The organism is Stutzerimonas stutzeri KOS6 (assembly GCF_000307775.2).
GTDB classification, from domain to species: domain Bacteria; phylum Pseudomonadota; class Gammaproteobacteria; order Pseudomonadales; family Pseudomonadaceae; genus Stutzerimonas; species Stutzerimonas stutzeri_B.
The window spans coordinates 1,680,367-1,794,520 of record NZ_KK020676.1; the positions used below are offsets into that span (position 1 = coordinate 1,680,367).

Annotated in this window: 101 protein-coding genes and 1 tRNA gene (2 of these 102 running past the window's edge); 57 read left to right on the forward strand and 45 right to left on the reverse strand. The window is 62.5% G+C overall.

Features of this window, described 5'->3' with window-relative positions; all coding sequences use genetic code 11:
- The 7 genes from hemC to B597_RS35870 form a co-directional block, all read left to right on the forward strand.
- Nucleotides 1–895, forward strand: partial view of a hydroxymethylbilane synthase gene (gene hemC, locus B597_RS35840; RefSeq protein WP_003295534.1) — the 3' portion only. 44 nt of this gene lie to the left of the window's left edge; only the last 895 of its 939 coding nucleotides appear in the window; the start codon falls outside the window, past its left edge; the stop codon is at nt 893–895.
- Nucleotides 892–1,662, forward strand: a complete 771-nt coding sequence (locus B597_RS35845) for a uroporphyrinogen-III synthase (RefSeq protein WP_003295536.1) — start codon at nt 892–894, stop codon at nt 1,660–1,662. Before hemC ends, B597_RS35845 begins: the two co-directional genes overlap by 4 nt.
- A 16-nt stretch (nt 1,663–1,678) precedes the next feature.
- Complete coding sequence (locus B597_RS35850) at nt 1,679–2,851, forward strand: uroporphyrinogen-III C-methyltransferase (RefSeq protein WP_024162087.1); 1,173 nt, start codon at nt 1,679–1,681, stop codon at nt 2,849–2,851.
- Entirely contained in the window at nt 2,848–4,068 is a 1,221-nt protein-coding gene (locus B597_RS35855; protein ID WP_003295538.1) for a heme biosynthesis HemY N-terminal domain-containing protein, read from the forward strand. Before B597_RS35850 ends, B597_RS35855 begins: the two co-directional genes overlap by 4 nt.
- A 106-nt stretch (nt 4,069–4,174) precedes the next feature.
- Nucleotides 4,175–4,666, forward strand: a complete 492-nt coding sequence (locus B597_RS35860) for a disulfide bond formation protein B (RefSeq protein ID WP_003295539.1) — start codon at nt 4,175–4,177, stop codon at nt 4,664–4,666.
- Nucleotides 4,667–4,919: 253 nt separating this feature from the next.
- Entirely contained in the window at nt 4,920–5,387 is a 468-nt protein-coding gene (locus B597_RS35865) for an Rsd/AlgQ family anti-sigma factor (protein ID WP_003295541.1), read from the forward strand.
- 107 nt (nt 5,388–5,494) lie between these two features.
- Complete coding sequence (locus B597_RS35870) at nt 5,495–6,265, forward strand: AlgP family protein (RefSeq protein WP_003295542.1); 771 nt, start codon at nt 5,495–5,497, stop codon at nt 6,263–6,265.
- On the opposite strand, the gene B597_RS35875 is transcribed toward B597_RS35870, so the two are convergent.
- Complete coding sequence (locus B597_RS35875) at nt 6,241–6,717, reverse strand: TIGR02444 family protein (protein WP_003295544.1); 477 nt, start codon at nt 6,715–6,717, stop codon at nt 6,241–6,243. The two genes, B597_RS35870 and B597_RS35875, sit on opposite strands and share 25 nt — an antisense overlap.
- A 67-nt stretch (nt 6,718–6,784) precedes the next feature.
- Here B597_RS35875 and B597_RS35880 point away from each other — a divergent pair, with 67 nt between their 5' ends.
- Genes B597_RS35880 through B597_RS35900 form a run of 5 tightly spaced genes read left to right on the forward strand, consistent with a single transcriptional unit; the run spans nt 6,785 to nt 11,194 of the window.
- Nucleotides 6,785–8,695 carry an ATP-binding cassette domain-containing protein gene (locus tag B597_RS35880; RefSeq protein ID WP_003295545.1) on the forward strand — a complete coding sequence of 637 codons (1,911 nt, stop codon included), beginning with the start codon at nt 6,785–6,787 and terminating at the stop codon, nt 8,693–8,695.
- A complete protein-coding gene (locus tag B597_RS35885; protein ID WP_003295547.1) occupies nt 8,692–9,273 on the forward strand; it encodes a mechanosensitive ion channel family protein in 582 nt (193 codons plus the stop codon). The genes B597_RS35880 and B597_RS35885 overlap by 4 nt, the downstream gene beginning before the upstream one ends.
- A gap of 8 nt (nt 9,274–9,281) precedes the next feature.
- Nucleotides 9,282–10,040, forward strand: a complete 759-nt coding sequence (locus tag B597_RS35890; RefSeq protein WP_003295549.1) for a TerC family protein — start codon at nt 9,282–9,284, stop codon at nt 10,038–10,040.
- 51 nt (nt 10,041–10,091) lie between these two features.
- Nucleotides 10,092–10,724 (forward strand): LysE family transporter, encoded by a 633-nt coding sequence (locus B597_RS35895; protein ID WP_003295552.1) that lies wholly within the window; start codon nt 10,092–10,094, stop codon nt 10,722–10,724.
- A gap of 14 nt (nt 10,725–10,738) precedes the next feature.
- Entirely contained in the window at nt 10,739–11,194 is a 456-nt protein-coding gene (locus B597_RS35900) for a YaiI/YqxD family protein (RefSeq protein WP_024162088.1), read from the forward strand.
- Here the strand turns inward: B597_RS35900 and B597_RS35905 are convergent.
- From B597_RS35905 to elbB, 3 genes are all read right to left on the reverse strand, one after another.
- A complete protein-coding gene (locus B597_RS35905; RefSeq protein WP_003295555.1) occupies nt 11,169–13,298 on the reverse strand; it encodes a putative bifunctional diguanylate cyclase/phosphodiesterase in 2,130 nt (709 codons plus the stop codon). The genes B597_RS35900 and B597_RS35905 overlap by 26 nt on opposite strands.
- A gap of 112 nt (nt 13,299–13,410) precedes the next feature.
- Complete coding sequence (locus tag B597_RS35910) at nt 13,411–13,878, reverse strand: thioesterase family protein (RefSeq protein ID WP_003295556.1); 468 nt, start codon at nt 13,876–13,878, stop codon at nt 13,411–13,413.
- A gap of 138 nt (nt 13,879–14,016) precedes the next feature.
- On the reverse strand, nt 14,017–14,682 hold the full coding sequence (gene elbB / locus B597_RS35915; RefSeq protein WP_003295558.1) for an isoprenoid biosynthesis glyoxalase ElbB: 666 nt from the start codon (nt 14,680–14,682) through the stop codon (nt 14,017–14,019).
- A gap of 315 nt (nt 14,683–14,997) precedes the next feature.
- Between elbB and hemB the strand changes: the two genes are divergently transcribed.
- On the forward strand, nt 14,998–16,011 hold the full coding sequence (gene hemB, locus B597_RS35920; RefSeq protein ID WP_003295559.1) for a porphobilinogen synthase: 1,014 nt from the start codon (nt 14,998–15,000) through the stop codon (nt 16,009–16,011).
- Between the two features lie 20 nt (nt 16,012–16,031).
- On the forward strand, nt 16,032–18,242 hold the full coding sequence (ppk1, locus tag B597_RS35925; protein ID WP_003295560.1) for a polyphosphate kinase 1: 2,211 nt from the start codon (nt 16,032–16,034) through the stop codon (nt 18,240–18,242).
- A 114-nt stretch (nt 18,243–18,356) separates the two neighbouring features.
- Here ppk1 and ppx read toward each other — a convergent pair whose 3' ends face one another.
- A complete protein-coding gene (gene ppx / locus B597_RS35930; protein WP_003295562.1) occupies nt 18,357–19,859 on the reverse strand; it encodes an exopolyphosphatase in 1,503 nt (500 codons plus the stop codon).
- 183 nt (nt 19,860–20,042) lie between these two features.
- Here ppx and trxA point away from each other — a divergent pair, with 183 nt between their 5' ends.
- From trxA to B597_RS35950, 4 genes are all read left to right on the forward strand, one after another.
- Nucleotides 20,043–20,369 (forward strand): thioredoxin TrxA, encoded by a 327-nt coding sequence (trxA, locus tag B597_RS35935; RefSeq protein ID WP_003283463.1) that lies wholly within the window; start codon nt 20,043–20,045, stop codon nt 20,367–20,369.
- 231 nt (nt 20,370–20,600) lie between these two features.
- Nucleotides 20,601–21,860 carry a transcription termination factor Rho gene (gene rho / locus B597_RS35940; RefSeq protein WP_003295563.1) on the forward strand — a complete coding sequence of 420 codons (1,260 nt, stop codon included), beginning with the start codon at nt 20,601–20,603 and terminating at the stop codon, nt 21,858–21,860.
- Nucleotides 21,861–21,981: 121 nt separating this feature from the next.
- The gene (gene ubiD / locus B597_RS35945) at nt 21,982–23,448 is read left to right on the forward strand and encodes a 4-hydroxy-3-polyprenylbenzoate decarboxylase (protein WP_003295564.1); all 1,467 of its coding nucleotides are present in this window, start codon (nt 21,982–21,984) and stop codon (nt 23,446–23,448) included.
- 74 nt (nt 23,449–23,522) lie between these two features.
- Nucleotides 23,523–24,494 carry a CDP-6-deoxy-delta-3,4-glucoseen reductase gene (locus B597_RS35950; protein WP_003295565.1) on the forward strand — a complete coding sequence of 324 codons (972 nt, stop codon included), beginning with the start codon at nt 23,523–23,525 and terminating at the stop codon, nt 24,492–24,494.
- A 56-nt stretch (nt 24,495–24,550) separates the two neighbouring features.
- Here B597_RS35950 and B597_RS35955 read toward each other — a convergent pair whose 3' ends face one another.
- The 3 genes from B597_RS35955 to B597_RS35965 form a co-directional block, all read right to left on the reverse strand.
- Entirely contained in the window at nt 24,551–25,213 is a 663-nt protein-coding gene (locus tag B597_RS35955; protein WP_003295566.1) for an SPOR domain-containing protein, read from the reverse strand.
- Nucleotide 25,214: 1 nt separating this feature from the next.
- Nucleotides 25,215–26,954 (reverse strand): arginine--tRNA ligase, encoded by a 1,740-nt coding sequence (gene argS, locus B597_RS35960; RefSeq protein ID WP_003295567.1) that lies wholly within the window; start codon nt 26,952–26,954, stop codon nt 25,215–25,217.
- 113 nt (nt 26,955–27,067) lie between these two features.
- Entirely contained in the window at nt 27,068–29,290 is a 2,223-nt protein-coding gene (locus B597_RS35965) for a primosomal protein N' (protein ID WP_003295569.1), read from the reverse strand.
- A gap of 197 nt (nt 29,291–29,487) precedes the next feature.
- On the opposite strand from B597_RS35965, the gene rpmE reads away from it, so the two are divergent.
- From rpmE to B597_RS35980, 3 genes are all read left to right on the forward strand, one after another.
- Complete coding sequence (gene rpmE / locus B597_RS35970) at nt 29,488–29,700, forward strand: 50S ribosomal protein L31 (RefSeq protein WP_003295571.1); 213 nt, start codon at nt 29,488–29,490, stop codon at nt 29,698–29,700.
- 20 nt (nt 29,701–29,720) lie between these two features.
- A complete protein-coding gene (locus B597_RS35975) occupies nt 29,721–30,518 on the forward strand; it encodes a thermonuclease family protein (RefSeq protein ID WP_024162089.1) in 798 nt (265 codons plus the stop codon).
- Nucleotides 30,519–30,682: 164 nt separating this feature from the next.
- A complete protein-coding gene (locus B597_RS35980; RefSeq protein WP_003295574.1) occupies nt 30,683–31,951 on the forward strand; it encodes a malic enzyme-like NAD(P)-binding protein in 1,269 nt (422 codons plus the stop codon).
- Nucleotides 31,952–32,018: 67 nt separating this feature from the next.
- Here the strand turns inward: B597_RS35980 and B597_RS35985 are convergent, their stop codons facing one another.
- Nucleotides 32,019–34,442, reverse strand: a complete 2,424-nt coding sequence (locus B597_RS35985; protein WP_003295575.1) for a penicillin-binding protein 1A — start codon at nt 34,440–34,442, stop codon at nt 32,019–32,021.
- A gap of 180 nt (nt 34,443–34,622) precedes the next feature.
- Here B597_RS35985 and B597_RS35990 point away from each other — a divergent pair, with 180 nt between their 5' ends.
- The 11 genes from B597_RS35990 (at nt 34,623) to hemE (ending at nt 50,141) form a co-directional block, all read left to right on the forward strand.
- Entirely contained in the window at nt 34,623–35,687 is a 1,065-nt protein-coding gene (locus B597_RS35990; RefSeq protein WP_003295577.1) for a pilus assembly protein PilM, read from the forward strand.
- The gene (locus tag B597_RS35995; RefSeq protein ID WP_003295578.1) at nt 35,687–36,259 is read left to right on the forward strand and encodes a PilN domain-containing protein; all 573 of its coding nucleotides are present in this window, start codon (nt 35,687–35,689) and stop codon (nt 36,257–36,259) included. Before B597_RS35990 ends, B597_RS35995 begins: the two co-directional genes overlap by 1 nt.
- Nucleotides 36,256–36,879: a type 4a pilus biogenesis protein PilO gene (pilO, locus tag B597_RS36000; RefSeq protein WP_003295579.1), complete on the forward strand. Its 624-nt coding sequence runs from the start codon at nt 36,256–36,258 to the stop codon at nt 36,877–36,879. The genes B597_RS35995 and pilO overlap by 4 nt, the downstream gene beginning before the upstream one ends.
- Nucleotides 36,876–37,403 carry a type 4a pilus biogenesis lipoprotein PilP gene (gene pilP, locus B597_RS36005; protein WP_003295580.1) on the forward strand — a complete coding sequence of 176 codons (528 nt, stop codon included), beginning with the start codon at nt 36,876–36,878 and terminating at the stop codon, nt 37,401–37,403. Before pilO ends, pilP begins: the two co-directional genes overlap by 4 nt.
- A 53-nt stretch (nt 37,404–37,456) precedes the next feature.
- Nucleotides 37,457–39,535: a type IV pilus secretin PilQ gene (gene pilQ / locus B597_RS36010; protein WP_003295582.1), complete on the forward strand. Its 2,079-nt coding sequence runs from the start codon at nt 37,457–37,459 to the stop codon at nt 39,533–39,535.
- Between the two features lie 6 nt (nt 39,536–39,541).
- Complete coding sequence (gene aroK, locus B597_RS36015) at nt 39,542–40,087, forward strand: shikimate kinase AroK (RefSeq protein WP_024162090.1); 546 nt, start codon at nt 39,542–39,544, stop codon at nt 40,085–40,087.
- A 23-nt stretch (nt 40,088–40,110) separates the two neighbouring features.
- Entirely contained in the window at nt 40,111–41,214 is a 1,104-nt protein-coding gene (gene aroB / locus B597_RS36020; RefSeq protein ID WP_003295584.1) for a 3-dehydroquinate synthase, read from the forward strand.
- 10 nt (nt 41,215–41,224) lie between these two features.
- Nucleotides 41,225–42,790 (forward strand): AAA family ATPase, encoded by a 1,566-nt coding sequence (locus B597_RS36025; RefSeq protein ID WP_024162091.1) that lies wholly within the window; start codon nt 41,225–41,227, stop codon nt 42,788–42,790.
- 173 nt (nt 42,791–42,963) lie between these two features.
- Nucleotides 42,964–47,412, forward strand: coding sequence for a glutamate synthase large subunit (gltB, locus tag B597_RS36030; protein ID WP_003295586.1), 4,449 nt, complete (start codon nt 42,964–42,966; stop codon nt 47,410–47,412).
- 106 nt (nt 47,413–47,518) lie between these two features.
- Nucleotides 47,519–48,937: an FAD-dependent oxidoreductase gene (locus B597_RS36035; protein WP_003295587.1), complete on the forward strand. Its 1,419-nt coding sequence runs from the start codon at nt 47,519–47,521 to the stop codon at nt 48,935–48,937.
- Nucleotides 48,938–49,076: 139 nt separating this feature from the next.
- On the forward strand, nt 49,077–50,141 hold the full coding sequence (hemE, locus tag B597_RS36040; RefSeq protein ID WP_024162092.1) for a uroporphyrinogen decarboxylase: 1,065 nt from the start codon (nt 49,077–49,079) through the stop codon (nt 50,139–50,141).
- A gap of 58 nt (nt 50,142–50,199) precedes the next feature.
- On the opposite strand, the gene B597_RS36045 is transcribed toward hemE, so the two are convergent.
- Entirely contained in the window at nt 50,200–51,465 is a 1,266-nt protein-coding gene (locus B597_RS36045) for an MFS transporter (protein WP_024162093.1), read from the reverse strand.
- A gap of 177 nt (nt 51,466–51,642) precedes the next feature.
- Here B597_RS36045 and B597_RS36050 point away from each other — a divergent pair, with 177 nt between their 5' ends.
- Nucleotides 51,643–52,542: a LysR family transcriptional regulator gene (locus B597_RS36050; RefSeq protein ID WP_003295591.1), complete on the forward strand. Its 900-nt coding sequence runs from the start codon at nt 51,643–51,645 to the stop codon at nt 52,540–52,542.
- A gap of 13 nt (nt 52,543–52,555) precedes the next feature.
- Here the strand turns inward: B597_RS36050 and B597_RS36055 are convergent, their stop codons facing one another.
- From B597_RS36055 to B597_RS47980, 7 genes are all read right to left on the reverse strand, one after another.
- A complete protein-coding gene (locus tag B597_RS36055; RefSeq protein WP_003295592.1) occupies nt 52,556–52,846 on the reverse strand; it encodes a hypothetical protein in 291 nt (96 codons plus the stop codon).
- A gap of 170 nt (nt 52,847–53,016) precedes the next feature.
- Nucleotides 53,017–53,454, reverse strand: a complete 438-nt coding sequence (trxC, locus tag B597_RS36060; protein WP_003295593.1) for a thioredoxin TrxC — start codon at nt 53,452–53,454, stop codon at nt 53,017–53,019.
- Nucleotides 53,455–53,516: 62 nt separating this feature from the next.
- A complete protein-coding gene (locus tag B597_RS36065) occupies nt 53,517–54,794 on the reverse strand; it encodes a bifunctional O-acetylhomoserine aminocarboxypropyltransferase/cysteine synthase (RefSeq protein ID WP_003295595.1) in 1,278 nt (425 codons plus the stop codon).
- 90 nt (nt 54,795–54,884) lie between these two features.
- Complete coding sequence (locus B597_RS36070; protein ID WP_003295596.1) at nt 54,885–56,675, reverse strand: SLC13 family permease; 1,791 nt, start codon at nt 56,673–56,675, stop codon at nt 54,885–54,887.
- 465 nt (nt 56,676–57,140) lie between these two features.
- Nucleotides 57,141–58,295, reverse strand: coding sequence for an acyl-CoA dehydrogenase family protein (locus B597_RS36075; protein ID WP_003295597.1), 1,155 nt, complete (start codon nt 58,293–58,295; stop codon nt 57,141–57,143).
- Nucleotides 58,296–58,359: 64 nt separating this feature from the next.
- Entirely contained in the window at nt 58,360–59,208 is an 849-nt protein-coding gene (locus tag B597_RS36080; RefSeq protein ID WP_003295599.1) for an IclR family transcriptional regulator, read from the reverse strand.
- A gap of 16 nt (nt 59,209–59,224) precedes the next feature.
- A complete protein-coding gene (locus tag B597_RS47980) occupies nt 59,225–59,470 on the reverse strand; it encodes a hypothetical protein (RefSeq protein WP_419184903.1) in 246 nt (81 codons plus the stop codon).
- Between B597_RS47980 and B597_RS36085 the strand changes: the two genes are divergently transcribed.
- The 9 genes from B597_RS36085 to B597_RS36125 all read left to right on the forward strand — a co-directional run bounded on the left by B597_RS36085 (nt 59,458) and on the right by B597_RS36125 (nt 69,163).
- Nucleotides 59,458–60,243 carry an enoyl-CoA hydratase gene (locus B597_RS36085; protein ID WP_003295601.1) on the forward strand — a complete coding sequence of 262 codons (786 nt, stop codon included), beginning with the start codon at nt 59,458–59,460 and terminating at the stop codon, nt 60,241–60,243. The genes B597_RS47980 and B597_RS36085 overlap by 13 nt on opposite strands.
- Nucleotides 60,244–60,245: 2 nt before the next feature.
- Nucleotides 60,246–61,775 (forward strand): 3-hydroxyacyl-CoA dehydrogenase, encoded by a 1,530-nt coding sequence (locus B597_RS36090; RefSeq protein WP_003295603.1) that lies wholly within the window; start codon nt 60,246–60,248, stop codon nt 61,773–61,775.
- A gap of 23 nt (nt 61,776–61,798) precedes the next feature.
- Complete coding sequence (locus B597_RS36095; protein ID WP_003295605.1) at nt 61,799–63,001, forward strand: 3-oxoadipyl-CoA thiolase; 1,203 nt, start codon at nt 61,799–61,801, stop codon at nt 62,999–63,001.
- A gap of 71 nt (nt 63,002–63,072) precedes the next feature.
- The gene (locus tag B597_RS36100) at nt 63,073–64,305 is read left to right on the forward strand and encodes a CaiB/BaiF CoA transferase family protein (protein WP_003295606.1); all 1,233 of its coding nucleotides are present in this window, start codon (nt 63,073–63,075) and stop codon (nt 64,303–64,305) included.
- Between the two features lie 105 nt (nt 64,306–64,410).
- Nucleotides 64,411–65,397 carry a Bug family tripartite tricarboxylate transporter substrate binding protein gene (locus tag B597_RS36105; protein ID WP_003295608.1) on the forward strand — a complete coding sequence of 329 codons (987 nt, stop codon included), beginning with the start codon at nt 64,411–64,413 and terminating at the stop codon, nt 65,395–65,397.
- Nucleotides 65,398–65,456: 59 nt separating this feature from the next.
- Entirely contained in the window at nt 65,457–65,969 is a 513-nt protein-coding gene (locus B597_RS36110) for a tripartite tricarboxylate transporter TctB family protein (protein WP_003295610.1), read from the forward strand.
- Nucleotides 65,970–65,992: 23 nt separating this feature from the next.
- Nucleotides 65,993–67,468, forward strand: a complete 1,476-nt coding sequence (locus B597_RS36115; protein ID WP_003295612.1) for a tripartite tricarboxylate transporter permease — start codon at nt 65,993–65,995, stop codon at nt 67,466–67,468.
- A 39-nt stretch (nt 67,469–67,507) separates the two neighbouring features.
- Nucleotides 67,508–68,233, forward strand: coding sequence for an electron transfer flavoprotein subunit beta/FixA family protein (locus B597_RS36120; protein ID WP_024162094.1), 726 nt, complete (start codon nt 67,508–67,510; stop codon nt 68,231–68,233).
- Entirely contained in the window at nt 68,234–69,163 is a 930-nt protein-coding gene (locus B597_RS36125; RefSeq protein WP_024162095.1) for an electron transfer flavoprotein subunit alpha/FixB family protein, read from the forward strand. It abuts the gene before it with no gap.
- Nucleotides 69,164–69,714: 551 nt separating this feature from the next.
- Here the strand turns inward: B597_RS36125 and B597_RS36130 are convergent.
- The 11 genes from B597_RS36130 to rpsU form a co-directional block, all read right to left on the reverse strand.
- Nucleotides 69,715–71,727, reverse strand: a complete 2,013-nt coding sequence (locus B597_RS36130) for an AAA family ATPase (RefSeq protein ID WP_003296747.1) — start codon at nt 71,725–71,727, stop codon at nt 69,715–69,717.
- Nucleotides 71,727–72,236 carry an ABC-three component system middle component 4 gene (locus tag B597_RS36135; RefSeq protein ID WP_003296746.1) on the reverse strand — a complete coding sequence of 170 codons (510 nt, stop codon included), beginning with the start codon at nt 72,234–72,236 and terminating at the stop codon, nt 71,727–71,729. Before B597_RS36135 ends, B597_RS36130 begins: the two co-directional genes overlap by 1 nt.
- Nucleotides 72,229–73,461 (reverse strand): ABC-three component system protein, encoded by a 1,233-nt coding sequence (locus tag B597_RS36140; RefSeq protein ID WP_024162096.1) that lies wholly within the window; start codon nt 73,459–73,461, stop codon nt 72,229–72,231. The genes B597_RS36135 and B597_RS36140 overlap by 8 nt, the downstream gene beginning before the upstream one ends.
- A gap of 76 nt (nt 73,462–73,537) precedes the next feature.
- Nucleotides 73,538–74,311 (reverse strand): nuclease-related domain-containing protein, encoded by a 774-nt coding sequence (locus B597_RS36145; protein ID WP_003296743.1) that lies wholly within the window; start codon nt 74,309–74,311, stop codon nt 73,538–73,540.
- Nucleotides 74,312–74,404: 93 nt separating this feature from the next.
- Nucleotides 74,405–75,544, reverse strand: coding sequence for a Fic family protein (locus tag B597_RS36150; protein WP_003296742.1), 1,140 nt, complete (start codon nt 75,542–75,544; stop codon nt 74,405–74,407).
- A gap of 404 nt (nt 75,545–75,948) precedes the next feature.
- Nucleotides 75,949–76,025: transfer RNA gene (locus tag B597_RS36155), tRNA-Ile, on the reverse strand.
- A gap of 59 nt (nt 76,026–76,084) precedes the next feature.
- On the reverse strand, nt 76,085–76,381 hold the full coding sequence (gene cowN / locus B597_RS36160; RefSeq protein WP_003296741.1) for a N(2)-fixation sustaining protein CowN: 297 nt from the start codon (nt 76,379–76,381) through the stop codon (nt 76,085–76,087).
- 78 nt (nt 76,382–76,459) lie between these two features.
- On the reverse strand, nt 76,460–77,113 hold the full coding sequence (locus tag B597_RS36165; protein ID WP_024162097.1) for a Crp/Fnr family transcriptional regulator: 654 nt from the start codon (nt 77,111–77,113) through the stop codon (nt 76,460–76,462).
- Between the two features lie 102 nt (nt 77,114–77,215).
- Complete coding sequence (gene rpoD, locus B597_RS36170) at nt 77,216–79,069, reverse strand: RNA polymerase sigma factor RpoD (protein WP_024162098.1); 1,854 nt, start codon at nt 79,067–79,069, stop codon at nt 77,216–77,218.
- 67 nt (nt 79,070–79,136) lie between these two features.
- Nucleotides 79,137–81,086, reverse strand: coding sequence for a DNA primase (gene dnaG / locus B597_RS36175; RefSeq protein ID WP_024162099.1), 1,950 nt, complete (start codon nt 81,084–81,086; stop codon nt 79,137–79,139).
- Between the two features lie 139 nt (nt 81,087–81,225).
- Nucleotides 81,226–81,441: a 30S ribosomal protein S21 gene (rpsU, locus tag B597_RS36180; protein ID WP_003296736.1), complete on the reverse strand. Its 216-nt coding sequence runs from the start codon at nt 81,439–81,441 to the stop codon at nt 81,226–81,228.
- A gap of 195 nt (nt 81,442–81,636) precedes the next feature.
- Between rpsU and tsaD the strand changes: the two genes are divergently transcribed.
- Entirely contained in the window at nt 81,637–82,662 is a 1,026-nt protein-coding gene (gene tsaD, locus B597_RS36185) for a tRNA (adenosine(37)-N6)-threonylcarbamoyltransferase complex transferase subunit TsaD (RefSeq protein WP_024162100.1), read from the forward strand.
- Nucleotides 82,663–82,677: 15 nt separating this feature from the next.
- Here the strand turns inward: tsaD and plsY are convergent, their stop codons facing one another.
- Nucleotides 82,678–83,247, reverse strand: coding sequence for a glycerol-3-phosphate 1-O-acyltransferase PlsY (plsY, locus tag B597_RS36190; protein WP_024162101.1), 570 nt, complete (start codon nt 83,245–83,247; stop codon nt 82,678–82,680).
- A gap of 74 nt (nt 83,248–83,321) precedes the next feature.
- Between plsY and folB the strand changes: the two genes are divergently transcribed.
- Both folB and folK read left to right on the forward strand, forming a co-directional pair.
- Nucleotides 83,322–83,675: a dihydroneopterin aldolase gene (gene folB / locus B597_RS36195; protein ID WP_003296732.1), complete on the forward strand. Its 354-nt coding sequence runs from the start codon at nt 83,322–83,324 to the stop codon at nt 83,673–83,675.
- Nucleotides 83,666–84,205 (forward strand): 2-amino-4-hydroxy-6-hydroxymethyldihydropteridine diphosphokinase, encoded by a 540-nt coding sequence (gene folK, locus B597_RS36200; RefSeq protein ID WP_003296731.1) that lies wholly within the window; start codon nt 83,666–83,668, stop codon nt 84,203–84,205. Before folB ends, folK begins: the two co-directional genes overlap by 10 nt.
- Here the strand turns inward: folK and B597_RS36205 are convergent.
- The 11 genes from B597_RS36205 to B597_RS36255 all read right to left on the reverse strand — a co-directional run bounded on the left by B597_RS36205 (nt 84,202) and on the right by B597_RS36255 (nt 98,334).
- Nucleotides 84,202–85,377 carry a multifunctional CCA addition/repair protein gene (locus B597_RS36205; RefSeq protein WP_003296729.1) on the reverse strand — a complete coding sequence of 392 codons (1,176 nt, stop codon included), beginning with the start codon at nt 85,375–85,377 and terminating at the stop codon, nt 84,202–84,204. The genes folK and B597_RS36205 overlap by 4 nt on opposite strands.
- A gap of 98 nt (nt 85,378–85,475) precedes the next feature.
- Nucleotides 85,476–87,023 (reverse strand): SpoVR family protein, encoded by a 1,548-nt coding sequence (locus B597_RS36210; RefSeq protein ID WP_024162102.1) that lies wholly within the window; start codon nt 87,021–87,023, stop codon nt 85,476–85,478.
- Nucleotides 87,024–87,033: 10 nt separating this feature from the next.
- On the reverse strand, nt 87,034–88,305 hold the full coding sequence (locus tag B597_RS36215; protein ID WP_003296727.1) for a YeaH/YhbH family protein: 1,272 nt from the start codon (nt 88,303–88,305) through the stop codon (nt 87,034–87,036).
- Between the two features lie 81 nt (nt 88,306–88,386).
- Entirely contained in the window at nt 88,387–90,309 is a 1,923-nt protein-coding gene (locus B597_RS36220) for a PrkA family serine protein kinase (protein WP_003296726.1), read from the reverse strand.
- Nucleotides 90,310–90,580: 271 nt separating this feature from the next.
- A complete protein-coding gene (gene glpE / locus B597_RS36225; RefSeq protein WP_003296724.1) occupies nt 90,581–90,910 on the reverse strand; it encodes a thiosulfate sulfurtransferase GlpE in 330 nt (109 codons plus the stop codon).
- Between the two features lie 8 nt (nt 90,911–90,918).
- A complete protein-coding gene (locus tag B597_RS36230; RefSeq protein ID WP_003296722.1) occupies nt 90,919–91,728 on the reverse strand; it encodes a symmetrical bis(5'-nucleosyl)-tetraphosphatase in 810 nt (269 codons plus the stop codon).
- Nucleotides 91,725–92,108, reverse strand: coding sequence for a Co2+/Mg2+ efflux protein ApaG (gene apaG, locus B597_RS36235; RefSeq protein WP_003296721.1), 384 nt, complete (start codon nt 92,106–92,108; stop codon nt 91,725–91,727). Before apaG ends, B597_RS36230 begins: the two co-directional genes overlap by 4 nt.
- A 35-nt stretch (nt 92,109–92,143) precedes the next feature.
- Nucleotides 92,144–92,938 (reverse strand): 16S rRNA (adenine(1518)-N(6)/adenine(1519)-N(6))-dimethyltransferase RsmA, encoded by a 795-nt coding sequence (gene rsmA, locus B597_RS36240; protein ID WP_003296720.1) that lies wholly within the window; start codon nt 92,936–92,938, stop codon nt 92,144–92,146.
- Between the two features lie 122 nt (nt 92,939–93,060).
- Nucleotides 93,061–94,053 carry a 4-hydroxythreonine-4-phosphate dehydrogenase PdxA gene (gene pdxA, locus B597_RS36245; protein WP_003296718.1) on the reverse strand — a complete coding sequence of 331 codons (993 nt, stop codon included), beginning with the start codon at nt 94,051–94,053 and terminating at the stop codon, nt 93,061–93,063.
- Between the two features lie 182 nt (nt 94,054–94,235).
- Entirely contained in the window at nt 94,236–95,543 is a 1,308-nt protein-coding gene (locus B597_RS36250) for a peptidylprolyl isomerase (RefSeq protein ID WP_003296717.1), read from the reverse strand.
- Nucleotides 95,524–98,334: an LPS-assembly protein LptD gene (locus B597_RS36255; RefSeq protein WP_024162103.1), complete on the reverse strand. Its 2,811-nt coding sequence runs from the start codon at nt 98,332–98,334 to the stop codon at nt 95,524–95,526. The genes B597_RS36250 and B597_RS36255 overlap by 20 nt, the downstream gene beginning before the upstream one ends.
- Before the next feature lie 129 nt (nt 98,335–98,463).
- On the opposite strand from B597_RS36255, the gene B597_RS36260 reads away from it, so the two are divergent.
- From B597_RS36260 to B597_RS36270, 3 genes are read left to right on the forward strand one after another with little or no spacing between them, the layout of a single operon-like run.
- Nucleotides 98,464–99,483, forward strand: a complete 1,020-nt coding sequence (locus B597_RS36260) for an aminoglycoside phosphotransferase family protein (RefSeq protein WP_003296714.1) — start codon at nt 98,464–98,466, stop codon at nt 99,481–99,483.
- The gene (gene murU / locus B597_RS36265) at nt 99,480–100,151 is read left to right on the forward strand and encodes an N-acetylmuramate alpha-1-phosphate uridylyltransferase MurU (RefSeq protein WP_003296713.1); all 672 of its coding nucleotides are present in this window, start codon (nt 99,480–99,482) and stop codon (nt 100,149–100,151) included. Before B597_RS36260 ends, murU begins: the two co-directional genes overlap by 4 nt.
- Nucleotide 100,152: 1 nt before the next feature.
- Nucleotides 100,153–100,920, forward strand: coding sequence for a DnaJ domain-containing protein (locus tag B597_RS36270; RefSeq protein ID WP_003296711.1), 768 nt, complete (start codon nt 100,153–100,155; stop codon nt 100,918–100,920).
- A gap of 7 nt (nt 100,921–100,927) precedes the next feature.
- Here B597_RS36270 and B597_RS36275 read toward each other — a convergent pair whose 3' ends face one another.
- Nucleotides 100,928–101,947, reverse strand: a complete 1,020-nt coding sequence (locus tag B597_RS36275; RefSeq protein ID WP_003296709.1) for an alpha/beta hydrolase family protein — start codon at nt 101,945–101,947, stop codon at nt 100,928–100,930.
- A 467-nt stretch (nt 101,948–102,414) separates the two neighbouring features.
- On the opposite strand from B597_RS36275, the gene gabT reads away from it, so the two are divergent.
- From gabT to trpC, 7 genes are all read left to right on the forward strand, one after another.
- On the forward strand, nt 102,415–103,695 hold the full coding sequence (gabT, locus tag B597_RS36280) for a 4-aminobutyrate--2-oxoglutarate transaminase (protein WP_024162104.1): 1,281 nt from the start codon (nt 102,415–102,417) through the stop codon (nt 103,693–103,695).
- Between the two features lie 101 nt (nt 103,696–103,796).
- Nucleotides 103,797–104,471 (forward strand): ribulose-phosphate 3-epimerase, encoded by a 675-nt coding sequence (rpe, locus tag B597_RS36285; RefSeq protein WP_003296704.1) that lies wholly within the window; start codon nt 103,797–103,799, stop codon nt 104,469–104,471.
- The gene (locus B597_RS36290) at nt 104,468–105,169 is read left to right on the forward strand and encodes a phosphoglycolate phosphatase (protein WP_003296703.1); all 702 of its coding nucleotides are present in this window, start codon (nt 104,468–104,470) and stop codon (nt 105,167–105,169) included. Before rpe ends, B597_RS36290 begins: the two co-directional genes overlap by 4 nt.
- Nucleotides 105,170–105,350: 181 nt before the next feature.
- Nucleotides 105,351–106,835, forward strand: a complete 1,485-nt coding sequence (gene trpE, locus B597_RS36295; RefSeq protein ID WP_003296702.1) for an anthranilate synthase component I — start codon at nt 105,351–105,353, stop codon at nt 106,833–106,835.
- Nucleotides 106,836–106,837: 2 nt separating this feature from the next.
- Nucleotides 106,838–107,431, forward strand: coding sequence for an aminodeoxychorismate/anthranilate synthase component II (locus B597_RS36300; protein ID WP_024162105.1), 594 nt, complete (start codon nt 106,838–106,840; stop codon nt 107,429–107,431).
- On the forward strand, nt 107,431–108,477 hold the full coding sequence (trpD, locus tag B597_RS36305) for an anthranilate phosphoribosyltransferase (protein ID WP_003296701.1): 1,047 nt from the start codon (nt 107,431–107,433) through the stop codon (nt 108,475–108,477). Before B597_RS36300 ends, trpD begins: the two co-directional genes overlap by 1 nt.
- Nucleotides 108,474–109,310, forward strand: a complete 837-nt coding sequence (trpC, locus tag B597_RS36310; RefSeq protein ID WP_003296700.1) for an indole-3-glycerol phosphate synthase TrpC — start codon at nt 108,474–108,476, stop codon at nt 109,308–109,310. Before trpD ends, trpC begins: the two co-directional genes overlap by 4 nt.
- Before the next feature lie 45 nt (nt 109,311–109,355).
- On the opposite strand, the gene crp is transcribed toward trpC, so the two are convergent.
- On the reverse strand, nt 109,356–110,000 hold the full coding sequence (crp, locus tag B597_RS36315; RefSeq protein ID WP_003296698.1) for a cAMP-activated global transcriptional regulator CRP: 645 nt from the start codon (nt 109,998–110,000) through the stop codon (nt 109,356–109,358).
- A 212-nt stretch (nt 110,001–110,212) separates the two neighbouring features.
- Between crp and B597_RS36320 the strand changes: the two genes are divergently transcribed.
- Nucleotides 110,213–110,635 carry an OsmC family protein gene (locus tag B597_RS36320; protein ID WP_003296697.1) on the forward strand — a complete coding sequence of 141 codons (423 nt, stop codon included), beginning with the start codon at nt 110,213–110,215 and terminating at the stop codon, nt 110,633–110,635.
- A 237-nt stretch (nt 110,636–110,872) separates the two neighbouring features.
- On the opposite strand, the gene coq7 is transcribed toward B597_RS36320, so the two are convergent.
- Both coq7 and B597_RS36330 read right to left on the reverse strand, forming a co-directional pair.
- The gene (gene coq7 / locus B597_RS36325) at nt 110,873–111,520 is read right to left on the reverse strand and encodes a 2-polyprenyl-3-methyl-6-methoxy-1,4-benzoquinone monooxygenase (protein ID WP_003296696.1); all 648 of its coding nucleotides are present in this window, start codon (nt 111,518–111,520) and stop codon (nt 110,873–110,875) included.
- Between the two features lie 63 nt (nt 111,521–111,583).
- Nucleotides 111,584–111,925 carry a histidine triad nucleotide-binding protein gene (locus tag B597_RS36330; RefSeq protein ID WP_003296695.1) on the reverse strand — a complete coding sequence of 114 codons (342 nt, stop codon included), beginning with the start codon at nt 111,923–111,925 and terminating at the stop codon, nt 111,584–111,586.
- 77 nt (nt 111,926–112,002) lie between these two features.
- On the opposite strand from B597_RS36330, the gene B597_RS36335 reads away from it, so the two are divergent.
- Nucleotides 112,003–113,481 (forward strand): AAA family ATPase, encoded by a 1,479-nt coding sequence (locus tag B597_RS36335; protein ID WP_003296694.1) that lies wholly within the window; start codon nt 112,003–112,005, stop codon nt 113,479–113,481.
- 18 nt (nt 113,482–113,499) lie between these two features.
- Here B597_RS36335 and B597_RS36340 read toward each other — a convergent pair whose 3' ends face one another.
- On the reverse strand, nt 113,500–114,154 hold the 3' portion of the coding sequence (locus B597_RS36340) for a DUF805 domain-containing protein (RefSeq protein ID WP_003296693.1). It continues 281 nt past the right edge of the window; the window shows 655 of its 936 coding nt (coding positions 282–936); the start codon falls outside the window, past its right edge; it ends in the stop codon at nt 113,500–113,502.

A 114,154-nucleotide genomic window follows, 5' to 3' on the forward strand; every position in this document is an offset into this window, starting at 1 on the left:
CCTGTGGCAGGCCGAATACGTCAAGGCGCGCCTGGAAACGTCGCACCCCGGGCTGAAAGTCAGTCTCGTGCCGATGGTCAGCCGTGGCGACAAGTTGCTCGACGCACCGCTGGCGAAAATCGGGGGCAAGGGGCTGTTCGTCAAGGAACTGGAAACGGCGCTGCTGGAGAATCAGGCGGACATCGCCGTGCATTCCATGAAGGATGTGCCGATGGAGTTCCCCGAAGGACTGGGCCTGTACTGCATCTGCGAACGCGAAGACCCGCGTGATGCGTTCGTCTCCAATCACTTCGACAGCCTGGACGCGCTGCCGCCCGGCAGCGTGGTCGGCACCTCCAGCCTGCGCCGTCAGGCGCAACTGCTGGCGCGTCGGCCGGACCTGAAGATCCAGTTCCTGCGTGGCAACGTCAATACGCGCCTGGCCAAACTCGACGCCGGCGAATATGACGCGATCATTCTTGCTGCTGCGGGGCTGATTCGTCTTGGCTTCGGCGAGCGCATCCGTTCCAGTCTCGGTGTCGACGAGAGCCTGCCGGCCGGCGGTCAGGGTGCGGTGGGGATCGAGTGCCGTACCGGAGACAGCGAGCTGCACCAGCTGCTGGCCTGTCTGAACGATGCGCAGACCGCCACCCGCGTCGCCGCCGAACGCGCGCTGAACAAGCGGCTGAACGGCGGCTGCCAGGTGCCGATCGCCTGTTACGCGGTGCTCGAAGGCGAGCAGTTGTGGCTGCGCGGGCTGGTGGGGCAACCCGACGGCACCTTGTTGCTGCGGGCCGAAGGCCGCGCACCGGTCGCCGATGCCGAGGCACTCGGCGTGCAGGTCGCTGAAGCCCTGCTCGCCCAGGGTGCCGAGCAGATTCTCCAGGCGGTGTACGGTGAGGCTGGTCACGCGTGACCGGTTGGCGCCTGTTGCTGACCCGGCCCGCCGAGGAGTGTGTGGCACTGACGGCTATCCTGGCCGAGGCCGGTGTGCACAGCGCGAGCCTGCCGCTGCTGGCGATCGAACCCCTGTCGGAGACCGCCGGGCAGCGGGCGACGATGCTCGATCTGGATCGCTATTGCGCCGTCATCGTGGTCAGCAAGCCTGCCGCGCGCCTGGGTCTCGAGCTACTCGACCGATACTGGCCGCAGCCGCCGTTCGGTCAGGCCTGGTTCAGTGTCGGTGCCGCCACCGGGGCGATCCTCGAAGATTACGGGCTGGATGTCAGCTGGCCGTCGCTCGGCGACGACAGCGAGGCGCTGCTGGCGCTGCCGCGCCTCGAGCAGGCGCTGGCCAGGCCGGATCCGAAGGTGCTGATTCTGCGCGGCGAGGGCGGGCGCGAGCTCCTTGCCGAGACGTTGCGCGGGCGTGGCGTCCAGGTGGATATCCTTGAACTCTACCGCCGCACCCTGCCTGACTACCCGCCGGGAGCGCTGGCAGGCACCGTTCGCTCGGAACGGCTCAACGGCCTGGTGGTCAGCAGTGGGCAGGGTTTGTTGTCGCTGCGTGAGTTGGCAGCCGATACCTGGCCCGAACTGCTTGAGCTACCCTTGTTCGTGCCCAGCCCTCGGGTAGCGGAGATGGCCCGCCAGTTGGGCGCCAAACGAATTGTGGATTGCCGTGGCGCCGGAGCCGCGGCCTTGCTGGCGGCCTTGCGGGAAACCGCGCAGGCCGCTTCCTGATGCAAAGGATGGAAACGTGAGCGAAGCAGATTCCAAGAAAGAACCGCTGCAACCCCCCGCCAGTGAGCCGGCTCCCGCCGTCGAGCCTACCAAGCCCGCCCCTTCCAGACCGTCTCCCAATGCAGGCGCAAAGCCGTTGCTGGCATCGCTGGCGCTGCTGGTAGGCCTGGGCGGTGTAGCGCTCGGCGGCTATGCGATATGGCAGTTGCAGCAACTCGGTGCTCAGGAAGATCGTCAGCTCGAAGCGCTGCAGAGCGCCGGTGAACAGACCCGCCAACTGGCCGAGCGCGAGCGTCAGCTGGCCGCACGTCTGGGGCGCCTGGAGCAACTGCCGTCGGCCAGTGAGCTGGAAGAGCGGCGGCGCCTGCTGGGCGCGTTGCAGAGCGACCAGCAGCGTCTTTCCGGCCGTGTGGAGCAGGTGCTCGGCGCCAGTCGCGAAGAATGGCGTCTGGCCGAGGCCGAACACCTGCTGCGCATGGCCATGTTGCAGCTGTCGGCGATGCAGGACGTGAAGAGTGCCGAAATGCTGGTGCACGAAGCCGACCTGATTCTGCAGAAACAGGACGATCCTGCTGCGTACGGTACGCGGCAGAAGCTGCTGGAGGGGCTCGAGGCGCTGCGCAGCCTGCCGGAACTCGACCGGACCGGTTTGTTCCTGCAGCTCGGCGCGCTACGCGGGCAGAGCAGCCAGCTCAGCGCGCTGGCACCGGAGTTCGTCAATGGTGCGGCGCTGCCTGAAGGTGCGCAGGACAATCGCTGGCAGCGCTGGTTGAACGAGCTGACGCGTTACGTGCGGGTGGATTTCGATGCCAGTGCCGACGTGAAGCCGCTGCTCGCCGGACAGACGCTGGGGCAGGTGCGTCTGGCCTTGTCGCTGGCCATCGAGCAGGCGCAGTGGGCGGTGCTCAACGGCAATGCCAAGGTCTATCGCCAGTCGCTCGAACAGGCGAGCGCATTGCTCGAGGATCATTTCAGCGGTGACAACGGCCAGGCCCGCGGCCTGCGCGAGCGCCTCGAGACGCTCGCGCAACGCGAAGTGGAGGTGACGCTGCCCGACCTAACGCCCGCGCTGCAGGCCCTGCAGGGCTATGTACAGAAGCGTGAGCGCGGCGCGGATGGACTCGTTCCCGAGTCGCCGACGCCAAAGCCTGAGACGGAAAACGAGGCGCAGGAGGCCCAGCGCTCATGAAACGTCTGGCCCTGGTACTCATTGTTCTGCTTGCGGTTGCAGGCTTGCTCGGCTGGGCGATCAGCCAGAGCGCCGGTTATGTACTGATTACCTACGACCGGTTCCGCTACGAGTCGAGCTTCTGGGTCTTCCTCGCACTGGTTGGCTGCCTCTGGCTGCTGGCGATGGCCGTGCACTGGTTGCTTGGGTTGTTGCAGGTGTCCGGGGCGCTGGTCAACCCCTGGTCGAGGCGCCACCGTGCGCGGCGGGTGGAGAAGGCGTCACGCCTCGGCCTGCGCGAGCTTGCCGAAGGTCAGTGGGGGCCGGCGCTCGGTCATCTGCAACTGGCGGCAGAGAAAGATCGCCAGCCATTGGTTCACTATCTGGGCGCAGCGCGGGCGGCCAACGAGCTGGGCGAATATGCGCAGAGCGATGAGTTGCTGCAGAAGGCACGTGAGCGTGAGCCCGAGGCGGCGCTGGCGATCGGTCTGACCCAGGCGCAGCTGCAGATCGCCCGTGGCCAGTATGTCGAAGCGCGCGCATCGCTCAGCGAGCTGCAGAACGAACACCCGCGTCACCCGTACGTTCTCACGTTGCTCCAGCAGCTCTACGTGCAGCTGCAGGATTGGCCGGCGCTGTGCAGGCTGCTGCCGGAGCTGCGCAAGCATCGCGTGCTGCCGCCGGCACGCCTGAGCGAGCTCGAGCTGCTCGCCTGGACCGCCGCGGTCGAGCAGGCCGGACAGCCGTCCGAGTCGTCTGCCGAGGCTGGCATCGAGGCGCTGAATCAGCGTTGGCAGACGGTACCCAGCGCGCTGCGTGGCGAAGCCCTGGTCGTGGGGGCCTATGCCGACGGGTTATCTCGCCTGGGTGCCCAGGCCAAGGCTGAGGAAGTGCTGTACGCAGCGATCAAGCGCCAGTTCGACGACCGCTTGGTGGAACGGTATGGACGGGTGCCGGGCCGGGAGCCGGCGCGGCAGCTCGCCCATGCCGAAGGCTGGCTCAAGGATCACCCGCAGAATCCGGTGCTGTTACTGGCATTGGGGCGGATCAGCCAGCGCAACGAACTGTGGGGCAAGGCGCGTGACTATCTGGAGGCGAGCCTGCGCTTCGATCATCGTCCGCAGACCTATGCCGAGCTTGCGCGTTTGCTGGGACAGCTGGGCGATACCGAAAGCAGCAACCGGCTCTTCCAGCAGGGCGTCGGTCTGCTCGATCGCAATCTCCCCACCACCCCGTGATGGGTACGTCAGGTCCGCAAGGTGCGGGCCTGACGCCTTCGCGCCGCTTGTAAGACAATCGCCGTTTCCACTACCGTAGCGGACTTTTCCAGCTTGCGGAGCCACCATGCGCCTGGCCAGCCCCCGTTCCCTGTTCCTTCTCGCCTCTGTCGCATGTGCGCTGTTGATCGCCGTTGCGCTCTACATGGAGCACGCGATGGGGTTGGCGCCATGCCCGCTGTGCATCGTCCAGCGCATCTGCGTGATCGCCTTCGGGCTGGTCTGCCTGGCGGCTGCGATTCACGGCCCGGCAAGGATCGGTCGACGCGTCTATGCCGGCTTCGGCCTGCTGTTCGTGTTGTTCGGCAGCGCCACGGCGATTCGCCAGATCTGGTTGCAGAGCGTGCCGGCCGATCAGTTGCCGAGCTGCCTGCCGAGCCTGGAATACATGATGGAGGCGCTTCCGTTTCAGGATATTGCCCGCCTGGTGCTGCACGGCACCGCCGAATGCGCCGAAGTAAGCTGGACGATGCTGGGGCTCAGCATCCCCGAGTGGAGCCTGTTGGCCTTCATCGGCATGGCCATCGTCTGTAGCTGGCAGATACTGCGCCGCGACTGAGCCATCTTTACCTTCCTGCATCGAACTCCTGCTGCGCTCGCAGGGTCTTCTCATGGACGTGCAGCTGGCGCTGCGTGCTGGTGAGATTCGTAGGCATTTCGCTTGATGCATCGAGCGCCGCGGCATAGTCTGCTCCTGCGGTGACGGATTCTTGCCATTCGCTGCCGCCACTCACCCGGGGCCGATACCGAAAGACAAAAAAACGTCTCGGAATGGCGTACAAAGCATCATCGATTAGGGAAGTGAGGTCATCATGCTCGAGAGCTGTCGCAATGCCCAGGAACGCTGGGGTGGTGTACATCTTCTGATCGATCGCTGGTTGCACGAGCGCCATGCATTGATCAGCGCATACGACGGTTTGCATACCGAGCGCGACGAAGCCGCTCGCCTGGCTCTTCAGCGCTTCTGCGAGTATCTGGTCGACTATGTCTCGGCCGGCCACTTCGAGATTTACGAGCAGTTGCTGGCCGAGGCCGAGGCCTTCGGCGATCTGCGGGCCATCGAATTGGCCAAGCAGATCTATCCGCGTATCGAAACCATCACCCAGGTCGCGCTTGGCTTCAATGATCGCTGCGAAAAGGGTGATTGCCTGGGTAGCCCGGGGTTGAGCGACGAGCTCAAGCAATTGGGTCAACTGCTGCACGAGCGCTTCGAGCTGGAAGACTGCCTGATCGAAGTGCTGCACACCGCGCACACGCAGGCTGCCGCTACCACCGCCTGAGGCTTCTGGTCCCGCTCCAGTGTTGCCACCGGCTGCCCCGCGGCGGCTGGCGGCCGCAACGCGGGCCGTCTAGTATGGGTGCACTGTTCCTGCCAGGAGGCACCTTCATGCCCGCTAAGAAGAAGTCGGTTACTACTCCGCTGCATTTGTTGCAGCAGCTTTCCCACAGTCTCATCGAACATCTCGACAAGGCGTGCAGCCAGGCGATCAGGGATGCCGAAAACACCCTCGCCAAGCTGCAGAAGCAAAGAGGCAAAGCGCAGGACAAGCTGACCAAGGCCCGCGCCAAGCTGGACGAAGCGGGTAGCGCCGGCAAGGCCAAGGCACAGGCCAAGGCTCGCACGCGACACACCGAACTCGAGGAATCGCTCGCGCTGCTGCAGGCTCGCCAGAGCGAGACACTGACCTATCTGGCTGAGCTCAAGCATGACGCGCAGGAGAGCCTCAAGCTGGCACAGGGCATCCGTCAGGTAGCCGATGCGGCGGACAAGGCGCTGCAAAGCCGTCAGCAACCAGCTGCCGTCAAGCCCGCGGCGGCTCCGCGGCGGCCCGCGCGCAAACTGGCCACCAGGCCTGCTGCCAGCGCCGCCAAAACGAGCACGGCTCCTGCCACGACCACAGCCGCCAAGAAGCCGGTGGCTGAAAGCCCGGCCAAGGCTCCTGCAAATGCGTCCGCCAAGCCGTCAACTGCGCGCAAGGCTCCAGCCCGTAGCCGGTCGAGCGGTAGCGCCAAGGCCGCCTCGGTGCCTCAGCCAGCCGAAGCTGCCGCACCTGCCGTGGAGACCCCGGCAAAGCCCGTTGCCGCCAAGCCGGCCGTGCGCAAGCCGGCGGCCAAGCGCAGTACCGCCAGTGCTCAGGTGTCATCCAGTTCCAGCTGAGTCTGGGCTGCCGCGCAGCGCAGCGTCTCAAGCGCCGCGCGGCATCCGTCGACGGGTGCCAGGCTGTCCAGCCACTCGTCAGTTCCGCCATCTGCCGGCCATTGGCTGCTCGCTGCCTGCAGTCGCTCCAGCAGATTGCGCTCGGCCTCCAGTTCCAGCGTCTTGAGCGCTTCGCGCAGCTTGTGCAGCGCAGCATCCTGCTCGGCCAGCGGACGCCAGTCCTGGCGCAATCCGCGCAATGGCTGAATCACATGCTGTCGCCAGGGCGTGGCTCGTTGCTCGAGTGCGTCCCGGCGATCCGTATCGTAGGCGACGCCGCGCATTTGCAGCCAGGTCGCGCAGAGCAGCAGGCAGATATCGGCGCCCTGGCTCTGCAGCTTCAGGCAGGCGGCTTCGACGCCCGGCCGCGCATAGCAGGCGAGGGCAAAAGTCCACAGGTTGGGGTTCGACATAGCGCGCACCTTTTTTTGTTGGCAGTCCGGCTGGCTTTCCAGGCGAACTGATAAACTCGCCGGCATTATGATCCGACTTCTCAATCTCACTCTACAGCGTGGCCCCCAGCGTCTGCTGGAAGGCGCCGAGCTGACCCTGCACCCCGGCCAGAAGGCCGGCCTGGTCGGCGCCAATGGCGCTGGCAAATCCACCCTCTTTGCCCTGCTGCGTGGCGAGCTGGTGCCCGATGGCGGCGATTGCCAGTTGCCGCCACACTGGCGCATCGCGCACATGCGCCAGGAGATCGATACCCTCGATCGTCTGGCCGTGGACTATGTGCTCGATGGTGACGTCGAGCTGCGCCGCATTCAGCGCGAGCTTGCCGCCGCCGAGCAGGCACATGATGGCAACGCATTGGCCCGTCTGCATACCGAGCTGGACAGCGCCGATGGCTATAGCGCCGATGCCCGTGCGCGCAAGCTGCTCGCCGGGCTGGGCTTTGCCAACGAGCAGATGACGCTGCCGGTCAGCAGCTTCTCCGGGGGCTGGCGCATGCGCCTGAACCTGGCGCAGGCACTGATGTGCCCGTCGGATCTGCTGCTGCTGGACGAACCGACCAACCACCTCGATCTCGATGCCATCCTCTGGCTGGAGGACTGGCTCAAGGGCTACCCCGGCACCTTGCTGCTGATTTCCCACGACCGCGACTTCCTCGACTCGGTGGTCGATCACGTCATCCATCTGGAACAGCGCAAGCTGACGCTCTACCGCGGCGGCTACTCGGCCTTTGAAAGAACCCGCGCCGAGCGTCTGGCGCAACAGCAGCAAGCCTTCGAGAAGCAGCAGGCGCAGCGCGCCCACATGGAAAGCTATATCCGCCGCTTCAAGGCCCAGGCGACCAAGGCGCGCCAGGCCCAGAGCCGGATCAAGGCGCTGGAGCGTCTCGAAGAGCTGGCGCCGGCACATGTGGATTCGCCGTTCGACTTCCGCTTTCGCGAGGCGGACAAGGTGTCCAGCCCGTTGCTCGATCTGGCCGAAGGACGGCTCGGCTATGGCGAGAAGGTGGTGCTGGAAAAGGTCAAGTTGCAGCTGGTACCTGGCGCCCGCATCGGTTTGCTGGGTCCCAATGGCGCCGGCAAGTCGACCCTGATCAAGACCCTCGCCGCTGAGCTCGCACCCATCGCCGGTCGTCTGCAGCGTGGTGAAAACCTGGTGGTCGGATACTTCGCCCAGCACCAGCTGGACTCGCTCGACCCCAAGGCCAGCCCGCTGCTGCATCTGCAACGCATCGCCGCCAGCGAGCGCGAGCAGACCCTGCGCGACTTTCTCGGTGGCTTCGATTTCCGCGGCGAGCGCTGCGAGGAGCCGGTGCTGAATTTCTCCGGCGGCGAGAAGGCACGCCTGGCGCTGGCGTTGATCGCCTGGGGCAAACCCAACCTGCTGCTGCTCGACGAACCGACCAACCACCTCGATCTGGAGATGCGCCTGGCACTGACCCTGGCTTTGCAGGATTTCGAGGGCGCTGTGCTGGTGGTATCCCACGACCGTCACTTGCTCAAGAGCACCACCGACGAGTTCCTGTTGGTCGCCGACGGCCAGGTCCGGAACTTCGATGGCGATCTCGAGGATTATGCGCGCTGGCTGGTGGATTACCGGGCGCGCCAGCAACCCGTGGAAAGCGGCGAGCCTGCGGCGGACAAGACCGACAAGCGCGCCCAGCGTCAGGCTGCCGCCGCACTGCGCCAGCAGCTGGCGCCGCACAAGCGCCAGGCGGACAAGCTGGAGAAGGACCTGGCGACGGTGCACGAAAAACTGGCCGTGCTCGAGACGAGCCTGGGTGACAGCGCGCTCTACGAAGCGGCACGCCGGGATGAGTTGCGCGAGCTGCTGGCCCGGCAGGCCGAGCTGAAGGTGCGCGAAGGCGAACTGGAGGAGGCCTGGCTGGAAGCGCTGGAAACCCTGGAAAGCCTGCAGGCACAGCTGGAGGCCAGTGCATGAGCGAGCCGTGGTTTTCCCTGGTCGAGGAATGGCGACTGCAGTGGGTGCTGGGCCTGCAGGTAGTGCTGATCCTGCTGGTGGGGTACGTGCTGCAGCGTCTGGTCGCACGCGGGTTGACCCGCCTGTCGTCACGCTACCCGTTGCCGCCCGAACTCCTGCTGCCGGTGCGCGGCGGCATCCGCTGGTTCATCATGGGCGGCGCGCTGATCATGGTGCTGGAGCGCTTCGGGGTTTCCGCCACCGTACTGTGGACGGCCATTTCCGGTTTCGTCGCGGTGGCAGCGATCGCCTTCTTCGCGATCTGGAGCGTACTGTCCAACCTGCTTTGCGCGGTGCTGATCCTGACTGTCGGTCCGTTCCGCCTGGGTGACGTGGTGGAGATCGTCGAGGCGTTCGACAAGCCGATCGTCAAGGGGCGCGTCATCGATATCAATCTGCTCTACACCACTTTGGAAGAAGTGGCCGAGGCGGGTACCGGCGCCATCGTGCAAGTACCCAACAGCCTGTTCTTCCAGAAAGCCGTGCGCCGCTGGCGTGGCAGCGAAGTGCAACTCTTCAACCGTAACCCCAACGAGTAATAACCACTATGGAATGGCTCAGCAACCCTGAAATCTGGGTCGCTTTTCTGACCCTGACTGCCCTTGAAATCGTTCTGGGCATCGACAACATCATCTTCATCTCCATCCTGGTCAGCCGGCTGCCCAAGGAACAGCAACCCAAGGCGCGGTTCTTCGGGCTGGCGCTGGCGATGGGCACGCGCATCCTGCTGCTGCTGTCGATCGCCTGGGTCATGCGGTTGACCAACGATCTGTTCACGGTCTGGGGCGAAGGCGTTTCCGGGCGCGATCTGATCCTGTTCTTCGGCGGCCTGTTCCTGCTGTTCAAGAGCACGCTGGAGATCTGGCACAGCGTCGAGGGCGAGGAGGAACATCAGGATGGCGGCGGTGCGGTCAAGGCCGGCTTCCTGAGCGTGATCCTGCAGATTGCCGTGATCGACATCATCTTCTCGCTGGATTCGGTGATCACCGCGGTCGGCCTGGTGCAGAACGTTCCGGTAATGGTCGCTGCGATCGTCATCGCCGTGCTGGTGATGATGCTGGCCGCCGGAACCATCAGCGACTTCATCGAGAAGCATCCGACGCTGAAGATTCTTGCCCTGTCGTTCCTCATCGTCGTCGGCACGCTGCTGATCGCCGAAGCCTTCGGCGTTCATGTGCCCAAGGGCTACGTCTACTTCGCGATGGCCTTCTCGCTGGGTGTCGAGGCGTTGAACATTCGCATGCGCAAGGCCATGAAGCGCAAGCTCAAGGAGCCGGTGAAGCTGGGCAAGGGCTCGCCGGACTGAACCGAAGCGCCGGCCGTGGCCGGCGCAACCGCCTGAACGGAGGGCTTCACGATGTCACTGGAAACCTGGCTCGCTTTCTTCGTCGCCTGTTGGGTGATCAGCCTGTCGCCGGGCGCCGGCGCCATCGCTTCGATGTCCTGCGGCTTGCAGTACGGCTTCTGGCGCGGCTACTGGAACGCCATCGGCCTGCAACTGGCGTTGGTGCTGCAGATTGCCGTGGTCGCCGCAGGCGTCGGGGCCGTGCTGGCTACCTCGGAACTGGCGTTTGGCCTGATCAAGTGGTTCGGTGTCGGCTACCTGCTGTGGCTGGCCTGGAAGCAATGGCAGGCGCAACCGCAGACGCTGAACGATTCGGCGGCGCCGCGACCCATCGGCAGGCCGCTCAGCCTGGTGTTGCGCGGCTTTCTGGTCAATGCCAGCAATCCCAAGGCGATCGTCTTCATCCTCGCCGTACTGCCGCAGTTCCTCGACCCGCAGCGGCCGTTGCTGCTGCAATATAGCGAGATGGCCGCGACCATGGTGGCGGTCGATCTGGTGGTCATGGCCGGCTACACCGGTCTTGCCGCCAAGGTGTTGCGCCTGCTGCGCACGCCGCGCCAGCAGCGCCAGGTCAATCGCAGTTTCGCTGTCATGTTCGCCGGTGCCGCGGCGCTGCTGGCGACTGTCCGGCGTGCTGCCGCATGAGCGTGCCGGCTGCCCTGCGCGTGTGGATCGACGCCGATGCCTGCCCGCGTGCCGCCAAGGATCAGGTCATCAGGTTCGCCCTCAAGCGCAAGTTCGAGGTGCTGCTGGTGGCCGGGCAGAGCCAGGTCAAGCCGGCGTTCGCCTGCGTCCGGCTGATCGTGGTGCCGAGCGGGCCGGATGCAGCCGACGACTACCTGGTCGAACACGCCGAGCCCGGCGACCTGGTGATCTGCAGTGACGTGCCGCTGGCCGATCGGCTGGTAAAGAAGGGCATCGCTGCACTCGACCCGCGGGGACGCGAGTTCGATGAGCGCAACATGGGCGAGCGCCTGGCGGTCCGCAACCTGTTCACCGATTTGCGTGACCAGGGCCAGGTGGGCGGTGGCCAGGGTGCCTACGGCGAGCGTGATCGTCAGGCCTTCGCCAATGCGCTGGACCGTCTGCTTACGCGTCTGTCTCGGCCGCACTGAGCTGCCGAGCGGCCAGCCAGTCGCGCAGCGCAGGCAAGGCAAGCGGCCGGCTGTAGTAGTACCCCTGAATGAAGTCGCAGCCGTTCTCGCGCAGGTAGGCGAGCTGGACCTCTTCCTCCACGCCTTCGGCCACCACCTTCAGGCCCAGTTTGTGCGCCATGGCGATGATTGCCGCGGTGATGGCGCGGTCGTTGGCCTGTTCGGCAATTTCCTGGACGAACGCACGGTCGACCTTCAGCGTGTCCACCGGCAGCTTGCTCAGGTAGGCAAGTGAGGAATAGCCGCTGCCGAAGTCATCGATGGACACCTTCACCCCGAGTTCACGCACGGCGTCCAGCGTGCGTACCGCTGCGCCAAGGCTGTTCATCAGCGCATTCTCGGTGACTTCCACGGTCAGCCGCGCCGGGTCCAGGCCGGTGCGCTCGATGATCCGGGCGACCACCTCGGGCATGTGCGGGTTGGACAGGTTGAGTGCCGAGCAGTTGACGGCCACGCGCAGATCATGGCCTTCGGCGAGCAACGTGGCGAGATCGGCGCAGGCGCGGCGTGCCACCCAGGCGTCCAGTTCGGCGACGAAACCGTGCTGTTCGGCCAGCCCGACGAAGCGCTCCGGACTGATGAAACCTTGCTGCGGATGCTGCCAGCGCACCAGTGCTTCGAGGCTTACCGGCTGGCCGCTGCGACCATCGACGATGGGCTGGTAATGCACGCTGAGCAGGTTCTCGTTCAAGGCTCGGCGCAAGTCCTGTTCCAGCGACAGGTCTTCCTGGGCGCGCAGCTCCAGCGCGGGGTTGAAGCGCAGGCTGCGGTTGCGCCCGCTGGCTTTGCACTGGCCGACAGCCAGCCCGGCGTTGCGGAACAGCGTGTCGAAGCTCAGCCCGTCCTCGGGGTACAGGCTGATGCCGATGCTGGCGGTCAGACGCAGCTGGGTTTCGCCCAGCACGAAGGGCGGACGCAACTGCTCGAGGATCCGGTGGGCCAGCGCTTGTGCATGTTCCCAATGGCCGAGGGTCAAGACGCAGAATTCGTCGCCCGAGAAGCGCGCCAGCATGTCGTGCTGGCCGAGTACCGCGCGGATTCGATGCGCCACCTGCTGCAGCGTCAGGTCGCCGCTGCGGTGGCCCAGGCTGTCGTTGATGCGCTTGAAGTTGTCCAGATCGACCACCAGCACGGCCAGGGCCTGACCTTCTGCTCGCGCCGCGAGGATCTGGGACACCGTCTCGGTGAAGGCGCGACCGTTGAACAGGTTGGTCAGCGGGTCGTAGTGGGTCATCGCATTAAGCTGGTGTGCGGCTTGGTCGAGTGCCTGGCGCTGCTCGCTGAAGCGCTGCTCGGCCCAACTGGCGACGATCCCGGTGACGATCACCAGCAGTGTCACCAGGCCGATTGCCGATGCCAGGGCGCCATGACTGCCATGGCTGCCGATGGGGGTGGCGTGCTCGACCATGGCAGCCGGGACTGCGAGGGTCAGCGCATGCATGCCCGTGTAATGCATGGCAACGATCGCCACCCCCATCACCAGGCTGCAGAGCAGGCGTTGCCAGCGCTGATGGCGGCTCTGGCTGGCGCGAAAGTGAAAACCCAGCACCAGGGCGGCGATCGACGCGCCAATGGCGATCAGGACCGATACGCCAAAGGCCAGTGGTGCGTAGTAGAGCGTGGCTACCGAGCGGATCGCGGCCATGCCGGTGTAGTGCATCGCGGCGATGCCGATGCCGGCTGCGGTGCCGGCTACCGCATACTGCGCCACGCTCAGGCGATCGCGCCCGAGCAGGTGCATCACCACATATGACACGGCGACGGCAATCACTAGCGAGAACAGGGTAATGCCTGGGTCGTAGCTGATCTCCAGTGGCGCCCGCAGGGCCAGCATGCCGATGAAATGCATCGACCAGATGCCGCCGCCCAGCGTCAGTGCACCTACCCAGCGCCATAGTTCACGGCTGCGGGGGCTGCTGCTGCGGCTGACTCGTTTGGCGAGTGCCAGCGCGGTGAATGCGGCGGCACTGGCAACCAGATAGGAAAGAATGACCAGCAGCGGGTCGTGGCTGTGACCCAGTGCAACCTGATCGGCGGGAGGTTCGGAAAACAACAGTTGGAACACGCGTTGGCACTCGCTGGTCGAGGCATCCTGCCTCGTTGAAGATAGTGGCATTTCGCCATTTAAGCGGGAGTGTACGAGAGCTCGCTCGGCCCGCCAATCTTCTATCGGCCGATCAGCCGCAAAGGTAAGTGCCGGTGCCGACCGCGATGAGGGTGTCCGATTCGTTGTGCAGTTCCGAGCGCACCACGGCGACCTTGTTGCCCGAACGCAGCAGCATTGCACTGGCGCTGAAGCAGGTGCCGCGGCCGGGACGCAGGTAGTCGATGCGCAGATCGATGGTGCCCAGGCGGGACAGCCGTACCGCCCGCTCCTGGGCGGTCAGGTGGCGATGCTTGTCGAAGGCGCCGAGCATCGCCATCGCGCCACCGGCGACGTCGAGCAACGAGGCGATAACGCCACCGTGCAGGATGCCGTGGACGAAGTTGCCCACCAGCTCCGGCTTCATCGGCAGGTGCATCACCACCCGTGAGGTCGACACCTCGTCCAGTTCGATGCCCAGGGCCTGGTTGAAGGGGATGCGCTCGAACATCTGGCGCACTGCCTGGGCCTGCTCGGCCAGCACTGCATCTTCATCGTTCATCGGTCAGCCTTCCTGTGGAGGTTCCAGCAAGCTGCCCGAGGTTTGTCGAACTGGCCAGAGCCGCGGCACGAGCGCCCGCGGCTTTGGCGAGTTCCGCGCAGAGAATCCCGGGGCTGCCCGGGACTCCACGTCCGCAGGTCAGCCTTCGGTGGTCATCTCTAGCACCTGGTCGACCAGCTTGTAGATACCCGAAGCGGCTTCGCTGATCGACTGTGCCAGCATGTAGGCCGGAGTGGTCACCAGCCGGTGCTGCTTGTCGACGACGATATCGCTGACTTCGCAGGCCTGGTGCTTGGCGCCCATCTGGGCAACTGCCTTGGCTGCATCGGCTTCGTCGCTGCCCAGCGTGCAGAGTACGCCGGGGCCGAAGATCTGTGCTGCCATGGTCGGCGCGATGCACATCATGCCGACTGGCTTGCCGGCCTTGCTGAAGGCCTGGGCCAGGCTGATCACATCCGGCAATGCCTTGCTGTCGGCACCCTCGGTGGCGAATGAAGACAGGTTCTTCGCGGCGCCGAAACCGCCGGGAATGATCAGCGCATCGAAATCTTCGGCGCGAGCTTCGCGCAAATCCTTGATCTCGCCGCGGGCCAGGCGTGCCGATTCGGTCAGCACATTGCGCGACTCCGGCATCTCGTCGCCGGTCAGGTGGTTGATGACGTGCATCTGCGGGATGTTCGGTGCGAAGCACTGCACCTTGGCCCCGCGCTGATCCAGGCGTAGCAGGGTGATCACGCTTTCATAGATTTCCGAGCCGTCGTAGACGCCACAGCCGGAAAGGATCACGGCGACCTTCTTGTTCATAGCGATGCTCCTGGTCAAGTTCAGCGGCCCTGCAACGGGCACGGCGGATGCGTGCGATGCTAATACCCAGAGCGGTTTCAAGTAAGCCCCGCTTCGATTGGTTGGATCGCCGTGACGCGCCGTTGTTCATCGCCGCAGGTCTGCCATGCAGGTTTGCGACGGGCGAGAGAGTTGCTCAAAGCACTGGCAGTTGCCGGCAGGGCTGGCGACAATGGGGCCGGTTTCGGAGGCCCGCATGCTGGCGCTGTCATCATTTCGTCATGCGGCGGGCCTATAAACGTCACATTCGCCCGTACTACGGGCCAGGAGTTCGTTGTGAGTTTCGTTCCTGCCAGCCGGCTGTTCCCCGCCACTCGTCTGCGTCGCAACCGTCGCGACGATTTTTCCCGCCGCCTGGTGCGCGAAAATGTGCTGACCGTCGATGACCTGATCCTGCCGGTGTTCGTGCTGGACGGCGAAAACCGCCGCGAGCCGGTGCCATCGATGCCGGGCGTGGAGCGGCTGTCCATCGACTTGCTGCTGGAAGAGGCCGAGGAACTGGTGGCACTGGGCATTCCGGCGCTGGCGCTGTTCCCGGTGACACCGCTGGAGAAGAAATCCCTCGATGCGGCCGAAGCCTGGAATCCCGACGGCATCGCCCAGCGTGCCACTCGCGCGCTGCGCGCGCGCTTCCCCGAGCTGGGGATCATCACCGATGTCGCGCTCGACCCGTTCACCACGCACGGTCAGGACGGCATCCTCGATGAAAACGGTTACGTGCAGAACGACGTAACGGTCGATGCGCTGGTCAGGCAGGCGCTGTCCCATGCTGAGGCCGGTGCCCAGGTGGTCGCGCCATCGGACATGATGGACGGCCGCATCCAGGCGATCCGCGAGGCGCTGGAAGTCGCCGAACACCACAACGTGCGCATCATGGCCTACTCGGCAAAATACGCCAGCGCCTATTACGGCCCGTTCCGCGACGCGGTGGGCTCGGCGGCCAATCTCGGCAAGAGCAACAAGAACACCTATCAGATGGACCCGGCCAACGCCGACGAGGCGCTGCATGAGGTCGCGGCCGATCTGGCCGAAGGCGCGGACATGGTGATGGTCAAGCCGGGTATGCCGTACCTGGACATCGTCTGGCGCGTCAAGGATGCCTTCAAGGCGCCAACCTTCGTCTACCAGGTCAGTGGCGAGTACGCCATGCACATGGCGGCCATCCAGAACGGCTGGCTGAGCGAGGCCGTGATCCTTGAATCTTTGGTCGGCTTCAAGCGTGCGGGGGCCGATGGCATCCTCACTTACTTCGCCAAACAGGCGGCACAACAATTGAAGCGGGGCCAGTGAGCCCTTTCTGAGGCAAGTCGATGATCAACCAGGGACTCAGCGAAAAGGAACTGCAGGACGCCATCGTCAGCGAGGCGCTGGAGCAGGCGCTGCCGGAGGTGGCGCCGCCTGCGCCGCCGGAACTCGTCGAGGAGGTGCCGGTCGCGCCGGTACTGAATCTGGATGACAGCGCGCTGTATATCCATCGCGAGCTTTCGCAGCTGCAGTTCAACATCCGCGTGCTGGAGCAGGCGTTGGATGAGTCCTACCCGCTGCTGGAGCGGCTGAAGTTCCTGCTGATCTTTTCCAGCAACCTCGACGAGTTCTTCGAGATCCGCGTCGCCGGCCTGAAAAAGCGCGTGACCTTCGCGCGCGAGCAGGCCGGTGCCGATGGCCTGCAGCCGCATCAGGCGCTGGCGCGCATCTCCGAACTGGTGCACGAGCAGGTCGGCCGGCAGTACGCGATCCTCAACGATGTGCTGCTGCCGGCCCTGGCCGAACATCAGATTCGTTTCATCCGCCGCCGGCACTGGACGGCCAAGCTCAAGACCTGGGTGCGCCGCTACTTCCGTGACGAGATCGCGCCGATCGTCACGCCGATCGGGCTGGACCCCACGCACCCGTTCCCGCTGCTGGTGAACAAGAGCCTGAACTTCATCGTCGAGCTGGAAGGCGTCGACGCCTTCGGGCGCGATTCCGGTCTGGCGATCATCCCGGCGCCACGCCTGCTGCCGCGAGTCATTCGCGTACCGGAGTCGGTCGGTGGGCCTGGCGACAACTTCGTCTTCCTCTCCTCGATGATCCATGCCCACGCCGACGACCTGTTCCACGGCATGCGGGTCAAGGGCTGCTACCAGTTCCGCCTTACCCGCAACGCCGACCTCTCGGTGGACACCGAGGACGTCGAGGATCTGGCCCGCGCGCTGCGTGGCGAGCTGATCTCCCGGCGTTACGGTGATGCGGTGCGCCTGGAGGTGGCCGACACCTGCCCGCAGCACCTGGCCGACTTCCTGCTCAAGCAGTTCAGTCTCGGCGAGAGCGAAATGTACCGCGTCAACGGCCCGGTCAACCTGACCCGGCTGTTCAGCATCACCGGCCTGGACAGCCATCCGGAGCTGCAATACAACCCGTTCACGCCGTCGATCCCCAAGCTGCTGCAGAACAGCGACAAGATCTTCAGTGTGATCAACAAGCAAGACATCCTCCTGCTGCACCCCTTCGAATCCTTCACGCCGGTGGTCGATCTGCTGCGCGAGGCGGCCAAGGATCCTTGCGTGCTGGCGATCAAGCAGACGCTGTACCGCTCGGGGGCCAACTCCGAGATCGTCGATGCGCTGGTCGATGCTGCACGCAGCGGCAAGGAGGTCACTGCGGTGATCGAATTGCGCGCCCGCTTCGATGAGGAATCCAACCTGCAGCTCGCCAGCCGCCTGCAGCAGGCTGGTGCGGTGGTGATCTACGGTGTGGTCGGCTACAAGACCCACGCCAAGATGATGCTGATCCTGCGTCGCGAGAACGGCGAGCTATGCCGTTACGCGCATCTGGGCACCGGCAACTACCACGCGGCCAATGCGAGGCTGTACACCGACTACAGCCTGCTGACTTCCGACGACGCACTGTGCGAAGACGTCTCCAAGCTGTTCAGTCAGCTGATCGGCATGGGCAAGACCATGCGCATGAAGAAGCTGCTGCACGCGCCCTTCACCCTGAAGAAGACCTTGCTCGACCTGATCGCCCTGGAAACCCAGCACGCGGCGGAGGGGCGGCCGGCGCATATCATCCTCAAGATCAACGCGCTGACCGATCCGAAGATGATCAAGGCGCTGTACAAGGCCAGCCAGACTGGCGTGCGCGTCGATCTCATCGTGCGTGGCATGTGCTGCCTGCGGCCGGGCATCGCCGGGGTGTCGCACAACATCCACGTGCGCTCGATCATCGGTCGCTTCCTCGAGCACAGTCGGGCGTTCTACTTCCAGAATGATGGCGACGAGAAACTCTATCTTTCCAGTGCCGACTGGATGGAGCGCAACCTCGATCGGCGGGTGGAAACCTGTTTCCCCGTGGAGGGCAGGAAACTGCTGATGCGGGTGAAGAAGGAGCTGGAGGGCTTCCTCAGCGACAACACCCAGAGCTGGATCCTGCAGTCTGACGGCAGTTACCTGCGCAACAGCCCCACCGGCAACCAGAATGCGCGCAATGTGCAGAGCACGTTGCTGGAGCGCCTCACCGGGCCGCAGGTGGGGGCGCGCTGAGTCAAGCAGCCGTCGGCGTTTCGTTTCCGGCTATGGCGGGACGGGCGCACCGTTCCGGCCCATGAGGCGAAGACTGGACACCTGAATCGACAAGGGCCCTAACGGGCCCTTGTTTCATTTCATCCGCAGTTCGTAGCCGATCCGTGCCAGCCAGGCCGCTTCGGCTTCGAAGTCGGCCCGAGTCAGCGGGTTGGCGTCGAGCCAGCCGGCCGGGAAGATCAGCTCTAGGCTGCGTTCGGCGGCCTTCAGCTGCACCTCGGAAACGGCGTTGGCGCCGCGGATGTGATGGAACAGGATGGCGAAGCGCAACAGGATACACAGGCGAACCAGTGCATCGGCGTCGGCACCGATCTCGCCGAATTTTTCCTGCGGAATGTTGCGCCGATGGCCGCGCACCAGCAGTGCCAGCATGAGCTGATCCTGGCGCGAAAAGCCGGGCAGATCGGAGTGCTCGATCAGATAGGCGCCGTGCTTGTGGTAGTGGTAATGGGCGATGTCCAGGCCCACCTCGTGCACCCGCGCGGCCCAGGCGAGCAGCTCGCGGTGCCAGTCCTGATCGAGATTCCAGGCTTCGGCGACCTGGTCGAACGCCTCCAGCGCCTTTGCTTCGACGCGTGCAGCCTGTTCCATGTCGACGTGGTAGCGCTCCATCAGGAAGCTCAGCGAGCGGTCACGGATATCCTCGTCGTGATGGCGGCCCAGCAGGTCGTACAGCACACCTTCGCGCAACGCGCCTTCGGAGTGGGCCATGCTGCCGATCTCGAGCGCGTCGAAGATCGCCTCGAGAATCGCCAGGCCCGCAGGAAACACCCCGCGGCGATCCGGCTTGACGCCATCGATGTCGATCTTCTCCACGTCGCCGAGCTTGAACAGCTTGCGCTTGAGCCAGCCGAGGCCTTCGGCTGTGACCTCGCCATTGCTGAATCCGCCACTCTTGATGGCCAGTCCCACGGCACGGATGGTGCCGGAAGCACCGATGGATTCCTGCCAGCCGAGTCGGCGCAGGCCATGCTCGATACCCATCAGCTCGACCCGCGCCGCGGTGTAGGCCTGGGCGTAGCGCGCCGGGCTGATCTTGCCGTCGCGGAAGAACCGCTGGGTGTAGCTCACGCAACCCATCTGCAGGCTTTCGCGCAGTTGTGACTCGAAGCCTTCGCCAATGATGAATTCGGTGCTGCCGCCGCCGATGTCGGCGACCAGGCGGCGGCCTTGGCTGGCCGGGATGGTGTGCGACACACCCAGATAGATCAGGCGCGCCTCTTCCCGGCCCGAGATGACTTCGACCTGGTGATTGACGATTTCTTCGGCGCGGCGGATGAAGGTGGCGCGATTGCGCGCTTCGCGCAGGGCATTGGTACCGACGATGCGCACCGCACCCTGGGGCAGGTGATTGACCAGCTGGGCGAAGCGTCGCAGACAGTCGAGTCCGCGCTGCATCGCCGCCTCGTCGAGCAGCCGGTTCTCGTCGATGCCGGCGGCCAGCTGAACCTTTTCGCCGAGCCGTTCGAGGATCCGCACCTCGCCATTGCTGGTGCGAGCAAGCACCATGTGAAAGCTGTTCGAGCCCAGATCCAGGGCGGCGATCATGGGAAAAGTCTCAGTGGTGTTCTGGCGCATTGGGCAGTCTCGATGCAAAACCCCGACATCCTGACATGATCGTCCCCATCCGCCAACGCAGACGTCGCCGCACCATGCCGCCAAGAGCGGGCGCTCGTCGTCCCCTGGCGGGTCTGCGGCTTTCGGTCTGTTCCCAGTAGGGCTATGATGGCGGCCTTTCCGTTCCGACCCTGGAGAAATTCCATGAGCGAATACATCAATAATGTCAGTGACAGCAGTTTCGAGCAGGACGTCCTCCAGGCCGACGGTCCCGTGTTGGTCGACTACTGGGCTGAGTGGTGTGGCCCCTGCAAAATGATCGCGCCGGTACTCGACGAGATTGCCAAGGACTACGAAGGCCGTCTGAAGGTTTGCAAGCTCAACATCGACGAGAACCAGGAAACGCCGCCGAAGTATGGCGTGCGCGGTATCCCGACGCTGATGCTGTTCAAGAACGGCAACGTCGAGGCCACCAAGGTCGGTGCGCTGTCCAAGTCGCAACTGGCTGCCTTCCTCGACAGCAACATCTGAGAACGACGACGTTCGTTTGCAAAACCCTCGCAGATGCGAGGGTTTTTTTATCGGCAGGGTGGACGCTTCGCCTGCACGGTGCTACATTCGGCCTCGCGACGCTTTCTTCCGTCGCCCTCTGCATGCCGTCGCCGACGCACTTCAGCCTCATAAAGCACAACGAATCCGTTCGTCTCCTGCTGCGCGGCTTCTCAAGCTAATCGCTTTCTACATCCTTCCTGATCTCTTTCTATGAATCTGACTGAACTCAAGCAAAAGCCCATCACCGAACTGCTGGAAATGGCCGAACAGATGGGCATCGACAACATGGCCCGTTCGCGCAAGCAGGACGTGATTTTCTCCCTGCTCAAGAAGCACGCGAAAAGCGGCGAGGAAATCTCCGGTGATGGCGTGCTGGAGATTCTCCAGGACGGCTTCGGCTTCTTGCGCTCCGCGGACTCTTCCTATCTGGCCGGCCCGGACGATATCTACGTCTCGCCCAGCCAGATCCGCCGCTTCAACCTGCGCACCGGTGACACCATCATCGGCAAGATCCGTCCGCCGAAGGAAGGTGAGCGCTACTTCGCCCTGCTCAAGGTCGACTCGATCAATTACGATCGACCGGAGAACGCGAAGAACAAGATTCTCTTCGAGAACCTGACGCCGCTGTTCGCCAATCAGCGCCTGAAGATGGAAGCCGGCAACGGTTCCACCGAAGACCTGACCGGCCGCGTGATCGACCTCTGCGCACCAATCGGCAAAGGCCAGCGCGGCCTGATCGTCGCTCCGCCGAAAGCGGGCAAGACCATCATGCTGCAGAACATCGCCAGCAACATCACCCGCAACAACCCCGAGTGTCATCTGATCGTCCTGCTGATCGACGAGCGCCCGGAAGAAGTGACCGAGATGCAGCGCACCGTGCGCGGCGAAGTGGTCGCCTCCACCTTCGACGAGCCGCCGACCCGCCACGTGCAGGTCGCCGAAATGGTGATCGAGAAGGCCAAGCGCCTGGTCGAGCACAAGAAGGACGTGGTCATCCTGCTGGACTCCATCACCCGTCTGGCACGGGCCTACAACACCGTGATCCCGAGCTCCGGCAAGGTACTCACCGGTGGTGTCGACGCCCATGCCCTGGAGAAGCCCAAGCGCTTCTTCGGCGCCGCGCGCAACATCGAGGAGGGTGGCTCGCTGACCATTCTCGCCACCGCGTTGGTGGAAACCGGCTCGAAGATGGACGAGGTGATCTACGAGGAATTCAAGGGCACCGGCAACCTGGAGCTGCAACTGGATCGCCGCATCGCCGAGAAGCGCGTGTTCCCGGCCATCAACATCAACCGCTCCGGCACCCGCCGCGAAGAGTTGCTGACCGCCGAGGACGAGCTGCAGCGCATCTGGATTCTGCGCAAGCTGCTGCATCCGATGGACGAGATCGCCGCCATCGAGTTCCTCCTCGACAAGCTCAAGGACACCAAGACCAACGACGAATTCTTCATGTCCATGAAGCGCAAGTAAGCAACTCGTCGTTGCCAGCAAGGCCGGGGAAACCCGGCCTTCGTCTGTCTGCAGGTTTGGAAAACACGGCGCTGGGGCTAAACTTTGCGCCCCGACCTGCCGGCCCATGCGAGGCTCAAGCATGCAGTATCGCGATCTGCGCGACTTTATCAGCGGCCTGGAAAAACGCGGTGAGCTCAAGCGCGTCACGGCTGCTGTTTCTCCCGTACTGGAAATGACCGAGATCTGCGACCGCACCCTGCGCAAGCAGGGCCCGGCGCTGCTTTTCGAGAACCCGGCCGGCTTCGACATGCCGGTACTCGGCAATCTGTTCGGCACGCCGCAACGGGTCGCCCTCGGCATGGGCGCCGAGGACGTCAGCGAGCTGCGCGAGATCGGCAAGCTGCTGGCCTTCCTCAAGGAGCCGGAGCCGCCCAAGGGGTTGAAGGACGCCTGGAGCAAGCTGCCGATCTACAAGAAGGTCATCAGCATGGCGCCCAAGGTGCTCAGGGATGCGCCCTGCCAAGAAGTGATCCTCGAGGGTGACGACGTCGATCTGGCGAAGATCCCGGTGCAGCATTGCTGGCCGGGTGACGCGGCGCCGCTGATCACCTGGGGGCTTACCATTACCCGGGGACCGAACAAGGAGCGGCAGAACCTCGGTATCTACCGTCAGCAGGTGATCGGTCGCAACAAGGTCATCATGCGCTGGCTCAGTCATCGCGGCGGTGCGCTGGATTTCCGCGAGTGGTGCGAGAAATATCCGGATCGTCCGTACCCGGTCGCCGTGGCGCTGGGCGCCGATCCGGCGACGATTCTCGGTGCCGTCACGCCTGTGCCCGATACGCTGTCCGAATACGCCTTCGCCGGCCTGCTGCGCGGATCGCGCACCGAACTGGTCAAGGCGATCGGCTCCGACCTGCAGGTGCCGGCGTACGCCGAGATCGTCCTCGAAGGGCATATTTATCCCGGCGAGATGGCCGACGAAGGGCCCTATGGCGACCATACCGGCTATTACAACGAGGTGGACCGTTTTCCGGTGTTCACCGTAGAGCGCATCACCCAGCGCAGGAATCCGATCTACCACAGTACCTACACCGGCCGGCCGCCGGACGAGCCGGCGATTCTCGGCGTGGCACTGAACGAGGTGTTCGTACCGATCCTGCAGAAGCAGTTCCCGGAAATCGTCGACTTCTACCTGCCTCCGGAAGGCTGTTCCTACCGCATGGCGGTGGTGACCATGAAGAAGCAGTACCCCGGCCATGCCAAGCGGGTGATGCTCGGCGTGTGGAGCTTCCTGCGCCAGTTCATGTACACCAAGTTCGTCATCGTCACCGACGACGACATCAATGCGCGTGACTGGAACGATGTGATCTGGGCCATTACCACGCGCATGGACCCCAAGCGCGATACGGTGATGATCGACAACACGCCGATCGATTACCTCGACTTCGCTTCGCCGATCTCCGGGCTGGGTTCGAAGATGGGCCTGGATGCCACCCACAAGTGGCCGGGCGAAACCAGTCGAGAGTGGGGGCGCGCCATCGTTCAGGACCCTGCGGTGAAGCAGCGGGTCGATGAGCTCTGGTCACAGCTGGGTATCGACTGACATAACCGAAGAGGCAGGCCCGAGCCCGCCCGAAGCCTTGGCGGGTCTTCCCGTTCACTGATAGCGACGTGCACATGAAAGTAACCTTGCAGCCTTCCGGTGCCGTACTCGATGTATGGCCCGGCGAAAAACTCCTCGATGCGGCCAGACGGTTGGGCTACGAATGCCCGCAGAGCTGTCGCAACGGCAATTGCCATATCTGTGCCTCGCTGCTGGTCGAGGGGCGTGTCCGTCAGGACGGCGAGGTGCGTGATCACGGCGAGTTGCTGGCCTGTCTGGCCGAGCCGCTGGAAGATTGCGTAGTGCTCTGGGATGGCGTGCTGGCGCCCGGCGAACTGCCGGTGCGCGAGCTGAGCTGCCAGCTGAGCAGCTATGAGGACGTCGGGGGCGATGTGGTACGCCTGCGCCTGCGCCTGCCTGCCGGTAGGCAGCCGCGTTACCACGCCGGTCAGTACCTGCTGCTGCAGCGTGGGGATGGCGAGTGGTCGGCCTTTTCCCTCGCCTCGGCACCCGGCAGCGGACGAGAGCTTGAGTTGCACGTGCTGGCCCGCGAGGAGTCCGCCATCGAGCTGCTGGCCTTCCTGCGGCGCCAGGGCTTTGCGCGAATCCAGATGCCGTTCGGCGATACGCATCTCGCCGAGCTGCCGGATGGCCCGCTGGTGCTGGTGGCTGCCGGCACCGGCATGGCGCAGATGCACAGTCTGATCGAGTACTGCCGTGCCGCGGGTTTCCCGCATCCGGTTCACCTGTACTGGGGCGTGCGCCGGCCGGAAGACTTCTACCAGCTGCCACACTGGGACGAGTGGCAGGGCATGAGTAATCTGCATCTGCACCGTGTGGTCAGCGACCTCTGTGGCTGGGAGGGGCGTTGTGGCATGCTGCACGAGGCAATCCGCGAGGATTTCAGCGATCTCAAGCCGCTGCATATCTACGCCAGCGGCTCGCCGTCGATGGTCTATGGCACGCTGGATGCGCTGGTGGAGGCGGGCATGGACGCGCATCAGATGCGTGCCGACGTGTTCGCCTACGCGCCGCGCGAAAGCTGACTCGCCGTACTGCGGCAAAATAAAAAACGCCGGGCTGTCGACCCGGCGTTTTTCGTTCAGTGTGCCTGGCGCTGTTGCAGCAACAGGTTCTTGTAACCACCAGCGGACAGGGTCTTTTGCGCTGCGTTCAGTTGTTCGCGGCTGCTGAACGGCCCGACCAGCACGCGATACCAGGGCTCGTCACGGACCTTGACGCCTTCCACGCGCACGTCCTGACCCAGCAGGATGATCTGCGCACGTACCCGATCGGCCTCCGCCTGCTGGCGGAACGAGCCTGCCTGCAGGAAGAACTGGGTGACCGGCGCCTTGGCCACGCTGGGCGGTGGTGGCGGCTCCTGGCCGTTGAGCGCTGCCTGTGCGCGCGCTTCATCGAGCTTTGCCGCTTCCTCCGGGGTTACCGGCGCGGGTGGCTCCGGCTGCTGGACCTCCGGCGGCAAAATCACTTCGGATTCGGGCAGCAGCGTATAGAAGTCGTATTTGGGCTTTGGCGGTTGTTCGACGCTCTGGGTCCGTGTGGGCTGTTCCTTTGCGGCCGTCTTCGGGGTGTCCTTGCTGCGTTTGATCTCGTCGCCACCCGGCTCGAGGCTCATCAGGAACATGATGAAGCCGCCGATCACCAGGCCGCATACCAGCCAGATCCAGCCCGGCACGGCCTGCCTGGCCGGTGCCTGGTAGCGGCTGGCGCCCCGCTTGGGCGCGGCTTTCTTCCTGGCGGCCACCTTACATGCGCTCCAGTGTTTCCAGGCCGAGCAATTCCAGGCCCTGCTTGAGTGTCCTGCCGGTCAGGGCGGCCAGGCGCAGGCGGCTCTGCTTCTGCTCCTCCTGTTCGGCGGCGAGGATCGGGCAATGCTCGTAGAAGCTGGAGAACAGCCCGGCCAGGTCGTACAGGTAGGTGCACAACAGGTGTGGCTCGCCTTTCTCGCCGACGTTGTTCAGCACTTCGCCGAACTGGGCAAGCCTGGCTGCCAGAGCCAGTTCCTGCTCGGCCTCGAGCTGGATGTGTCCGCCGATCTCGTCGATGCCTTTGCCGAGCTTGCGGAACACGCTGGCCACGCGGGTGTAGGCATACAGCAGGTACGGCGCGGTATTGCCTTCGAAGCTCAGCATCAGCTCGAAGTTGAAGCGGTAGTCGCTGGTGCGGTGCTTGGACAGGTCGGCATATTTGACGGCGCTGATGCCCACGGCCCGTGCAATCTGGCGCAGTTCGGCCTCATCGAGTTCCGGGTTCTTGCCCTTGACCAGGGCATAGGCGCGCTGTTCGGCTTCGTCGAGCAGATCGATCAGCTTCACGGTGCCACCATCGCGGGTCTTGAACGGACGACCGTCGGCGCCGTTCATGGTGCCGAAGCCCATGTGCTCGAGTTGCATGCCCTCGTGGACGAAGCCGGCGCGGCGCGCCACTTCGAAAGCCATCTGGAAGTGCAGGGCCTGACGCTGATCGACGAAATACAGCGCGCGATCGGCATGCAGGACCTGGCTGCGGTAGCGCATGGCCGCCAGATCGGTGGTTGCGTAGAGATAGCCGCCGCCGGCCTTCTGCACGATCACCGGGAGCGGATTGCCTTCGGCATTCTTGAATTCGTCGAGGAAGACGCACTGGGCGCCGTTGTCCTCGGTCAGCAATCCCTGGCTGCGCAGGGCGTCGACGATCCCCGGGAGTTCAGCGTTATAGGCACTTTCGCCCTTGACGTCAGCGGGAGTCAGCCTGACGTTGAGGCGGTCGTAGAGCTTCTGGCAGTGCGACAGCGAGATGTCGTTGAAGCGATTCCAGAGGTTCAGGCACTGGCTGTCGCCGGCCTGTAGCTTGACGACCAGCTCGCGGGCGCGGTCGGCGAACTCGGCGGACTCGTCGAAGCGCTGCTTCGCGGCACGATAGAACTGTTCGAGGTCGGAAAGCTCGCTTTCCGCAGCGGCCGGCTTTTCCTCGAGGTAGGCCAGCAGCATGCCGAACTGGGTGCCCCAGTCGCCGACGTGGTTCTGCCGGATCACCTCGTCGCCGAGGTACTCGAGCACACGACCGACGGCGTCACCGATGATGGTCGAGCGCAGGTGGCCGACATGCATCTCTTTCGCCAGGTTCGGCGATGACAGGTCGATCACCACGCGCTGGGCGGCCGTAGCCTTGCGCACAGCCAGCTGTGGATCGGCCAAAGCCGTTTCGAGGCGCTCGGCCAGTGCGTCGCTGTTCTGGAAGAAATTCAGGAAGCCTGGCCCGGCGATTTCCACCTTGCTGATCTGCGCGTCCTGCGGCAGCGCGGCGATCAGCTTCTCGGCCAGGTCGCGCGGCTTCAGTCCGGCCGGTTTGGCCAGCATCATGGCGATGTTGCTGGCGAAATCCCCGTGGCTCTTGTCCCTGGTGTTTTCCACCTGGATCGCAGGGGTCAGCCCTTCAGGCAGGACGCCTTCGGCGGTCAGGCGGACAAGGGCTTGCTGGATCAGGTGGCGAATGCTGTCTTTCATGGTCGGCTCAGTCCGCAAGTGTGCGCGAAAACCCGGCATTATCGCGGTGCGATGGGTATCGCTTCAAGGTGCGTGCGCGCCGGGCGGCAAAAGTCCGGGTTTCGAGCGGGCGATCAGAACAGGTCGATCGGATCGACATCCAGGCTCCAGCGCACGGCGCGACCTCCGGGCAGTTGTTCGAGCAGCGGGACCCAGGCGCCCATCAGTCGGTGCAACACAGCCCGGGCATTGCCCTGCAGCAGCAGTTGGGCCCGATAACGGCCGGCACGCCGTTCCATCGGCGCGGGAACCGGACCGAGCAGCTCGACGCCGTTGAGTTGCAGTTGCTCGAGCAGCTGCTCGGCATGGCTGCAGGCGCTGTCGAGAAAGGCCTCGGCCTGGCCGGGTTTCTGCGCTTCGGCGCGCAAGAGCGCCAGATGCCTGAAGGGCGGCAGGCCGGCTGCGCGGCGTTCGGATAGCGCCTGTTCGGCGAAGGCGAAGTAACCCTGTTCGGTCAGCTGTACCAGCAGTGGGTGGTCGGCCAGGTGGGTCTGGATGATCACCTTGCCGGGTTCCTCCGCGCGGCCTGCCCGGCCGGCGACCTGGACGATGAGCTGGGCCATGCGCTCGCTGGCACGGAAGTCGGCGGAAAACAGCCCGCCGTCCGCATCGAGAATCGCCACCAGCGTGACGCGTGGAAAATGGTGGCCCTTGGCAAGCATTTGCGTGCCCACCAGCACGCAGGGCTCGCCGCGGTTGATGGTGCCGATCATCTGCTCCATCGCACCCTTGCGCGCGGTGCTGTCGCGATCGATGCGCAGCACCGGATAGTCGGGAAAGAGAATGCCGAGGCGTTCCTCGGCGCGCTCGGTTCCGGCGCCGACCGGCCGCAGGTCCACCTTGGCGCAGTCCGGGCAGTTGCGTGGTGGTCGTTCGACGTGCCCGCAGTGGTGGCAGCGCAGTTCGTTGTGGCGTTGGTGCAGGGTCATGCGCGCATCACAGCGCGGACACTGGCTGAGCCAGCCGCAGTCGTGACAGAGCAGGGTGGGTGCGAAGCCGCGACGGTTGAGGTAGACCAGGACCTGCTGGCCGGCCGCGAGGGTCTGCCCGATGGCCTGCTGCAGCGGGCCTGAAATACCGGCGTCCAGCGGACGGCTTTTCACGTCCAGGCGCAGGAAACGCGGCGGCTGGGCATTGCCGGCGCGCTGCGTCAGCTTGAGCAGCGCATAGCGGCCGCTGTGGGCGTTGTGCAGGCTTTCCAGCGAAGGCGTGGCGGAGCCGAGCACGATCGGCAGGTTTTCCTGCCTGGCGCGCAGCAGGGCCAGATCGCGAGCGTGGTAGCGCAGCCCTTCCTGCTGTTTATAGGAGGCGTCGTGTTCCTCGTCGATGATGATCAGGCCAGGATTCTTCATCGGCGTGAACAGCGCCGAGCGAGTGCCGATGATGATGTCCGCCTCACCGTCGCGGGCGGCGAGCCAGGCATCGAGTCGATCCCGATCATTGACGTTGGAGTGCAGCAACGCGATTCGCGCGTTGAAGCGCTGCGCGAAGCGAGCGAGGGTCTGGGGCCCGAGGTTGATCTCCGGGATCAGCACCAGGGCCTGCCTGCCGGCTTCGAGCACCCGGTGGATCAGCTGCAGATAGACTTCGGTCTTGCCGCTGCCGGTAACGCCAGCAAGCAGGAATGCCTGGAAGCCGCCGAGGCCCGCGCAAATGGCTTCGAAGGCGGCTCGCTGTTGCGTGTTCAAGGTGAGCTCCGCTTGCAGCAGCCAGCTGCCGCTGTGCTGGCGGGGTAGGCTGCTGCGCCGCGTTTCGATGCGTACCAGCCCCTTTTTCAGCAGTGGCTCGAGGCTGTCCCTGCTCAGTTGCAGCTTGCCTATCAGTGCGTGCGGCAGTCCGTGTGCGTGCTGCGCGATGGCCTTGAGCGCTTCGCGCTGCCGGGGTGCGCGCGCCAGTCGCGGATCGTCCGGGTGCGCACCTTCGGTCAACCTCCAATAGCGTTCCTGCCGGGCTTCGGCCGGTTCGCCCTGGCGCAGCAGCACCGGCAACGCCCAGCTCAGGGTGTCACCGAGGCTGTGCTGATAGTACTGCGCGGTCCACAGGCAGAGTTTGAACAATGGCGCCGGCAGCGGCGGCCTGGCGTCCAGCAGTTCGAGTGCCGGTTTGAGTTTCTCGAGCGGCACTTCGCTCTGGTCGGTCATCTCCACCAGAATGCCGACTATTTCACGCCGCCCGAACGGAACACGCAGGCGCATACCCGGCTGCAATGCACTCAGGGGGATGCCGGCCGGCGGCAGGTAGTCGAACAGGCGACGCAGGGGCGAGGGCAGCGCCAGGCGGAGGATGCTGGAAGACACGCGATGATCCTTGGCAGTAAGCGCCGATGGTAAACGATCATACCGTTCGGCGCCGGTTGTAAGCGCAGGAGCTGCAAGCCGCACGACGCGGTCGCCCGAGCTTGCATCACCCTAGCGCTCTGGTATCATTCGCGCCCTACTTCGTGCGGTACTCGACATAGGGTCGGGTGGCGGCACGCAATCCTAGAGGATTCATCATGAAAGCCGATATCCATCCCAACTACGTCGAAATCGAAGCCACCTGCAGCTGCGGCAACGTCATCAAGACCCGCTCCACGCTGGCCAAGAACCTGAGCCTCGACGTGTGCTCCGAGTGCCACCCGTTCTACACCGGCAAGCAGAAGGTACTGGATACCGGCGGCCGTATCGACCGCTTCAAGCAGCGTTTCGGTGTGTTCGGCGCCAAGTAAGCTGGCGTTGCGGGAATCCCATGAGGTTTTCCGGGTACATGAAAAAGGCGTCCCTTGTGGGCGCCTTTTTCGTTTCAGCCTTATGCAGTCTCCAGGCGCTCGCCTTTTGCCCTGCACCTGGGCAGTTGCCGATGCTGGATGTGGCGCATGTGGTCGATGGCGACACCCTGCGGCTGGCTGACGGGCGCAGTGTTCGCCTGATTGGCATCAATGCGCCGGAGCTCGGGCGCAAAGGCCGCAGGTCCGAAGCGTTCGCCGAAGCAGCGCACCGGCGCCTGCAGGCGCTGCTGAGGGCTGCCGGCGGCCGGGTCGGGCTGGTCGCCGGGCGCGAGGCGCAGGATCGCTATGGTCGCACCCTGGCCCATGCCTACGATGAGCAGGGTCGAAATTTCGAGGCCATGCTGCTCGCCGAAGGTCTTGGCTTCATGGTCGCTGTGGCGCCGAACACCGCCCTGGTCGCCTGTCACCAGCGGGCCGAGCAGGATGCCCGGCAGCGTGGCCTGGGTGTCTGGCGCAAGCCTGGGGTGCGGGCTGCGCAGGCGCTGACACAGGGCGGTTTCGCAATCATCGAGGGCAGGGTCGAGCGGGTCGAGCGCAATCGCGGGGGCTACTGGCTGGAGCTTGAGGGTCCGCTGGTGGCGCGTATTCCGCCGCAGGCATTGGATGCGTTCGATCTGCAGGCGTTGCCAGCGCTGGTCGGGCAGAAGATCGAGCTCCGGGGCTGGGTTCTCGATCGGCGTAGTCGCTCCACATCGCGGGCGCAAGCACGCTGGATGCTGCAGGTTACGCACCCGGCGATGCTCACCGTGACGCCCTGAACCGGCGCTGGTGCCGGACTCTTGGGCGCCGGGCGCGCGGTCTACCCGAAAAGTCGTATCGGCCCAGGCTTGACAGTCCGCTTGCCGACTGGCTTGTGAGTGCGCGCATTCTTGGCGTATGCTCGGCCGTCTGTCTGTCCCAGTAAAATAAGCGGAAATGCCACATGACTGACCTGAAAACTGCCGCTCTCGAATACCATGCCCAGCCCCGCCCGGGGAAGTTGAGCGTAGAGCTCACCAAGCCAACCGCTACTGCTCGTGATCTGTCCCTGGCCTACAGCCCGGGCGTAGCCGAGCCGGTTCGCGAGATCGCTCGCGATGCGGAGCTGGCTTACCGCTACACCGGCAAGGGCAACCTGGTGGCGGTGATCTCCGATGGCACCGCTATTCTCGGCCTGGGTAACCTCGGCCCTCTGGCATCCAAGCCAGTGATGGAAGGCAAGGGCGTGCTGTTCAAGCGCTTCGCCGGCGTCGACGTATTCGACATCGAAGTCGATGCCGAAAGCCCGCAGGCCTTCATCGATACCGTCAAGCGCATCTCGATCACCTTCGGCGGTATCAACCTCGAAGATATCAAGGCGCCGGAATGCTTCGAAATCGAGCGCGCGCTGATCGAACAGTGCGACATCCCGGTTTTCCATGACGATCAGCATGGTACTGCGATCGTTACCGCAGCAGGCATGCTCAATGCGCTCGAAATTGCCGGCAAGACCCTCGAGCAGGCCAAGATCGTCTGCCTCGGTGCGGGCGCTGCAGCGACTTCGTGCATGAAGCTGCTGGTCAGCATGGGTGCGAAGATCGAAAACATCTTCATGATCGATCGCAAGGGCGTGATCCATGCCGGTCGCGATGATCTGAACCAGTACAAGGCCGTGTTCGCTCACGAGACCGACAAGCGCACCCTGGATGATGCCCTGGACGGCGCCGACGTCTTCGTCGGTCTTTCCGGCGCCAATCTGCTGAGCCCGGAAGGCCTCAAGCGCATGGCGGCAAACCCGGTGGTCTTCGCCTGCTCCAACCCCGATCCAGAGATCAGCCCGGAGCTTGCGCAGTCGACCCGTTCGGACGTCATCATGGCCACCGGTCGTTCCGACTACCCGAACCAGGTCAACAACGTGCTCGGCTTCCCGTTCATCTTCCGCGGCGCGCTGGATGTTCGTGCCAAGCGCATCAACGAAGAGATGAAGATTGCCGCCGCGCTGGCCCTGCGGGACCTCGCCAAGCTGCCGGTGCCGGCCGAAGTGGCTGCCGCATACGGGGTGGACAGCCTGGAGTTCGGTCGTGAGTACATCATTCCGAAGCCAATGGACCCGCGCCTGATCACCCTGGTGTCGGATGCGGTGGCCAAGGCAGCGATCGAAAGCGGTGTAGCTACGCTGCCCTACCCGTCGCACTACCCGTTGCAGTCGGTGAACGACGTCTTCAGCGGCTGATCCGCCTGAAAACAAAAAACCCCGCCAAGGCGGGGTTTTTTGTTGCCGGAAGGCAAGTCTGCCGTGATCAGAACAGGTCCAGCGGTGCCGCCTCGTCGGCCGGCAAGGGGCTGCCGGGCGCTTGGTAGCCCGGATCGAATTCACCCATCGGTGGTGGCGAATCCTCGCTCTTGAATACTTCGAAGTAGGCGTCAGGTGTTCCCGGTGTCGCGGCCCGTCCGCTGACAGGGTCGACGAGTAGCTTGAGCAAGCCATCCGGCTCTGCCGGCGGATGCTCCGGCATATCCTTGAGTACCGCGCCCATGTAGCTCATCCAGATCGGCAGGGCGACCGTGCCGCCGTATTCGTTGCGTCCCAGGCTCTGCGGCTGGTCGAAGCCGGCCCAAACGGTCGTCACGATATCGGCGTTATAGCCGGAAAACCAGCTGTCGATGGAGTCGTTGGTGGTCCCGGTCTTGCCTGCTATGTCGTCACGGCCCATGGCCAGTGCACGGCGTCCCGTCCCGCGCTTGATGACGTCTTGCAGCATGCTGGTCATTATGTAGGCCGTGCGTTCGTCGAGTACCCGCTCGGCAATGCGCGGCTGGGCGTCCACCTCTTCGTCCAGGCGGCCATGGTGTTCCGGTGCGGCGCTGATCTGGACTTCGGAATCCTGCGCCTGGTGTGGCGGCGGCACCCGCGCCGGGTTGGCCTCGAAAAGCAGTTCGCCCTCCCGGTCTTCTATTCGCTGGATCAGGTACGGTTCGATCTTGTAGCCGCCATTGGCGAAGGTGGTCCAGCCGGTGGCTATCTCCATCGGAGTCAATGTCGCGGTGCCCAGGGCGAGCGACAGGTTGCGCGGCAGGTCCTGCGGGTTGAAGCCGAAGCGGCTGATGTAGTCGATGGTAGGGTCGATGCCCATCGTTTGCAGCAGGCGAATCGAAACCAGGTTTCTGGATTTGTATAGCGCTTCGCGCATGCGGATCGGGCCGAGGAACGTATTGTTGTCGTTCTTGGGGCGCCAGATGCGGTCCATGCCTTCTTCGACAAAGACGATAGGGGAGTCATTGACGAGGCTGGCCGCGGTATAGCCTGAGTCCAGTGCGGCACTGTAGATGAAGGGTTTGAAGCTGGAGCCGGGTTGGCGCTTGGCTTGAATGGCCCGGTTGTAATTGCTCTGCCCGAAGGAGAAGCCTCCCGCCAGTGCTTCGATCGAGCCATCCAGGGGGTCGAGTGAAACGAGGGCTGCCTGGGCCTGCGGCACCTGGCTGAACAATACCGTGTCGTCCTGCCAGCGAATGCGGACAAGGTCGCCGACTTTCGCTACGTCGGCCGGACGCTGCGGCCTCGGGCCCATGCTGTTTGTGCCAAGGAAGGGGCGGGCCCACTTCATGCTGTCCCAGGCAACCGGGTGCTCCTTGCCGTCACGGGTGAGCACCAGAATGCCGCTGTTCTCCACTCGCGTCACCACGGCTGGATGCAGCCCCGAAAGCGTCCTGCGCTTGTTCAGTTCCTGAGTCCAGCTCTCGCGTGGCTGGCCGGCCAGGCGCGCTTCTGGTCCGCGATAGCCGTGACGCTGGTCGTATTCGATAAGGCCGCTGTCGAGTGCGGCATTGGCAGCGACCTGCCGCTCGCTTGAGACCGTGGTGTGTACCCGGAAGCCATCGGTATATGCTGCGCTGCCGTAGCGACCGACCATTTCGGCTCGAGCCATCTCGGCAATATAGGAAGCGTCCAGCTCCGGGGCTGCGCCGTGGTAGCGGGCGTTCTCGGGCTCAGCCAGCGCCTGCTGATACCCGGCTTCATCCAGCGAGCCAAGCTTGTACATGCGCCCAAGTATCCAGTCGCGCCGCTCCTTGCTGCGGGCAGGATTGACCAGTGGGTTGAAAGCGGACGGTGCCTTGGGCAGCCCGGCGATCATCGCGAGTTGAGCGATGTTCAACTCCGAGATGGGCTTGCCATAGTAGACCTGCGCGGCGGCTTCGATGCCGTAGGCGCGATTGCCCAGATAAATCTTGTTGACGTAAAGCTCGAGGATCTCGTTCTTGCTGAGTTCGCGTTCGATCTGCAGGGCCAGAAGTATCTCGTTGATCTTGCGTGAAAAACTCCGCTCGCTGGTGAGGAAGTAGTTCTTGGCCACCTGCATGGTGATGGTGCTGCCGCCGGTCTGAATCTGACCGCTTTTCAATAATTGCGTGGCAGCGCGCATCAGGCCTGTTATGTCGACGCCATAATGATTGGCGAAATTATCGTCCTCGGCAGCCAACAGGGCGTGGATGAACTCCTTGGGAATGTCATCGAAGCGGATTGGTGAGCGGCGCATTTCGCCGAATTCGGCGATCAGCTTTTCGTCAGCGCTATAGACGCGCAGCGGAATCTGTAGCTGTATGCTGCGCAGGGAGTCGACCGAGGGAAGGTTGGGGCTGAGATAGAGAAACGCGCCGCTGATGCTGAGCAACAGCGCGCAAAAGACTGCGAAGCACGACCAGAGAAGAAATTTCAGAAAACGCATCGGGGGTCTTGGAGTCCGGAATTTTAGGAGGGGGAGAGGCGGCGATGCTGAAAGGGAAAACCGTTCACATTATATGCGCTTTTTTTGCCGGGTAGCCATTTGCGCTTCTGTCAAGGCTGTTATCTAATGTGGATAAACATAATTAATCCGTAAGTTGCGGATAAAGATAGGAAATCGGTCGTGCTAGGGCTCTTCACTAAGAAAGCGAACACGCTGCTTGGGATCGATATCAGTTCGACCTCGGTCAAGCTCCTCGAATTAAGTCGATCGGGTAGCCGGTACCGGGTCGAGGCCTATGCCGTTGAGCCGCTTCCGCCGAATGCTGTTGTCGAAAAGAACATCGCTGAACTGGAAGGTGTCGGCCAGGCGTTGCAGCGTGTGATCGCCAAGGCCAAGACCGGGTGCAAATCCGCTGTAGTGGCCGTCTCGGGCTCGGCCGTCATCACCAAGACGATCGAGATGGATGCCGGGTTGTCCGACGACGAGCTCGAAAACCAGCTGAAGATCGAGGCCGACCAGTACATTCCCTATCCGCTGGAAGAGGTGGCGATCGATTTCGAAGTCCAGGGGCCGGCACCGCGCGCGCCGGGTAAAGTCGAGGTTCTGCTCGCGGCTTGCCGAAAGGAGAACGTCGAGGTCCGCGAAGCCGCTTTGGCGCTGGCCGGCCTGACCGCAAAGGTAGTCGATGTCGAGGCCTATGCACTTGAACGTTCCTATGGGCTCCTGGCACCGCAGTTGAATGGTGGTCACAGCGAGCTGACGGTCGCGATTGTGGACATCGGTGCGACGATGACCACGCTTAGCGTCTTGCATAACGGCCGTACCATCTACAGTCGCGAGCAACTGTTCGGCGGGCGCCAACTGACCGAGGAAATCCAGCGCCGCTACGGCCTGTCCCAGGAGGAGGCCGGTCTGGCGAAGAAACAGGGCGGGCTCCCGGACGACTACGACAACGAGGTTCTGCTTCCATTTAAGGAGGCGGTCGTTCAGCAGGTTTCACGCTCGTTGCAGTTCTTTTTCGCTGCAGGGCAGTTCCACGACGTCGATTGCATTCTGCTCGCGGGTGGAACGGCGTCCCTCCCCGGGCTGGACCATCTGATACAGCAGAAGATCGGCACCCAAACGCACGTTGCAAATCCGTTCGCCGACATGGCCTTGAGCAGCAAGGTCAATGCCGGAGCGCTGGCCAGTGATGCGCCCTCGCTGATGATTGCCTGTGGACTGGCGCTGAGGAGTTTCGACTGATGGCGCAGATCAATCTTCTTCCATGGCGCGAGCAACTGCGTGAAGAGCGCAAGCAGCGCTTCCTGGCATCCCTTGTCGGTGTGCTTGTTGTCGCTGCGGGTCTGTTATTTCTCGGTGATCGATATTTGCAGGGTGCGATAGAGCAGCAGGCTGCACGAAACGAATTCATCAAGAAGGAAATCGCGGTACTTGATGCACGCATCAAGGAAATCAAGGAGCTGAAGGAGCGCAGGCAGCAATTGCTGGAGCGTATGAAGATCATTCAGGACCTCCAGGGCAACCGGCCGATTATCGGTCGAGTGTTTGACCAACTGGTGAGGACGCTACCGGACGGTGTGTATTTCACCGCACTTACAATGATTGGCAAGAATATCGCTATCGTCGGCGCGGCCGAATCGAACAACCGCGTTTCCAATCTCATGCGCAATCTGGATGGGTCGGAGTGGCTCGAAGCCCCCAATCTGAATGAGGTCAAGGCCGTAACTGCGGGTGCGGTCGATCAGGAGAACATCTTCCAACTGACGGTCCAGCAGACCCAGCCGGGTGTCTCTACGGAAGGAGCGAAGCCATGAGCCTGGCCGAGTCGTTGGAAAGTCTTCGCAAGATCGATGTTGCCGATCTGGATCTGAACAATCTCGGGTCGTGGCCGGCGCCCATCAAGGTCATAACCGGTTTCATTCTGCTCGCAGTGGTGCTTGCCCTCGGGTATTACTTCCATTTGCAGGACATGCAGACGCAGTTGGAGCAGCAGCAGGCCCAGGAAGCAACGCTGAAGCAGCAGTTTTCGACCAAGGCGTTCCAGGCTGCCAACTTGGACGCCTACAAGAAACAAATGGCCGAAATGGAAACCTCTTTCGGTGCTTTGCTTCGGCAACTGCCGAGTGATACCGAAGTGCCTGGGCTTCTGGAAGATATCACCCGAACAGGACTGGGTAGCGGATTGGAATTCGAGGAAATAAAACTGCAGCCGGAAGTAGCGCAGCAGTTCTATATCGAATTGCCGATAACTATCAAGGTCGTCGGTGGATACCATGATCTGGCCACGTTCGTCAGCGGAGTTGCCAGCCTTCCCCGCATCGTTACGCTGCATGATTTCGAGATTAAGCCAGAGAGTAATGAAACGACATCCAAGTTGCGGATGAGCATTGTCGCCAAGACGTATCGCTACAACGACAAGGGGCTGCAGAAATGAGGAGGAGACGACTCACTGCGCTGGGCTTGAGCCTGGCAGCGCTTGCGGGCTGTGGTGGCGGTTCGGACTTCGGTGACCTGCAGCAATTCATGGACGAGGTAAGGGCAAAGCCGAAGGGAACGATCGAGCCGCTGCCGGCATTCATCCCCTATGAGGCTTTTACATATAGTGCGGCGGCCTTGCGCCATCCGTTTCAGCCCCCCGTGAAACTTGAGTTGGCGCAGCGGCAGAAAGGCTCGAAAGATATCCAACCAGACGAGTCGCGCGTCAAGCAGTTCCTTGAAGGCTTCAATATCGAGAATTTCACCATGGTGGGCACGCTGGGCAATGCTGGCGGGCGGTACGCTCTGATCAAGGGTGGCGACGGAGTCCATAGGGTCAAGGTCGGTGACTATCTGGGGCGTAACCATGGGCGCATCGTGGAGATCAGCGAGGCTGGGGTGGACGTAGTGGAGATCGTTCCAGATGGAGAGGGTGGGTGGCTAGAGCGCCCGCGCAGTCTGACCTTGAAAGAGCGCACCTAGGGCGGGGCAATAGCATGGAAAACCTTTACCGGTCTGCACAACGGAAGCAATTTATGAACAGTATCCTCTCTCGCGTTGGCATGTCTTTGCTGGTGGTTTTGGTATCGCCGACTCTGCTGGCTGCCAGCCTCAATGCTCTGGATGTTGCGACACTGCCAGGTGATCGAGTCGAGTTGAAGCTGGCCTTCGATGAACCTGTTGCATCGCCGCGTGGTTATACGCTTGACCAGCCCGCCCGGATCGCGCTCGATTTGCCCGGTGTATCGAATAATCTGGGTGCGAAGAACCGGGAGTTGGGTGTCGGTAATGCGCGTAGCGTCACCGTCGTCGAGGCGCAAGGACGTACCCGGCTCATCTTTAATCTCTCTTCGCTTGTGCCTTATACCACTCGAGTAGAGGGCAACAACCTGTTCATCGTGCTGGGTGAAAGCGCTGGTGCTGGCAGCCCTGCAGTCGTTTCGGCCACGCCAGTCGCTGCGCCTGCGCCCGCTCCTGTGAAATCGGTTGTGGCTGGCAAGGCGATCGACAATATCGATTTCCGCCGAGGTGATGAGGGCGCGGGGAATGTTGTCATCACCCTGTCCGATCCGTCGGTGAGTGCGACCATCGAGGAGCAGAACGGGAAAATCCGCGTCAATTTCGACAAGACTCAACTGCCAGAATCTCTGCGCGTTCGCCTGGATGTCCAGGACTTCGCCACGCCGGTCAGGTTTGTCGATGCCACTGCCCAATCGGGTGGCGCGAGCATCGCCATCGAGCCGACAGGTCGGTACGACTATCTGGCTTACCAGACCGATAACAAGCTGACCATCAGCGTCAAGCCTCTGACCGTTGATGAAGCCGAGAAGCGCAAGGCTGACCGGTTTGCGTATTCGGGCGAGAAGCTCTCGTTGAACTTTCAGGACATCGATGTTCGCTCGGTGTTGCAGCTGATCGCCGATTTCACCGACCTGAATCTGGTGGCAAGTGACACTGTGAGCGGCAATATCACCCTGCGCCTGCAGAACGTGCCTTGGGACCAGGCGCTGGATCTGGTGCTCAAGACCAAAGGCCTGGATAAGCGTCAGGTTGGCAATGTGCTGCTGGTTGCGCCTGCCGACGAGATTGCGGCCCGTGAACGGCAGGAGCTCGAGTCGCAGCGGCAGATCGCTGAGCTTGCTCCGCTGCGTCGTGAGGTCGTTCAGGTCAATTACGCCAAGGCAGCCGATATTGCGAGGCTGTTCCAGTCGGTGACTAACACTCAGGGTGAAGCGGACGAGCGTGGCTCGATAGCGGTCGACGACCGGACCAACAATATCATCGCCTACCAGACCCAGGAGCGCCTGGACGAGTTGCGGCGCATCGTCGCCCAGCTCGATATTCCGGTTCGCCAGGTCATGATCGAGGCGCGGATCGTCGAGGCGAACGTCGACTATGACAAGGCGCTGGGGGTGCGTTGGGGTGGAACGCAGCTCTTTGCCAATGGGCGGGGCGCCGTATATGGCAATGACGATCTTGGTGACGAAGGCGGGGATTCCGGCGAAGACAGTGGCGGCAATTACCCATTCGTTGATCTGGGCGTGACCAACCGCACTGCGGGCATCGGGATTGGTTATATCACCGACAATCTCATTCTGGATCTCGAGCTTTCCGCGATGGAAAAGTCCGGCAATGGAGAGGTCGTCTCTCAGCCTAAAGTCATGACCGCTGACAAGGAGACCGCGAAGATTCTCAAAGGCTCCGAGATTCCTTACCAGGAAGCCAGCTCAAGCGGGGCTACGTCGACTACTTTTGTCGAGGCGGCGCTTTCGCTGGAGGTTACGCCTCAAATTACACCAGACAATCGCATCATCATGGAAGTGAAAGTGACCAAGGATGAGCCTGATTTCGCCAATGACGTCAATGGGACTCCAACCATTCGCAAGAACGAGGTCAACGCCAAGATTCTGGTCAATGATGGAGAAACGGTCGTGATTGGCGGCGTGTTCTCCAATACTCAAAGCAAGTCGGTGGATAAAGTTCCTTTCCTGGGCGATCTACCTTATCTTGGCCGCATGTTCCGCAGGGATGTCGTGGCTGACTCGAAATCCGAGTTGCTGATCTTCCTGACGCCCAAGATCCTCAACCACCAGGCAGTTGCCGTAAGTCGCTGACATTCGTTGAAGAACATTATCCTCGTAGGCCCGATGGGCGCTGGAAAAAGCACCATCGGGCGTTTGCTTGCCAAAGAGCTGCGCCTGCCATTCAAGGACTCCGACAAGGAGATCGAGCAGCGGACCGGCGCCAGTATTCCTCTTATATTCGACGTCGAAGGTGAGGACGGCTTCCGCGAGCGCGAGCGTGCGGCGATCGCTGATCTCTGTCGGCTCGATGGCGTGGTGCTCGCTACTGGCGGTGGGGCGGTATTGCGTGAAGACAATCGCAATGCGCTGCGCGCCGGTGGTCGAATCGTCTATCTCTGTACATCCGTCGATCAGCAGCTCGAGCGCACAGCCCGAGACCGCAATCGACCGTTGTTGCAGGCGCCCGATCCGCGAAGCGTCCTTGCCGGGCTGATGGCCATCCGCGATCCGCTGTACCGATCGATTGCAGACATCATCATCGAAACGGATGAGCGACCGCCGCGGCTGGTGGTCTTGGAGATTCTGGATCGCCTTGCGGCATTGTCGCCCCGTGAAAGCCGCGATCAATCTGCGCTATCCTAATCCCCTTTATTTTCGGGGGCCTCATGCAGACTCTTCAGGTCGATCTCGGCGAGCGTAGCTATCCCATTCATATCGGCGAGCGGTTGATCGACCGCGGCGAGCTGTTCAGCAGCAAGATCCGCGGCCGGAAGGTTGCCATTGTCACCAATGAAACCGTTGCGCCGCTGTATCTCGATCGCTTGATCCAGACGCTTTCCGACTACGCCGTCACTCCGGTGATTCTTCCCGATGGGGAGGAATACAAGAACTGGCAGACACTGCAGCTCATCTTCGATGGCCTGCTCAATGCCCGGCACGACCGCAACACCACGGTCATCGCGCTGGGTGGTGGCGTCATTGGTGACATGGCGGGCTATGCTGCCGCCAGCTATCAGCGTGGTGTCGACTTCATCCAGGTGCCGACGACCTTGTTGTCTCAGGTGGACTCTTCGGTCGGGGGCAAGACCGGCATCAATCATCCGCTGGGCAAGAACATGATCGGTGCGTTCTACCAGCCTCGTGCGGTCGTGATCGATACCACCACGCTGGCCACTCTGCCGCCTCGCGAGTTGTCGGCGGGTCTGGCCGAGGTCATCAAGTACGGGCTGATCTGCGATGAAGCGTTTCTTGGCTGGCTCGAAGAGAATGTCGATCGGCTGCGCGCACTCGATTCGGTGGCGCTGAGCGAGGCGATCCATCGCTCCTGTGCCGCCAAGGCGCGGGTGGTCAATGCCGATGAGCGAGAGTCTGGTATGCGAGCCATTCTCAATCTGGGTCATACCTTCGGGCATGCCATAGAAACCCATATGGGCTATGGCGTCTGGCTGCATGGCGAGGCGGTAGCGGCGGGAACCGTAATGGCGCTCGAGATGTCATGTCGACTTGGCTGGATTCAGCAGGCAGAACGCGATCGAGCGGTACGGTTGCTGCAGCGGGCGGCGCTTCCGGTGGTTCCGCCGGCCGAAATGCAGCCAGAGGATTTCCTGGAGCATATGGCAGTCGATAAGAAGGCCCTGAACGGGCAGTTGCGTCTGGTCCTTCTCCGCCAGATGGGCGAAGCCGTGGTGACCGGCGATTTTCCTCGTGATGTGCTGGAGGCCACCTTGAGCGCCAATTACGGCGCAATGTCGGAACAGACGGGAGCGTAAGAAAATTTCCATGACCAGTTTGTCTGCGGACGATGCTTTCCTGAACCACTATGGCTTCAGCCATGACCCTTTCGCTGCTCGTGTTCCGGGGTTCAAGTTTTTTCCGGCGCAGCGCAAGCCGGTGCTTGGGCAGTTGCATCATCTGGCGCGCTACAGCCAACTGCTGCTGCTGGTGGCGGGGCCGGAAGGAAGTGGCAAGACACTGCTTCGACAGGCGCTGGTGGCCAGCAGCAACAAACAGTCCGTGCAGAGCATTGTCATTGCCCCTCAGGATACCTTGGACGCCAGCGCGTTGATCGCGCAGATCGCTCAGGCATTGAGTAGCCATCAGGCCGACTTCGAAGGCGTGATGGCGCAGATCATTCAGTTGGCATTGACCGGGCAGGAAGTCTACTTGTTGGTGGATGACGCCGAGCGTTTGACCGGCGCTGCAATTGAAACCCTGTTGCGCCTTGCCGCAGGTACTCCTGAGGCCCGCCCGCACGTGTTCCTGTTCGGCGAAACCGCGCTTGCTGCGCGGCTCGAGGCGCTGAGTGAAGGGGACGAGCGCTACCACGCCATCGAGCTGCAGCCATACGAGGAAGACGAGACTCGTGAATACCTGGCGCTGCGGCTTGAGGGAGCAGGCAGTGGTATCGAGTGCCTCAATGAAGAGCAGATAGCACGTATTCACGAGGAGTCGGGTGGTTGGCCGGGGGCTATCAACGAGATCGCTCGCGATGAGCTCCTTGCTGCGATGCAGAGCAGCAAGGGGCGGCGCAAGGCGAGCGGCATTTCCTTGGTCTTGCCGAGGAAGCACCTGCTGGCTGCTCTGGCAGTCATTGCGGTGGTCGTGGTTGGGTTCCTGACGTTGCAAGGCGAGGATGCACAGCGACAGGCTGCGCCGGAAGTGACGCAGCTTTCGCTTGATCGCTCGGCTGGTGATGATGCTGTTGGCGAGTCGGCTGAGCAAGATGGACAGGCCGCAATTGAGTTCAATGGTGCCGAACGGCCGTTGTCCTTGCCGTTGGGGGGCGATGCGCAGCCTGTCATTCGTGAGCCATTGGCTGCTGCCGCAGGCGGCGAAGATGACGGCGATGCGGTTGCTCCGCCGGATACAGGGGCGCCGGGGATATCCGAGCCTTCGCCGGCTCCCGCTCCCGCTCCTGCCGCGCCGGCAGCGCCCACTCCGGCAGCGCCGGTTGCTAATGTGCCGGCGCCGGTAGTTGCACCACCGGCGCCGCCTGCAGTGCGGCAGAGTGTCGCAGGGTCTGCGTCTGCTCCCGCAGCGAAATCGCCTGCGTCGGGCCAGGGCGCTTGGTATGCAAGTCAGCCGGGCGGCAACCATCTGCTACAGATTCTTGGTACTCGTGCCGAGAAGAACGCTCAGTCATTCGTCCGGCAGCACGGCGGCAACTACCGCTATTTCGTCAAGCAGCACGAGGGCAAGCCGCTCTACGTCGTTACATACGGCAACTTTGCCAGCCGTGCCGCTGCTGTCGCGGCGATCAAAACCCTGCCGGCTTCGCTGCAGTCCGGCAAACCATGGGTGCGCTCGTTTTCGAGCGTGCAAAAGGAGATCGCGCAGTCTCGATGAGAAAATGCGCCATGGAAGTGCGTAGTGCATTTCCGTGGCGCTTGCAAAAATAAATTGTGCCGCTCTAGCTGGCTTTGTAAACTGCTCCCCCTTTTGCCCACGTGAATGACGGGTGATTTGCTGCACCGTCAATAAGGGGTTGATTTACAACGCATTTAGCTGGTGGAGTGCCTATGAGAGCAGGTCTTTTTCGTCCTGAAGAGTTCAAGGATAACTGCGGCTTCGGTCTGATCGCCCACATGCAGGGCGAGGCAAGCCATCACCTGCTAAAGACTGCCATTCAGTCCCTGACCTGCATGACTCACCGTGGTGGCATCAATGCCGACGGCAAAACCGGCGACGGTTGCGGTCTGCTGATGCAGAAGCCAGACGCCTTTCTGCGTGCCAAGGCGCTGGAGCATTTCAATGTCGAGCTGCCGGCGCAATATGCCGTCGGCATGATCTTCCTCGATCAGGATGCCGACAAGGCCGAACGCGCACGGGCTCGCCTGAGCGAAGAAATCCTCGCTCAAGGGCTGACGCTGGTCGGCTGGCGTGAAGTGCCGGTTGACACAGGTGTTCTCGGTCAGCTCGCCCTCGAGCGTCTGCCACGAATCGAACAGGTGTTCGTTGCTGGGGAAGGGCTCGAGGAGCGCGAATTCGGCATCAAGTTGTTCTTCGCTCGGCGCCGGGCGGAAGTCGCTCTGGCTGACGACAGCGCTTTCTACGTCTGCAGCCTGTCGGACAAGGACATCATCTACAAAGGCCTGATGATGCCCGCCGATCTGGCGCAGTTCTACCCCGATCTGGGCGATGAACGTCTCGCCACAGCCATCTGCGTGTTCCACCAGCGCTTTTCCACCAATACCATGCCGCAGTGGCGGCTGGCTCAGCCGTTCCGCTTTCTTGCCCACAATGGCGAGATCAACACCATCACCGGCAACCGCAACTGGGCTCAGGCGCGTCGCCTGAAGTTCGCCAACGAGCTGCTGCCCGATCTCGAGAGCCTGTCGCCGCTGATCAATCGCACCGGCTCGGACTCCTCCAGCATGGACAATATGCTGGAGCTTCTGGTCACCGGCGGAATGGATCTGTTCCGCGGGCTGCGCATGATCATTCCGCCGGCCTGGCAGAATGTCGAGACCATGGACCCCGATCTGCGGGCGTTCTACGAATTCAACTCCATGCACATGGAGCCCTGGGATGGCCCGGCCGGCGTGGTCTTGACCGACGGTCGCCATGCGGTCTGCCTGCTCGATCGCAACGGCCTGCGCCCGGCTCGCTGGGTGACCACCAAGAACGGCTACATCACGCTCGCCTCCGAAGTCGGCGTGTGGGACTACAAGCCTGAGGATGTCTTGGCCAAGGGCCGTGTCGGCCCCGGGCAGATCCTTGCCGTCGATACGCACACCGGCAAGGTGCTGCACACCGACGACATCGATAACCGCCTGAAGGCACAGCAGCCCTACAAGAAGTGGCTGCGCCAGAATGCCCTGCGCATCCAGTCGACCCTGGACGACAATGATCATGGCTCGGCCTTCTACGATGCCGACCAGCTCAAGCAGTACATGAAGATGTACCAGGTCACCTTCGAGGAGCGTGACCAGGTACTGCGCCCATTGGCCGAGCAAGGCCAGGAAGCGGTCGGATCGATGGGTGACGATACGCCCATGGCTGTCCTGTCGCGTCGCGTGCGCTCGCCCTACGATTATTTCCGCCAGCAGTTCGCGCAGGTCACCAACCCGCCGATCGATCCGCTGCGCGAAGCCATCGTCATGTCGCTGGAAACCTGCCTGGGTGCCGAGCGCAATGTCTTCGAGGAAACACCCGAGCACGCCAATCGCGCGATCCTGACCACCCCGGTCATCTCGCCGGCGAAGTGGCGCACGATCATGAACCTGGAGCGCCCGGGTTTCGAGCGCCTGGTCATCGATCTGAACTATGACGAAGCCATGGGCCTCGAGGCGGCGATCCGCAATATCGCCGATCAGGCCGAAGAAGCCGTACGTGGCGGCAAGGTCCTGCTGGTACTGAGCGACCGTCATATTGCGCCAGGCAAGCTGCCGGTGCATGCGTCCCTGGCCGTGGGTGCGGTCCATCACCGCCTGGTGGAAACCGGCCTGCGTTGCAGCTGCAACATCCTGGTGGAAACCGCCACCGCCCGTGATCCGCACCACTTCGCGGTGCTGATCGGCTTCGGTGCGACTGCGGTCTACCCGTTCCTTGCCTTCGAGGTGCTGGGCGACCTGATCCGTACTGGCGAGGTCCTGGGCGATCTCTACGAGGTGTTCAAGCACTATCGCAAGGGTATCTCCAAGGGGCTGATGAAGATCATCTCCAAGATGGGTATCTCCACCATCGCTTCCTATCGTGGCGCGCAGCTGTTCGAGGCGGTGGGCCTGTCCGACGACATCGTGGAGCTCAGCTTCCGTGGCGTGGCCAGCCGTATCAAGGGCGCGCGCTTCGAGGACCTCGAGGCCGAGCAGAAGGCTCTTGCCGCCGAAGCCTGGAGCAGCCGCAAGCCGATCCAGCAGGGCGGCCTGCTGAAGTTCGTCTACGGTGGCGAGTACCATGCATACAACCCTGACGTGGTGAGCGCGCTGCAGGTGGCTGTGCAGAGCGGCGACTACAGCCGCTTCAAGGAATACACCGCGCTGGTCGACCAGCGCCCGGTAGCGATGCTGCGCGATCTGCTCAAGGTCAAGGTGGCCGAGCAGCCGCTGGCGCTGGAAGAGGTCGAGCCGCTGGAAGCGATCCTCAAGCGTTTCGACTCTGCCGGCATCTCGCTGGGCGCACTGTCGCCCGAAGCTCACGAAGCCATCGCCGCGGCGATGAATCGCATCGGCGCGCGTTCGAACTCCGGTGAGGGCGGTGAAGACCCGGCCCGCTATGGCACCGAGCGCAGCTCGAAGATCAAGCAGGTCGCGACCGGCCGCTTCGGTGTCACGCCGGAATACCTGGTCAACGCCGAAGTGCTGCAGATCAAGGTCGCCCAGGGCGCCAAGCCCGGCGAAGGTGGCCAGTTGCCAGGCGGCAAGGTCAACGGCCTGATCGCTCGACTGCGCTATGCGGTACCGGGCGTCACGCTGATCTCGCCGCCGCCGCACCACGATATCTACTCGATCGAGGATCTGGCTCAGCTGATCTTCGACCTCAAGCAGGTCAACCCGCAGGCGCTGGTGTCGGTCAAGCTGGTGGCCGAGCCGGGCGTCGGCACCATCGCCGCCGGTGTGGCCAAGGCCTATGCCGACCTGATCACCATCTCCGGCTACGACGGCGGCACCGGCGCTTCGCCACTGACGTCCATTCGCTATGCCGGCTCGCCGTGGGAACTGGGCCTTGCCGAAACCCACCAGACGCTGCGCGGCAACGACCTGCGCGGCAAGGTCCGGGTGCAGACCGATGGCGGCCTGAAGACCGGCCTGGATGTGATCAAGGCCGCGATCCTCGGTGCCGAGAGCTTCGGCTTCGGTACCGCGCCGATGATCGCGCTGGGCTGCAAATACCTGCGTATCTGCCACCTGAACAACTGCGCCACCGGCGTGGCGACCCAGAACGAACAGCTGCGCAAGGATCACTTCATCGGCACCGTCGACATGGTGGTCAACTTCTTCCAGTTCGTCGCCGAGGAAACCCGCGAGTGGCTGGCCAGACTGGGCGTGCGCAGCCTGGGCGAGCTGATCGGTCGCACCGACCTGCTCGAAGTGTTGCCGGGCGAAACGCTCAAGCAGAACAACCTGGACCTGACGCCGCTGCTTGGCAGCAGCAACATTCCAGCCGACAAGCCGCAGTTCTGCGAGGTCGAGAAGAACCCGCCGTTCGACCAGGGCCTGCTGGCCGAAGAAATGGTCAAGCTGGCCAAAGGCGCCATCGATGCCAAGAGCGGCGGCGAGTTCGAACTGGAAATCTGCAACTGCGACCGCTCCATCGGCGCCCGCGTTTCCGGCGAGATCGCTCGCCTGCACGGCAACCAGGGCATGGCTGGCGCGCCGATCACCTTCCGCTTCAAGGGGACGGCCGGTCAGAGCTTCGGGGTGTGGAACGCCGGTGGCCTCAATCTGTACCTGGAAGGCGATGCCAACGACTACGTCGGCAAGGGCATGACCGGCGGCAAGCTGGTGGTCACCCAGCCTCGCGGCGCCAGCTATCGCTCGCAGGACTCGGCGATCATCGGCAACACCTGCCTGTACGGTGCCACCGGCGGCAAGCTGTTCGCTGCCGGTACCGCGGGCGAGCGTTTCGCCGTGCGCAACTCGGGCGCTCATGCGGTCGTCGAGGGCACCGGCGATCATTGCTGCGAGTACATGACCGGCGGTTTCGTCTGTGTACTGGGCAAGACCGGGCACAACTTCGGCTCCGGCATGACCGGTGGCTTCGCCTATGTGCTGGACATGGACAACAGCTTCGTCGACCGGGTGAACAACGAACTGGTGAACCTGCAGCGCATCACCGGCGAGGCGATGGAAGCCCATCGCAGCCATCTGCAGGACGTGCTGCGCGAGTACGTCGCGGAAACATCCAGCGAGTGGGGTACCGAGTTGCTGGATAACCTCGACGACTACCTGCGTCGTTTCTGGCTGGTGAAGCCCAAGGCGGCCAACCTGGCCTCGCTGCTGTCGAGCACCCGGGCCAACCCGCAATAACAAGAAGCCGCTTCAGCAGCGGCCCCACCATGGGCGGGGTCGCTGCTTACCCTGATTGTCTTGCGGCCGGATGTACTGTCTTCGGCTGCTGTTGAGAGGTTTTGAAATGACTGAACGTCTGAATAACGACTTCCAGTTCATCGAGGTCGGGCGCAAGGATCCGAAGAAGAAACTGCTGCGCCAGCGCAAGAAGGAATTCGTCGAGATCTACGAACCCTTCAAGCCGCAGCAGGCTTGCGAGCAGGCCCACCGCTGCCTGGGTTGCGGCAACCCTTATTGCGAGTGGAAGTGTCCGGTCCACAACTACATTCCCAACTGGCTCAAGCTGGTCTCCGAGGGCAACATCCTCGCCGCTGCCGAGCTGGCGCACCAGACCAACACTCTGCCGGAAGTCTGCGGCCGTGTCTGCCCGCAGGATCGCCTCTGCGAAGGCGCCTGTACGCTGAACGATGGCTTCGGCGCCGTGACCATCGGCTCGGTGGAGAAGTACATCGCCGACACCGCCTTCGCCATGGGCTGGCGCCCGGACATGTCCAAGGTCAAGCCGACCGGCAAGAAGGTCGCGATCATCGGTGCCGGCCCGGCGGGCCTGGGTTGTGCCGATATCCTCGTGCGCAACGGCGTGACCCCGGTGGTGTTCGACAAGAATCCCGAGATCGGTGGTCTGCTGACCTTCGGTATTCCCGAATTCAAGCTGGAAAAGACCGTACTCAGCCGCCGCCGCGAAATCTTCGGCGGCATGGGCATCGAGTTCCGTCTCAACACCGAGGTGGGCAAGGACATCACCATCGACCAGTTGCTGGCCGAGTACGACGCGGTGTTCATGGGCATGGGCACCTACACCTACATGAAGGGTGGCTTCCCGGGTGAGGACCTGCCGGGCGTGTACGACGCATTGGATTTCCTCATCGCCAACGTCAACCGCAACCTCGGCTTCGAGAAGTCTGCCGAAGACTTCATCGACATGAAGGGCAAGAGAGTCGTGGTGCTCGGCGGCGGTGATACCGCGATGGACTGCAACCGCACCTCCATCCGCCAGGGTGCCAAGAGCGTGACCTGCGCCTACCGCCGCGATGCGGCGAACATGCCGGGCTCGCGTCGCGAAGTGAAGAATGCCAAGGAAGAGGGCGTGAAGTTCCTCTTCAACCGCCAGCCCATCGCCATCGTTGGCGAAGGCAAGGTCGAGGGCGTCAAGGTGGTCGAGACGCGTCTCGGCGCGCCGGATGCACGCGGTCGCCGCAGCCCCGAGCCGATTCCGGGTTCCGAGCAGGTGCTGCCGGCCGATGCCGTGGTAATCGCCTTCGGCTTCCGGCCGAGCCCGGCGCCATGGTTCGAGGCCCAGGGCATTCAGGTCGACAACCAGGGCCGCGTGGTGGCACCTGAGGTCGGCCAGTTCAAGCACCAGACCAGCAACCCGAAGATCTTCGCCGGCGGCGATATGGTGCGCGGTTCCGATCTGGTGGTGACGGCGATCTTCGAAGGTCGTCAGGCCGCCGAAGGCATCATGGATTACCTCGGCGTCTGATCGGGCGTCGCCGGGCGTCGAAGGCGCCCGCAGTGGCCTGATTTGAATCAAGCCCATAGCTAAATGGCACGGCGCTCGCCGTGCCTTTTTTTTTGCTGCTTTGCGACAATGCACGGCACTTTTTCGCTGGAAACCTGCCATGACCGCCTTGAAGAACGACCGCTTCCTTCGTGCCCTGCTCAAGCAGCCCGTCGACGTCACCCCGGTGTGGATGATGCGCCAGGCCGGCCGCTATCTGCCCGAGTACCGGGCCAGCCGCGCCAAGGCCGGCGACTTCATGAGCCTGTGCATGAATCCCGAGCTGGCCTGCGAGGTGACCCTGCAGCCGCTGGAACGCTATCCGCTGGATGCGGCGATCCTGTTCTCCGATATCCTCACCGTGCCGGACGCCATGGGCCTGGGCCTGTACTTCGAGACCGGAGAAGGTCCGCGCTTCAAGAAGGTCGTCAGCAGCGCCGCTGACATCGAGGCGCTGCCGATTCCCGATCCGGAAAAGGATCTGGGCTACGTGATGGACGCCGTGCGCACCATTCGCCGCGAGCTGAATGGCCGCGTGCCGCTGATCGGCTTTTCCGGCAGTCCCTGGACCCTGGCGACCTACATGGTCGAGGGCGGTTCTTCCAAGGACTTCCGCAAGTCCAAGGCGATGCTGTACGAGAACCCGCAGGCCATGCACGCGCTGCTGGACAAGCTGGCGCAGTCGGTCACCAGCTACCTCAACGGCCAGATCCTGGCTGGAGCCCAGGCGGTGCAAATCTTCGATTCCTGGGGTGGCAGCCTGTCGGCGGCGGCCTATCAGGAGTTCTCCCTGGCCTACATGCGCAAGATCGTCGATGGCCTGATTCGCGAACATGACGGCCGCCGTGTGGCCGTCATCATGTTCACCAAGGGGGGCGGGCTGTGGCTCGAATCCATGGCTGATGTCGGCGCCGAAGCGCTGGGTCTGGACTGGACCTGCGACATCGGCGAGGCGCGCCGCCGCGTCGGTGACAAGGTGGCACTGCAGGGAAACATGGACCCGAGCGTGCTTTACGCCAAGCCTGATGCCATCCGTGCCGAGGTGGCGCGCATCCTGGCCAGCTTCGGCCATGGCAATGGCCATGTATTCAACCTGGGCCATGGCATCACGCCGGAAGTCGATCCGGCGCATGCCGGCGCGTTCATCGAGTCGGTGCACGAGCTGTCCGCGCAGTACCACGCCTGACTTTTCGCTGGCTCGAAACAGAACGCCCCGCATTTGTGGGGCGTTTTGCATTGCGGGCTCAGTGCGCCGCCTGCGGCTCCGGCAGCGGACGCAGGCGCGCCAGGTGCAGCGCCACGGCGAAGGCGATCAGCAGCAGCGAGGCGATGAACAGGCCCACGCCATCCCAGCCTGCGGCATGCCAGAACACGCCGCCCAGCGTTCCGGCGATGCTGGAGCCCAGGTAGTAGCTGAACAGATAGAGCGAAGACGCCTGTCCCCGTGCCTGCCTGGCGCGGCGGCCGATCCAGCTGCTGGCGACCGAATGGGCGCCGAAGAAGCCGAAGGTGAACAGCAGCATGCCCAGCAACACCATGGGCAATCGGTCGAACAGCGTCAGGCTCAGTCCGGCAAGCATCAGCGCAATCACCATCCAGAGCACCCGGCGGCGGCCGAAGCGGTCGGCCAGCGCGCCCACCTGCGCCGAGCTGTAGATGCCCGACAGATAGAGCACTGCCAGCAGGCCGATCAGGGTCTGGCTGAGATGAAACGGCTCGGCGATCAGGCGATAGCCAATGTAGTTGTACAGGGTGACGAAACTGCCCATCAGCAGGAAGCCCTGCAGAAACAGCCAGGGCAGGCCGGCGTCGCGGAAATGCATGCCGTACCCCTGCAGCAGACCCCGCGCACGCAAGGGGCGCGGGCAAAAATGCTGCGACTGCGGAAGGAATCGCCAGAGCAGCAGCGCCGCCAGCAAGGCCAGGCCGCCCATCACGCCGAGCACGCTGTGCCAGGACAGGTAGTCGACCAGGACACCGCTCAGCAATCTCCCGCTCATGCCGCCAATGGCATTGCCGCTGATGTACAGCCCCATTGCCAGGCCCAGATGCTGAGGATGGATTTCCTCGCTGAGGTAGGTCATCGCCACCGCGGCCAGTCCGCTCAGCGCCAGGCCCACCAGCGCGCGCATCAGCAGCACGCCATGCCAGCTGGGTGCGAGCGCGCTGCCGAAGGTGAACACGGCAGCGGCGAGCAATGACGCGACCATGACCGGCTTGCGCCCGACCGCATCGGAAATCGGTCCGGTTATCAGCAGACCGATGGCCAGGGTGATGGTCGAGAGCGAGAGGATCAGGCTGCTTTGCGTGGCATTGATGCCGAACGTCCGGGACAGCATGGGCATCATCGGCTGGACGCAGTAGAGCAGGGCGAAGGTGGCGAAGCCGCCGGCGAACAGGGCCAGCGCCGTGCGCGCGAAGCGCGGTGTGCCTCTCTCGGTATGGCTGATCGGCATGCAAGTTTCGCCGGCTTCTGCCAGCGCCCCTGTGGCGCACTGCGTGCTGTTCAAGATTTCGCTCTCTGAGGGATTCGCTTTTTCCAGGTCAGACCTGCCTGTAGCACCGGTGGTCGCGGGCGCACATGCTTCGGCTGGGTTCGTAAGGAAAAATGATAGGGAGCTTTATTTGAGCTATCCAATATATTATTCGACCAAATCGATATGTTTTGCGAATCGTAAGGAGGGCTCTTGGAGCTGCGACATCTGCGTTATTTCGTGGCGGTGGCCGAGGAGTTGCATTTCGGACGCGCGGCCGAGCGGCTACGCATCTCGCAGCCACCCTTGAGTCAGCAGATCCAGGCGCTGGAGCAGGAACTGGGCGTGCTGTTGTTCGATCGCAGCAACCGGCGGGTTTCGCTGACCGATGCAGGGCGGCTCTTTCTCGACGAGACACGACGTACGCTGGCCCAGGTGGACAAGTCCGTCGATGTGGTGCGGCGTGCCGAGCAGGGCGAGATTGGCGAGTTACAGGTCGGCTTCACCTCGTCGGCACCTTTTACCTCGATCCTGCCGCGGGCGATCCTGGCCTTCCGCCAGGCCTTTCCAGCCGTCCATCTCGCCCTGCAGGAAATGACCAGCAAGGAAGTGGTCGACGCCGTGCAGGACGAGACGCTGCAGGTGGGCATGATCCGCCCCTTCGCCTTGCCGCCGGGACTGCAGACGGTGGAGCTGCTGAGCGAGCCGCTGGTAGCGCTGATGCACGCCGATCATCCATTGGCGCAGGCGGCCGAGGAGGGGCTGGCACTGGCCGAGCTGGCCGATGAGGCCTTCGTATTCTTTCCGCGCAGTTACGGTACCGGACTCTACGATCAGCTACTGAACCTGGCACGGCAGGCGGGATTCAGCCCGCGCATCGCCCAGGAAGCGAACGAGGCGCTCACCATCATCGGGCTGGTCGCTGCGGGGCTGGGGGTTTCGGTATTGCCGGCTTCGTTCCAGCGTATCCGCGTCGACGGCGTACGCTATCGCACCCTGCTGGATAAGGATGCGACGACTGCCGTCTGGCTGGTCAAGCGCCGCCAGGAACAGTCGCCGCTGGCCCAGGCGTTCATGGAACTGGTTACGCGAGAGGCGCTGGGCCGGCGCTGAAGTGCTCGGGCGCTCAGGGCTGCTTGTAGTGGCCGGGCGTCTCACCCTTCTCCTGCTTGTGCACGCGGGTCACGCGGATGTCGGTGATATCCATGACCTCGGCCTGCTCCAGCAACCGGGCCTCGTCGGCGTCGGCGTCCGGCATGACCAGACTGTTCTCGGCATCGCCATTGTGCAGCTCGATGAGATGACGCGCGGCTGCGCCCTGGGACAGGCTGTCGACGTCGGCGTCATAGGTCACGGCGCGCGGATCGTTCTGGTAGATGTAGTTGATTTCGAAGGTATGCGAAGACTTGCCGAACATGAGGGGCTCCAGTCGAGTTGTTGATGTGTAGTGGACTCGACGGGGCGGCCAATCGTTCCGGCGGGCATGACGGATTGGCGAAGGTCAACGGCTGGCAAAGGCGCGGCGCCTGCCGCGCCTGACACCGATTTCAGGCTTCTGTCGCCGCTGTCTGAGCGCGGGACGTGGAGCTAGCGAATGCCCTGCTGCGCCAGCCAGGCCAACAGCTGCGGCAGTGGCATGGCGCCGCTCTGGCGCGCGACTTCCTGGCCGTTGCGAAAGAGGATCAGGCTGGGGATGGAACGGATGCCGAGCTGCGTCGACAGTTGTGCGTTGGCTTCGCTGTCGAGCTTGGCCATGCGGCAGCGGCCTTGCAGCTGGCTGGCGGCCTGGGCGAAGGTTGGTGCGAAGCTGCGGCACGGTCCGCACCAGCTGGCCCAGACATCCACCAGCAGCGGCAGGTCGCCCTTGATCTGGTTGGCGAACTGGCTCTGTTGCAGATCGAACGGCTTGTTCGGTAGCGCCTCGGCCTTGCAGCGGCCACAGCGTGGCGCATCGTGCACCCGTTCGGCAGGAATGCGGTTGAGGCTGGCGCAGTGTGCGCAGGGGACGATCAGTGTGTCGGTCATGGCGAGGCTCCACGGCGGTATGCCGGTAATGTGGAGCCTCGTCGGCGGATATCAAGCGCGAGTCAGCCCGTTGAGGCACTCAGCGCCTGGGCCAGGTCGGCGAGGATGTCGTCGATGTGCTCGATACCGATGGACAGCCGGATCAGGTCCTGGGACACGCCGGCGCGGGCGAGCTCCTCGGCGTTCAACTGGCGGTGCGTGGTGCTCGCCGGGTGGCAGGCCAGCGACTTGGCGTCACCGATGTTGACCAGACGCACCACCAGCTTGAGTGCATCGATGAAGCGCGCGCCGGCCTCCATGCCGCCTTCGATACCGAAGCAGAGAATCGCCGCCGGCGTGCCGCCCATGTAGCGGCGCGCCAGTTCGTGCTCGGGATGGTCCGCCAGGCCGGCGTATTGCACCCAGGCCACCTGCGGATGAGCCTGCAGATATTCGGCGACCTTGAGCGCGTTTTCGCAGTGCCGCTCCATGCGCAGCGCCAGGGTTTCCAGCCCCTGCAGGATCAGGAACGAATTGAACGGCGAAATCGCCGCGCCCATGTTGCGCAGCGGCACCACCCGGCAGCGGCCGATGAAGGCCGCGGGGCCGAATGCCTCGGTATAGGTGACGCCGTGGTAGGACACGTCGGGCGTGTTGAGCAGGGCGAAGCGCTCCTTGTGCTGCGCCCAGGGAAACTTGCCGGAGTCGACCACGATACCGCCGATGCTGGTGCCGTGGCCGCCCATGTACTTGGTCAGCGAATGCACGACGATGTCGGCGCCATGCTCGAACGGCCGGCAGAGTATCGGCGTGGCGACGGTGTTGTCGACGATCAGCGGTACGCCGTGGCGATGTGCCGCTTCGGCCAGCGCGGCAAGGTCGATGATATTGCCGGCGGGGTTGCCGATGGACTCGCAGAACACCGCCTTGGTGCGGTCGTCGATCAGCGCCTCGAGTGCGGCGATGTCGTCGTGGGCGGCGAAGCGCACTTCGATGCCCTGGCGCGGCAGGGTATGGGCGAACAGGTTGTAGGTGCCGCCGTAGAGCTTGGCTACCGAGACGATGTTGTCGCCGACTTCGGCGATGGTCTGGATGGCATAGGTGATCGCTGCCATGCCGGATGCCACCGCCAGTGCCGCCACGCCGCCTTCCAGTGCGGCGACGCGCTGTTCGAGCACGTCGGTGGTGGGGTTCATGATGCGGGTATAGATATTGCCCGGCACCTTCAGGTCGAACAGGTCGGCACCATGCTGGGTGTCATCGAAAGCGTAGGACGTGGTCTGGTAGATCGGCACCGCCACGGCCCGGGTGGTCGGGTCCGGGCTGTAGCCGGCATGGATGGCGAGGGTTTCCAGTTTCATGGCGCGCGCTCCTGATTCTTGTTCGTCGGGCGAGGGTCCGAGAGCATGAAACTGAACGCCTGGCCGGTCAATGATCCAGGGCAAGCCTGGTCAAAGCGGCGTGAGCGGCCAGAAAAGCGGAATCACCAGTGTCGCCACGACCCAAAGCAGCAGGTTCAGCGGAATGCCGACCTTGAGGAAATCGGTGAACCGATAGCCGCCGGCGTTATAGACGAAGGTGTTGGTCTGGTAGCCGATCGGCGTGGCGAAGCTGGCACTGGCCGCGAACATCACCGCGACCACGAACGCCCGCGGATCGACACCCAGGTGCTGGGCCAGGCCAATGGCGATCGGGGTGATCAGCACGGCCACCGCGTTGTTCGACAGCATCTCGGTGAGCATCGAGGTCAGCAGGTAGATGAACGAGAGCATGAACAGCGGCCCCGCCCAGGGCGTCAGCGTAGCCACGTTCTGTACGATCAGTTGCACCAGGCCGACCTTGTCCATGGCGATGCTGACCGCCAGCATGCCGAAAATCAGGCTGAGGATCTTCCAGTCGACTGCCTTGTAGGCATCCTCGACATCCAGGCAACGGGTCGCCAGCACCGCGGCAGCGCCGATGATCGCCAGCCCCTCGATCGGCATCACGCCGAACGCCGCCAGCAACATCACGGCCAGCGTCGCGATGATCGCGATCGGTGCCTTGTCACGGCGGAAGGCGCGCTCCTGCACCGCGTTGAGGCTGATCAGCTCGCCGTTGTCGGCGAAACGCTTGATCTGTGCCGGCGTGCCCTCGACCAGCATGACGTCGCCGAACTGCAACTGGAAGTCGTCGAAATTGCCCTGGATATTCTCGTCCTGCCGGTGCACGGCCAGCACGCTGATGCCGTAGCGCGCGGACAGGTCCAGATCGCGCATCGGCCGGTGACTGTAGCGCGAGCCGCGGCCGACGATCGCCTCGGCCAGGATCACATCCTCGCTGCTGATGGTTTCGAAGGCATCGCCTCGGTTGAAGGTCAGGTGGCCGCTCTCGCGCAGCTCCACCACGTCCTTGACCTGGCCGTGGATCATCAGCAGGTCGCCGGCATGCAGGCTGAAGTCGTGCTCGGGGCGGCTGAACAGCTGGGTGTCCCGGTTCACCTGCAGCACCTGCAGGCCACTGCCGCCGTTCAGGTTGGCCTCGGCGATGGTCTTGCCGATCACCGGCGAGTTCAGCGGCACGCGCAGCTCGGTCATGAAGGTGCGATCCAGGCGCGGCCCGAGCAGCTTGGACAGTGTGTCGCGCTCCGGCAGCAGATGCTTGCCGACGGTCAGCAGATAGATCATCCCGGCAGCCGCCAGGATCAGCCCGGCCGCGGTGATCTCGAACATGCCGAAGGGGGCGAGACCGGCCTTGCGGGCCACGCCATCCACGAGAATGTTGGTCGAGGTGCCGATCATCGTCAGCGTGCCGCCGAGAATCGTGGCGTAGGATAGGGGAATCAGCAGCTTCGACGGGGTGGTCCCGGCACGCTTCGCCAGGGAAATGGCGACCGGCGTAAGGATCGCCACCACTGGCGTGTTGTTCAGGCAGGCGGAGATCACCAGCGCGGTGATGGTCAGGCCCGCCAGCACCCGCGTAGGGCTGGTGCCGACCAGATTGCCGAGCCAGTTGCCCAGTGCATCGATACAGCCGGTGCGCTCCAGTGCCGCCGAAATGATGAACATGCAGGCGATGGTGACCGGGGCGGAATTGGACAGCACGCCCAGCACTTCACCAGGCGTCAGCAATTGCGTCGCCAGCAACACCGCCACGGCAATCGCCACGACGATATCGGGGCTCCAGCTTTCCCTCACGAATGCCACCAGCACCCAGATCAGCAAGGCGCAGACGAACAACAGCGGCAGCGATTCTGGAAGCATGGACGTCCTTAAGGGTGGCGGCTATGGCGAGTCGAAACAGCGGCTCCGCGGCGCACGATAGAGAGGTCGGCTTAGAGAGTCCAGAAACCTTTCCTGATGTTTATATTCCTTATAGTTATTAGCGGCGAGGGCCCTGGCCGGCTTCTGCAGCGCAGCGGCTTGAGGCTGCTGGCCGTTGTTTGGCGGTGACAAAGAGGTGAGCCTGGACTGGCCGCGGATTGCCGTCAGCACGGCGCTCGATCCGCTACCTAAGGCGGCGAGGTGCGGCAGGACGTTGCGTGCCTGGCGGACTTCATGTGGCGGAACCAGCGAACGGCGACGTCTTGTCCCGTTGCGGGATGGCTATTCAGGGCCTGCTGAGGTTCGGCGTTCCGTGGTCCGCCAGCCGCTGCCGAAAATCGAAGCCGTCGTTGGCTTCATTGCGGCGCGGCTGGCCACCCGCCCAGGCTGAGACAGGCTCGTCTGTCAGCGCTGTGCTTCGCGGATCATGTTGCGGGCGATGATGACCTGCTGGATCTGGGTCGTGCCCTCGTACAGGCGGAACAGCCGCACGTCGCGATAGAAGCGCTCGATGGCATATTCGCTGACATAGCCGGCGCCGCCGTGGATCTGCACGCCTCGGTCGGCCACGCGACCGCACATCTCGGTGGCGAACATCTTGGCGCAGGAGGCTTCGGTGCTCACGTTCAGGCCTTCGTCGCGCTTGCGCGCGGCGTCCAGCACCATGCAGCGGGCGGCATAGATCTCGGCCTTGCTGTCGGCCAGCATGCCCTGGATCAGCTGGAACTCGGCGATGGGCTGGCCGAACTGCTTGCGTTCGATGGCGTACTGCAGCGAGTCGGCGAGCATGCGTTCGGCGGCGCCGACGGAGAGCGCGGCTATATGCAGGCGGCCTTTGTCGAGCACCTTCATGGCGGTCTTGAAGCCGACGCCTTCCTTGCCGCCGATCAGGTTCCCGGCCGGTACGCGGACGTTCTCGAAAATCACGTCGGCGGTGTGGGCACCTTTCTGGCCCATCTTGTGGTCGCGCTTGCCGACGGTGACACCAGGCGTGTCGGCCTCGACGATGAACGAGCTGATGCCACCGGCGCCCTTGATTTCACGGCTGGTTCGAGCCATCACGGTGAAGATGCCGGCTTGCGGTGCGTTGGTGATGAAACGCTTGGTGCCGTTGATGACGTAGAACTCACCGTCGCGCACGGCAGTGGTCTTCAGGGAGGCGGCATCGGAGCCGGAGTCCGGCTCGGTCAGGCAGAAAGAGCTGAGGAACTCGCCGGCTGCCAGTTTGGGCAGGTACCTGGCCTTCTGCTCCTCGGTGCCGTCGAGCAGGATGCCGATGGAGCCAATGCCGTTGTTGGTGCCGATATAGGAGCGGAACGCCGGGGACGTGCGACCCAGTTCGAAAGCGATGTTCACTTCCTCTTCCATGGTCACGCCCAGGCCGCCGAATTCCTCCGGAATGGTCAGGCCGAACAGGCCCATTTCCTTCATCTGCTCGACGATGTCCGCCGGCATCGAGTCGGTTTCGGCGACCTCGTTTTCGCGCGGGATCAGCGCTTCGTTGACGAACTGGCGGATGGAATCCAGCAGGATTTGCAGCGTTTCCGGATCGCGGATCATGTGTGCTCCTCGGGGGTCCGATGGTCGGACGCGTCATGTCGTCGAGGCGCGACCCGCATCTCCATCAGCGGGTGCTGGCCTCGATGTTGCTAACCATGTGGACCAGTCGCGGTCCGATGTCCTCTTCCAGCTTTTCGCGCGAGAGCTGGAAACTCGGGCCGCCGCAGTTGAAAACCAGCAGCCCGTGCTGCGCATGCACCATGGGCACGGCAACCGCATTCACATCCCGGTGCCATTCGCCGATCGACAGGCAATAGCCATAGTCGGCGTAGTCCCGGAAGGCCTTTTCCAGGCTCTTGCGGATCTTTGGCCAGTCCTCCGCATGCCGGGTCCGGATGTGGTCCAGCAGAAAATCGCATTCGCTTTCCGGCAGGCCGGCCAGGCATGCACGTCCCGCCGAGCTCAGATGCAGGGGCAGATGGGTACCCACCTGGCGCCGCATCGTGAGGTTGCCCTGACCGTGCACGACGTCCAGGTAAACCATCTGTAGCCGGTCCCGAGCCGCCATCGCCACCGCCGCATTGGCGTGGTTGGCCAACTGTTCCATCAGCGGATGCGCCACAGCCCGAATCGACAGGTTGGAGAGCATCCCGTAGCCGAACGACATCACACCGACGTCCAGCTGGTATTTGCCCTGGGGCAACTGCTTCAGATAGCCCAGGCGCGTCAGCGTGTAAGTCAGCCGGCTGACGGTCGGCCGCGGCAGGTTGGCCTTGCGGGCCAGCTCCTGATTGCTCAGCACGCTTTCACGCGGGCTGAAGCAGCGCAGCAACTCCAGGCCCCGGGCTAGAGCGGTGACGAACTGGCGGTCCTTTTCCTCCTCATCGAGGGTCGACATCGGATCGATCAGTACCCGTTCGATCTCCGAAGCTGCGTCCTTGTCCGGGGACCGATCCTTGATCTTGCGTTGCATGGTAGAGCCTCCATTTTCATAAAATCAAGTTTTCGAAATTGTATTCCGCATAGCGGACATTTGGCAACTGCGACATACGGAAAGTTTTTTGTCTCTCAAAAGCCCGTGTAATGGGCTTTTGCTGAGGATAACGACGTATCGACAAGAAGTGACATTTACAAAAAACGAAGTTGGAACCTATTATTCGGTCAAAGTGTGGAATGGCATTTCGCATAGCGGACATTGCTGCATGATCAAACCGGAGCCGAAATGAGTCAACCAATCGATCCAGTCGTGCTGCTGGAGTACCCGGCCGACGGTGTCGCCCTCGTGCGTATCAACCGCCCCGACGCCAAGAACGCGCTCAATGCGGCCGTTCGCCATCAGCTGGCCGAGCACTTCCGCGCGCTGGCCCGGCGCGACGACATCCGCGCCGTCGTGCTTACCGGGGGTGAGCAGTTCTTCGTGGCGGGGGCGGACATCAGGGAATTCGCCAGCGCCTCGCCGATCGAGATGTATGGCCGTCACACCGAGCTGCTATGGGAGCCGATTGCCCGCTGCCCGAAGCCGGTCATCGCCGCCGTCAACGGCTTCGCCCTGGGCGGCGGCTGCGAACTGGCGATGCACTGCGACATCATCGTGGCCGGCGAGTCGGCCCGCTTCGCCCAGCCGGAAGTCAAGCTCGGCCTGATGCCGGGCGCCGGCGGTACCCAGCGCCTGATTCGCGCGGTCGGCAAGTTCCAGGCCATGCGCATCGCCTTGACCGGCTGCATGGTCAAGGCGCCCGAGGCATTGACCATTGGCATGGTCAGCGAAGTGGTGCCGGACGACCAGACCCTCGGGCGCGCCCTGGCCCTGGCCAGCGAAATCGCCGCGCTGCCGCCGCTGGCGGTGCAACAGATCAAGGAAGTGATGCTGGCCGGCGCCGATCTGCCGCTGGACAGCGCACTGACCTTGGAGCGCAAGGCGTTCCAGCTGCTGTTCGATTCCGCCGATCAGAAGGAAGGCGCCGCCGCCTTCTTCGAGAAGCGCAAACCCACCTACCGCGGAGAATAGGCATGGCTCGCTCGATCAACATCATGGGGCTGGTCGGCACCGGCGTAATGGGCGCCGGTATCGCCCAGATCGCGGCACAGGCTGGCGTGCAGGTGCGTCTGTACGATGCCCGCGAAGGCGCGGCCAGGGACGCTCGCGACAACCTCGGCGCAACCCTCGGCAAGCTGGTTGCCAAGGGCAAGATCGCCCAGGACGCCGCCGACGCCGCCCTGGCGCTGCTCAAGCCGGTCGCCACCATCGAAGAGCTTTCGGGATGCGACATGGTGGTGGAAGCCATCGTCGAGAATCTGGATGCCAAGCGTGGCCTGCTGACCCAGCTGGAAGGCATCGTCGACGCCGAGTGCATCCTGGCGACCAACACCTCGTCGCTGTCGGTGAGCGCCATCGCCACCGCCTGCCGGTATCCGCAGCGGGTCGCCGGCTTTCACTTCTTCAACCCCGTTCCGTTGATGAGGGTGGTGGAAGTCATCGACGGCATCGCCACCGATCCGGCCGTCAGCGATGCCCTGCTGGAGCTGGCCCGGCGCATGGGGCACACCGGTGTGCGCGCCAAGGACACTCCCGGTTTCATCGTCAACCACGCCGGCCGTGCCTACGGCACCGAAGCCCTGAAGATCCTCGGCGAGGGTGTCGCCCAGCAAGGCGAGGTGGACCGCATCCTGCGTGAGGGCGCCGGTTTCCGCATGGGCCCGCTGGAGCTGTTCGACCTCACCGCGCTGGACGTTTCCCATCCGGTGATGGAATCCATCTTCAACCAGTTCTACCACGACCCGCGCTACACGCCGTCGCCGCTGACCCGCCAGATGCTGGTGGCCGGTCGCGTGGGCCGCAAGGTGGGGCAGGGCTTCTACCGCTATCAGAACGGCCAGATGGTCGATGCGCCGCAACCGCAACCGGTGCCGAGCATCGAGCAGTTGCCGCCGGTGTGGGTCGCCACCGAAAACGCGAACGACCGGCAGAAGCTGGTCGAGCTGCTCGACCAGCTGGGTGCGCAGGTGGAGACGGGTGAGCGTCCCTCCGATCAGGCGCTGTGCCTGATCGCCCCCTACGGCTATGACGCCACCACCGCCGCCGGGCGCTTCGGCGTGGATGCAGCGCGCACCCTGTGCATCGACCTGCTGACCGACCTGTCTCGCCATCGCACGCTGATGATGACCCCGGCCACCCATCCGGACATGCGCGCTGCCGCCCATGCCCTGTTCGCCCGCGACGGTGTGGGCGTCAGCGTGATCCGCGACAGTGTCGGCTTCGTGGCCCAGCGCGTGCTGGCCATGGTGGTCAACCTGGCCTGCGACATCGCTCAGCAGCGGATCGCCAGCCCCGAGGACATCGACCAGGCCGTGCGCCTGGGTCTGGGTTACCCGCAGGGTCCGCTGGCCTGGGGCGACAGCCTCGGTCCACGTCGCCTGCTGACCATACTCGAGCGCATGGTGAGCGTGACCAACGACCCGCGTTATCGCCCGAGCCCCTGGCTGCGTCGTCGTGCCCAACTGGGGCTGTCGTTGCGCCTGGATGAGCCGTCCGCCGTATAACCGCTTTCTATACAGGTATCGTAATGTTGAACGCCTACATCTACGCAGGTCTGCGTACACCCTTCGGACGCCACGGCGGTGGTCTGGCGCCGGTGCGCCCGGATGACCTGATCGCCGACGTGATCCGCGAGCTGATCGCCCGCAGCGGAATCGACGGCGCCGCCGTCGACGACGTGATTCTCGGCAATACCAACCAGGCCGGCGAGGACAGCCGCAACATCGCGCGTCATGCCGTGCTGCTCTCCGGCCTGCCGGTCAGCGTGCCCGGCCAGACCGTCAACCGCCTGTGCGCCAGCGGCCTGGCCGCGGTGGTCGATGCCGCCCGCGCCGTCACCTGCGACGAGGGCGAGCTGTTCGTGGCCGGCGGCGTGGAAAGCATGTCCCGTGCCCCGTTCGTCATGGCCAAGGCGGAAAAGGCCTACAGCCGCGACTTCACGATGTATGACAGCACCATCGGCGCGCGCTTCCCGAACCCGAAGCTCATCGAGCAGTTCGGCAACGACAGCATGCCGCAGACCGGCGACAACGTGGCCCGCGAGTTCGGAATCAGCCGTGAAGCGGCCGACGCCTTCGCCGCCGCGTCGCAAGCCAGGTTCGAGGCCGCCCGCCAGGCCGGTTTCTTCGCCGAGGAAATCCTGCCGGTGAGCGTGCCGACCGGGCGCAAGACCCCGCCGAACGTGATCGCCGAGGACGAGCATCCGCGTCCGCAATCCGACATGGCCGCACTGGCCAAACTGCGCCCGCTGTTCGAGAACGGCGTGGTCACTGCCGGTAACGCCTCGGGCGTGAACGACGGTGCCGCCGCGCTGCTGATCGGCAGCCAGGCCGCGGGCGAGAAGCATGGCCTCAAGCCCATGGCGCGCATCCTGTCGGCGGCGGTCGCCGGCGTCGAGCCACGCATCATGGGTGTCGGCCCGGTCCAAGCCATCAACAAGGCGCTGGCCCGCGCCGGCCTGAGCCTGGCCGACATGGACATCATCGAAATCAACGAAGCCTTCGCCTCCCAGGTGCTGGGTTGCCTGAAGGGCCTGGACGTGGCGTTCGACGACCCGCGCGTCAATCCCAACGGTGGCGCCATCGCCGTGGGCCACCCGCTGGGGGCTTCTGGCGCGCGGCTGGCACTGTCCACCGCGCGTGAGCTGCAGCGCAGCGGCAAGCGCTATGCGGTCATCAGCCTGTGCATCGGTGTCGGCCAGGGCCTGGCCATGGTCATCGAGCGCGTCTGAGCAAAAGGCCTTTGGCCATGTGAACCAGGCCGGCGGAGTTCTGCGCCGGCCGCGTTAGAAAGGTAAGAGACATGGGTGCATTGAATGGGATTCGGGTGCTGGACCTGAGTCGTGTATTGGCGGGTCCCTGGTGCGGTCAGGTTCTGGCCGACCTGGGCGCTGAAGTGATCAAGGTCGAGCGCCCGCGCGTGGGCGACGATACCCGTGGCTGGGGCCCGCCCTACATGAAAACCCCGGACGGCGAGAACAGCATCGAGGCGTCCTATTACCAGTCCGCCAACCGCAACAAGCTGTCGGTGGCCGTCAACATCGCCACGCCGGAAGGCCAGGAGCTGGTGCGCGCACTGGCTGCTACCTCTGACGTGCTGATCGAGAACTACAAGGCAGGCTCGCTGGCCAAGTACGGTCTGGATTACGCCAGCCTGTCCCAGATCAATCCGCGTCTGGTGTACTGCTCGATCACCGGCTTTGGCCAGACCGGCCCGCGCGCCGAGGAGCCCGGCTACGACTTCATCATCCAGGGCATGGGTGGCCTGATGAGCGTCACCGGCGAGAAGGACGGTGTGCCGGGTGCCGGTCCGCAGAAGGTAGGCGTGGCCGTGGCCGACGTGATGACCGGCCTGTATTCGACCGTCGCCATCCAGGCCGCGCTGCTGGCCCGTGAGAAGACCGGCCGCGGCCAGCACTGCGACATGGCGCTGCTGGACGTACAGGTGGCGGCCCTGGGCAACCAGAGCCAGAACTACCTGAGCACCGGCCGCTCGCCGGGGCGCCAGGGCAATGCCCACGTGAACATCGTGCCGTATCAGGTGTTCACTGCCAGCGACATGGATTTCATCATCGCCTGCGGCAACGACACCCAGTTCGTCGCCCTGTGCGATGCCATCGGCCTGCCAGAACTGCCGCTGGACCCGCGCTTCACCAGGAACGCCGATCGCGTGCGCAACCGCGAGGCCATCGTCGGGTTGCTCGCCGAACGCTTCCTGAAGGATACCGCCGACAACTGGGTCAGCCGGATCCACGCGGCAAAGGTGCCGGTCGGCGTGATCAACGACATCGGCCGTGCCCTGGCCGAGCCGCAGGTGCTGGCCCGCGACATGCTGGTCAACATCCCGCACGCCATGAACCCGGACTTCAGGATGGTCGGCAGCCCGGTGAAGCTTTCCGATACCCCGGTCGAGTACCAGCGGCCGGCACCGATGCTCGGCGAACACACGGAGCAGGTGCTGAAGTCCCGGCTTGGGCTTTCGGCCGATGCGCTGGAGGTTCTGAAAAGCAAGGGGGTCATCGAGCAACTCGAATAGCCCATCTCGTCCACCGGTACGGGCTCACTGCCCGAGCCGGACGTCCAACCGGTCATGTCGCGGCATGCACCGGATCAGCAAATACCCAACCATAAGAGAGACAATATGAACAAGCTGATGAAAATGCTGGTGGCGGCAAGCACCGCCGTATTCCTTCCGCTGATGGCCTCGACTGCCCAGGCTGCCGACTGGCCGGCCAAAAACATCACGCTGGTCGTTCCGTATGCCGCTGGCGGCTCCACGGATATCCTGTCCCGTCGGGTGGCCGACCTGCTGGGCACCGAACTGGGTGTGACGGTGATCGTCGAGAACCGTCCGGGTGCCGGTACCACGGTTGCCACCGCGCAGCTGGCCCGGGTTTCCAAGCGCGATGCCGATTACCGCGTGCTGATGGCCTCGCCGGGGCACACCGTTGGCGCGAGCCTGTATCCGCTGTCCTATGACCCGGTAAAGGACTTCCGCTTCATTCAGAACGTCATCGACATCCCCAACGTCCTGGTCGTACCGGCCAAGAGCAAGTTCCAGACCTTCCAGGAGTTTGTGCAGGCGGCTAAAACCGAGCAGCTCTCCTTCAGCTCGCCCGGCATCGGCAGCTCCATCCATATGTCGGGTGAACTGTTCAAGGCCAAGATCGGCGCGCAGAACATGACTCACGTTCCGTTCCGTGGGAGCGGCGAGGCACTTCCGGCGCTGCTGGCCGGCGACGTGGACTTCTCGTTCGAGAACCTGCCGACCGTGTACCCGATGATCAAGTCCGGGCAACTGCGAGTACTGGCTGTGACCACCAGCGAGCCGTCGCCCTTCCTGCCGGACGCGCCGACCGTGCAGTCCGTTGGCGCCGAGCAGGGGCTGTCTGACTTCGCGACCTCAGCCTGGTTCGGTCTCATCAGTAGCGAATCGATGTCCGACGAGGCCTACGGCAAGCTCCAGGCCGCGGTGGGCAGCGTCATGCAAGGCCAGGCGTTCAAGGACTTCCTGCCCCAGCTGGGCGCTGTCGCCGGCAAGGAGTCGGGTGACGCGTTCAAGGCCATGGTCGAGCGGGATATCAAGCAGTGGGCTGATCTGGTTGAAGCCGCCGGCCTCGGCGAATAAACCACTGCAGCTTCGCAGGGCGTCGCCGCAGGCGACGCCCCTGTCTGACTGGGTAGATTATGAAAAACACGACTATTCGCCAGAGAGCGTCCAGGCTTGCCAGCGCCGATGCGGCTGTCAGCCTGATTCTGATCGCGACATCCCTTGCGTTTCTGTTTTATATGGTTCCGGAGTACATCGTGGAGCCTCGCCGGCTGCAGTCTCCTCTGCTGTCGCCGCTGATCCTTCCGCAGATCATGGGTTGGCTGATCCTGTTGCTCGGCATCGGCCTGGTGCTGGGCATGCTGTTCGGCCCGGAGCGCGCCCGGGTTGAACGCAACTCTCGCCTGCGTGATCTGCCGGTCCGCCAGTGGCTGCTGCCGATACTGGCCTTCGCCGTTTACTACTTCGGTTTCGAGCCGATCGGCGCGGCGGTATGCGGTGTGCTGGCCACCCTGTTGCTGTTCATCGCCATGGGCGTCAGGCGCATCGGCATCTATCTGCTGGGTGTCGCGATGCCGGTCGGCATCTGCCTGGCCTTCGACTATGGCCTGAATGTTCCCCTGCCTTACGGCTCTCTCTGGGGATATTGAGTCCCGCCTGATGAGACTATGAAATGGACCAGATCCTCGAGGTGCTCAGCCTTTTCCTGAGCGTGGAAAACATCCTGATGATCGCGCTCGGCGTGGTCATCGGCGTCGTGATCGGCGCCATTCCCGGGCTGACCGCAACCATGGCGGTAGCCCTGGCCCTGCCGTTCACCTTCGGCATGGAGCCGGTCACCGCGATTCTGCTGCTGGTCGGGATCTACAAGGGCGGCATGTATGGCGGATCGATCACCGCCATCCTGATCCGCACCCCCGGTTCCCCGGCATCGGCCAGCACCCTGCTGGACGGTTACCCGATGGCGCAGAAGGGTGAGGCCAAGAAGGCACTGTCCATGGCGCTGTACGCGTCCTGCATCGCCGACTTCATCTCCAACCTGTCGCTGATCTTCCTGGCCGGCTACCTGGCCAAGCTGGCGCTGAGCTTCGGGCCGCCGGAATACTTCTGGCTGATCTGCTTCTCGCTGACCATCATCATCTCCGTATCCGGCGACTCGGTGATGAAAGGGCTGATCGCCGCGGCGTTGGGCGTGATCCTCGCGCTGGTGGGCATGGACCCGGTCTACGGCACCGAGCGCCTGACCTTCGACAACTACAACCTGATGGATCGCATCAACTTCATCCCGCTGTTGATTGGTCTGTTCGCCATTCCCGAAATCCTCGAGTTCTATCTGTCGCGCGCTCGTGAGCACATCCAGACCGCCGTGTCCGGTGCCGACGTGACCTGGCAGGAACTCAAGGGCAGCATGCGCAGCATCATTCGCGGCAGCTTCATCGGCGTGATCATCGGTGCGATTCCGGGTACCGGCGCGACTGCCGCCTCGTTCATCTCCTATTCGGAAGCACGCCGCAACTCGCCCAACCGGGACAATTTCGGCAAGGGCGAAATCGAAGGTGTCGCCGCGGCCGAGGCGGGCAACAACGCAGTCGCCGGTGCGACCATGATTCCGCTGCTGTCGCTGGGCATCCCCGGCGACGTGATCACCGCGATCATCCTCGGCGCCTTCATGATCCATGGACTGACTCCCGGACCGATCCTGTTCCAGGAAAACATGAACCTGATCTACGCCCTGTTCTGCGGCATCATGCTCAGCTCCGTGGTGCTGTTCGGTACCGGCAAGCTGGCGATCCGGTATTTCTCCCGCATTGCCGATGTGCCCAAGCAGATCCTGTTCCCCATCGTATTGATGTTCTGCATCTACGGCGCCTACGCCGTGAACAACAGCACCTTCGATATCGCGGTCATGCTGGTGTTCGGCCTGGTCGGCTTCATCTTCAATCGCACCGGATTCGCCTCGGCGCCATTCCTGATCGGCTTCATCCTGGGGCCGATGCTGGAGGATAACTTCCGCCGCTCGCTGCTGATCAGCAACAACAATTTCGATGTGTTCGTTCGTGGCCCCATCGACTGGTTCTTCATCGCCCTGACGGTGCTCTCCCTGGGCTTTGCCTTGCACCGCTACATACAATCGCTGCGCACCCATTGATCGCCACCACCCCCGTGGTGCCTGCAATCGGAGACATTCATGAAAATACTGGTAACCGTCAAACGAGTGGTCGATTACAACGTCAAGGTTCGCGTCAAGGCGGACAATTCCGGCGTCGATCTCGCCAACGTCAAGATGTCGATGAACCCCTTCTGCGAAATCGCCGTGGAAGAAGCCGTACGCCTGAAAGAGAAGGGCGTGGCGAGCGAAATCGTCGTCGTCTCCATCGGTCCGAGCGCTGCCCAGGAGCAGCTGCGCACCGCGCTGGCACTGGGTGCCGATCGCGCCGTGCTGGTCGAGTCCAATGACGAGCTGAACTCGCTGGCGGTCGCCAAGCTGCTCAAGGCCGTGGTCGACAAGGAGCAGCCGCAACTGGTCATCCTCGGCAAGCAGGCCATCGACAGCGACAGCAACCAGACCGGCTATGCCCAGGGTACCTTCGCCTCCAAGGTGGAAGTGGCGGGCGACAAGGTCAACGTGACCCGCGAAATCGACGGCGGCCTGCAGACCGTCGCGCTCAGCCTGCCGGCGATCGTGACCACCGACCTGCGCCTGAACGAGCCGCGCTACGCGTCGCTGCCGAACATCATGAAGGCCAAGAAGAAGCCGCTGGAAGTGCTGACCCCGGATGCACTGGGCGTCGCCACCGCTTCCACCGTGAAGACCCTCAAAGTCGAAGCACCGGCTGCCCGCAGCGCCGGCATCAAGGTCAAGTCCGTGGCTGAACTGGTCGAGAAACTGAAGAACGAGGCGAAGGTAATCTAAATGACGATCCTGGTTATCGCTGAACACAACAACGCCGTCCTCGCGGCCGCGACCCTGAACACCGTTGCTGCCGCTGCCAAGATCGGTGGCGACATCCACGTACTGGTAGCCGGCAGCGGTTGCGCTGCCATCGGCGAGGCCGCCGCGCAGATCGAAGGCGTGGCCAAGGTACTGGTTGCCGATGACGCAGCCTATGCCAACCAACTGCCGGAAAACGTCGCGCCGCTGATTGCCGATCTGGCGAAGGATTACAGCCATGTGCTGGCGGCTGCCACCACCAACGGCAAGAACTTCCTGCCGCGCGTCGCCGCCCAGCTGGACGTCGACCAGATCTCCGAGATCATCGCGGTTGAAAGCGCCGATACCTTCAAGCGCCCGATCTATGCCGGTAACGCCATCGCGACCGTGCAGTCCAGCGCCGCGATCAAGGTCATCACCGTGCGTGCGACCGGCTTCGATGCCGTGAATGCCACCGGCGGTTCGGCTGCGGTCGAGCAGATCTCCGGCACCGGCGACGCCGGCACGTCCGCCTTCGTCGGCGAAGAGCTGGCCAAGTCGGATCGTCCGGAGCTGACCGCTGCCAAGATCGTCGTTTCCGGTGGTCGCGGCATGCAGAACGGCGACAACTTCAAGCACCTGTACTCGCTGGCCGACAAGCTCGGCGCGGCAGTCGGCGCCTCGCGTGCCGCAGTCGACGCCGGTTTCGTGCCGAACGACATGCAGGTCGGCCAGACCGGCAAGATCGTCGCACCGCAGCTGTACATCGCGGTCGGTATCTCCGGTGCCATCCAGCACCTGGCCGGCATGAAGGACTCCAAGGTGATCGTCGCGATCAACAAGGACGAGGAAGCGCCGATCTTCCAGGTGGCCGACTACGGCCTGGTGGGCGACCTGTTCGAGATCGTGCCGGAGCTGGAAAAAGTCATCTAAGTTGTAAGGCAAACCGCCCTGCGCTAGCGGAGCCTCGTTCCTCGTGCTGACTTGTCAGACGAGAGCGATGCAATGCGCGCAGGGCGCTTGCCGTTCGCGAAAGCCCCTGCTTGAAAAACCAACGATGAACGCGTCGGGCGCGTATGGCGAGCGCGCCAGGCCTGGCGGTTCGCCAGCACGCTCTGCTTCCTCTCTTCATAAATCTTCCTCCGTCCACTTGGCCGCTGTAGAGCGAACCGTGGACCAAGGGATTATGAGTTGCCTAGAAACGCTGCAAGTCCAGTGAAATCGGGCGTAGCTTAGCGCAGGTACAGTTAGCTGAAAGCAGCGTCGTAGAGCGGGTTAATCGCAATTTAGCGAAATCTGTAAAAGCTGGGCACTGTACCGCCAGTGTACTGTTTTTTGTACCGTTGAGTCTTCAGGAGCCAGCTGTTCGCCATAGTGAGCCTTAGCTGCATCGTCGGTTCGCGGCCCTCTGGCAGCATTAGTCAGGGTGCTTGCTCGCTCTACTGAGCAATACGAGCAAGCGCCGCATACGCCAGTTCAGGTCTTTACTCTATCTCAGGAGGGAAGGGTTCCTTGTTATCAACCGAGTCCCAATCATCAATAAGACCGGTTGGCAGTCCATTGATACCGTTTGATCTATAGTGTGCTATTTCAAATCCTTGGATCTCGTAGGCAACGTTGTGTGGAATGTCGTTGTCAACCAAGATGATTTGGCAAAGCTTATTGTTCTCGTCGAATGTCTCAGCGGTTTTAATTAAGGCTTCGAATAGGTTTTTGTACTTTTCTGGATCTGCTACCCCGTCGATATCGTCAAAGGTTTCTAGCTGGCTTTCCTTTGCGCTCTCGGGAGTTTTTCCGAGAAACTTCCCTACGGTGTCAATCATAAGCAATCCGGGGATGTTTGTATCTTTGCGTAATTTCTGGGACAAGATTGATGCAAGGTATCCAATGGATACAATCGTTCTGAGTCCGCCTGAATTAATCTTTCGATATTCAGTATTTCTCACCAATGGGAAAAATGTTCTGTTGTCTATTCCTACGCCATAGTGATTTTTTATTTTGATTTCTTTTATAAAATCATTGAGATCTATGCCTAGGTCTTTGATAACGCCCTCTAGGGAGGGGGAGTTTTTCTTAAGTTCCTCTAGTTTGATTTTTAGGTTTTCGATAGTTCCGGCTAAACGGCCAATTTGGTCGGCGATGGCTGTTTGCGTATTTCGCACGCGCAAAGAGTGAACTGCTCTTGCTCTACGTTCATCAAGCTGTGCTAATTCCGAAATTACCGCATCTCGCTCAGCTAGGTATGGAGATATAGAGCTCTTGAGCTCTTCATCTATCATTTCTCGAGCTCTGCTTTTCTCTGCATATAGCTCTGCAAGCAACGAGTTGGTTGTCTCTAGGTCTGCTCTGTTTTCGGAAATTAGTTGTTTTAGATCTTTTGTTCTGCGTGTAATTGACGTCAGTTCGCCTTTTAGACGGCTGTCGGTCGGAATATCAAATTTCTCAGATATTTTTTGGATGGAAATGGTGGTCTCGCAGATTGGGCAGTTGGTCTGCTCGCTCACATCTCTGCCGATAATTTCTTTGGAGGATAATCCGGCTTTGATGCGCTCGATATCATTCTGGTAATCATTGAGGAGTCGAGAAAATCGTTCAATGTTTCTCAGGTTAGATTGTCGATTACTTTCCTGTTGTTCGATATTCAAATTGATGGTGTTGAGTGCGTCCTTAAGACCTTCGTAGAGTTCACTGTCACTGGTCGTTCTCTTGTTTAGGTCGGAAAGCTGTTCTTTGAATTCGTTTTTGATTGCGTCGATGTTACTTATTTCTTCATCGAGTACCTGGGGGCTTTTGAATTCTGTTTGGCTCAAGAATGCGCTTACAGCAGAGTATTGGCTGGCTAGCTGTGTTTTCTCCTGTGTCTTCTTAGAGATGTCAACCTCAAGCTCAGAGATGCTTGAGTCTAAAACGTTAAAGATGTATTTGAATACTTCTCTGTTCTTTGTTTCAAGTACAGGATTTCCGATGTTCAGCATATGTGTACTGCCGACATCATCTTGATCGAGATACATAAATTTGAAGAGATCGAGGAAGCTCAATCTTGCAGTCTCAGAGGAGTCCTTCGTCGGCGCTTGCTTTATGCGGACAGAAGGGAACTCTAAGGCTTCAAGCAAGAAGTCAGAGAGGCTTTTATTTTGTTCGTCCCCTTTGGTTACGCTGGATTTGTATTTTTCTGGAAATGTGGTGAATATTTTGGTTAGTTCGCAAGAGTAAACATCCACGTCTCTTGATGCGTTGAATAAATCGCGGCTTATGCAGTAGGGGAGACCGTTAATCTGTAGTTCGAGTGTGGCGTATTTGACAGAGGAGGTTATCTCTTTGTCGAGTTTGACTTCTTTTCCGCCAAGAAGGTAATAAACAAGGCGGAGAGTGCTTGACTTGCCCGTGTCAGCATCTCCGTAAATAATATTAATTCCTGGATGGAAAGGAACTCTATAGTCTTTCCTGTGGCCGTGAAGAACCAAGTTCTTGAGAAGAAGACCTTGAGATGTGTCCACTACGCCTCCTGCTTCAAAGCTGAAACTATGTATCCATTGAGCTTTGTTGGGCTCTGTGACTGTAATGCTGATAACAATTCGGTAAACGAGCGGATCTTTTGAAAGTAGCCGTCGTTTAATTGTTCTGCCTTTGCCTTTCCTATTGCTGTTAGGTCGAATAAGAAGCCGTCAGCATTGGAGTGGTCTACTAGTAGAAATTCTTTGGAAGCCAGAATTTTCATGATTATTAATAGACGCTCTCTGTCGTAAAGCTCTTCGGTATTCGGAGATAGTGTTTCTATTGTGTAGTAGTCGCTTTCATCAATATAAATTCCTTCTTTGTTGGCTAAGTGCAGAACTCTATTAAGGAGCGTAGGGCGTGTGGCAAGGAAGCAGAATGATTGGATTTTATCGATCGTCAGTACTTTTTTTTGATTTTTGGTTTGGGCCAGGATGTGTAGCACTAACAGCACTATCCCGATATTGTAGTGTAGCTCTCTCTCCGGCTGAATGTAGGGTAGCTTAGTCATCGCCAGCCCCTTTTAAAAGTTTTTTCAAAGAACCTGCTGAGGCGTCCTTAGTCCACCAGATTTCCTCATCGGCTGAGTTGGAGAGTTGGTGAAGCATGCCTTGTTTGTGAATGGCATTTATAAATGGTATAAAAGTGTCTAGAAAAACCTTATCTTCTTTAAGAATTGTCTCGTGGACGTCGGCAAGCAATAGGCCTGAGTTTGGGATGCCGTTGTGGAGATATTTTGAATAGCTGGTCTGGTATATTTTTCTTATTTTTGTGTATAGGTCTGATAGTCGCTTTTGATCTGATGGGCTGTTGAATATTTTTCTTATGTACTCGGCGTTGAGGAAGACTTCCTTTGCTTCCCTTATTGATGTTTTGTGGATATCTGCGCTAATTAGCTTTAGTACAAATAACTCGTCGTCAAAGTCGGTGTCGTCTAGGAGTTCTTGAAATTCCAGGTTTGATATTCCTGGGTCGTTATTTTCAAAGTCCAATATTGTTTGTCTGACGGCTATGTATGTAGTGCTGTCAGCGCTATCTGGCTTTGTTATGCTAGTGTGGTCTTCATTAACTGGAATGATGTCTGACTTTTCCTTGTCAGACGGCGCTGCGCTGGTTTTTTTGACGACTGAGTCGTGAACGCCATAAAAATACTTAGTTGCCGGTCTTATGCTGGTTTTTAGCCATTCATCACTAATCTTATGTATGAAGTCGTTAAGAGGTGATAGCCCTTCAATTTGAAGGTTGTCGCTGATGAGCTTGCCATATGTGGCAGCCTCGGCGCCTTGGTGAGGTACTGCTAAAGAAATGAATAGCTTGATCTTTGACGGATTTTTATCTTCGATGTCTTTTGTTATTGCGCTCTTTGTGACTAGGCCGCCCATGCTGTGGGCAATGATTATTACGTTATCGTATGTTTGTAGTCTAAAGCGAATCTCGGTTCTAAGTAGGTTTCCGATTTCTTCGATGCTTATGTTATTTGTTAGTTTTCCGTGCGATGTTGAAAATAGCCTTTTGAGGAGTGTGGAGAATTTTCCGGCTTTTGCGAAAAGATTTAATAGTTTTGTGAAATATAAGAATTGTGCAATATCATAATTTTCTGATATTTCTGGGTCGTCGCGAAGTAGCTCGGGGAATGATTTTTCAGTGCCGTTTCGCCAAGTTGCTTCGCCGCCACAGAATCCGTGAACGAATAAGATGAGGCTTTTTTTGTTGTTTTGAGAGATAAATTCAATCATTTTTTTGGCCTGGGTTATTAGTTGCTGGGCAGCTATTTTTTTCAGAGTTTGGGATCTGCTGGGTCTGTGGCTTTCATCAGACTAGTTTTTGAGTGATTCGGCACTTTGGGAAACTTGAGCAGCCCCAGAACTTCAGGCCAGCTTTAGGGCCTGACTTTATTTCGCGCATCAGCAACGCGCTGTCGCATTTCGGGCATTGCCGTTCGGCTGTCGGATCGCTACGGCGCTTGAGGTTCTGCACATGCTCGCGGTGAGTGGCGAGGGTCGGCGCGCGGCGGACGTTTTGCAGGGTGTGCAGCATGGCGTCGACTTCAGCTGCGCTGAATACCGGCTGCTGGAATGACTTGATATAGCGGATAAAGCCGATGCCCTGGGTGACGTTGGCCGGCACTTCGGTTTTGAAGGTGCTGCCGCCGACGAAGGTAATGACCGAGTGCAGGTGCTCGGGGTTAACGCCAAGGGTGGCTTCCAGGGCTTTGAGGTGTTTGTAGTTCTGCCGCAGCGGGTTCTGAAATTTGAAGGTGCGTTTGTAGAGCTTCTGCGTCCACTGCGCCTGCTTCTCGCTGCCGAAGATCCAGCCACTCATGTTCTTCGTTTCTAGCACGAAGATGCCGTAAGGCGAGAGGAATACGTGGTCGATCTGCGTGGTGCCGTCTGGCGTGTTCAGTGTGACGTTGTGCTGGCGTTGGTAGGTCTGCTTATCCAGCTGCCAATGGGCGAATAGTCGCACCAGGAGTTCGCCAATATGGCCCTTGGCCCAAGGCGATTTGAGCAGGCAGATAAGCAGCATCAGCGGGATAAACCAGCCCAGCGTGCCCCAGACCTGTGCGATGATCGGAGTGAAGTCCATTTCCTGTCCTAGCAATCCAGAATTAACCGGATAGTACCGAAACCTGGCGTAATGGCACTACACCATTACGGTGCGCTGCTTTGTTGCCGTGGGTTAGCCGTGAGCGTTTGTCGAGTCCTGTATTTGGTAACGCGTGCTGCGCCCGCCGCCGGGCAGCCGGGCAAGACAGCCCTTCTCGACAAGATCGCTCAGATGACGCGTGGCGGTGGCTTTCGAGACTTTGGCTACGGCCTGGTATTGCGCGGCGCTGATACCGTTTTCGAAACCTCTCTCGCCGCCATCGAGTAAACGATTAAGCACTTTGATCTGCTCGGCAGACAGGGCTTGGCTGCGGTGAGCCTGCCAGAAGCGCGCCTTGACCAGTACACGGTCGATACGAGCAAGGGCCTGCTCCAGACTCTTGAGCAGCGTTGCGAGGAACCATTGCAGCCAAGCGGTGATATCCAGTGTGCCTCTCTGGCTCGATTCCAAGATGCGGTAATACCCGGTGCGGTCGTCGAGGATGCTCGCCGACATGGCGTAGAAGCGGATGGCCTGCTGTTCGCCTTGCGCCAGTGCCAGGTCGGTGATGGCTCGCGTAAGGCGACCGTTGCCGTCATCGAAGGGGTGCAGGGTAACGAACCAGAAGTGCGCAATGCCGGCCCGCAGAAACGGGTCGAGGCTGGCATCGCTGCGGCTGCTTTCGAACCAGGCGAGAAAGTCCGTCAGTTGCGCTTCCAGCCGTGCGCGGGGAGGGGCTTCGAAATGTATGGTCGGTTGGTCGATGCGACCGGAAACCACCTGCATGGGCTCGTCGCCGCGCAGTGCGCCGATGTGTAGCGGTCGAGCCAGCAGTTGGTCATCGCTGGGGAATAGCCAACGGTGCCAGGTGAAAAGTCGCTGCATCTCCAGCGGCTGCTGATGCGCGTGGGTGGCATCGAGCAGCAGTTCCGCCAGGCCTTCGGAGCGTGGGGTGGTGCGGCCTTCTTCGTTCAACCCCAGGCGCCGCGCCAATGATGAGCGCACCGAACCGGCGTTCAGTTGCTCACCCTCGATGGCTGAAGAAGTGACGATGTTCTGCAGCATGGCATCCAGGCTGCTCTGCACTTCGGTGTCACTCCCCACCGCACCGAGCATTCCCAACAAACGCCCCTGAGCCTGACCACAAGCGCGCAGCCGCGGTGCCAGCGCTTCAGCTTGCCAACTGAAGTGCGGCCAGTCGGTCTGCTGCCAGATCCAGGGTGGGTCATTCATTAGGGGTGTTCATCTATGAGCCGATTAGCGAGCCTATTCGGCTCATAAGGTGAGCCGATAATGCCGGCTATTCGGCTCGCTGTCGAATCCTCAACCTGGCTCGCCTGGCGTGAGTGGCGTACCTGGCCAGCGCTGTTGGTCCAGTTCTCGAAGGCGCTTCAGTACTTCGCTCCGAAACGCTGGCTGACATGCCCAGGCTCCTGCCCCTGCTATTCGGCTGCCATCGGGCTCGCCTCTCCGGGCACCGTCCATGGACTGTGGCTGACGATGGCAACCATATTTCCCTGCTCCCGGAACGCACCGCTGCACCGCGCTGTACTGAATTGCTCCCTTTGGGCTACAGGATTGGTGCGGCTGCTTTTCTTGCATGCATGAAAAAGCCGCGCAATGCGCGGCTTTAAAGGTGGTGGGCCCACACGGACTCGAACCGTGGACCAAAGGATTATGAGTCCTCTGCTCTAACCAACTGAGCTATAGGCCCCCAGAAGGCCGGCGGATTATACCGGTCGGGTCCCTGGGGCGCCAACTGATTGCTGGGGTTCAGCAGCAGTCGTCTTCCACGCGTTGCAGCAGGAGAGCGATTTCGTGATCGTCGTTGCGCTCGAAAAGTTCGTGGATGACGTTTATTTGCGCGTGGAGGATGAGCCGGGCATCGGGCTCGAAGCCATTGCGGCTGCCGATCTTGTCGCGCAGGTAGCGGCACAGGGGGCAGTTGCCGTCGTCCTGGCTGATGTAGTGCCGAATGCGCGAGTAGAGGGTGCGGATGCCGCGGTCGCACTCGATGTAGGGTAACGGCTGGTCGCCGGCGACGCTGCGATAGGTTACGGCGCTGGGCATTGCGCTTCTCCTTGGCCGGTTGGGCGGTGGTCGGTTTGGGGAAGCACTGATCCTAGGGCGAGACTGGGCCGGCGTCTGTCAGCCAGCCGACAGCTTGCCGGGTTGCCGGCTGCGTGTTCTCAGCATGTCGGGGCGGTGGATGTCGAAGGTGCCGGGGGCGACTCGGCTGAGGATGCCCTGGCGGGCCAGGCGGTTGATCAGCGAGGAGACGGTCTGCCGCGTGGTGCCTAGCAGGTGGGCGATGTCTTCGGTGTTCAGGTCCAGCTCGAGGCGCTGGGCGTCTCCGTGGGGGTGTCCCTTGCGTGCGAGCATGCCGTCGAAGAAACGCGCCAGGCGTCCTTCGACGTCACGAAAGGCAAGGTCTTCGATCAGTTGCATGGAGTTCGCCAGGGTCTGGCCCAGGGCCCGGATGATGGAGGGTGCGGCGCCGGGTAGCGCATCGAGTGTGCGAAGCATCAGGGCGGTTTCACCAATCAGCACTTCGCTCGCTTTGGCCGCCTGGATGTAGGCGCCGCTGTGGGTGCTGTAGATATCGCCGGCTTCGAGAAAGGTGAGGGTGTATTCCTTGTCTTCCGAGGCGAGGTACACGCGGATTCGCCCGTTGCGCACGATGAACACGCTGTCGCGTGAGGCGCCGGGGCTGCCGATGAGTTCTCCTTCGATCAGGTTGCGCTGACGGAAGCCCTGCAGCAGGGCGGCCTGGAACAGGGGCGAGCTGTCGGATCCGTGCATGGCGGTTCGGTCGGTCGTGGGCGAGAGCCGAGGATAACGCGCTTGGCGGGGTGGTGCAGGTCGCGGATAGCAAAAGCCCCGGCAGGACCGGGGCTCTTGTCATTACTCGTCGAGGAATGAGCGCAGATGCTCGCTTCTCGTCGGGTGGCGCAGCTTGCGCAGCGCCTTGGCTTCGATCTGACGGATCCGCTCGCGGGTGACATCGAACTGCTTGCCGACTTCCTCGAGGGTGTGGTCGGTATTCATGTCGATGCCGAAGCGCATGCGCAGTACCTTGGCTTCACGGGCGGTGAGGCCGGAGAGTACTTCGCGGGTGGCTTCCTTGAGGCTTTCCACGGTGGCTACGTCGATCGGCGACTGCATGGCCGAATCTTCGATGAAGTCGCCCAGGTGCGAGTCTTCGTCGTCACCGATCGGGGTTTCCATGGAGATCGGTTCCTTGGCGATCTTCAGTACCTTGCGGATCTTGTCCTCGGGCATCTCCATGCGCTCGCCCAGCTCTTCCGGAGTGGGCTCGCGACCCATTTCCTGCAGCATCTGACGGGAGATGCGGTTGAGCTTGTTGATCGTCTCGATCATGTGCACCGGGATACGGATGGTCCGCGCCTGGTCGGCAATGGAGCGAGTGATCGCCTGGCGAATCCACCAGGTGGCGTAGGTCGAGAACTTGTAGCCGCGACGGTATTCGAACTTGTCCACGGCTTTCATCAGGCCGATGTTGCCTTCCTGAATCAGATCGAGGAATTGCAGGCCGCGGTTGGTGTACTTCTTGGCGATGGAAATCACCAGGCGCAGGTTGGCCTCGACCATTTCCTTCTTGGCCCGGCGGGCCTTGGCCTCACCGATGGACATGCGACGGTTGATATCCTTGATGTCGGCAATGGCCAGTTCGCAGACCTGCTCCAGTTCGATCAGCTTCTGCTGGCAACGCTGAATCTCTTCCTTGCGATTGCCGATGGCTTCGGCGTACTTGCTCTTGCCGGCAGCCAACTGGTCGGCCCAGTCGAGGTTGGTTTCGTTGCTGGGGAACTGGCGCAGGAAGTCCGCGCGCGGCATACGGGCATCGCGCACGCACAGCTGCATGATCGCGCGTTCCTGAGCGCGGATCTGGTTCAGGGCGTCACGAACGCGCTCGACCAGGGCATCGTACTGCTTGGGCACGAGCTTGATCGGCATGAACAGGATGGCGAGGGCTTCCAGCTCCTCGGTAGCCTGCTGGCTGGCGCGACCGTGCTTCTTCAGGGCCTTGTTGGCCTTTTCCAGCTGTTCGGCAACGGCACCGAAGCGCACGCGCGCGACTTCCGGGTCCGGGCCGCCATCGCCTTCTTCCTCTTCGCTGTCGGAGTCGTCTTCGTCCTCGTCGTCCTTGTCCTCGGCAGCCGGTTTCGCGGTGGTCTGCGGAGTTTCGGGCTCGACTTCCTGGGGGGCGGCGGCGCCGTCGTCGTCAGGGTCGATGTAGCCGCTGAGGATATCGGACAGGCGACCGCCTTCGTTCGTCACTCGATCATAATCGGCGAGGATGCTGTCGACGGTGCCTGGGAAGTGCGCGATGGCACTCATCACTTCGCGAATGCCTTCCTCGATGCGTTTGGCGATTTCGATCTCGCCTTCGCGGGTCAGCAGTTCAACGGTGCCCATTTCGCGCATGTACATGCGCACCGGGTCGGTGGTGCGGCCGATGTCGGTCTCGACCGCAGCGAGTGCGGCTGCGGCTTCTTCGGCTGCGGCTTCATCAGTATCGGCTTCGGCCAACAACAGGGCATCGGCATCCGGGGCAACCTCGAATACATTGATGCCCATGTCGTTGATCATGCGAATGATGTCTTCCACCTGTTCCGGATCGGAAATATCCTCCGGCAGGTGGTCGTTGACCTCTGCGTAAGTCAGGTAACCCTGCTCACGGCCACGCTGGATCAACTCTTTGAGGCGGGACTGCTGTTGCGCTTTTCCGGACATATAACCCTATCCACTGAAGGTTCTGGCGGGCTGAAAACAAGCTGAGCATTATAGCTGAGCTAGGACCTCACGCGCCAGTTGAGGTCGGTGTAGCGGGTATTGCGTTGCGGCTCAATAGGTTACGCAGTTGGTCTTTTTCCTCTGCGCTGAGTTCACTCTGGCGAGCCTTGCGCAGCAGGCTTTCGAGGTGCCGTTCTCGCTGTCTGGCGACAAGGCTATTAATGGTGTCGAAAAACTGCTGTTCAAGGTTATCGGCAGAGATCAGCCATTCTTTCTCGGCCAGTGCACGTAAAAGTCGCCCCTGATCGGTGCCGTGCCAGCGGGCAATCAACTGCAGGCTGCGCAACCTCGGGTTCTTCTGTAGCGTGCCGAGCAGGGCGACCAATAGTTGGGCGTAGATGTCGTCTTCCGCGGCGAAATGGCTTACATCTTCTACCTTCTGCGCCAGCTCCGGGTGGTGCAGCAAGGTGCGCAGGGTGGTCAGCGTCGGTGGCTCGACCGTGGCGGGCGTGCGTGGCCCGCGTGGCTTGAAGTCTGGACCCTGTCCGTTTTTTTTCCAGTCCTTTTTCCATTCTTTCTTGCCGGGCTTGCCGCTGCGTGGCTGCTGGGGCGCCTCTTGGGGCTCGAAATAGTCAGCTTCGGAGTAGGTCGGGCTGGTGTCGTAGTAGGCGGAGTCGTCGTACGTGGGCGCGCTGCTGGATGGCGCTGCGGGTGCGGTCGTCATCTGCTGCAGTGCCTCACGGTTGAGGCCGGTGATCTCGGCGAGGCGCTGGCGCATCAGGGTGCGCAGATTGCTGCCTGGTATCTTTTCGATGAGCGGTGCTGCAAGCGTGGCCAGGTGGGCCTTGCCTTCCAGCGAGCGCGGATCGGCTTCGTCGCTCAGTTGCTGGAAGAAATAGTCGGCCAGTGGCTGCGAGTGCTGCTGAATGCGCGCGCGAAAGGCGTCGGTGCCCTCGGCGCGGACCAGAGTGTCCGGATCTTCTCCGTCCGGCAGAAACAGGAAGCGTGCACGGCGCCCGTCCTGCAGGTTGGGCAGGGTGGCTTCCAGTGCGCGCCATGCGGCCTTGCGTCCGGCGGCGTCGCCGTCGAAACAGAACAGTACGCTGGGCACGATGCGGAACAGGCGCTTGAGGTGTTCTTCGCTCGTCGCGGTGCCGAGCGTGGCGACGGCATTGCGCAAGCCTTGCTGGGCCAGGGCGATGACGTCCATGTAACCCTCGACCACCATGATCTCGTCGAGATCGCGGTTGGCCTGGCGTGCTTCGTACAGGCCGTAGAGTTCCTGGCCCTTGTGGAATACCGGGGTTTCCGGCGAGTTCAGGTACTTGGGCTTGTCGTCCCCGAGGACTCGCCCGCCAAAGGCGATCACCCGCCCGCGGCTGTCGCGGATGGGGAACATCACGCGGTCGCGGAAGCGGTCGTAGCGTTTGCCGTTCTCGGCGTTCTCGATCAGCAGGCCGGCGTCGATCATGGCCTTGTGCTGCAGGGGATCGCCGCCCAGGTGCTTCATCAGGTTGTCCCAGCCGGGCGGGGCGAAGCCCAGGCCGAAATCCCGGGCGATCACGCCGGACAGGCCGCGGCCCTTGAGGTATTCCACTGCGGCCTTGCGGGTCGGGTGGCTCTTGAGCGCCTGGCGGTAGTAGTCGGCCGCGGCGGCGAGGAGCGGGTAGAGTGGTGAATCGACCGGCTGGCGTGGCTTGCGGCCCGATCCGCTTTCTTCGCGGGGGACTTCCATGCCGGCACGCTTGGCCAGTTCCTCGACCGCCTGGGGGAAGTCCAGCTGGTCGTGGTCCATGACGAAGCCGAGCGCATTGCCGCCGGCGCCGCAGCCGAAGCAGTAGTAGAACTGCTTGTCCGGGCTGACGCTGAAGGACGGCGACTTTTCCTTGTGGAAGGGGCAGAGGGCGCTGTAGTTCTTGCCGGCTTTTTTCAGCTGGATGCGCGAGCCGACCACATCGACGATGTCGGAGCGGTTGAGCAGGTCATCGATGAAGGATTGGGGGATCAGTCCGGCCATAGGGGTATCAGGTTACGCTCGCAATGCATGGGCCGGAAATGAAAAAAACTCCGGCCTTTCGCCAGCTGGCGAAGCGGAGTCTGCATGCAATGCAAAGCCCGGCGTGAGCCGGGCTTGATGCGACGTCAGCCGTACTGGATCAGTACAGGCGAACGCTGCGGCGCTGCTCGCGCTGCACTTTCTTGGCGTGACGCTTGACTGCAGCGGCAGCCTTGCGCTTGCGCTCGGAAGTCGGCTTCTCGTAGAACTCGCGCGAGCGGACTTCGGCCAGAACGCCTGCTTTTTCGCAGGAACGCTTGAAGCGACGCAGTGCTACGTCGAAGGGTTCATTCTCTTTAACTTTGACAGCGGGCATCCAGGACTTACCTTCACTTGATTACCGGTGGCAACGCGCTTCGGCAATGACTCGCAAGCACGCTGGTTTTAAGGGTTGCGGATGTTACCCGCTCCAATTGCGGAATGCAAAGCCCCTGATCGAAAAGCGCTGGTCGGTCGGACGGCCCGACGATTAATATGCACGGCTTCATTCGCCTTCCGGAAGGTTGAACCCATGCTGGTGCTGGGGTTGGAAACGTCCTGCGACGAGACTGGTGTCGCGCTTTATGACAGCGAGCGGGGCCTGCTGGCCGACGCGCTATTCAGCCAGATCGACCTGCATCGCGTCTATGGTGGCGTGGTGCCGGAGCTGGCTTCCCGCGACCATGTGAAGCGCATGCTGCCGTTGATCCGCCAGGTGCTGGGCGAGGCCGGTCGCGTGGCCGGCCAGATCGATGCCGTGGCCTACACGGCCGGTCCTGGCCTGGTCGGTGCGCTGCTGGTCGGCGCCTCCTGCGCCCAGGCGCTGGCGCTGGCCTGGGGAGTGCCGGCAGTCGGCGTGCATCACATGGAAGGCCATCTGCTGGCACCGATGCTCGAAGCGCAGCCACCGGCCTTTCCGTTCGTCGCCTTGCTGGTGTCGGGTGGCCACACCCAATTGGTACGCGTGGATGGCATTGGTCAGTACGCGTTGCTCGGCGAGTCGGTGGACGATGCCGCCGGCGAAGCCTTCGACAAGACGGCCAAGCTCATGGGCCTGCGCTACCCCGGTGGACCGGAGATTGCCCGGCTGGCCGAGCAGGGTACGCCCGGCCGGTTCGTCTTTCCGCGACCGATGACCGATCGGCCGGGGCTGGATTTCAGCTTCAGCGGGCTGAAGACGTTCACCCTCAATACCTGGCAGCAGTGTCGGAATGGCGGCGACGACAGCGAGCAGACCCGTTGCGACGTCGCCCTGGCCTTCCAGCAGGCGGTCGTCGAAACCCTGACCATCAAGTGCCGCCGCGCGCTCAGGCAGACGGGGCTGAATTCGCTGGTCATCGCCGGTGGGGTCAGCGCCAACCAGTCACTGCGGCAGTCGCTGGAACGGATGCTCGCAGAGTTCGATGGCCAGGTGTTCTACGCGCGGCCACGCTTCTGTACCGACAACGGCGCGATGATCGCCTACGCTGGCTGTCAGCGGCTGCTCGCCGGGCAGCATGATGGCCCGGCGATCGGCGTACAGCCACGCTGGTCGATGGAAACGCTGCCGGCAATCTGAACGACGCAGGGGCCGTCAGAAATGCCGCTCCTGGCCGGCGAACAGGTTGCGCAGGTTGCTGCGATGGCGCCAGACGATCAGTGTGGCCAGCAGGCCCATCGGCAGCAGGGCGCCCGGCTGTTGCCAGGCCAGCAAAGGCAGGCAGACTGGCAGGGCGATCAGGGCGGCCAGCGAGCTGGTGCGGGTCAGGCGGAATGCCAGCAGCCAGGCTCCGATGGCCAGCAGCGCGGCAGGGGGATGGAGGGCGAGGAGCGTACCGGCGGCGGTGGCTACGCCCTTGCCGCCGCGGAAGCGGAAATAAAGCGGGTAGAGGTGGCCGCATACCGCCGCCAGGGCGATCCAGGCTTGCTGCTGGACGGACATGCCCAGCGCTGCGGCCAGCAGTACGGGCAGCAGGCCCTTGAGCAGATCGCCGAACAGCGTGCAGATCGCCAATCGCTTGCCTGCCAGGCGAAACATATTGGTGGCACCGGGATTGCCGGAGCCGCCGGCACGCGGGTCGGGCATCCCGGCCAGGCGGCTGAGCAGAATGGCGAATGACAGCGAGCCGATCAGGTACGCGAGCAATGTCAGCAGCCAGAACATGAAATCCATCCGGGGCAGGGAGCCCTGAGTCTAGCGGCGCGTTTCTAGCTTGTCGTGCTGTAGGAGAATGTTGCGTGGACACAGTCTTCATCGAAGGCCTGGAAGTGGATACGGTCATCGGCGCCTATGACTGGGAGCGGGGCATCCGACAATGCCTGCACCTGGACCTGACGCTGGGGTGGGACATCCGTCCCGCCGCCGAGAATGATGAGCTGGACAAGGCCCTGGACTATGCCAAGGTCGTTGCGGCCATCGATCGGTTCGCTTCCGCGGCGTGCTTCGAGCTGGTCGAAACCTTTGCCGAGCGCCTGGCACAAAGCCTGATGAGCGAGTACGGCATTGTCTGGCTGCGCCTGCGGGTCACCAAGCCAGGCGTCAATGCGCGCGCCCGCGCGCTGGGTGTGGAGATCGAACGCGGATGTCGCTGACTCCCGTGCTGCTCGGCCTGGGCAGCAATGTCCAGCGCGAGCGCCATCTGCATGCAGGCCTCGATGCGCTGGCCGAACTGCTGCAGGACATGCGCTGCTCGCCGGTGTTCGAGAGCCTGGCGGTGGGCTACAGGGGCGATAACTTCTACAACCTGGTGGTGGCCGGCGATACCGAGCTGCCACTGACCGAGCTCGACCGCCGGCTCAAGTTCATCGAGGCGGACAACGGTCGTTACGCCCCGGACCGCAAGGGCCTGCCGCTGGACATCGACGTGCTGCTCTATGGCGAGCTGGTCGGCAATTTCCACGGCTTGCTGCTGCCACGCGCGGAGATCCTGAAGAACGCCTTCGTGCTCTGGCCGCTGGCGATATTGGCACCGGCCGTTCGACACCCGGCGTCCGGCGCATGCTTCGCCGAGCTTTGGCAACAGTCCTGCATTGACCAGCAGCTCTGGCCGGTGCCGTTTCAGTGGCGTGGCGCGCAGCTGACGTCGGCGGAGCTGATCGGCGCACACCCGCCGCGTAACTAGCGAATATCCGCATTCCGCTGGCAATAGAGCCGCAGCGCCTCGAGTCGGGCGGCGGTGAGGGCCCTGCCCAGCTCCGCGCCCTGGTAGCCCTGCTCCAGCAGCGCTTTGACCGCCACGGCGCGAACCTCGCTCGCTGCCGCACGCAGATAGTCGGCCTGGAAGAATGGCTGTTGCGCGTTGCCTGCCGCGGCGTCCATTTCGCACGCGGCAACGAACTGCTCGAAGCGCTCCGGACGGCGGAAGATATCGAAGTGCTGCAGCATGTCGAGTAGCGCCTCGGCTGATAATCCATGTGCTGCGACAGCGTCCTGGTGGTATCTGCCGAGCAGCGTGGCCAGGTCCTGGCAATCCCGCGGTGCCTTGCAGCGCTGGTTGAGCGCGGCGATGGCCTCCAGGCGTGCCTGCTGGTCTGCGGCTGGTCCTGCGCAGCCGAGCAGCAGGCAGGCCCAGCGTACCGGCAACGGTTGTGCATGCGTCGCGCACTGGCGCAGGCGAGCGAGCAGGTGCTTGCCATGTCCGTTTGCGGCATCGAAGGTCGCGCTCAGTTCCGGGAACAGCTCGGCCAGCGCGTCGCAGTCCTGCAGGACCTGAATGAACACGTCGGGCCGTGGCTCCATGAGCGCGCGGGAGATTTCCTTCCAGCTGCGCTCCGGCGTCAGCGCCGACAGTTCGCCGGAGCGAGCAAGCTGGCGCATCAGCTCCAGCGTCGGGGGGGCGATGGAAAAACCGAGTTCGGCATAGCGCGCCGCGAAACGCGCCACGCGCAACACGCGCAGCGGGTCTTCGGCGAAGGCCGGGGAAACGTGGCGCAGCAGCCGTGCCTGCAGGTCGCGCTGGCCACCGTAGGGATCTATCAGCTGTCCATGGTCGTCTTCGGCGATGGCGTTGATGGTCAGGTCGCGCCGTTGCAGGTCTTCTTCCAGGGTGACATCGGGGCTGGCATGAAAGGTGAACCCGCCATAACCGCGGCCACTCTTGCGCTCGGTGCGCGCCAGGGCATACTCCTCGCCGGTCTGCGGATGCAGGAACACCGGAAAATCCGCGCCGACCGGGCGGAAGCCGCGGGCCTGCATTTCTTCCGGCGTGGCGCCGACCACCAGCCAATCCACCTCGCTGACCGCGCGGCCCAACAGGCGATCGCGTACCGCGCCGCCGACTTTATAGATCTGCATGTCCACCTCCGTTGGCGCGGAGGATAAGGGATATCCATGTCGAGGCTACAGCGCCGCATGCGGGAAGGGCCGTGAGAACCCTTCCCGCGGCGGTGCGTTCAGGCGAAGTTGATGCCGGGGAAGCGGCTCTCGGCTTCGGTGTTGCTACCAGTGCGCAGCGGCATGTGGTGGGTGTTGACCAGCTTGTCGTCCTGTATCGATTGCAAGTGCACGTCGAAGCCCCACAGCCGGTGCAGATGCTTGAGCACCTCTTCGGTGGACCCGCCCAGTGGCTTGCGGTCGTGCTGCATGTGGCGCAGGGTCAGCGAGCGGTCGCCGCGGCGGTCGACGCTCCATACCTGTACGTTGGGCTCGCGGTTGCCCAGGTTGTACTGCGCGGCGAGCAGTTCGCGAATCAGGTGGTAGCCGCTTTCATCATGAATCGCCGGCACCAGCAGTTCGTCCTTGCGGTCGTCATCGAGGATGCTGAACAGTTTGAGATCGCGGATCACCTTGGGTGAGAGGAACTGCAGGATGAAGCTCTCGTCCTTGAAGTTGTTCATGGCGAACTTGACGGTGGTCAGCCAGTCGCTTCCGGCGATGTCCGGGAACCAGCGTTTGTCCTCCTCCGTCGGCTTTTCGCAGATCCGGCGGATGTCCTGGTACATGGCGAAGCCCAGGGTGTAGGGGTTGATGCCGCTGTAGTAGGGGCTGTCGAATCCGGGCTGATAGATCACGCTGGTGTGCGACTGCAGGAACTCCATCATGAAGCCGTCGGTGACCAGCCCCTCATCGTAGAGATCGTTGAGCAGGGTGTAATGCCAGAATGTCGCCCAGCCTTCGTTCATCACCTGGGTCTGGCGCTGCGGGTAGAAGTACTGCGCGATCTTGCGCACGATGCGCACGATCTCGCGCTGCCAGGGCTCCAGCAGCGGCGCGTGCTTCTCGATGAAGTAGAGGATGTTCTCCTGCGGCTCTGCCGGGAATCGCTGGCTGTCCGCCTGGCCATCGCCCTTGTCCGCGCCCTTGGGGATGGTGCGCCAGAGATCGTTGATCTGCCGCTGCAGGTGTTCCTCACGGTCCTTCTGCCGGCGCCGTTCTTCCTCGGCGGAGATCGGATAGGGGCGCTTGTAGCGGTCGACGCCGTAGTTCATCAGGGCATGGCAGGAGTCGAGCAGGTCTTCCACCGCGTCGATGCCGTGGCGCTCCTCGCATTGCATGATGTACTGCTTGGCGAACACCAGGTAATCGATGATCGAGCTGGCGTCGGTCCAGGTGCGGAACAGGTAGTTGCCCTTGAAGAAACTGTTGTGGCCGTAGCTGGCGTGGGCGATGACCAGCGCCTGCATGCACATGGTGTTCTCTTCCATCAGGTAGGCGATGCAGGGGTCGGAATTGATCACGATCTCGTAGGCCAGGCCCATCTGGCCGCGCTTGTAGTGCTTTTCGGTATGCAGGAACTGCTTGCCGTAGGACCAGTGGTGGTAACCCAGCGGCATGCCCACCGAGGCGTAGGCATCCATCATCTGCTCGGCGGTGATCACCTCGATCTGGTTCGGATAGGTGTCCAGCGCGTAACGCTCGGCGATGCGACCGATTTCGCGGTCGTAGGTCCGAATCAGGTCGAAGGTCCATTCCGAGCCGTTGGAAATGGGCTGTCGTTTCATGCTGCGCACCTCAGCTGGTCATTCGCCGCTGGAACAGTTCGCGGAATACCGGGTAGATGTCCGCGGCGCTCACCAGTTGCTGCTGGGCGAACGCATCGGAAAACGCTTCGGCCACCTGGTTGTATTCGTACCAGAGTGCCTGGTGTTCGCGCGGGGTGATTTCGACGTAGGTGAAATACTGGACGAACGGCATGATCTGGTTGATCAGGATGTCGCGACACAGCGGCGAATCGTCGTTCCAGTTGTCGCCGTCGGAGGCCTGCGCGGCGTAGATGTTCCACTCGTTGGCCGGATAACGCTCGGCCATGATCTCCTGCATCATCTTCAGCGCGCTGGAAACGATGGTGCCGCCGGTTTCCCGCGAGTAGAAGAACTCCTCCTCGTCGACTTCCTTGGCACTGGTGTGGTGGCGGATGAACACCACGTCGATCTTGTCGTAGTTCCGCTTGAGGAACAGGTACAGCAGGATGAAGAAGCGCTTGGCGATGTCCTTGGTGGCCTGGGTCATGGAGCCGGAAACGTCCATCAGGCAGAACATCACCGCCTTGGAGCTGGGATTGGGATGCTTGACCAGCAGGTTGTACTTGAGGTCGAAGGTGTCGAGGAATGGCACGCGGTTGATGCGCGCTTTCAGTCGCTCGATCTCCTCCTCGGTAGCCTTGATATCGCCGAAGTTGTTCGGCTCCTCCAGGCGCAGACGTTCCAGTTCGGCCTTCAGGGCGCGCAGCTGGGCACGGCTGCTGCCGGACAGTGCGATGCGTCGGGCATGAGCCGAGCGCAGGGTGCGCACGATGTTGATGCGCGATGGATTGCCTTCGTTGGCGATGCCGGCGCGCACCGTCTTGAAGGTATCGGTGCCGGTGAGGTGGCGCTTGACCAGATTGGGCAGTTCCAGATCCTCGAACATGAAGTCGAGAAACTCTTCCTGGGTGATCTGGAAAACGAAGTCGTCAATGCCTTCGCCGCTGTTGCTGGCCTGGCCGGCACCTTGCCCGCCACCGCCCCCTTGCGGCCGGGGGATACGCTCGCCCGCGACGAAGTCCTTGTTGCCCGGATGAACGATGGTCTGGCGCCCACCGCGGCCATGATGAAGCACCGGCTCGTCGATATCGCGCCCGGGAATGCTGATCTGCTCGCCATGCTCCATGTCGGTGATGGAGCGACGGCCAACGGCTTCCTCCACGGCCTTCTTGATATGTCCACGGTACCGTTGCAGAAAGCGCTGGCGGTTCACCGTGCTCTTGTTCTTGCCATTCAGGCGACGATCGATCACGTAGCTCATAGGCCCTCCGGGCTAGGCTGAAAACATGGGCCTGAAGCGGGAAGCGTGCCGCGGTGCTGCCAGCCTCAGGCATCCAGCCACTTACTGCGATTTACGCACCCGCAGATACCATTCGGACAGCAGGCGAACCTGCTTCTCGGTGTAGCCGCGCTCGACCATGCGCACGACGAAATCGTTGTGCTTCTTCTGGTCTTCCTTGCTCGCCTTGGCGTTGAAACTGATGACCGGCAGCAGATCCTCGGTGTTGGAGAACATCTTCTTCTCGATCACCACGCGCAGCTTCTCGTAGGACAGCCACGACGGATTCTTGCCGTTGTTGTTGGCCCGGGCGCGCAGCACGAAGTTGACGATCTCGTTGCGGAAATCCTTCGGGTTGCTGATGCCGGCCGGCTTCTCGATCTTCTCCAGCTCCTCGTTGAGCGCCACGCGGTTGAGGATTTCGCCGGTTTCCGGATCGCGGTATTCCTGATCCTGGATCCAGAAATCGGCATACAGCACGTAGCGATCGAAGATGTTCTGCCCGTACTCGCTGTAGGACTCGAGGTAGGCGGTCTGGATTTCCTTGCCGATGAACTCGATGTAGCGCGGTGCCAGGTATTCCTTGATGAAGCGCAGGTAGCGCTCGCGCACTTCGGCGGGGAACTGCTCCTGCTCGATCTGCTGTTCCAGCACGTAGAGCAGATGCACCGGGTTGGCGGCGATCTCGTGCGGGTCGAAGTTGAACACCTTCGAGAGGATCTTGAAGGCGAAGCGGGTGGAGAGGCCGTTCATGCCCTCGTCGACGCCGGCGGTGTCGCGGTATTCCTGGATCGACTTGGCCTTGGGATCGGTGTCCTTGAGATTCTCGCCGTCGTACACGCGCATCTTCGAGTAGATATTGGAGTTTTCCGGCTCCTTCAGGCGCGACAGCACGGAGAACTGCGCAAGCATCTTCAGCGTATCCGGCGCGCAATGGGCATGGGCCAGCGAGCTGTTGGTCAGCAGCTTGTCGTAGATCTTGATCTCGTCACTGACGCGCAGGCAGTAGGGCACCTTGACGATGTAGATACGGTCGATGAAGGCTTCGTTGTTCTTGTTGTTGCGGAAGCTGTGCCATTCCGATTCGTTGGAGTGGGCCAGCAAAATGCCGCTGTAGGGGATCGCGCCGAGCCCTTCGGTGCTGTTGTAGTTGCCTTCCTGGGTCGCCGTCAGCAAGGGATGCAGCACCTTGATCGGCGCCTTGAACATCTCGACGAATTCCATCAGGCCCTGGTTGGCCCGGCACAGCGCGCCCGAGTAGCTGTAGGCGTCGGCATCGTTCTGCGGGAATTCTTCCAGCTTGCGGATATCGACCTTGCCCACCAGCGAGGAGATGTCCTGGTTGTTCTCGTCGCCCGGCTCGGTCTTGGCCACGGCGATCTGGTTGAGGATCGACGGATAGAGCTTGACCACGCGGAACTTGGAGATGTCGCCGCCGAACTCCTGCAGGCGCTTGGTCGCCCAGGGCGACATGATCGAATTCAGGTAGCGCCGCGGAATGCCATAGTCCTCTTCGAGGATCTGCGCGTCCTCCACCGGGTTGAACAGCCCCAGCGGCGACTCGAATACCGGCGAGCCCTTGATGGCGTAGAAGGGTACGTGTTCCATCAGTTGCTTGAGCTTTTCGGCCAGCGAGGATTTGCCTCCGCCGACCGGGCCGAGGAGGTAGAGGATCTGTTTCTTCTCTTCCAGCCCCTGCGCGGCATGCCGGAAGTAGGAGACGATCTGGTCGATGCACTCCTCCATGCCGTGGAAGTCCTCGAATGCCGGATAGCGGCGGATCACCTTGTTGGAGAAGATGCGCGACAGCCGTGGATCGGCGGACGTGTCCACCAGTTCCGGCTCGCCGATCGCCATCAGCAGCCGCTCGGCGGCGCTGGCGTAGGTTCCCGGGTCTGACTTGCACAGATCGAGGTATTCCTGGAGCGAATACTCTTCCTGGCGGGTTGCTTCGAAACGTTGCTGGAAGTGGCTGAAAATGCTCATGACTTCACCTCGATCGATGCACGAATAGGCGCGTCATCAGGCACTCTGGAGCCCGGCCGAAGTGGCGGCCAGTGGAGTTCCCCCGAACACCTAATGGTCGAAACCCTGAATTCAGTAAGCCGTTTGCCGGCTTCGCTTAATTGGATGGCCTGAACTGAAGGATAGTTCGGATTCGGCAAGATCAAGGGGCGGGAGGGACTTTCGGCGCTGTCGCTCGGCTGCTGGCAGCGCCTAGCCCACGGATGGCGGGAGGTTGGGGAGAAATAATTTTTTACGCTTGCTCTTCGCGCTCGACCTCGGCGGGATAGGTGTGGCGCCAGAGCTCGAAACCGCCGTCGAGGCTGTAGACGTCGGAGAACCCCTGATTGACCAGGTAGGCGGCAGCGCTCTGGCTGGAGTGGCCGTGATAGCAGGTCACGATCAGCGGATGGTCGAGATCGGCGGCCGCGATGAAGTCGGGTAGTGAATGATTGTCCAGATGCAGCGAGCCGCTGATGTGGCCGCTGGCATAGCTGTGCGGGTCACGGATATCGACGATCACCGCGCCGGCACTGCGCATGGCCTGGGCCTGTTCCGGTGGGATGCGTTTGAAGTCGGTCATGCGGGCTCCTAGCATTCGCAGCGATGCATTTCACCGCTGTCGAGGTTCATCAGTGTCATGGCGTTGCCCCAGACGCAGCCGGTGTCCAGTGCGAAGACGTTCGGCTCGTCGCACTGGCCTTCCAGCGCGGCCCAGTGGCCGAAGATCAGCTTGACGTTACGGGTCTTGCGACTGGCGTGGCTGAACCAGGGCGCGTAGCCGGCTGGTGCGCTGTCCACGCCTTCCTTGGCTTCCAGGTCGAGCGTGCCGTCGGCCTTGCAGAAACGCATGCGCGTGAAATAGTTGGTGATCAGGCGCAGCCGCGGTATCCCGTGCAGTTCCTTGTTCCATTTCGCCGGCTGATTGCCGTACATGCCATCGAGAAAGGGCAGCAGCAGGGCGTCGTCCTGCAGCGCCTGCTCGACTTCGGCGGCACGCTTGAGCGCCTTATCCAGTGACCATTGTGGCGGAATACCGGCATGCACCATGGCGGTGTGGCGCCCGGCATCGTAGTGAATGAGCTTCTGCTTGCGCAGCCAGTCGATCAGGTCCGAGCGGTCCGGAGCATCCAGGATCGACTGCAGCGTATCGGATTTGCGCATGCGTTCGATGTTGTGCGCTACCGCAAGCAGATGCAGGTCATGGTTGCCCAGCACGGTGATCGCGGAGGCTTCGAGGTCACGCACGAAACGCAGCGCCTCCAGCGATTGCGGGCCGCGGTTGACCAGGTCACCGGCCAGCCACAGGCAATCGCGCGAGGGGCTGAAGTCGACGCGCTTCAGCAGGCATGTCAGCGGTTCGAGGCAACCTTGCAGGTCGCCGACAGCATAGGTCGTCAATGCAATGCTCCGGGTACGGCCAGGCGGAACGGTGCAATCACCGCATCGAAGCTGTGGCCGTCTTCGGCCAGCATCTGATAACTGCCCTGCATGCTGCCGACACAGGTCGGAAACAGCGTTCCGCTGGTGTAGACGTGGTGTTCGCCAGGCGCGATCAGCGGTTGCTCGCCGATGACTCCGGCGCCGCGCACTTCCTGCACGCGGCCGTCGCCGTCGGTGATGATCCAGTGCCGCGACAGCAGCCGGGCTGCCACCTCGCCTTTGTTCTCGATGGTAACGGTGTAGGCAAAGGCATAGCGGTTTTGTTCCGGCTCGGACTGCGCGGCCAGATAGCGGGGCGTGACGCTGACGTCGATGCGGTAGCGGTTATCGTCGGACATGGGGGCTCGCTGGTGAAGGCAGGCAGGCAAAAGCCCTAGCTGCGTTCTGTCAGTTGATCGGAAAGGCGAACGAAGGCCGCCAGGTCCAGTTGTTCGGGACGCAGGCTGCCGTCGACATCCGCCGCGGCTATGGCTTCGGCATCCAGCAGGCCCTTGAGGGTGTTGCGCAAGGTCTTGCGCCGCTGGTTGAAGGCCTCGCGCACGACGCGCTCCAGCTGACGGTGATCACGTGCCGGATGCGGCAACGTCTCGTGCGGCACCAGGCGTACGATCGCCGAATCGACCTTGGGCGCGGGGTTGAATGCGCCTGGGCCGACGTTGAACAAGTGCTCCACCCGGCAGTGATACTGCACCATGATCGACAGCCGTCCCCAGTCGCCACCGCCCGGCGTCGCTGCCAGGCGCTCGACCACTTCCTTCTGCAGCATGAAATGCATGTCGCGGATCAAATGCGCGTGGTCGAGCAGGTGAAAGATCAACGGCGTGGAAATGTTGTAAGGCAGGTTGCCGACGATGCGCAGGCTGTTCGGGACGTCGCTGAGGCGACTGAAGTCGAACTTCAGCGCGTCGCCCTGGTTCAGATCGAAGTTTTCGCGCCCGGCGAATTTACTCTGGAGGATGGGGATCAGATCCAGATCGAGCTCGACGACATCGAGGTGCGCGCCGCTATCGAGCAGTCCTTCGGTCAGTGCGCCCTGGCCTGGGCCGATCTCGACGAGACGTTCGCCCGGCTTGGCATGAATCGCCCGCAGGATGCGGTGGATGACGCCGGCGTCGTGCAGGAAGTTCTGGCCAAAGCGCTTGCGTGCGCGGTGTTGATAGTCGGACATCGGGGCTCCAGGGAGCAGCTTGAAGCCTGAAGCTCGAAGCTGAAAGCGAATAAGGCGCGTATTTTAGCAGGCGAGGGCGGCAAGAAGATCGGTTGCGCCCATATCCCGCCCGGCTGCGGCCACTAGCTGCGCGCGTCGGCCATCTGATAGGCGGTTTCCAGTGCCACCTGCAGGCTGCCGGTATCGATATTGCCGCTGCCCGCCAGATCCAGCGCCGTGCCGTGATCCACCGAGGTGCGAACGATCGGCAAGCCGAGCGTGACGTTGACGGCGGCACCGAAGCCCTTGTACTTGAGCACCGGCAGCCCCTGGTCGTGGTACATCGCCAGCACGGCATCGCAGTGCTCCAGGTGCTTCGGCGTGAACAGCGTATCGGCAGGCAATGGGCCGATCAGGTCGAGGCCCTCGTCGCGCAGACGGGCAAGCGTTGGCTCGATGATCTCGATTTCCTCGCGGCCCAGATGGCCGCCTTCGCCGGCATGAGGATTCAGCCCGCAGACCAGTATGCGCGGTCGGGCAATAGCGAACTTGTTTTTCAGATCGGCGTGCAGGATGCGCGTGACCCGCTCGAGGCGCTCGGCTGTGATGGCTGCTGCGACGTCCTTGAGTGGCAGGTGGGTGGTTACCAGTGCCACGCGCAGGCCCCGTGTGGCGAGCATCATCACGACCTGCTCGGTATGGGTCAGTTCAGCGAGAAACTCGGTGTGCCCGGAGAAGGGTATGCCGGCTTCGTTGATCACGCCCTTGTGCACCGGTGCGGTGATCATGCCGGCGAAGCTGCCATCCAGGCAGCCGCGTCCGGCGCGGGTCAGCGTCTCCAGTACATAGCGGCCGTTGCGCGCATCGAGCTGGCCTGCCGTCACCGGTGCGTCGAGCGCGGTGTCCCAGACGTACAGGCTGTTGGCCGGAGCCGGTTTGCCTGGCCAGCAATGCGGGCCGACATCCAGCAGTTCGATGGCCAGCCCCAGTTGCGCGGCGCGCTCCTTCAGCAGCGCGTGGCTGGCAATCGCCACCAGTACTCGCGGCTGTGCCTGGCGTGCCAGCAGCAGGCACAGATCCGGGCCGATGCCGGCTGGCTCGCCGGGGGTGAGAACGAAGGGGCGGAAAGCAGTCATCGCGGTTCTCGGCATTGAGTGCGGCGGTTGTCCGCCTGAAATGAAAACGGGGTGGCGACCCTTCGGTCGTCACCCCGCATCCTGGCTTGCAGCTTCGTAGGGGTGGATCGCGCTTCATCGATCCACCGAGCGGAGTTGCGGTGGATGTAAAAAGCGACATCCACCCTACGCTTTTCTCCAGCTTAGAGCTTGGTCTCGACGTAGGCTTCATCGCGGATCTGGCGCAGCCAGGCCTGCAGTTCCTCATCGTACTTGCGGTTGCGTAGCAGGCTCATTGCCTGTTGCTCGCGGAACTCCTCGCTGGCATCGGTGGCGCGGCGGCCAAGCACTTCGAGAATGTGCCAGCCGTAGGGCGACTTGAATACCTGCGACAGTTCGCCACTCGCGGTGTTCGCCATGACCTCGCGGAACTCGGGCACCAGCGAGGCGGGATCGATCCAGTTCAGATCGCCGCCATTGAGCGCCGAGCCGGGGTCCTCGGAGAAGCTCCTGGCCAGTTCGGCGAAGTCCTCGCCTGCGCTGATGCGGTCGCGCAGGCGCTGTACCAGCAGGCGGGCTTCTTCTTCGCTGCGGATCGCGCTGGGCTTGATCAGGATGTGGCGGACATGCACCTCGTCGCGCACCTGTGTCTCGCCGCCACGCTTGTCCAGCACCTTGAGCATGATGAAGCCTGGCGGCGTGCGGACCGGCTGGGTCACTTCGCCGACCGACATCCCGCGTACGGCGGTATCGAAGGGTGGGGGCAGCTGGGCCGCCTTGCGCCAGCCCATATCGCCGCCTTCCAGGGCGTTTTCGCTGGCTGAGCGGGAAACGGCCAGGCGCGCGAAGTCAGCGCCCTGCTGAAGCTGCTGATAGGTATCCATGGCGGTGCGTTCGGCGGCCTGGATGGTGGCCGAGTCGGCAGCTTCCGGAACCGGGATCAGGATATTGGCCAGGTGATACTCTTCGGACAGCTGCAGCTTGCCGAGGTCGGAGGCCAGGAAGTTCTGCACCTCCTGGTTGGATACCTGGATGCGTTCGGCCACCCGACGCTGGCGCACGCGGCTGATGATCATCTCGCGGCGGATCTGCTCGCGGGCGCTCTCCAGGCTCAAGCCGTCTCGTGACAATGCGTCGCGAAACTGTTCGAGCGACATGTTGTTGCGCTGGGCGATGGTGCCCATGGCCTGATTGAGCTCTTCATCGGAGATGCGGATGCCGGAGCGCTCACCGATCTGCAATTGCAGGTTTTCGGTGATCAGGCGCTCCAGTACCTGCTGCTGCAGTACGTCCATCGGTGGTGCATCGGCGCCGCGCTTGTCGATGGTCTGCTGAACTTCACGAATCCGTTGCTCGAGCTGGCTCTGCATGATGACGTCGTTGTCGACGATCGCCACCACGCGGTCCAGTGGTTGAACCTGGGCGAGCGCCACAGGCGCGAGGCTCGCACCGCTCAGCAGCAGTGCGCCGAGCGCGAGCGGGCGCAGTACTTCAGAAAGCTTGATCTTCACGTTCACGGTAGCCTTGGATGCCTTCGTCGAGGAAAGTTTCGGTCGCATTGCCGACGACACCGCCCAGCCCTTTGAGCACGATCTGCAGGAAGATGCCGTTATCCGGCTCGTCGTTGCGATCAGGGTTGAGGCTGGTCTCGTCGTAGTCGATCCAGTAGCGATTGATCAGGCGCAGCTTCCAGCAGCAACTGTCGTACTCGAAGCCACCGAAGGCTTCCAGCGTGCGGCTGCGGCTGTAGTCATGCTGCCAGCGGGCGATGACGCTCCATTGCGGGACGATCGGCCAGATGACGGAGAAGTCATGCTGGTTGATCTTGTAGTAGTCCTTGATGTAGTTCGGATTCGGATCACCATTCGAAAGCAATTCATTGCCGTAATCGCCGCCATATCTCCATTCGCCAGTCGCCTGGTCGAAACGCATGGTGTCGTTGCGATAGCGATAGCCAATGTTGACGACTTTGCCAGGGTTGTCGGCCGGCTGGTAATGCCACATGGCACTACCGGATCGGGTTCGATGCGTGTCGGGGTCCCAGTTAAAGGTCGACGTGAAACGCCAATCGCGGTTGTAGCGATACATATAATCCAGTGCATAGGGAGAAACACCGGACGTGTAGTCTGCTCGTTGATTTAAAGGCGTTCTATCGGCTTGGCCGTTGTAGCTATCAGGCATCGTTACTTTGCGGTCTTTAAAGTAGACCGCTTGGCCGATACTGAAACGCTGACGCTCGAAGCCATTGGGCTCGACCCAGCGACTAGTGACGCCGAGCGAGACTTGGTTCGCGTCGCCTATGCGATCCTTGCCGGAGAAACGGTTCTCCCGCCACAGCGAGGAATAACTAAAAGCGCTCTCGCCGGTATCGAAAATCGGAATGTCGGTTTGATCTTTTTCTGGGACGTAAAGGTAAAACAGCCTTGGCTCGAGCGTCTGACGGTAGCTGTCGCCAAACCATTGCGTATCGCGGTCGAAGTACAGGCCGCTGTCTACGCTGAATATCGGAACCTGCCGATCCTGAGTCTTCTCGAATTGTTGCTCTAGGAAGAGTGAGTTTTCTCCTTGCTGATCAATATCGAGGTTGTAATAGGTGTACAAGAACTTAAGCGAAGGCTTGATGAAGCCCCAGCTCCAATCCATTGGCAGACTGACACCAGGCTCTACGTGTGCTCGCTCGCCTTCAGCGCGGCTGAGGCCTTTTAGGTTCTCGTCGTACCAAGTTTCTACGCCCCCGTTCTCATTAATGAAGTTGCCGCTGCGCAGGCTGCGCTGGAAGCTGACGAATTCGGTCTTGTAGGCGAAATTCAGCCCGCCCGGCTGGAAGGGCAGGCGTCCGTCCAGGGTCAGCTGCGGCAGTCGCTCATAAGGCGTGATGTCGGCGACGGTGGCGCGCTCGTAGGCATGCACGTTCAGGCGTGCCGTGTAGCTGTCGCCGCGATAGCTGAGCGTGCCGCGCTGATCGAGATGGTCAGGCTGGTCGATGCCGAGGTTGGTATCCAGGTCCTGGAAGTAGTACGGGTCGCTGATATCGGTGTAATCCACCTCGGCCAGCCAGCGCGAGTCCAGGCCGGTGCGGTTCTGCCAGCTGTACATCCAGCGCTGGTCTTCGTATTCGGACTGCTGCTTGCGATCGTCGTTGCTGTCATCCAGGTAAGCCGCCCCGAACTGCCCTTCGCTGCCGCGCGTCAGGTAGCGGAATTCGCCTTCCATCAGCAGTCCGCGGTCGGTCATCAGGTGCGGATACAGCGTCGCGTCGAAATTCGGCGCCAGGTTGAAGTAGTACGGCGTCTGCAAGGAGAGACCGTTGTCGCTCGAAGAGCCGATGCTCGGTGCGAGGAAGCCCGACTGGCGACGGTCGTCGATGGGGAAGTGGATATAGGGGGTGTAGAACACCGGAATATCCTTGACCCGCAGCGTGACGTTGGTCGCCGAACCGAAGCCGGTGGCTGGATTGAGCGTGACGTTGTTGCCCTTCAGGTGCCAGCTGTTCTCGCCGGGTTCGCAACTGGTGTAGGTGCCGTCCTTCAGGCGGATGACCGCGGTCTCTTCGCGCTTGGCGTACTGCGCGCTGCCGCGGACCTTGCCGGAGTGCATGACGTACTCGGCGTTCTCTACCTTGGCTTCACCGCTGTCGAGGAAAATCTCGGCGCGGTCGCCCACCAGCAGTGCGTCGCGGTCACGGAAGCGAACGTTGCCGGTCAGTTCGCCACGATTCTCCAGCTGGTGCAGGCTGGCTTCGTCTGCCTCTACCTGAATGCTGCCCTGACGCAGCAGCACGTCGCCGGCGAGGGTGGCGATTTCCTGTTCCTGCTCGTAGCGGGTGGCCTTGGCCGATACATAGGTCGGCGCTTCGCTCATCGGCGTGGTGTCGAACTTGCCGGGACGATCGGGCTCGACATAGGTGCCGGCACAGTAAGGTCCGGTTTCGGCGAGCTGGGCCGGGGTCAGCTGATCGCGCGGGACCCAGTCCAGGTGACTGTAGTCGGCGCTGCGCGAGGCGAGCGCGCGGCCCTTGCTCTCGGTAACCAGCCTGGTGCTCGCGGTCGGCTCTTGCGCCTTGGCGGTCATCGACTTCGAGGTGCCCGGCGTGGTCACGGCGCTGCCACTGTGCACAGGGCGCGGCGGTAGAGCGGAGCTGGCCGCATTGGAAGCGCAACTCCAACCGCCGGAAGCGTCGGGCTGGCAGGCAAACTGTTCGGCGGCAAAGACGAAAGGAACAGCTACCGGTTGCAATGCAAGCAGACCGCCAGTAACCAGTAGGGGGAATTTTTTACGAAACGCGGGGTATTTGACTGCCATCTTGTTTTTTGGTCCGTGCTTGCGGCGAGCCATCGGCCGGCTGGGCCGCACGCCTCTCGATGGGCTGAGAAAGATGCAGGATAATAAAGCATGACCCGCCTATCGGCTAGCGCCGTGGAGACCCCCTGGATGCCGCATCAAGATCAACGCCTGCTGGACCTCAGCGCCTGGCTGGACCAGCAACTACCGGAACTCTTTGCCCGTTGCGGCTGGGGGGAGGCGCCGGCCGCGGAGCTCACCGCTGCCAGCAGTGATGCCAGCTTTCGCCGCTATTTTCGTTGGCAAGCCGGCGAACGCAGCCTGATCGTGATGGATGCGCCGCCGCCGCAGGAGGACTGCCGCCCCTTCGTCAAGATTGCGCGGATGCTGGCTGACGCCGGGGTGCATGTGCCGCAGGTGCTGGCCGCCGATCTCGAGCGCGGCTTTCTGGTGCTGACCGATCTGGGGCGCCAGACCTACCTCGATGTAATCGATCAGAGCAATGCCGAGCAGCTGTTCGATGATGCAGTTGAGGCCTTGCTGAAGTTCCAGCTGCATCCGGTTACGCAGCCGATGCCTGCTTATGACGAGGCCCTGCTGCGTCGCGAGCTGCAATTGTTTCCCGAATGGTATGTGCAGCGCCATCTGGGCCATGCCTTCAGCGAGAAGCAGCAGGCGGCCTGGGAGCGCATCTGCCGGCAACTCATCGACTCGGCGCTGGCGCAGCCACGGGTGCTGGTGCATCGCGACTACATGCCGCGCAACCTTATGATCAGCGAGCCCAATCCCGGCGTGCTGGATTTTCAGGATGCGGTGCTCGGCCCTGTCAGCTATGACATCACCTCGCTGTTCAAGGATGCCTTTCTCAGCTGGCCCGAGCCGCAGGTGCGGGCCTGGCTGGAAGGCTATTGGCACAAGGCGCGTACTGCCGGCGTCGCGCTACCCGAAACGCTCGATGACTTTCTGCGTGCCAGCGACCTGATGGGCGTGCAACGGCACTTGAAGGTGATCGGCATCTTCGCGCGTATCTGCCATCGCGACGGCAAGCCGCGCTACCTGGCGGATGTGCCGCGATTCTTCGCCTATATCGAGGCCGTGCTGGCGCGGCGGCCGGAGCTGGCCGAACTGCAGCAGCTGATCGGCGAGCTGCCGCGGACAGCGCAAGCATGAAGGCCATGATCCTGGCCGCGGGCAAGGGCGAGCGGCTGCGCCCGCTGACGCTGCATACACCCAAGCCGCTGGTTCGCGCCGCCGGCGTGCCGCTGATCGAGTACCACGTTCGTGCGCTGGCCGCCGCCGGGTTCGACGAACTGGTGATCAATCATGCCTGGCTTGGCCAGCAGATCGAGGACTATCTGGGCGATGGCAGTCGGTTCGGCGTGCTGATTCGTTATTCGGCCGAAGCTGAGCCGCTGGAAACCGGCGGCGGTATTCACCAGGCGCTGGACCTGCTGGGCGAGGATGCTTTCCTGGTGGTGAACGGCGATATCTGGACCGACTATGATTTCGCGCGGCTGCGCCGGCCATTGGGCGGACTTGCGCATCTGGTACTGGTGGATAACCCTGCGCATAACCCCGGGGGCGACTTCAGCTTGGCCGGAACCGCCGTCTCGGAGCCCGGGAGCGGCGGCGAGGCGCTGACCTTCGCCGGTATTTCGGTACTGCATCCCGCGCTGTTCGAGGGCTGCCAGGCCGGTGCCTTCAAGCTTGCGCCGTTGTTGCGTCGTGCCATGGCAGACCAGCTGGCGAGCGGCGAGCGCTTTGCCGGCACCTGGGTGGATGTCGGTACGCATGAGCGTCTGGCCGAAGTGGAACGAATCCTGGAGGCGCGGCGCTGACATGTTCTGGCCCATCACCCTGTCGGGACTGTTGATCGGTTGGCTGCTGGCCAGCATTCCGGGAGCGCTGCTTGGCGGTCTGCTGGGCCAGGTGCTGGATCGCCGGCTGGGTCTGGACTCCTGGGCCAGTCTGCGTGAGCGCCTGGCCGGCAAGCCTGCCTTGCACGGCAACGAGTTGCTGTTCTTGCTGCTCGGCCGTCTGGCCAAGAGTGGCGGGCGTGTCAGTCCCGCGCACATTCAGGCGGCGCGCGACGAGATGCGCCGCCAGGGGCTCGACGCGGCAGCGCAGCGGGTGGCCATTGCCGCTTTCAACCGTGGCAAGGCCAGCGGCGATGGCCTGCGGATTCCCTTGCAGCGCCTGCGCGGACAGCGCGAGGACAGTCGCCGCCTGCTCCAGGCGTGCTGGCGCATGGCTCGTGCGCAGGGAGGCATGGGCGCCCGCGAGCACGAGCTGGTATTGCTCTGGGGCAAATGGTTGGGATGGGATGCTGCGGCTGTTGCGGCACTCGACCCAGGGGCGACCCGTCGCAAGGAGGCGCCTGCCGGGCGAGGCGGTGCCTATGAGCAGGCGCTGCAGTTGCTGGGCGTGCGTCACGACAGCGACCCACAGCAGGTCAAGCGTGCCTACCGGCGCCTGCTGAGCAAGCATCATCCCGACAAGCAGGCCGGTGCCGGTGCGAGCGTGGCGCAGGTTCGCGAAGCCACCGAGCGTACTCGCGAGCTGCACAGTGCCTACGCATTGATTCGCGAGCGCCGCGGTTTTCGCTGATTTGTCCTTACTGGGCGGTCTTTCGGTCCAGCCAGCCCCTGATGCGGCGCACCAGTTGTTCCTGCTCACCGTAGCGGCCAGTCGCCAGGGGCGGCAGCGCCACCTGACGATAGTCAGGATGACCCCCGCGTTGCGCTGCGTTGCGCCGCTGCAATGCCTGCTGCTGTGCACCAGGGCGAGAGTTTGTATAGAAGTCGCCTATGCCCACCGGCAGCGCCGCGAGATACGACTCGAGGGGCGAGTCGGACTGCAATGGGGGGCGCGGATCGATCAGGATCAACTGACCAACGTCCTTCGGCTTGAGTTGCGCCAGATAGCGGCTGGCCCAATAGGCGCCCGTGCCGTGGCCGAGCAGAACGATTGCCGGTGCCTGGAGGCCGCGGGCATGCTCGATGGCGGCATCGAGGCGCCCCTGCATACGTTCGGCATGGGTCGGTTGCGCTGTCTGCTGCTGTGCTTGCGACGGCGGCTCCGTCGACTCGCTGCCCGCCGAAGCCGTCTGTTCGGGCAGATAGCCCGCCGAGTCGGGTTCGGCAGGTGGCTGCTCGTCGGTGCTGCCAGCCTGTGCTTCCGAATCGGGCGTTGCGGTCGCTGCCGGCGTCTCCGGCGCCGGCGGGCGCGGGCCCGGGCTCAGGGCCGGATCAACAGGTGTCAGGCTGAGGGTGTGCCAGCCATGCTCGGCCAGGCTACGCCGAATCGGGCCCACCACGCGCGGCCAGTCAGCGGTTTCGCCCTCGCTCGGCACGATGACCAGCACGCCGCGTGGCTGACCGACATTGGCCGGCTGCCACAGTGCGAGAAAGGTATCGTCGGTGCCGAGCTGGACCTGTGCTGCGGCATCGAGTTGCCGTTGCAGGCCTGCGGCCAGCGCCTCGCTGCGCGTTTGCGGTGCCGGTCGCGATATCGGCTTGGGCTCGTCTACGGGTGTTTGCGCGACGGCTTCCGGTTCCTGCGCTGCTGCGATATGCGGCAAGCCACAGCCAAGCGTGATGCCGAACAGAAGCACGAAAGCAGGCCCGCGACGCATGGAATGTCTCCTGTATTGGAACTGGTGCCGCGCTGGTGCTGGCAGGGTTTGCATTACAGCAACATGTCGGCACGCCCATCAATTGCCTGAGTGCGCTTTGACCAATGCCGTCTTTTGCCTTGCCGCGTCCGCCATGCAGGAATAACCGATCGGATCGTCGCGATGGCTGCGACGGTATCCATGCAGGCATCTGCAGATGGCCGTCGCTGCTTCGCGTCATATCGTCCAGGGGGGGGCGCGCATCTGCCTGCGTCAGGGCCGCCGCCAAGAGCTTCCAGGTGCCGGGTGTGGGCCTGTGTTCGGAATCCGCTCAGGCGGTTAAAAACCAGCGTGCAAAATAATGCACGGAGTTTTACTGTTATCCGAGCGCTCCGGATGTCGCGGCAGTCGATCATCGTATGCTGCCGCGCTCGCTTCCTGGCGTTCTTTCCGACCCGTGCCGACGATGAGCGGCTACCGAGGAGCTTATGAGCAAGACCAACGAATCCCTGATGCAACGTCGTGTCGCGGCTGTTCCCCGTGGCGTCGGTCAGATCCATCCGATTTTCGCCGACCACGCGAAGAACAGCAGCGTGGTCGATGTCGAAGGGCGCGAGTACATCGATTTCGCCGGCGGCATCGCTGTGCTGAATACCGGCCACCTGCACCCGAAAATCGTCAAGGCAGTCGAAGAGCAGTTGCACAAGCTGACCCATACCTGCTTCCAGGTACTGGCTTACGAGCCTTACGTCGAGCTGTGCGAAAAGATCAATGCACGGGTGCCGGGTGATTTCGCCAAGAAGACGCTGCTGGTCACCACCGGCTCCGAAACCGTGGAAAACGCGGTGAAGATCGCCCGTGCGGCTACCGGTCGCGCCGGGGTGATTGCCTTCACGGGTGCCTATCACGGCCGCACCATGATGACCCTCGGCCTGACCGGCAAGGTTGCGCCCTATTCCGCGGGCATGGGCCTGATGCCGGGCGGGATCTTTCGCGCGCAGTATCCCTGTGCGATCCATGGCGTCAGCGTCGACGAGTCGATCGCCAGTATCGAGCGCATCTTCAAGAACGATGCCGAGCCACGTGACATCGCCGCGATCATCATCGAGCCGGTGCAGGGCGAAGGCGGCTTCAACGTCGCGCCGAAGGACTTCATGGCCCGTCTGCGCACGCTGTGCGACCAGCACGGCATCCTCTTGATCGCCGACGAAGTGCAGACCGGCGCCGGGCGTACCGGCACCTTCTTCGCCATGGAGCAGATGGGCGTGGTAGCCGATCTGACCACCTTCGCCAAGTCGGTCGGCGGCGGCTTCCCGATTGCCGGAGTGTGCGGCAAGGCCGAGATCATGGACGCCATCGCCCCAGGCGGCCTGGGCGGCACCTACGCCGGCAACCCGCTGTCCTGTGCGGCGGCGCTGGCGGTCATGGAAATCTTCGAGGAGGAGAAGCTGCTCGATCGCTGCAAGGCGGTGGCCGAAAAGCTCACCACCGGTCTCAGGGCAATCCAGGCCACGCACAAGGAAATCGGAGAGGTGCGCGGCCTCGGCGCGATGATCGCCATCGAGCTGTTCGAAGATGGCGACCATGCGCGACCGGCCGCCGCGCTCACCTCCCAGATCGTCGCCCGGGCGCGCGAGAAGGGGCTGATCCTGCTGTCCTGTGGCACCTACTACAACGTGCTGCGCGTGCTGGTGCCGCTGACCGTCGAGGACGAGTTGCTCGATCGCGGTCTGGCCATCATCGGCGAGTGCTTCGACGAGCTGGCCTGATCGGACCGCGGCGCGCCGCTATCCGAAACGGACTTCAGGCGCGCCGCAACCGCGGCCCTCGGTTACAATGCGCGGCATTCCGCCGTGCTACCGAGGTCGTCATGCAGCCGTTCGCCATCGCCCCCTCCATCCTTTCCGCCAATTTCGCCCGCCTGGGTGAGGAAGTGGACAACGTGCTCGCCGCCGGCGCCGACATCGTCCACTTCGACGTCATGGACAACCACTACGTCCCTAACCTGACCATCGGCCCGATGGTCTGCTCGGCGCTGCGCAAGCACGGCGTCAGCGCACCCATCGACGTGCACCTGATGGTCCGCCCGGTGGATCGCATGATCGGCGACTTCCTCGAAGCCGGCGCCAGCTACATCACCTTTCACCCAGAGGCTTCGGATCACATCGATCGTTCGCTGCAGCTGATCAAGGATGGCGGTGCCAAGGCTGGCCTGGTGTTCAATCCGGCTACGCCGCTGGACGTGCTCAAGTACGTCATGGACAAGATCGACATGGTCCTGCTGATGAGCGTCAACCCCGGTTTCGGCGGGCAGAAGTTCATTCCCGGCACGCTGGACAAGCTGCGCGAGGCGCGTGCGCTGATCGATGCCAGCGGCCGTGAGATCCGCCTGGAGATCGACGGTGGCGTCAATCCGAACAATATTCGCGAAATTGCGGCGGCGGGTGCCGACACCTTCGTCGCCGGCTCGGCGATCTTCAACCAGCCGGATTACAAGGCGGTGATCGACCAGATGCGCGCCGAACTGGCGCTGGCCCGCCCATGAGCCGCATCGAGCAGTTGTGTGGCGGCAAGCTGCCGCGCCTGGTGATGTTCGATCTCGACGGTACCCTGATGGACTCGGTGCCGGACCTGGCCGCCGCCGTCGACAAGATGCTGATGCTGCTGGGCCGCCCGCCCGCCGGTGTGGAGCGGGTGCGCGACTGGGTCGGTAACGGCTCGCGCGTGCTGGTGCGTCGTGCCCTGGCCGGCCGCTACGAACATGCCGGGGTCGACGAGGACGAGACCGACGCGGCGCTGGCGCTGTTCATGCAGGCCTATGCCGGGGGGCATGCGCTGACCACCGTCTACCCTGGTGTGCGCGAATGCCTGGACTGGCTGGCAGCGCGGAATGTGGCGCTCGCCGTGATCACCAACAAGCCGGCGCAGTTCGTTGCGCCACTGCTGGACGAGAAGGGCTTGGGCGGTTACTTCGGCTGGTTGGTCGGTGGCGATACGCTGCCGCAACAGAAGCCCGATCCGGCAGCTCTTTTCTGGGTGATGGACAAGGTCGGCGTGGCGCCGGCCGAATCGCTGTTCATCGGTGATTCGCGCAATGACGTGCAGGCCGCACAGGCGGCTGGCGTGCCTTGTGTCGGGCTGAGCTACGGCTACAACCATGGCCGGCCAATCGAAGACGAGCGACCCGATCTGGTGCTGGATGACCTGCGGCTGCTGGTTGCGTCGGATACGGGGCTGCGCTAGTGTGGCCGAACTCTTTTTTGCCCCGCCGAAGAGATCAGCTCGTGGTAATTACCCGCAAACAATGGATGAAAGTCATCAAGGCCCTGGCCCGTTGGCGCTGGCGCGCCTGACTTTCTCTGCCGGCCCGGCCGGCGCGTTTGCCGTTGTTTGATCGAAACCTCCTCAAGACCACGAGGCTGACATGACCCGCGAAGAATTCCTGCGTTTGGCCGCCGAAGGCCATAACCGCATCCCCCTGTCGTTCGAAACGCTTGCCGACTTCGATACGCCGCTGTCGCTCTATCTGAAACTGGCCGACGCGCCGAACTCCTACCTGCTCGAATCGGTACAGGGCGGGGAGAAGTGGGGCCGCTATTCGATCATCGGCCTGCCGTGCCGCACCGTGCTGCGGGTAGATGGCAACCAGGTACGTGTGAGCGTCGATGGCAATGAAACCGAGAGCCTCCAGGTCGAAGACCCGCTGGGCTTCGTCGAGACGTTCCAGCAACGCTATCGCGTCGCGCCGGTCGAAGGACTGTCGCGTTTCAATGGCGGCCTGGTGGGCTATTTCGGCTACGACAGTGTGCGCTACGTCGAGCGCAAGCTTGGCGGCTGCCCCAACCCCGATCCGCTGGGCACGCCGGATATCCTGTTGATGGTTTCCGACGCGGTGGTGGTATTCGACAACCTGGCTGGCAAGCTGCACTGCATCGTCCTGGTCGATCCGGCGCAGCCGCAAGCCTACGAGACGGGCCTGGCCCGCTTGAAAGCGCTGCGTGAAAAGCTTCGCCAGCCGATTGCGCCGCGCCTGGGGCTGGATTTCGAAAAGAGCAATGGCGCCGAGCCCGCGTTCCGCTCCAGCTTCAGCCACGAGGATTTCGAGCAGGCCGTACGCCGCATCAAGGAGTACATCCTCGCCGGCGACTGCATGCAGGTGGTGATCTCCCAGCGTATGTCGATTCCCTTCAAGGCTGCACCGATCGACCTCTATCGTGCGCTGCGCTGCTTCAATCCGACGCCCTACATGTACTTCTTCAACTTTGGCGATTTCCACGTGGTCGGTTCGTCGCCGGAGGTGCTGGTGCGCGTCGAGGACGGCCTGGTCACGGTGCGGCCGATCGCCGGCACGCGTCCGCGCGGCGCCACCGAGGAGGCGGATCTGGTGCTGGAGAAGGACCTGTTGTCCGATGCCAAGGAGCTGGCCGAGCACCTGATGCTGATCGACCTGGGGCGCAATGATGTCGGGCGGGTGGCGGAGACCGGGACGGTCAGGGTCACCGAGCAGATGGTTATCGAGCGTTATTCCAACGTGATGCATATCGTTTCCAACGTCACCGGCCAGTTGAAAGCTCCGTTGTCGGCGATGGATGCACTGCGTGCGATCCTGCCTGCCGGCACACTCTCCGGTGCGCCGAAGATCCGCGCGATGGAGATCATCGACGAGCTGGAACCGGTCAAGCGCGGCGTCTACGGCGGTGCCGTCGGCTATCTGGCCTGGAACGGCAACATGGATACCGCGATTGCCATCCGTACCGCGGTGATCAAGGACGGCGAGCTGCATGTGCAGGCCGGTGCCGGGATCGTTGCCGACTCGCAGCCAGCGCTGGAATGGGAAGAAACGCTCAACAAGCGCCGCGCGATGTTCCGCGCGGTGGCCCTGGCCGAACGCGACCAGCAGGAGAACTGATCATGCTGTTGATGCTAGATAACTACGACTCCTTCACCTACAACGTCGTGCAATACCTCGGCGAGTTGGGCGCGGACGTCAAAGTGGTGCGCAACGACGAGCTCAGCGTGGCCGAGATCGAGGCGCTGCAGCCGGAACGCATCGTCGTCTCGCCAGGGCCATGCACGCCGAACGAGGCGGGCGTGTCGCTGGACCTGATCCGCCATTTCGCCGGCAAGTTGCCGATTCTGGGTGTGTGTCTGGGGCATCAGAGCATCGGTCAGGCATTCGGCGGCGACGTGGTGCGTGCCCGGCAGGCCATGCACGGCAAGACCAGCCCGGTGTTCCATCATGATCAGGGCGTCTTCGCCGGCCTGAACAATCCGCTCAAGGTCACGCGCTATCACTCGCTGGTGGTCAAGCGCGAAAGCCTGCCTGAGTGTCTGGAGGTCACCGCCTGGACCCAACTGGACGATGGCTCGGTGGACGAGATCATGGGCCTGCGCCACCGGACGCTGAACGTCGAAGGCGTGCAGTTCCACCCAGAGTCGATACTCACCGAGCAGGGCCACGAACTGTTCGCGAACTTTTTGAAGCAGACCGGAGGCGTGCGCTGATGAATATCAAGGAAGCCCTCAACCGCATCGTCGGCCAGCTTGATCTGAGCACCGAGGAAATGCAGGCGGTCATGCGGCAGATCATGACCGGCCAGTGCACGGACGCTCAGATCGGTGCGTTCCTCATGGGCATGCGCATGAAGAGCGAAACCATCGACGAGATCGTCGGTGCCGTGCAGGTGATGCGGGAACTGGCCGAACCGGTGCGCTTCGATACGGACAAGCTGGTCGACACCTGCGGCACGGGTGGCGATGGGATGAATATCTTCAACGTGTCGACAGCCGCTTCGTTCGTCGTCGCTGCGGCTGGCGGCAAGGTCGCCAAGCACGGCAATCGGGCGGTGTCCGGCAAGAGCGGCAGCGCCGATCTGCTCGAGGCGGCCGGGGTTTTCCTCGACCTGACGCCCGAACAGGTGGCGCGCAGCGTCGATACGGTGGGCGTCGGCTTCATGTTCGCCCCGGCTCATCATGGCGCCATGAAGCATGCAGCCGGCCCACGACGCGAATTGGGTCTGCGCACGCTGTTCAACATCCTCGGTCCCATGTCCAATCCGGCCGGTGTACGCCATCAGGTGCTCGGTGTCTTCAGCAAGGCGCTGTGCCGGCCAATGGCCGAAGTCCTTTTGCGCCTGGGTAGCAAGCATGTGCTGGTCGTGCACGCACAGGACGGCCTGGACGAGATCAGCCTGGCGGCGCCAACGTTCGTGGCCGAGCTAAAGGATGGCGAAATCCGCGAATACAGCATCCAGCCGGAGGATTTCGGCATCAAGAGCCAGAGCCTCATCGGGCTCGACGTCGAGGATGCCCAGGGCTCGCTGGCCCTGATCCGCGATGCGTTGGGGCGCAGGCAGAGCGAAAATGGTCAGAAGGCGGCCGACATGATCGTGCTCAACGCAGGCGCTGCCCTGTATGCCGCCGATCTGGCGAGCAGCCTGAAACAGGGTGTCGAGATGGCACACGATGCGATCAGCACGGGGCTGGCGCGTGACAAGCTGGAGGAACTGGTTTCCTTTACCGCAGTGTTCAAGCAGGAGAATCAGCAATGAGCGTGCCGACCGTGCTGGAAAAAATCATCGCGCGCAAGTTCGAGGAGGTTGCCCAGCGCAGTCGCCAGGTCGGGCTGAGTGAGCTCGAGCAGCGCGCGGCTGTAGCCGATCCGGTTCGTGGCTTCGCCGCGGCGCTGCAGCGACGGGTACATGACAAGGAGGCGGCCGTCATCGCCGAGGTGAAGAAGGCATCTCCGAGCAAAGGTGTCATTCGTGATCCTTTTCTGCCGGCGGAAATCGCCGCCAGCTACGAAGCAGGCGGCGCGACCTGTCTGTCGGTGCTGACCGATATCGACTTCTTCCAGGGCGCCGATGCCTACCTGCAGCAGGCACGTGCAGCCTGCTCTCTGCCGGTCATTCGCAAGGACTTCATGATCGACCCCTACCAGGTCGTCGAGGCGCGCGCGCTCGGTGCCGACTGCATCCTGCTGATCGTCGCGGCGCTGGACGATGCGCGTATGCACGAACTTGCGGCGGTAGCCGCGGAGCAGGGGCTGGATGTGCTGGTCGAGGTGCATGACGGCGAAGAGCTGGAGCGAGCATTGCGACTGGACACACCTCTGGTGGGCATCAACAACCGCAACCTGCATACATTCGAGGTAAGCCTGGAAACGACGCTGGATCTGCTTCCGCGGATTCCGAAGGATCGTCTGGTCGTCACCGAAAGCGGCATTCTCAATCGCGCCGATGTGGAGCTGATGGAAATCAACCAGGTCTACGCGTTTCTGGTTGGCGAGGCGTTCATGCGCGCCGAGCAGCCGGGTGCCGAGTTGCAGCGCCTGTTCTATCCCGACCGCGCCCGGGGCCGTGTGGTGGCGGCCGACCCGCAGTAATGAGCGCGCCCGCCCGCGTTGCGCCGGCAGGCGGGCCGGTCGGTTTCAGCGTGTGCCGAACACCACCATGGTCTTGCCCTTGACGTAGACAAGCCCCTGGGATTCCAGGCTCTTGAGCACGCGGCCAACCATCTCGCGGGAGCAGCCGACGATGCGGCCGATTTCCTGCCGGGTGATCTTGATCTGCATGCCGTCCGGATGGGTCATGGCGTCTGGCTGCTTGCACAGATCCAGCAGCGTGCGGGCCACTCGGCCGGTCACATCGAGGAAAGCCAGGTCGCCGACCTTGCGGGTAGTGTTGCGCAGGCGTTCGGCCATCTGGCTGCCGAGCGCGTACAGGATGTCCGGGTCCTGCTGGGTCAGCTCGCGAAATTTTGCATAACTCAGTTCCGCCACTTCGCATTCTGTCTTCGCGCGGACCCAGGCGCTGCGCTCCTTTTCCGTACCTTCCTTCTCGAAAAGCCCCATCTCTCCGAAGAAGTCGCCGGCGTTCAGGTAAGCAATGATCATTTCACGGCCGTCGTCATCCTCGATGAGAATGGTGACCGAGCCTTTGACGATGAAAAACAGCGACTCGCATCGGTCGCCAGCATAAATAATGGTGCTTTTTGCCGTGTACCGCCGTCTATGGCAGTGCGCAAGCAGCTTGTCGATATTCTTTATCTTGGGCGTAAGAGATATAGCTACCATGCTGTGGGTCCCGGAATAAGTACTCGATAAGGGCTGATTATTGTTATATGTGCTGTCATTCAGCTGTAGCCAGCTTAACAGACGAAGATAGACGGGCGACAAGTTGCGACAATCGAAACGCTTGGGTCAAGGCACCTTTAGTCGCGTACGTGGCCGAGGCCAATCCAGAGCCCCGTGGTAAGCTATTCGTCCTGTTTTCTATGGAGTTGGCGATGAAAGCGCGCATTCAATGGGTCGACGGCGCAATGTTTCTGGGCGAGTCCGGCAGCGGCCACGTGGTTGTGATGGATGGCCCGCCCGAGAGTGGCGGCCGCAATCTCGGTGTGCGCCCGATGGAGATGCTTCTACTGGGGCTCGGCGGCTGCAGCAACTTCGATGTGGTCAGCATTCTGAAGAAGTCTCGCCAGGCTGTGGACAGTTGCGAAGCCTTCGTCGAGGCCGAGCGAGCCTCGGAAGATCCGAAGGTGTTCACCCGGATCCACCTGCGATTTGTCGTCAAGGGACGCGGGCTGAAGGAGGCGCAGGTCAAGCGGGCCGTGGAGCTCTCGGCCGAGAAGTATTGCTCGGCGTCCATCATGCTCGGACGCGCCGGCGTCGAGATTACCCACGCATATGAAATCGTCGAGCTCGATTAACTGCAAGGGCAAGCCTGAAAGCATTCAGATGTCAGATGACTGGTGCGTAGGGCTAACGGAGAACTACCTGTTCGGATGCGGCCCGCAATTCACCGCTGCAATTGCGCAAGCTGGGCGGTGAGCGTCTGCGTCAAGGGATACCGAGATATCGATGCCAGGCTATGCACCGTCGTATGCCGCATTGGCGGTAACCAAAGGGCGCTTCGGCGCCCTTTGTGGTGTGCTCGGGTAGTCGTATCAGATCCGATAGGTTGCCTTGGTCATGACTTTGGCCATCAGACTCATGCCGAACTTGACCGGTGCCGGGAAACGCAGACCGCCCGCTTCCAGCGCTGCCGTTGAATGCTGCGCCTCGTCTTCACGCATCTGCTCGAGAATCGCACGGGACTTTTCATCGCTGGCTGGCAGTTGGCCAAGGTGCTCGTCCAGATGCTTGCAGACCTGATCTTCTGTGGCTGCGACGAAGCCCAGGCTGATGCGATCGCTGACCAGGCCGGCAGAGGCGCCGATACCGAACGACAACCCGTAGAACAAGGGGTTGAGCACGCTGGTATGGCTACCCAGCTGGCGGATGCGCTGCTCGCACCAGGCCAGATGGTCGATCTCTTCATCGGCGGCGTGCTCCATTGCCTGACGCACCTGCGGCAGTCGTGCCGTCAGGGCCTGACCTTGATACAGCGCCTGGGCGCAGACTTCCCCCGTGTGATTGATCCGCATCAGACCCGCCACGTGCCGGGTTTCGCTTTCGCTGAGCTCTGTTTCGTTCTTCAGTACGGCAGGAGAAGGCCGCGATGGCTGCCCGCTGAACGGTAGCAATGTACGTAGCGCAGCGTCAGCCTGCATCAACAGGCGGTCGGCTGGGGAATAGTGACGTTGGCTGAGCATGTTTCCTCCGGAGAGACGAAACCGGTGACAGGTAGTGATGTGGCGGCTGTAAGAGTGTAGCTGTCAGCCGGGTGGCCAATGCATCTGACGTTGCCCGAGTACGTGCATATGGATGTGGTGAACCGTCTGGCCACCCAGGTCGTTGCAGTTCATCACCACCCGAAAGCCGTCCTGGCAGCCTTGCTCTTCAGCCAGACGCTGAGCGGTGAAGAGGATGTGTCCAGCCAATGCCTTGTCATCTTCCTCGTGCAGGTCGTGCAAGGTGGCAATGTGTTTTTTGGGAATGACCAGGAAGTGAACCGGGGCCTGGGCGGCGATGTCGTGGAAGGCGATGACCTGATCGTCCTCGTAAAGCTTGCGCGCGGGGATATCCCCGGCCACGATCTTGCAAAACAGACAATCCATGGCAGTTCTCCGGGAGAGATCGGGCGCACAGTGTATCAGGGCATCCGTGCCGAAGTGAGTCTGCACAGGGAGGTGATGTGAGGAACGATATACATGATCTGGGCCTGGTCCTGGAGTCCAGGGTGAAGCTGGTGCTGGTCGAGTCCTGGGACGAGCGCAGGGTGCTCGAAACGCTGAGTGGGCTGGCCGTCCGGCAGGGGACGGGGTTGTCTGTCTGGTCAGCGAGCGACGGCCTGCGGCGCCTGGGATTTACTGGAGAGCTGCAGGGCGGGGAGGATAGCTGCAAGCCGGAGGTCGCGCTGAGGTTGGTGAAGCACGACCCGCTTGCCAACCTCTATGTGTTCTGCGATCTGCACCCGTTTCTCGACGAGCCTCGTCTGGTCCGGCTGCTCAAGGACATCGCAATGAACGAGGCGTCTTGCGCACCCACCCTTGTGCTGGTTTCCCACGCGCTGAAGCTGCCGCCGGAGGTACAACGCTATTCGGCACGATTCAGCCTTTCTCTGCCGGCCGATGAAGAGTTGCTTGCCATCGTCCGCGAAGAAGCAGCCCGCTGGAGCGAGCGCAACCGCGCAGCGCGGGTGCGTACGGACAACCGCACGCTGCAGCAGGTGGTGAAGAATCTTCGTGGCTTGAGTCACGCGGAGGCGCGCACTCTGGCGCGAAACGTGATCTGCGATGACGGCGCCATCACACAGGAAGATCTGCCGGAGCTCAATCGCAGCAAGTTTCAGCTGCTGGATCTCGGTGCGGTGCTGGGTTTCGAATACCAGACTGCCCGCTTCGCCGAGGTGGGCGGCCTGGCTAACTTCAAGCGTTGGTTGGCAGAGCGGCAAGGCGCCTTTCTGTCTGCACGGGGTGATGACTGGCCGCGGGGGGTCATGCTGGTTGGCGTTCAGGGAGGTGGCAAAAGCCTGGCTGCCAAGGCTGTAGCGGGATTGTGGGGATTGCCGTTGCTGCGGCTGGATTTCGCTTGCCTGTACAACAAGTATTTTGGCGAAACGGAGCGCAATCTGCGGGAAGCTCTGGCCTTGGCGGAGCAAATGGCCCCTTGCGTGTTGTGGATGGACGAGATCGAGAAAGGGCTGGCGAGCGGCGATATGGATGGCGGAGTGAGTCAGCGGGTGCTGGGCACCTTGCTGACTTGGATGGCCGAGCGAACGGCCCCGGTCTTCATGGTTGCTACCGCGAATGCAATCGATCGATTACCTCCGGAGCTCTTGCGCAAGGGGCGTTTCGACGAGCTTTTTTTCATTGATCTACCAGACCAGCCCACACGCACCGAGATATTCCGCATTCATCTTGAGCGGCGCGAGCTTGCCGTCGATGATCTGGAACTTACGGCGCTGGCCGAGGCCAGTGATGGCTTTTCCGGAGCCGAGATCGAGCAGGTGGTGGTCAGTGCTGTCTATGCCGGACAGGCCCAGCAACGGCCAATCGACCAGGCGATGCTGGTGGAGTGCATTCGCGGGACGTCGCCGCTGTCGGTGGTGATGGCCGAGGATCTCGCTGCGCTGCGGCAATGGGCTCGTGGCCGCACTGTTCAGGCCGGCTGACCGCAACGTCCGGCACTATCAGCGGGTGCCGGGGCGCAGATCCATCAGCGCGGGGGCTGCCACCAGAACGGCTACGATGAGCACCAGCCAAAGCAGCGCGAGGACCTTGACGGCTCGGCTGTTGGGTGGCGGAGGAGATCCATAGCGATTGACGTCGCGGTTTCCCGGCACCAGCAGCATGACGAAGGGGAACAGGCTGCCGACCAGCGGTACCAGATTCAGCAGGATAAGCCAGCCGGACCAGCCGAAGTCGTGCAGTCGTTGCACACCGAGCTGCACATTGACCACCATCCAGGCCATGCCGATCAGGCCGATGCAGACGAATCCGGCAATGCCGGACATCGCCATGATGATCGCGGCGACGCCCAACAGCCCCACCGCAGCGCACACGGCGACCAGCGACCAGGCGAGATAACGCAAACGCCCGATGCGTCCCGTCACCGAGAATGGTCTGAGCTGGCCATGCACTGGCATGGGCTCGCCAACTTCTGCGGAGGGCGGCGCATAGGGCGATGCCGCTGCGGCAGCCGGCGTCGTGCCGCTGGGTGGCGGCGCCTGTCGGGCCAGGTATTTTTCGATAACGATCCCGCATGCCCGGCAGCTAGTGGACTGCGGCTGCGTATGACCGCATTTGGGGCAGGCCATGGGGGTGGCTTCAGTCTGAGCGGCCAGC

What these genes read in the sequence shown, in the direction of transcription:
- ubiD (WP_003295564.1), top strand. Translation starts at nt 21,982, where the DNA reads ATGCAGTATCGCGATCTGCGCGACTTTATCAGCGGCCTGGAAAAACGC.
- B597_RS36100 (WP_003295606.1), top strand. Translation starts at nt 63,073, where the DNA reads ATGGGTGCATTGAATGGGATTCGGGTGCTGGACCTGAGTCGTGTATTG.
- B597_RS36330 (WP_003296695.1), bottom strand. Translation starts at nt 111,925, where the DNA reads ATGGATTGTCTGTTTTGCAAGATCGTGGCCGGGGATATCCCCGCGCGC.
- B597_RS36140 (WP_024162096.1), bottom strand. Translation starts at nt 73,461, where the DNA reads ATGATTGAATTTATCTCTCAAAACAACAAAAAAAGCCTCATCTTATTC.
- B597_RS36210 (WP_024162102.1), bottom strand. Translation starts at nt 87,023, where the DNA reads ATGAAACGACAGCCCATTTCCAACGGCTCGGAATGGACCTTCGACCTG.
- B597_RS35865 (WP_003295541.1), top strand. Translation starts at nt 4,920, where the DNA reads ATGCTCGAGAGCTGTCGCAATGCCCAGGAACGCTGGGGTGGTGTACAT.
- B597_RS35885 (WP_003295547.1), top strand. Translation starts at nt 8,692, where the DNA reads ATGAGCGAGCCGTGGTTTTCCCTGGTCGAGGAATGGCGACTGCAGTGG.
- trpC (WP_003296700.1), top strand. Translation starts at nt 108,474, where the DNA reads ATGAGCGTGCCGACCGTGCTGGAAAAAATCATCGCGCGCAAGTTCGAG.
- trxA (WP_003283463.1), top strand. Translation starts at nt 20,043, where the DNA reads ATGAGCGAATACATCAATAATGTCAGTGACAGCAGTTTCGAGCAGGAC.
- B597_RS36320 (WP_003296697.1), top strand. Translation starts at nt 110,213, where the DNA reads ATGAAAGCGCGCATTCAATGGGTCGACGGCGCAATGTTTCTGGGCGAG.
- hemE (WP_024162092.1), top strand. Translation starts at nt 49,077, where the DNA reads ATGACCGCCTTGAAGAACGACCGCTTCCTTCGTGCCCTGCTCAAGCAG.
- B597_RS36095 (WP_003295605.1), top strand. Translation starts at nt 61,799, where the DNA reads ATGTTGAACGCCTACATCTACGCAGGTCTGCGTACACCCTTCGGACGC.
- B597_RS35895 (WP_003295552.1), top strand. Translation starts at nt 10,092, where the DNA reads ATGTCACTGGAAACCTGGCTCGCTTTCTTCGTCGCCTGTTGGGTGATC.
- B597_RS35995 (WP_003295578.1), top strand. Translation starts at nt 35,687, where the DNA reads ATGGCGCAGATCAATCTTCTTCCATGGCGCGAGCAACTGCGTGAAGAG.
- trpD (WP_003296701.1), top strand. Translation starts at nt 107,431, where the DNA reads ATGAATATCAAGGAAGCCCTCAACCGCATCGTCGGCCAGCTTGATCTG.
- gabT (WP_024162104.1), top strand. Translation starts at nt 102,415, where the DNA reads ATGAGCAAGACCAACGAATCCCTGATGCAACGTCGTGTCGCGGCTGTT.
- B597_RS36255 (WP_024162103.1), bottom strand. Translation starts at nt 98,334, where the DNA reads ATGGCAGTCAAATACCCCGCGTTTCGTAAAAAATTCCCCCTACTGGTT.
- B597_RS36260 (WP_003296714.1), top strand. Translation starts at nt 98,464, where the DNA reads ATGCCGCATCAAGATCAACGCCTGCTGGACCTCAGCGCCTGGCTGGAC.
- aroB (WP_003295584.1), top strand. Translation starts at nt 40,111, where the DNA reads ATGCAGACTCTTCAGGTCGATCTCGGCGAGCGTAGCTATCCCATTCAT.
- coq7 (WP_003296696.1), bottom strand. Translation starts at nt 111,520, where the DNA reads ATGCTCAGCCAACGTCACTATTCCCCAGCCGACCGCCTGTTGATGCAG.
- B597_RS36275 (WP_003296709.1), bottom strand. Translation starts at nt 101,947, where the DNA reads ATGCGTCGCGGGCCTGCTTTCGTGCTTCTGTTCGGCATCACGCTTGGC.
- B597_RS36110 (WP_003295610.1), top strand. Translation starts at nt 65,457, where the DNA reads ATGAAAAACACGACTATTCGCCAGAGAGCGTCCAGGCTTGCCAGCGCC.
- pilQ (WP_003295582.1), top strand. Translation starts at nt 37,457, where the DNA reads ATGAACAGTATCCTCTCTCGCGTTGGCATGTCTTTGCTGGTGGTTTTG.
- apaG (WP_003296721.1), bottom strand. Translation starts at nt 92,108, where the DNA reads ATGTCCGACGATAACCGCTACCGCATCGACGTCAGCGTCACGCCCCGC.
- B597_RS36135 (WP_003296746.1), bottom strand. Translation starts at nt 72,236, where the DNA reads ATGACTAAGCTACCCTACATTCAGCCGGAGAGAGAGCTACACTACAAT.
- B597_RS36270 (WP_003296711.1), top strand. Translation starts at nt 100,153, where the DNA reads ATGTTCTGGCCCATCACCCTGTCGGGACTGTTGATCGGTTGGCTGCTG.
- B597_RS36075 (WP_003295597.1), bottom strand. Translation starts at nt 58,295, where the DNA reads ATGATCCGCGATCCGGAAACGCTGCAAATCCTGCTGGATTCCATCCGC.
- B597_RS36035 (WP_003295587.1), top strand. Translation starts at nt 47,519, where the DNA reads ATGACTGAACGTCTGAATAACGACTTCCAGTTCATCGAGGTCGGGCGC.
- ppk1 (WP_003295560.1), top strand. Translation starts at nt 16,032, where the DNA reads ATGATCAACCAGGGACTCAGCGAAAAGGAACTGCAGGACGCCATCGTC.
- B597_RS35950 (WP_003295565.1), top strand. Translation starts at nt 23,523, where the DNA reads ATGAAAGTAACCTTGCAGCCTTCCGGTGCCGTACTCGATGTATGGCCC.
- rpe (WP_003296704.1), top strand. Translation starts at nt 103,797, where the DNA reads ATGCAGCCGTTCGCCATCGCCCCCTCCATCCTTTCCGCCAATTTCGCC.
- B597_RS35975 (WP_024162089.1), top strand. Translation starts at nt 29,721, where the DNA reads ATGAGGTTTTCCGGGTACATGAAAAAGGCGTCCCTTGTGGGCGCCTTT.
- rpsU (WP_003296736.1), bottom strand. Translation starts at nt 81,441, where the DNA reads ATGCCCGCTGTCAAAGTTAAAGAGAATGAACCCTTCGACGTAGCACTG.
- B597_RS35860 (WP_003295539.1), top strand. Translation starts at nt 4,175, where the DNA reads ATGCGCCTGGCCAGCCCCCGTTCCCTGTTCCTTCTCGCCTCTGTCGCA.
- B597_RS35890 (WP_003295549.1), top strand. Translation starts at nt 9,282, where the DNA reads ATGGAATGGCTCAGCAACCCTGAAATCTGGGTCGCTTTTCTGACCCTG.
- B597_RS36115 (WP_003295612.1), top strand. Translation starts at nt 65,993, where the DNA reads ATGGACCAGATCCTCGAGGTGCTCAGCCTTTTCCTGAGCGTGGAAAAC.
- elbB (WP_003295558.1), bottom strand. Translation starts at nt 14,682, where the DNA reads ATGAACAAGAAGGTCGCCGTGATCCTTTCCGGCTGTGGCGTCTACGAC.
- B597_RS36055 (WP_003295592.1), bottom strand. Translation starts at nt 52,846, where the DNA reads ATGTTCGGCAAGTCTTCGCATACCTTCGAAATCAACTACATCTACCAG.
- B597_RS36070 (WP_003295596.1), bottom strand. Translation starts at nt 56,675, where the DNA reads ATGCTTCCAGAATCGCTGCCGCTGTTGTTCGTCTGCGCCTTGCTGATC.
- B597_RS36220 (WP_003296726.1), bottom strand. Translation starts at nt 90,309, where the DNA reads ATGAGCATTTTCAGCCACTTCCAGCAACGTTTCGAAGCAACCCGCCAG.
- B597_RS35875 (WP_003295544.1), bottom strand. Translation starts at nt 6,717, where the DNA reads ATGTCGAACCCCAACCTGTGGACTTTTGCCCTCGCCTGCTATGCGCGG.
- B597_RS36215 (WP_003296727.1), bottom strand. Translation starts at nt 88,305, where the DNA reads ATGAGCTACGTGATCGATCGTCGCCTGAATGGCAAGAACAAGAGCACG.
- B597_RS36065 (WP_003295595.1), bottom strand. Translation starts at nt 54,794, where the DNA reads ATGAAACTGGAAACCCTCGCCATCCATGCCGGCTACAGCCCGGACCCG.
- B597_RS35880 (WP_003295545.1), top strand. Translation starts at nt 6,785, where the DNA reads ATGATCCGACTTCTCAATCTCACTCTACAGCGTGGCCCCCAGCGTCTG.
- trxC (WP_003295593.1), bottom strand. Translation starts at nt 53,454, where the DNA reads ATGACCGACACACTGATCGTCCCCTGCGCACACTGCGCCAGCCTCAAC.
- argS (WP_003295567.1), bottom strand. Translation starts at nt 26,954, where the DNA reads ATGAAAGACAGCATTCGCCACCTGATCCAGCAAGCCCTTGTCCGCCTG.
- B597_RS36090 (WP_003295603.1), top strand. Translation starts at nt 60,246, where the DNA reads ATGGCTCGCTCGATCAACATCATGGGGCTGGTCGGCACCGGCGTAATG.
- rsmA (WP_003296720.1), bottom strand. Translation starts at nt 92,938, where the DNA reads ATGTCCGACTATCAACACCGCGCACGCAAGCGCTTTGGCCAGAACTTC.
- rho (WP_003295563.1), top strand. Translation starts at nt 20,601, where the DNA reads ATGAATCTGACTGAACTCAAGCAAAAGCCCATCACCGAACTGCTGGAA.
- B597_RS36205 (WP_003296729.1), bottom strand. Translation starts at nt 85,377, where the DNA reads ATGCAGATCTATAAAGTCGGCGGCGCGGTACGCGATCGCCTGTTGGGC.
- B597_RS36085 (WP_003295601.1), top strand. Translation starts at nt 59,458, where the DNA reads ATGAGTCAACCAATCGATCCAGTCGTGCTGCTGGAGTACCCGGCCGAC.
- B597_RS36150 (WP_003296742.1), bottom strand. Translation starts at nt 75,544, where the DNA reads ATGAATGACCCACCCTGGATCTGGCAGCAGACCGACTGGCCGCACTTC.
- B597_RS35870 (WP_003295542.1), top strand. Translation starts at nt 5,495, where the DNA reads ATGCCCGCTAAGAAGAAGTCGGTTACTACTCCGCTGCATTTGTTGCAG.
- B597_RS36145 (WP_003296743.1), bottom strand. Translation starts at nt 74,311, where the DNA reads ATGGACTTCACTCCGATCATCGCACAGGTCTGGGGCACGCTGGGCTGG.
- B597_RS35985 (WP_003295575.1), bottom strand. Translation starts at nt 34,442, where the DNA reads ATGCGTTTTCTGAAATTTCTTCTCTGGTCGTGCTTCGCAGTCTTTTGC.
- rpmE (WP_003295571.1), top strand. Translation starts at nt 29,488, where the DNA reads ATGAAAGCCGATATCCATCCCAACTACGTCGAAATCGAAGCCACCTGC.
- dnaG (WP_024162099.1), bottom strand. Translation starts at nt 81,086, where the DNA reads ATGGCCGGACTGATCCCCCAATCCTTCATCGATGACCTGCTCAACCGC.
- folK (WP_003296731.1), top strand. Translation starts at nt 83,666, where the DNA reads ATGTCGCTGACTCCCGTGCTGCTCGGCCTGGGCAGCAATGTCCAGCGC.
- plsY (WP_024162101.1), bottom strand. Translation starts at nt 83,247, where the DNA reads ATGTTCTGGCTGCTGACATTGCTCGCGTACCTGATCGGCTCGCTGTCA.
- trpE (WP_003296702.1), top strand. Translation starts at nt 105,351, where the DNA reads ATGACCCGCGAAGAATTCCTGCGTTTGGCCGCCGAAGGCCATAACCGC.
- B597_RS36120 (WP_024162094.1), top strand. Translation starts at nt 67,508, where the DNA reads ATGAAAATACTGGTAACCGTCAAACGAGTGGTCGATTACAACGTCAAG.
- B597_RS36300 (WP_024162105.1), top strand. Translation starts at nt 106,838, where the DNA reads ATGCTGTTGATGCTAGATAACTACGACTCCTTCACCTACAACGTCGTG.
- murU (WP_003296713.1), top strand. Translation starts at nt 99,480, where the DNA reads ATGAAGGCCATGATCCTGGCCGCGGGCAAGGGCGAGCGGCTGCGCCCG.
- B597_RS35855 (WP_003295538.1), top strand. Translation starts at nt 2,848, where the DNA reads ATGAAACGTCTGGCCCTGGTACTCATTGTTCTGCTTGCGGTTGCAGGC.
- B597_RS35980 (WP_003295574.1), top strand. Translation starts at nt 30,683, where the DNA reads ATGACTGACCTGAAAACTGCCGCTCTCGAATACCATGCCCAGCCCCGC.
- crp (WP_003296698.1), bottom strand. Translation starts at nt 110,000, where the DNA reads ATGGTAGCTATATCTCTTACGCCCAAGATAAAGAATATCGACAAGCTG.
- ppx (WP_003295562.1), bottom strand. Translation starts at nt 19,859, where the DNA reads ATGCGCCAGAACACCACTGAGACTTTTCCCATGATCGCCGCCCTGGAT.
- B597_RS35910 (WP_003295556.1), bottom strand. Translation starts at nt 13,878, where the DNA reads ATGAACGATGAAGATGCAGTGCTGGCCGAGCAGGCCCAGGCAGTGCGC.
- tsaD (WP_024162100.1), top strand. Translation starts at nt 81,637, where the DNA reads ATGCTGGTGCTGGGGTTGGAAACGTCCTGCGACGAGACTGGTGTCGCG.
- rpoD (WP_024162098.1), bottom strand. Translation starts at nt 79,069, where the DNA reads ATGTCCGGAAAAGCGCAACAGCAGTCCCGCCTCAAAGAGTTGATCCAG.
- B597_RS36125 (WP_024162095.1), top strand. Translation starts at nt 68,234, where the DNA reads ATGACGATCCTGGTTATCGCTGAACACAACAACGCCGTCCTCGCGGCC.
- B597_RS36080 (WP_003295599.1), bottom strand. Translation starts at nt 59,208, where the DNA reads ATGCAACGCAAGATCAAGGATCGGTCCCCGGACAAGGACGCAGCTTCG.
- B597_RS36025 (WP_024162091.1), top strand. Translation starts at nt 41,225, where the DNA reads ATGACCAGTTTGTCTGCGGACGATGCTTTCCTGAACCACTATGGCTTC.
- pilP (WP_003295580.1), top strand. Translation starts at nt 36,876, where the DNA reads ATGAGGAGGAGACGACTCACTGCGCTGGGCTTGAGCCTGGCAGCGCTT.
- glpE (WP_003296724.1), bottom strand. Translation starts at nt 90,910, where the DNA reads ATGACCGACTTCAAACGCATCCCACCGGAACAGGCCCAGGCCATGCGC.
- gltB (WP_003295586.1), top strand. Translation starts at nt 42,964, where the DNA reads ATGAGAGCAGGTCTTTTTCGTCCTGAAGAGTTCAAGGATAACTGCGGC.
- B597_RS36290 (WP_003296703.1), top strand. Translation starts at nt 104,468, where the DNA reads ATGAGCCGCATCGAGCAGTTGTGTGGCGGCAAGCTGCCGCGCCTGGTG.
- pilO (WP_003295579.1), top strand. Translation starts at nt 36,256, where the DNA reads ATGAGCCTGGCCGAGTCGTTGGAAAGTCTTCGCAAGATCGATGTTGCC.
- pdxA (WP_003296718.1), bottom strand. Translation starts at nt 94,053, where the DNA reads ATGACTGCTTTCCGCCCCTTCGTTCTCACCCCCGGCGAGCCAGCCGGC.
- cowN (WP_003296741.1), bottom strand. Translation starts at nt 76,381, where the DNA reads ATGCCCAGCGCCGTAACCTATCGCAGCGTCGCCGGCGACCAGCCGTTA.
- B597_RS36165 (WP_024162097.1), bottom strand. Translation starts at nt 77,113, where the DNA reads ATGCACGGATCCGACAGCTCGCCCCTGTTCCAGGCCGCCCTGCTGCAG.
- B597_RS36105 (WP_003295608.1), top strand. Translation starts at nt 64,411, where the DNA reads ATGAACAAGCTGATGAAAATGCTGGTGGCGGCAAGCACCGCCGTATTC.